The 93006-nt window shown below is 60.4% G+C and carries 72 protein-coding genes and 1 other RNA gene; 32 read left to right on the forward strand and 41 right to left on the reverse strand.

Features of this window, described 5'->3' with window-relative positions; translation table 11 throughout:
• Both VGG64_17440 and VGG64_17445 read right to left on the reverse strand, forming a co-directional pair.
• Positions 1 to 1299, reverse strand: a 1299-nt coding sequence (locus tag VGG64_17440) for a peroxidase family protein (GenBank protein HEY1601389.1), incomplete at its 3' end; no start/stop codon positions are given.
• Between the two features lie 589 nt (positions 1300 to 1888).
• A complete protein-coding gene (locus VGG64_17445) occupies positions 1889 to 3340 on the reverse strand; it encodes an outer membrane beta-barrel protein (protein HEY1601390.1) in 1452 nt (483 codons plus the stop codon).
• Positions 3341 to 3789: 449 nt separating this feature from the next.
• Here VGG64_17445 and VGG64_17450 point away from each other — a divergent pair, with 449 nt between their 5' ends.
• Positions 3790 to 4062, forward strand: coding sequence for a hypothetical protein (locus VGG64_17450; protein HEY1601391.1), 273 nt, complete (start codon positions 3790 to 3792; stop codon positions 4060 to 4062).
• 174 nt (positions 4063 to 4236) lie between these two features.
• On the opposite strand, the gene VGG64_17455 is transcribed toward VGG64_17450, so the two are convergent.
• On the reverse strand, positions 4237 to 6786 hold the full coding sequence (locus VGG64_17455; GenBank protein HEY1601392.1) for a ComEC/Rec2 family competence protein: 2550 nt from the start codon (positions 6784 to 6786) through the stop codon (positions 4237 to 4239).
• Between the two features lie 262 nt (positions 6787 to 7048).
• Between VGG64_17455 and VGG64_17460 the strand changes: the two genes are divergently transcribed.
• Positions 7049 to 9244: a S9 family peptidase gene (locus VGG64_17460; protein HEY1601393.1), complete on the forward strand. Its 2196-nt coding sequence runs from the start codon at positions 7049 to 7051 to the stop codon at positions 9242 to 9244.
• A 37-nt stretch (positions 9245 to 9281) separates the two neighbouring features.
• Here the strand turns inward: VGG64_17460 and VGG64_17465 are convergent, their stop codons facing one another.
• Positions 9282 to 11354 carry a thioredoxin domain-containing protein gene (locus VGG64_17465; protein HEY1601394.1) on the reverse strand — a complete coding sequence of 691 codons (2073 nt, stop codon included), beginning with the start codon at positions 11352 to 11354 and terminating at the stop codon, positions 9282 to 9284.
• Positions 11355 to 11425: 71 nt separating this feature from the next.
• Positions 11426 to 12226: a 3-methyl-2-oxobutanoate hydroxymethyltransferase gene (gene panB, locus VGG64_17470; GenBank protein ID HEY1601395.1), complete on the reverse strand. Its 801-nt coding sequence runs from the start codon at positions 12224 to 12226 to the stop codon at positions 11426 to 11428.
• A 339-nt stretch (positions 12227 to 12565) separates the two neighbouring features.
• On the opposite strand from panB, the gene VGG64_17475 reads away from it, so the two are divergent.
• On the forward strand, positions 12566 to 13351 hold the full coding sequence (locus VGG64_17475; protein ID HEY1601396.1) for a hypothetical protein: 786 nt from the start codon (positions 12566 to 12568) through the stop codon (positions 13349 to 13351).
• On the opposite strand, the gene VGG64_17480 is transcribed toward VGG64_17475, so the two are convergent.
• Positions 13348 to 13647, reverse strand: a complete 300-nt coding sequence (locus VGG64_17480) for a DUF4404 family protein (GenBank protein ID HEY1601397.1) — start codon at positions 13645 to 13647, stop codon at positions 13348 to 13350. The genes VGG64_17475 and VGG64_17480 overlap by 4 nt on opposite strands.
• Before the next feature lie 365 nt (positions 13648 to 14012).
• On the opposite strand from VGG64_17480, the gene VGG64_17485 reads away from it, so the two are divergent.
• Positions 14013 to 14615, forward strand: a complete 603-nt coding sequence (locus VGG64_17485; GenBank protein ID HEY1601398.1) for a DUF4254 domain-containing protein — start codon at positions 14013 to 14015, stop codon at positions 14613 to 14615.
• Positions 14616 to 14669: 54 nt separating this feature from the next.
• Here the strand turns inward: VGG64_17485 and VGG64_17490 are convergent, their stop codons facing one another.
• Complete coding sequence (locus VGG64_17490) at positions 14670 to 15701, reverse strand: glycosyltransferase family 9 protein (protein ID HEY1601399.1); 1032 nt, start codon at positions 15699 to 15701, stop codon at positions 14670 to 14672.
• Between the two features lie 277 nt (positions 15702 to 15978).
• On the opposite strand from VGG64_17490, the gene VGG64_17495 reads away from it, so the two are divergent.
• Positions 15979 to 16983 carry an alpha/beta hydrolase family protein gene (locus VGG64_17495; GenBank protein HEY1601400.1) on the forward strand — a complete coding sequence of 335 codons (1005 nt, stop codon included), beginning with the start codon at positions 15979 to 15981 and terminating at the stop codon, positions 16981 to 16983.
• Between the two features lie 43 nt (positions 16984 to 17026).
• Positions 17027 to 17779 carry a HisA/HisF-related TIM barrel protein gene (locus VGG64_17500; GenBank protein HEY1601401.1) on the forward strand — a complete coding sequence of 251 codons (753 nt, stop codon included), beginning with the start codon at positions 17027 to 17029 and terminating at the stop codon, positions 17777 to 17779.
• Positions 17780 to 17868: 89 nt separating this feature from the next.
• Here VGG64_17500 and VGG64_17505 read toward each other — a convergent pair whose 3' ends face one another.
• Both VGG64_17505 and VGG64_17510 read right to left on the reverse strand, forming a co-directional pair.
• Entirely contained in the window at positions 17869 to 18648 is a 780-nt protein-coding gene (locus VGG64_17505; protein ID HEY1601402.1) for an enoyl-CoA hydratase/isomerase family protein, read from the reverse strand.
• A gap of 103 nt (positions 18649 to 18751) precedes the next feature.
• Entirely contained in the window at positions 18752 to 20386 is a 1635-nt protein-coding gene (locus tag VGG64_17510) for an acyl-CoA carboxylase subunit beta (protein ID HEY1601403.1), read from the reverse strand.
• Positions 20387 to 20759: 373 nt separating this feature from the next.
• Here VGG64_17510 and VGG64_17515 point away from each other — a divergent pair, with 373 nt between their 5' ends.
• Complete coding sequence (locus VGG64_17515; protein ID HEY1601404.1) at positions 20760 to 22403, forward strand: sigma-70 family RNA polymerase sigma factor; 1644 nt, start codon at positions 20760 to 20762, stop codon at positions 22401 to 22403.
• A gap of 494 nt (positions 22404 to 22897) precedes the next feature.
• Here VGG64_17515 and VGG64_17520 read toward each other — a convergent pair whose 3' ends face one another.
• Positions 22898 to 26167: a choice-of-anchor tandem repeat GloVer-containing protein gene (locus VGG64_17520; GenBank protein ID HEY1601405.1), complete on the reverse strand. Its 3270-nt coding sequence runs from the start codon at positions 26165 to 26167 to the stop codon at positions 22898 to 22900.
• 783 nt (positions 26168 to 26950) lie between these two features.
• Here VGG64_17520 and VGG64_17525 point away from each other — a divergent pair.
• Positions 26951 to 28393, forward strand: a complete 1443-nt coding sequence (locus VGG64_17525) for an amino acid permease (protein HEY1601406.1) — start codon at positions 26951 to 26953, stop codon at positions 28391 to 28393.
• Between the two features lie 72 nt (positions 28394 to 28465).
• Here VGG64_17525 and VGG64_17530 read toward each other — a convergent pair whose 3' ends face one another.
• Positions 28466 to 28783, reverse strand: coding sequence for a hypothetical protein (locus tag VGG64_17530; GenBank protein HEY1601407.1), 318 nt, complete (start codon positions 28781 to 28783; stop codon positions 28466 to 28468).
• 282 nt (positions 28784 to 29065) lie between these two features.
• On the opposite strand from VGG64_17530, the gene VGG64_17535 reads away from it, so the two are divergent.
• Both VGG64_17535 and eutC read left to right on the forward strand, forming a co-directional pair.
• Positions 29066 to 30451 carry an ethanolamine ammonia-lyase subunit EutB gene (locus VGG64_17535; GenBank protein HEY1601408.1) on the forward strand — a complete coding sequence of 462 codons (1386 nt, stop codon included), beginning with the start codon at positions 29066 to 29068 and terminating at the stop codon, positions 30449 to 30451.
• A gap of 46 nt (positions 30452 to 30497) precedes the next feature.
• A complete protein-coding gene (gene eutC / locus VGG64_17540; GenBank protein HEY1601409.1) occupies positions 30498 to 31421 on the forward strand; it encodes an ethanolamine ammonia-lyase subunit EutC in 924 nt (307 codons plus the stop codon).
• A gap of 82 nt (positions 31422 to 31503) precedes the next feature.
• Here the strand turns inward: eutC and glgX are convergent, their stop codons facing one another.
• From glgX to VGG64_17560, 4 genes are all read right to left on the reverse strand, one after another.
• Entirely contained in the window at positions 31504 to 33651 is a 2148-nt protein-coding gene (gene glgX / locus VGG64_17545) for a glycogen debranching protein GlgX (GenBank protein HEY1601410.1), read from the reverse strand.
• 60 nt (positions 33652 to 33711) lie between these two features.
• Positions 33712 to 35013 carry an AI-2E family transporter gene (locus tag VGG64_17550; protein HEY1601411.1) on the reverse strand — a complete coding sequence of 434 codons (1302 nt, stop codon included), beginning with the start codon at positions 35011 to 35013 and terminating at the stop codon, positions 33712 to 33714.
• On the reverse strand, positions 35010 to 36287 hold the full coding sequence (locus tag VGG64_17555; protein HEY1601412.1) for an AI-2E family transporter: 1278 nt from the start codon (positions 36285 to 36287) through the stop codon (positions 35010 to 35012). The genes VGG64_17550 and VGG64_17555 overlap by 4 nt, the downstream gene beginning before the upstream one ends.
• A gap of 212 nt (positions 36288 to 36499) precedes the next feature.
• Positions 36500 to 37411 carry a YihY/virulence factor BrkB family protein gene (locus tag VGG64_17560; protein HEY1601413.1) on the reverse strand — a complete coding sequence of 304 codons (912 nt, stop codon included), beginning with the start codon at positions 37409 to 37411 and terminating at the stop codon, positions 36500 to 36502.
• 251 nt (positions 37412 to 37662) lie between these two features.
• Here VGG64_17560 and cdd point away from each other — a divergent pair, with 251 nt between their 5' ends.
• The gene (gene cdd, locus VGG64_17565; protein HEY1601414.1) at positions 37663 to 38076 is read left to right on the forward strand and encodes a cytidine deaminase; all 414 of its coding nucleotides are present in this window, start codon (positions 37663 to 37665) and stop codon (positions 38074 to 38076) included.
• Positions 38077 to 38100: 24 nt separating this feature from the next.
• Here the strand turns inward: cdd and VGG64_17570 are convergent, their stop codons facing one another.
• On the reverse strand, positions 38101 to 39582 hold the full coding sequence (locus VGG64_17570) for an FAD-dependent oxidoreductase (protein ID HEY1601415.1): 1482 nt from the start codon (positions 39580 to 39582) through the stop codon (positions 38101 to 38103).
• Between the two features lie 217 nt (positions 39583 to 39799).
• Between VGG64_17570 and VGG64_17575 the strand changes: the two genes are divergently transcribed.
• The 3 genes from VGG64_17575 to VGG64_17585 all read left to right on the forward strand — a co-directional run bounded on the left by VGG64_17575 (position 39800) and on the right by VGG64_17585 (position 42597).
• Positions 39800 to 41047, forward strand: coding sequence for a hypothetical protein (locus tag VGG64_17575; GenBank protein ID HEY1601416.1), 1248 nt, complete (start codon positions 39800 to 39802; stop codon positions 41045 to 41047).
• Positions 41048 to 41372: 325 nt separating this feature from the next.
• Positions 41373 to 41660: a hypothetical protein gene (locus VGG64_17580; GenBank protein ID HEY1601417.1), complete on the forward strand. Its 288-nt coding sequence runs from the start codon at positions 41373 to 41375 to the stop codon at positions 41658 to 41660.
• Between the two features lie 73 nt (positions 41661 to 41733).
• Positions 41734 to 42597 carry an alpha/beta hydrolase gene (locus tag VGG64_17585; protein HEY1601418.1) on the forward strand — a complete coding sequence of 288 codons (864 nt, stop codon included), beginning with the start codon at positions 41734 to 41736 and terminating at the stop codon, positions 42595 to 42597.
• Between the two features lie 161 nt (positions 42598 to 42758).
• Here the strand turns inward: VGG64_17585 and VGG64_17590 are convergent, their stop codons facing one another.
• Positions 42759 to 44102 (reverse strand): hypothetical protein, encoded by a 1344-nt coding sequence (locus tag VGG64_17590; GenBank protein ID HEY1601419.1) that lies wholly within the window; start codon positions 44100 to 44102, stop codon positions 42759 to 42761.
• 551 nt (positions 44103 to 44653) lie between these two features.
• Here VGG64_17590 and VGG64_17595 point away from each other — a divergent pair.
• Positions 44654 to 45208 (forward strand): YqgE/AlgH family protein, encoded by a 555-nt coding sequence (locus tag VGG64_17595; protein HEY1601420.1) that lies wholly within the window; start codon positions 44654 to 44656, stop codon positions 45206 to 45208.
• A 21-nt stretch (positions 45209 to 45229) separates the two neighbouring features.
• On the opposite strand, the gene VGG64_17600 is transcribed toward VGG64_17595, so the two are convergent.
• A complete protein-coding gene (locus VGG64_17600) occupies positions 45230 to 46636 on the reverse strand; it encodes an amino acid permease (protein ID HEY1601421.1) in 1407 nt (468 codons plus the stop codon).
• A 696-nt stretch (positions 46637 to 47332) separates the two neighbouring features.
• Between VGG64_17600 and VGG64_17605 the strand changes: the two genes are divergently transcribed.
• Positions 47333 to 48328 (forward strand): sigma-54 dependent transcriptional regulator, encoded by a 996-nt coding sequence (locus VGG64_17605; GenBank protein HEY1601422.1) that lies wholly within the window; start codon positions 47333 to 47335, stop codon positions 48326 to 48328.
• Positions 48329 to 48383: 55 nt separating this feature from the next.
• Here VGG64_17605 and VGG64_17610 read toward each other — a convergent pair whose 3' ends face one another.
• Positions 48384 to 48542: a hypothetical protein gene (locus tag VGG64_17610; GenBank protein ID HEY1601423.1), complete on the reverse strand. Its 159-nt coding sequence runs from the start codon at positions 48540 to 48542 to the stop codon at positions 48384 to 48386.
• Between the two features lie 352 nt (positions 48543 to 48894).
• On the opposite strand from VGG64_17610, the gene rpsU reads away from it, so the two are divergent.
• Positions 48895 to 49092, forward strand: coding sequence for a 30S ribosomal protein S21 (gene rpsU / locus VGG64_17615; protein ID HEY1601424.1), 198 nt, complete (start codon positions 48895 to 48897; stop codon positions 49090 to 49092).
• A gap of 410 nt (positions 49093 to 49502) precedes the next feature.
• On the opposite strand, the gene nadC is transcribed toward rpsU, so the two are convergent.
• Positions 49503 to 50426: a carboxylating nicotinate-nucleotide diphosphorylase gene (gene nadC, locus VGG64_17620; protein HEY1601425.1), complete on the reverse strand. Its 924-nt coding sequence runs from the start codon at positions 50424 to 50426 to the stop codon at positions 49503 to 49505.
• Positions 50427 to 50443: 17 nt separating this feature from the next.
• Positions 50444 to 51187, reverse strand: a complete 744-nt coding sequence (locus tag VGG64_17625; protein ID HEY1601426.1) for a GTP-binding protein — start codon at positions 51185 to 51187, stop codon at positions 50444 to 50446.
• Positions 51188 to 51481: 294 nt separating this feature from the next.
• Between VGG64_17625 and VGG64_17630 the strand changes: the two genes are divergently transcribed.
• Together VGG64_17630 and VGG64_17635 are read left to right on the forward strand one after the other, a co-directional pair.
• Positions 51482 to 53125 carry a methylmalonyl-CoA mutase family protein gene (locus VGG64_17630; protein ID HEY1601427.1) on the forward strand — a complete coding sequence of 548 codons (1644 nt, stop codon included), beginning with the start codon at positions 51482 to 51484 and terminating at the stop codon, positions 53123 to 53125.
• A 151-nt stretch (positions 53126 to 53276) separates the two neighbouring features.
• Complete coding sequence (locus VGG64_17635; protein HEY1601428.1) at positions 53277 to 53699, forward strand: cobalamin B12-binding domain-containing protein; 423 nt, start codon at positions 53277 to 53279, stop codon at positions 53697 to 53699.
• On the opposite strand, the gene VGG64_17640 is transcribed toward VGG64_17635, so the two are convergent.
• Positions 53653 to 54051 carry a hypothetical protein gene (locus tag VGG64_17640; GenBank protein HEY1601429.1) on the reverse strand — a complete coding sequence of 133 codons (399 nt, stop codon included), beginning with the start codon at positions 54049 to 54051 and terminating at the stop codon, positions 53653 to 53655. The genes VGG64_17635 and VGG64_17640 overlap by 47 nt on opposite strands.
• Before the next feature lie 597 nt (positions 54052 to 54648).
• Here VGG64_17640 and thiC point away from each other — a divergent pair.
• On the forward strand, positions 54649 to 56004 hold the full coding sequence (gene thiC, locus VGG64_17645; GenBank protein HEY1601430.1) for a phosphomethylpyrimidine synthase ThiC: 1356 nt from the start codon (positions 54649 to 54651) through the stop codon (positions 56002 to 56004).
• A 155-nt stretch (positions 56005 to 56159) separates the two neighbouring features.
• Here the strand turns inward: thiC and VGG64_17650 are convergent, their stop codons facing one another.
• Positions 56160 to 57293, reverse strand: coding sequence for a sialidase family protein (locus tag VGG64_17650; GenBank protein HEY1601431.1), 1134 nt, complete (start codon positions 57291 to 57293; stop codon positions 56160 to 56162).
• 412 nt (positions 57294 to 57705) lie between these two features.
• On the opposite strand from VGG64_17650, the gene VGG64_17655 reads away from it, so the two are divergent.
• From VGG64_17655 to VGG64_17670, 4 genes are all read left to right on the forward strand, one after another.
• Positions 57706 to 58737, forward strand: coding sequence for a ThuA domain-containing protein (locus tag VGG64_17655; GenBank protein ID HEY1601432.1), 1032 nt, complete (start codon positions 57706 to 57708; stop codon positions 58735 to 58737).
• Between the two features lie 24 nt (positions 58738 to 58761).
• The gene (locus VGG64_17660; GenBank protein ID HEY1601433.1) at positions 58762 to 59316 is read left to right on the forward strand and encodes an N-acetyltransferase; all 555 of its coding nucleotides are present in this window, start codon (positions 58762 to 58764) and stop codon (positions 59314 to 59316) included.
• A gap of 475 nt (positions 59317 to 59791) precedes the next feature.
• Positions 59792 to 61036: a hypothetical protein gene (locus VGG64_17665; protein ID HEY1601434.1), complete on the forward strand. Its 1245-nt coding sequence runs from the start codon at positions 59792 to 59794 to the stop codon at positions 61034 to 61036.
• A gap of 282 nt (positions 61037 to 61318) precedes the next feature.
• A complete protein-coding gene (locus VGG64_17670; protein HEY1601435.1) occupies positions 61319 to 62203 on the forward strand; it encodes a hypothetical protein in 885 nt (294 codons plus the stop codon).
• A gap of 61 nt (positions 62204 to 62264) precedes the next feature.
• Here the strand turns inward: VGG64_17670 and VGG64_17675 are convergent, their stop codons facing one another.
• The 4 genes from VGG64_17675 to hpnC all read right to left on the reverse strand — a co-directional run bounded on the left by VGG64_17675 (position 62265) and on the right by hpnC (position 68278).
• On the reverse strand, positions 62265 to 63680 hold the full coding sequence (locus VGG64_17675; GenBank protein HEY1601436.1) for a DUF1501 domain-containing protein: 1416 nt from the start codon (positions 63678 to 63680) through the stop codon (positions 62265 to 62267).
• A gap of 1006 nt (positions 63681 to 64686) precedes the next feature.
• Positions 64687 to 66177 (reverse strand): hydroxysqualene dehydroxylase HpnE, encoded by a 1491-nt coding sequence (hpnE, locus tag VGG64_17680; protein HEY1601437.1) that lies wholly within the window; start codon positions 66175 to 66177, stop codon positions 64687 to 64689.
• Positions 66178 to 66407: 230 nt separating this feature from the next.
• Positions 66408 to 67283: a presqualene diphosphate synthase HpnD gene (hpnD, locus tag VGG64_17685; protein ID HEY1601438.1), complete on the reverse strand. Its 876-nt coding sequence runs from the start codon at positions 67281 to 67283 to the stop codon at positions 66408 to 66410.
• Positions 67280 to 68278, reverse strand: coding sequence for a squalene synthase HpnC (gene hpnC / locus VGG64_17690; protein ID HEY1601439.1), 999 nt, complete (start codon positions 68276 to 68278; stop codon positions 67280 to 67282). The genes hpnD and hpnC overlap by 4 nt, the downstream gene beginning before the upstream one ends.
• A gap of 162 nt (positions 68279 to 68440) precedes the next feature.
• On the opposite strand from hpnC, the gene ispH reads away from it, so the two are divergent.
• Both ispH and VGG64_17700 read left to right on the forward strand, forming a co-directional pair.
• Positions 68441 to 69379 (forward strand): 4-hydroxy-3-methylbut-2-enyl diphosphate reductase, encoded by a 939-nt coding sequence (gene ispH, locus VGG64_17695; protein HEY1601440.1) that lies wholly within the window; start codon positions 68441 to 68443, stop codon positions 69377 to 69379.
• Between the two features lie 232 nt (positions 69380 to 69611).
• Positions 69612 to 70658, forward strand: coding sequence for a mandelate racemase/muconate lactonizing enzyme family protein (locus VGG64_17700; protein HEY1601441.1), 1047 nt, complete (start codon positions 69612 to 69614; stop codon positions 70656 to 70658).
• Positions 70659 to 70773: 115 nt separating this feature from the next.
• Here VGG64_17700 and VGG64_17705 read toward each other — a convergent pair whose 3' ends face one another.
• The 11 genes from VGG64_17705 to VGG64_17755 form a co-directional block, all read right to left on the reverse strand.
• A complete protein-coding gene (locus tag VGG64_17705) occupies positions 70774 to 71001 on the reverse strand; it encodes a hypothetical protein (GenBank protein HEY1601442.1) in 228 nt (75 codons plus the stop codon).
• Positions 71002 to 71104: 103 nt separating this feature from the next.
• Positions 71105 to 71542: a CBS domain-containing protein gene (locus VGG64_17710; protein HEY1601443.1), complete on the reverse strand. Its 438-nt coding sequence runs from the start codon at positions 71540 to 71542 to the stop codon at positions 71105 to 71107.
• Between the two features lie 258 nt (positions 71543 to 71800).
• Entirely contained in the window at positions 71801 to 72982 is a 1182-nt protein-coding gene (locus VGG64_17715) for a DUF1080 domain-containing protein (protein ID HEY1601444.1), read from the reverse strand.
• A 392-nt stretch (positions 72983 to 73374) separates the two neighbouring features.
• Positions 73375 to 74061: a DUF2238 domain-containing protein gene (locus VGG64_17720; GenBank protein HEY1601445.1), complete on the reverse strand. Its 687-nt coding sequence runs from the start codon at positions 74059 to 74061 to the stop codon at positions 73375 to 73377.
• A gap of 153 nt (positions 74062 to 74214) precedes the next feature.
• On the reverse strand, positions 74215 to 74994 hold the full coding sequence (locus VGG64_17725; protein HEY1601446.1) for a hypothetical protein: 780 nt from the start codon (positions 74992 to 74994) through the stop codon (positions 74215 to 74217).
• A gap of 210 nt (positions 74995 to 75204) precedes the next feature.
• The gene (locus VGG64_17730; protein HEY1601447.1) at positions 75205 to 75996 is read right to left on the reverse strand and encodes a hypothetical protein; all 792 of its coding nucleotides are present in this window, start codon (positions 75994 to 75996) and stop codon (positions 75205 to 75207) included.
• The gene (locus tag VGG64_17735) at positions 75993 to 76577 is read right to left on the reverse strand and encodes an RNA polymerase sigma factor (protein ID HEY1601448.1); all 585 of its coding nucleotides are present in this window, start codon (positions 76575 to 76577) and stop codon (positions 75993 to 75995) included. Before VGG64_17735 ends, VGG64_17730 begins: the two co-directional genes overlap by 4 nt.
• 425 nt (positions 76578 to 77002) lie before the next feature.
• Positions 77003 to 78001 carry a DUF1559 domain-containing protein gene (locus VGG64_17740; GenBank protein ID HEY1601449.1) on the reverse strand — a complete coding sequence of 333 codons (999 nt, stop codon included), beginning with the start codon at positions 77999 to 78001 and terminating at the stop codon, positions 77003 to 77005.
• 142 nt (positions 78002 to 78143) lie between these two features.
• Complete coding sequence (locus VGG64_17745; GenBank protein HEY1601450.1) at positions 78144 to 78848, reverse strand: sigma-70 family RNA polymerase sigma factor; 705 nt, start codon at positions 78846 to 78848, stop codon at positions 78144 to 78146.
• 481 nt (positions 78849 to 79329) lie between these two features.
• Complete coding sequence (locus VGG64_17750) at positions 79330 to 79896, reverse strand: hypothetical protein (protein HEY1601451.1); 567 nt, start codon at positions 79894 to 79896, stop codon at positions 79330 to 79332.
• A 157-nt stretch (positions 79897 to 80053) separates the two neighbouring features.
• Positions 80054 to 81307 carry a CinA family nicotinamide mononucleotide deamidase-related protein gene (locus VGG64_17755; GenBank protein ID HEY1601452.1) on the reverse strand — a complete coding sequence of 418 codons (1254 nt, stop codon included), beginning with the start codon at positions 81305 to 81307 and terminating at the stop codon, positions 80054 to 80056.
• A 185-nt stretch (positions 81308 to 81492) separates the two neighbouring features.
• Between VGG64_17755 and VGG64_17760 the strand changes: the two genes are divergently transcribed.
• Both VGG64_17760 and VGG64_17765 read left to right on the forward strand, forming a co-directional pair.
• On the forward strand, positions 81493 to 84036 hold the full coding sequence (locus VGG64_17760) for a heavy metal translocating P-type ATPase (protein ID HEY1601453.1): 2544 nt from the start codon (positions 81493 to 81495) through the stop codon (positions 84034 to 84036).
• Between the two features lie 96 nt (positions 84037 to 84132).
• Positions 84133 to 84912 (forward strand): class I SAM-dependent methyltransferase, encoded by a 780-nt coding sequence (locus tag VGG64_17765; protein HEY1601454.1) that lies wholly within the window; start codon positions 84133 to 84135, stop codon positions 84910 to 84912.
• 190 nt (positions 84913 to 85102) lie between these two features.
• Here the strand turns inward: VGG64_17765 and VGG64_17770 are convergent, their stop codons facing one another.
• The gene (locus VGG64_17770; GenBank protein HEY1601455.1) at positions 85103 to 86254 is read right to left on the reverse strand and encodes a hypothetical protein; all 1152 of its coding nucleotides are present in this window, start codon (positions 86252 to 86254) and stop codon (positions 85103 to 85105) included.
• A 242-nt stretch (positions 86255 to 86496) separates the two neighbouring features.
• Positions 86497 to 87729, reverse strand: coding sequence for a GNAT family N-acetyltransferase (locus VGG64_17775; protein HEY1601456.1), 1233 nt, complete (start codon positions 87727 to 87729; stop codon positions 86497 to 86499).
• A gap of 473 nt (positions 87730 to 88202) precedes the next feature.
• On the opposite strand from VGG64_17775, the gene ssrA reads away from it, so the two are divergent.
• Both ssrA and VGG64_17785 read left to right on the forward strand, forming a co-directional pair.
• Positions 88203 to 88565, forward strand: a transfer-messenger RNA (tmRNA) gene (gene ssrA / locus VGG64_17780).
• 90 nt (positions 88566 to 88655) lie between these two features.
• On the forward strand, positions 88656 to 89042 hold the full coding sequence (locus VGG64_17785) for a hypothetical protein (protein HEY1601457.1): 387 nt from the start codon (positions 88656 to 88658) through the stop codon (positions 89040 to 89042).
• A gap of 72 nt (positions 89043 to 89114) precedes the next feature.
• On the opposite strand, the gene VGG64_17790 is transcribed toward VGG64_17785, so the two are convergent.
• Positions 89115 to 90602 carry a gamma-glutamylcyclotransferase gene (locus VGG64_17790; protein HEY1601458.1) on the reverse strand — a complete coding sequence of 496 codons (1488 nt, stop codon included), beginning with the start codon at positions 90600 to 90602 and terminating at the stop codon, positions 89115 to 89117.
• A 458-nt stretch (positions 90603 to 91060) separates the two neighbouring features.
• On the opposite strand from VGG64_17790, the gene VGG64_17795 reads away from it, so the two are divergent.
• Entirely contained in the window at positions 91061 to 91591 is a 531-nt protein-coding gene (locus VGG64_17795; protein ID HEY1601459.1) for a hypothetical protein, read from the forward strand.
• 33 nt (positions 91592 to 91624) lie between these two features.
• On the forward strand, positions 91625 to 93006 hold a 1382-nt coding region (locus VGG64_17800; protein HEY1601460.1), incomplete at its 3' end, for a hypothetical protein.

Raw genomic sequence — 93006 nt, forward strand, 5'->3', positions numbered from 1 at the left:
GACTTCCTGCGAAAGATCGGTCGATAGATACTTCAGATTGGCAGCCACTTCACCCGGCAGCGCGACAATGGCAGGTTGAAAGAAGTCGCTAGCCAGCGGCAACTCGGGCAATGTCGACGACGGAGTGCCATTGTTGTTGAGGAACTCGACATCGTCATCAAGCAACGTGTGCAGACGGAACGCAGCGCTGGCGAATTCCACGTCAATGGACGGATTAACTTTGGCGTTGTAGCCGCGATAGTTCGTCAGCGCGTTGTTGCCCATCATGGCCGGCAGATACTCGTTGTACGTGATCGATTGGATCTCGCCGATCACGATTTGACGAGCCCCGTTATACAACTGCTGGTCAGTCCACGTGGGATGCTGCTTGGCGAGGAGATTCGCCTGGTAATTGTGCTCACGAACGAACAACGTCGTGATGTTGGAAAGTTCGACGTTCTCGTTGGCGCGCACGTCGCCGGCCGCGAATAAACTGCTTTCCGGCACGCCGATGTTATCGGCCATGTTCAAGCCCATCGTATTGTAGGGCAGCAGATCGCCGGCCGATGTCTTGAGTTGGCCGCCGGAAAAGGTGCGCAAAGCGGCGGCCGTCGTGGCGTTGCTGCCGTAAATCATCGAGCCGTCAATGAACGACGTGTCCTGGTTGACGAACTGAGCAGGATTCGAAGTACTGGTGCCGGTTCCCGGCGCAATCTGGCTGCGGTCGAAGGCGATCGATAGATTGCCCTGACCGGTCGGATCGAACGTGGGATCGCCGGATGGGACGGGAATGTTCATCGCCACGTCGCCGCTTTCGGTCAAATCGATGTCGTGGTCGATGAACTGACCCCAGGCGTACACCCAGTCCGACATAGCGGTATTGTTGTCCAGATCCTGCTCGACGCCATTGACATCCTGATTGGCGATCAAATTCGAAATCGCTCGTGCCGAAGGAAGGTTCGGTCCGTTTGGAGCGGAAATACCGTCGGCGAAATTCGCCGACGTGAGTCGCGCAAAATCCGAGTTCGCGGCGCCGAGAGTCGGGTGGGCGATGTTGTTGCCGAAGCCGTTAATCGGCTCGACACCTTGTGATCCAACAACTCCCGTACTCGAGGTTGGCGCAGGCGCGACCGATGCGGAGTTGCCGGCCGTGGCGGCGCTGGACAGGCCATCGCCGCTCGACGTGGAGAGATCGTCTCCTGTCGTCGCGGCCAAGAGGCTCTGCAGCACGTTGGCATCGGTGCCGCCGACCGCGAGATCGGCCGCCATTAGCACACGGCTTTCGAGGAGTTCGATAGATAGCTTCAGATGCTTTCTCATGGTGATCCCTCAGTTCAGATAGAGCCCCTGAATTGAGGATTTTGCGAGCAGCCTGCTCACAACAAGGGACGAACGCCCGATGGCGTTTACTGGCCCGCCGATCAATGGAGAATCGCCGGGCTGGCGCTGCGACACACGCGGGCGTTACCTGGAGACTTGGACCTGCCCCAATAAGGGCAGAGGGGGGCTTGGCCCGCACAAAAAGGCCCTTGATAGGCCATGTGCGCGCATAACACCACACAGGTTTGGTCGTGGTGACCCGATCGTGAACAACGATCGGATTTTTAGAAATGTCGGTCTTTTGCTGCTTCACGCCAGTGTCTAGGCCGCGACTCAACCGACCAGCCCGGTCCAAGTTGAGTTGCACCGCAAGCAGTGATGCACGGCCTACTGCGGATCATACTGGCACATTGGTTCTTGTCAAGGAATTTGCGCGCCAAATGCAGCTACTGCCCAATGACTACTCAGAAGCACTAGGGTGTTTACTCTATGCGGCTAGGCTTCGGCGGCACGATGCCAGCGCAAAAAAACCGCCCGCGCCATCGAGTGGCGCGGGCGGTATATGGCATGCACAGAGTGCTTTTTCGCGTTAGTAGATCAACGTCACGTCCGTGCCCCAGATGAACTGCTGGCTGCGTGTGCCGCTGTCATACGGGAGCTGGCCGGCCGAGTTGCGGCCACCGTTGTACCAGTCCCAACGCAGGTTGGGCCGGATCAATAGGTTCTGGCTGCCACCCGGGCGCCATTGCGGACCCCACGTGGTTTCGCAGAAGTTGCCTGCGAAGCCCGGGCCGACGGCGTTGCCGCTGCCATTGGGATTAAACACAGACGGCACCGCGGCACCGACGCGGAAGCCTTCTTCGTCGCGGAACCACTCGTAGCTGGCACCCCAGGTCCACGCGTCGTTCACTTTATAGAACAGATACTGGTTCAAGCCGTACCAACGAGCGGTGCGGGTTCCAGCGCCGAACGCGGCACCTTGCACGCCCAAGTCGCTCTGCGCGACCCAGGTCAGCTTGTCGGTGATCGGCTTGGAATAAACCAAGGTTTGCAAGAATCGCGAGGTGTACACGCGACCGCCGACAGGAGGGTCAATGCCGCTCGAGTTGGCGTCTGGCTCATGGCTTTGCACCCAAACCCACGCCAGCGAGTCTTTATTGTCGCCGGTCCAAGTCGCCGTGGCCAAAGATCCAAGGTGCGGGTTGGCGTTGCTGAAGTTGTCCCAACCACGCGTGAAACCGCCGCCTAAGGTCCAATGCTCATTGGCCGTCCAAGTGGCCAACATGCCAGTGTGAGTGAACGGCTCGCCGTATTGGAACGTGTAAGGCAGCGTGTTGAAGAAGTTGTTGATCGTCGGCACGACAAAGTAGCCTACCGGCGAGTAGAAGTGACCCAACTTGACTTTCAAGTTGTTGTAGGCCACTTCACCGTAGAACTGTGGAATCGCCAAACCCATGTAAGGGTTGTTGGGCGTGTTGATCTTGTTTTCCAGCCCGGCTTCCGTCGTGAAACGATAGTCGGTACCGTACAGCAAGTCGACGCGACCACCAAGATCCCAGCCGTCGCCACCCGTGTTGGTCGGGCGATCGAAGAACAAATACTGCTGATTCAACTGATACTGGTTGGACTGATCGGTCCAAGTCACTGGACCGTTGAAGCGATCCGCTGGATTGCTGGTATTCCAGGTGAAGCTTTGGGTCGTCCAGCCGCCGATGTTCAAGCCCCACTTCTTGGTGAAGCAGCACTCGAACAAGTGGCACATCTCCGGTGCGGCATCGTCTGCGGCGGCGCCGGCGCAGCCAGATTCTTCGCCGCAGCCATTCTTCTCGGCGCAGCCGTTTTTGTCGCAACTGCCACCGGTGGGCGCCGCGGGGGCGGGTTCCTTGGCGGCAGCATCGGGTTCCTGAGCGTAGTAGCTGTCGTACTCGTATGCTGATTGCCGCGCCGGCGTCGAAGCCGATGTCGGCTGCTGCGCATAGGCCTGGCCTCCAGCCAGCAGGCCGGCAATGGCTATCGCCATCGCTCGTTTGGTAAACCTCATGACCAACACTCCGTTATTCCTGGGGTTAGGAGAAAAAGCAGGTGCCCGCCTGACTTCCTGCTAGATCACAAATCCGTTAGTCGTTCATCGTTCACAGGGCACGACCATGCGCGCCGAGTCTGCCGACAATTCTGCTATCGGTAGCCCCAGCGTGATAAGTTGACGGCGAATCGATCACATCCGCTTGGCGATACAGCACTTACGTCGAGGGTGTGGTAAACTCTAACGGTCGCGTGAAGTCTCGCGACGTGCTGTCACCAATCGAGAGAGGGGGAGGGTGGAAAACAGCGCTTTGCGCCGTGGCTGGACCGGACGTGCGCGGGCACTGGAAGAGAGCGCGCGACCTCACCTACGCGTGGAACGCGCAGCAAAGATTCTCGCACTCCGAACGAACCCACATTAGATTGAGTTATCAGGTGGTGCCGACTCACGCCGGGAGGTCAAGCGAAATGCGCCAGATTTCATTTAGCGACTCGTTGCTGCAACTACTGGATCACCACAACTTTTTACCGGCAGCCGGAATGCTGGTGGGCGTCGTAGCCATCGTGGCGATGACGACGGCGATCATCGTGGTGACGAAGCTCGTGCTTTCGCATCGCCAGCGGATCGCGATGATCGCCCGCGGCATCCACCCCGACGCGCTGTACACGGAAATGATCGAAGAGCCGACGTCGTCACCGGGTGCTCGACCAACCGCATTGCCGAACCACGGCGAATCCTGAAGCCCCGCCTCCCCAATTTTCTGCAAGTATGGCCCCGGGGATTGCCGAACGAAGCGGCAGGCTGATTTCGTGCGGCGCAAAGCGCGATGCGAAAGCGAACGTTGCACATATACAAGCTGGCTGTTGCCCCGCTTGCCACCTTGGCCCAACCGAACGTTCAGCAGCGGGAGGCGTTCAATCGGGCACTAGCCCCTGCTCGTCGTCAACGTCGAGGTCGACAGACGGCTGCGTCGGCTTGCGCGATGCGTTCCTGCGATGCGTCGAAACGTGTACACCCTGCGCATCGATCGCCGCCGTGACGGCCCCTGTTTGCGAGGTATTGAGTACCGTGGCGCCGCGCTGGCTATAAGCAGCGGCAACCTGAGGACGCGTCGAACGATTATCGCCGCTGATGACCACCCAGTCGGGCGTGGTCCAGGCGGCAAACCCAGGGGGATCGCTGCGCGTGCTGCCATGATGAGGCGCCAGCACGATGTCGCAGTCCAAGGGGATCTCGGCCAAAAGCTCGTCAAGTCCGGGGGATTCCAGGTCGCCAGGCAGCAGTAGCCGGCGTCCACGGTACTCGATCTTTAGCACGATGCTGTTGGAATTATCACTACCCAGTGTGCCCCGGCGCGGCGGGTGCAAAACTTCGATTCGGCACTCGGGCGTAGTCCGCAGGCGATCTCCAGCGAAGATTTCTCGCATCGGCACACCGGCGCGCTCGATGGCGTGCCGCAGTGTTTCAGTGGCGGCCGACTGCGCGTCGAACATGACTGGCGAAACATACACGACCCCCACGCTGAAACGCCGTAGCAACTCGGGCAACGCGTTGTAATGATCAACGTCGGAGTGTGAAATGATGACAGCGTCGATGTGCGTTCGGCCGCGCGACCAAAGAAACGACGATACCGATCGCGCCGCCGCGGTGGGCGAGCCAAGCTGGCCAGCATCGTAGAGCAGCGTTGTGCCGTCGGGCAATTCCAGCACCGTGGCGCAGCCGTGTCCAACCGACAAGAACGTGCAGTCGACAGCCGGGCGCGGAGAGCTTTCAATGCGCGCGACAAATAGCCCGATCGCCGTCCAGCCGGCTAGTATGCCAAGGCACCAGCGACGTGGCGGACGCAGGCGCGCGCTCGCGGCCCAAACGGCCAAAGTGCCGTAGCCGCCGACGAGCCACCACCACGAAGGACCTGGCAGCCAAACATGGCTTAATGGAATGTGGTCGCAGGCCGCGATCGATTTCGAGACGATCGCCAATGAACCTTCGCAGACCCAGGCAAGTGGTATCGACAGCGGCCAGATCAACCAGCCAAACGTCACCAGCACGAAGCCCGCGATCAAGCCCACCGAGATCGGCAGTGTCAGCAGCGGCGTCAACCATAGCGCCGCGGGCGAGACGATGTGAAATCGTGCCAAGACAAGTGGTAGCGAAACCAGCCAGACGCCCGCTGTTATGAGCAAGAATCGTCTCGTGGATCTCCCGAAACTGTGCAAGGCGCGCACCATCCAGGGGCGCGACTCGGCAATCAGCCGTTCGAGTGGGTCGACAGTGGGGCGTCGTGCCAGTCTTGGACCGACCCACGCCAAGGTCGCCACGGCCAAGAACGACAATTGCGGGCCGATGCGAAACAGGTCGGCCGGATTCATCGCCACGACGACCAAGGCCGACGCGGCCAGTAGATTGAAAGGAGAGACAGGTCGACCGGTATAGATCGCGGCGCACACGAGCCAGACCATGACGGTGGCCCGAATCGCCGCTGGCTCAGCGTCGATCACCAGTGCATACAGCGCCGTTATGAGAGCCACCGCCACCAGTGCAGGTTGTCGGCGCCAAAAACCGAGTTCCAAGCCGCGGAACAGCACCAAGGCCAATAGCCCGACGTGCAACCCTGATATCGAGAGCAAATGCACGGTGCCCGTTTCGTAGAACTGCCGAGTGGCCTCACCGTCGAGCTCTTCGCGCTCGCCGAGTATCAGCGCCAGAGCGAGCCCCGACTGGGCGCGGTCAACGCTTGACCACAGCGCATTGTCGCCGGCGCTGCGCAGACGGTCCCACCATCGCACGGGCTGCCACCACGATCCGCGCTCGATCGATTTCACGCATTCCGGATGATCCGTGACGAGCCGGCACAGGTGGCGGTCTGCGCGGAGGTGGTCGGCAAAGTCGAACTCTCCTGGATTCATCGGGCCGCGCGGCGCACGCAATTGGCCGAAGATCTGCAAACGGTCACCGGCCGCCACGCCCAGCAATTGTCCGTCGACGTCGAGCGTTACGCTGCCCGAGGCGGATTCCCAGCGATCAGAATTGCGCACGGCTGTTACTTGCAGCGCGAGCCTGGTGCGTTCCGCCGTGGTGATCGGCCGCAGCGGATCGAATTGCGGGGCGGGAATACGCCGCGGACCGCGCCGGACGACCGCTTCGAGGCACACCGGCTGTGCCGCTTCGGTGGCAAAGACGCCCAAATCGTCGGTGGGAAAGAGCGACCAGCTTGCCTCGTGCCAGGCGGCGCCAGTTGCCGCCAGGCACAGCAGCAACGGAAGATTTCCCCGCGCCGCGCCGTTGCCCAGCCAGGTCAAAAACCAGCAGGACCACAGGCCTGCCGCCAGAATCCACCAGAAGACCATCCGGGCCGGCAAGTAGCGATCGAGCACGATGCCCGCGCAGACCGCCGCGGCCACAACGACCAAGGGCTGATAGCCAGGTTGCCTGGTAGCTTCGACATTTATTGCGGTCGCATCCAAATGCGCTGCCCTCGCGCCGGATTCCAGCGTTTGTGCCAATCAGCGTCACTGTAGGCTACTGCACAGGCTGAGACCAGCATTTTCCGCTGCCAGTAGCGGCGATGTGCGCATGTTGGTGATTTGGGCAAAGCTCGGCATCGGACCGCTCGATTCCCTTGGCGACTATCGCGCCGATCGGTTATCTTGCGGCGCGTGGGGAGCGGACGTGAGTGCACCTGATGAGCGGCGGTGGTTTTACACCTCGACTAGGGGAGACGGATCGATGAAGCGTGCTTGGACGAATTGGCTAACGGCGGGATTGTTGCTAGTGGCGTTGCAGGGCTGTAATCCGGCTGTGGAAAAGTCCAAGAAACCCACTGGCGCGGCCACGGGCGCGACGGAAGAAATCGCGCCGCCGGTGCAAAAGTCGGTTGCGACCGAGCCCGCGGTGACGACGCAGGCCGTCGCCGATGGGGCCGCAGCGCCGAGCACTGCCACGGCCAAAGATGCCGCCGCCACTCCCAGCTACTTGGCCGACGTGCCGTTGATCCCACGCACGGCGCTGTTCGGCAATCCCGAAAAATCCAGCCCGCGTCTAAGTTCCGACGGCAAGCGACTAGCCTATCTGGCGCCGGTCGACGGTGTCATGAACGTGTGGGTCGGTCCGACCGACGATCCGGCGGCGGCCAAGCCAGTCAGCCAGGACAAGAAACGGGGCATACGCGCCTACTTCTGGGCCTATACGAACAACCACGTCCTTTATATCCAAGATCAAGACGGCGACGAAAACTGGCACGTCTATGCCGTGAACCTAGCGGACAACACCACCAAGGATCTCACGCCGCTGGCGAACGTTGCGGCACAAATCGAAGAAGTCAGCGATCGCGTGCCGGACGAAATCTTGATCGGGCTCAACGATCGCAACGAGCAACTGCACGACATCTATCGCGTAAACATCACCACCGGTGAACGCAAGCTGGTCGAGGAGAACAAGCAAGGTTTCTCGGGCTACCTGACCGACGACGACTTGAAGGTCCGTTTCGCCATGCAGTATCTGCCCGATGGGAGCAGCGTCGTTCTGCAACCGAACGGCGGGGGAGGTTGGGACGATTTCTTGAAAATCCCCATGGCGGACACGCTGACGACCTCTCCGGCTGGCTTCGATAAATCGGGCAACGTGCTGTACTTCATCGACAGTCGCGATCGCAATACGGGTGCCTTGACGGCGATCGACCTTAAGTCAGGCAAGCAAAATGTCTTGGCCGAGAATTCCAAGGCCGACGTGGGCGGCGTGATTGCACATCCCACGGAGAAGACGATTCAGGCCGTGGCGTTCAACTATGCGCGAAAAGAGTGGCAGATTCTTGATCCTACGATCAAGCCCGATCTCGTCTACCTGGCCACCGTGAGCCGTGGCGATGTCGAGGTGACCAGCCGCACGCTGGACGACAAGTTATGGACCGTGGCGTATCTCTGCGACGACGGGCCGGTACGCTACTATTTGTACGATCACGAACAGAAGAAGGCCCGTTTCTTGTTTGCCAACCGCAAAGACTTGGACGGCTTGCCACTCGTGAAAATGCACGACGTGGTTGTGAAAGCCCGCGACGGTCTGGAATTGGTCTGCTACCTGTCTTTGCCGATGGGGACCGATAAGGACGGCGATGGGCGTCCCAGCGTGCCGCTGCCCATGGTGCTCGATGTGCATGGTGGCCCTTGGGGACGAGACGATTGGGGATATGACGCCGGTCATCAATTGTGGGCCAATCGTGGCTACGCAGTGCTAAGCGTCAACTTCCGCGGCTCGACCGGTTTTGGCAAGGACTTCGTCAATGCCGGCAACAAGGAATGGTCTGGCAAGATGCACACCGACTTGTTGGATGCCGTGGAATGGGCCACGAATGGCAAGATCGCCGACCCGAAACGAATCGCCATCACAGGTGGCAGTTACGGCGGCTACGCCACGCTGGTAGGCATGACCATGACACCCGATGTGTTCGCCTGCGGGATCGATATCGTTGGGCCTTCGAGCATCATTACCCTGCTGCAATCCATTCCGCCCTATTGGCAGCCGCAGGTGCAAATGTTCAAGGATCGCGTCGGCGACTTCACCACGGATGAAGGGCGCGAGATGCTCACCAAACAGTCGCCGTTATCACACGTGGCGAATATCAAGCGGCCGCTCTTGATCGGCCAGGGGGCCAAAGACCCGCGCGTGAAGCAGGCCGAGGCCGATCAGATCGTGAAAGCCATGGAAGAGAACAAGATTCCCGTGACCTATGTGCTTTACCCCGACGAAGGGCACGGCTTTGCGCGGCCAGAGAATCGGCTATCGTTCTATGCCGTGAGCGAAGCCTTCCTGGCCGAACATCTGGGCGGACGCTATGAACCCATCGGCAAGGCATTCGCTGGTTCGAGCATTACCGTGCCAGCGGGTGCGAACGAGGTGCCGGGGTTGGCGCAGTCTTTGCCAAAGTGATTCGCCTCGAAAGAAGAGATCCGGCGTAGCCCGCTTGTTATTCTGTCCAACGGTCGAACGCGGCCGTAACGGCTGCCACGCCCGCGATGGGCTCTTGGCAGGCAAAGTGCTCGCAAACAAACAGTCTCGGCCCGCGCTCGGGATTGGAATGCTTGGAAGATTCTTTCCCAGCGAACATGGAATCTAAACAAGGCGACTCGTTCTTTGCAGGGCGCGTTGCGATCACTTTGTTGGGCCAGAAGCGGCGCCGGAGATCGTTGATTAGGGTAGCAAGGTCTGCCTCGTCCTCTCCTGGCAGCAGCACTAGCTCCGGCGTCGGTCCCAGGTGGAAGTCGAGCGCCAGCAGCATCTGCCCCGCCGCCATCGGATGCTGCTGCATCAGGCCGGCGAACAGCCGTAGCGTTTCGTCGGCTGCGGACTGATAATCACTCCGTCCCGTGAGTTTTCCCAGCCTTGACAGGACGGTCACAGCCATCGCCGTGGCGCTGGGGGTAGAACTATCTTGTACGTCCTTGGGGCGCGCGACGAGTGTTTCGTGGTCGTCGGAGGTGTAGAAAAAACCTCCCTGGTCGTGGTCGGCGAAGTGCGACAGAATCGTGTCGGCAAGCGTGCTGGCGGCGACGATCCACGACTCGTCGAAATCGGCTTCGTAGAGCGTGATCAGTGCGTCGGCCAGGCAGGCATAGTCGTCCAGATATGCATCAAAACGGGACTGGCCAGCGCGATAGGCGTGCAGCAGGCGTCCGTCGTCTTTGCGCATCCGCGCGAGAATGAATTGCGCCGCTTTAGCCGCCGCGGCCACGTACCGCGGCGCGCCGAGCACGCTGCCAGCTTGTGCCATCGCGGCAATCATCAGACCGTTCCAACTCACAAGCACCTTGTCGTCTAGCCCCGGCGGAATCCGCTTTGCGCGGACAGCCAGCAGCTTGGCGCGGCTCTCGGCCAGCTCCGCGTCTAGTTCCTGCGGCTTGCGACCGAGCACTTGCGCACATTGCTCGATCGATTTGGGGAGGTTCAGAATGTTCGCGTGCTCGAAGTTGCCGACTTCGGTGACATCGTAGACGTAGCAAAATGTCTTGGCCTTTGCTGCGCCCAACACGTGTTCGACTTCGCCGGGCGTCCAAACGTAGAACTTGCCCTCTTCGCCTTCGCTGTCGGCATCGAGCGTGCTGTAGAACCCACCGTCGGCATCACACATATCGCTGAGCACATAGTCGAGCGTTTCGCGCACGACCCGTTCGTAGCGGCGCTCGCCCGTTGCTTGGAAGGCCTCCAAGTAGCAAGTCGCCAGCAGCGCATTGTCGTAGAGCATCTTCTCGAAGTGGGGCACTAGCCAACGATCGTCGACCGAGTAGCGGTGGAAACCGCCGCCCAGATGATCGTAAATGCCGCCGGCAGCCATTTTGTCGAGCGTGGTTCGTACCATGTCGAGCGTGCTGTCTTGGCGATCGTGCCGCCAGAGACGCAGCAGCAGGCGCAGTTCGAGCGGATGGGGGAACTTGGGCGCACCGCCGAATCCACCGTTATGCGGATCGAAAATGCGCTCGATCGAGCGGCGGGCGTTGCCAAATAGTGCCCGCGTGGGAGCATCTGCCTCGGGCGTGAGGTGGCCCATCGACGTTATCTGCTCGGTTAGTCTTCCGGCTGCCGAAAGAACTTCGGCGCGGCGATTACGCCAGGCATCGGCCACGGCCGACAGCACCTGGTCGAACCCCGGCATGCCCATCTTTGCATGGGGCGGGAAATACGTGCCGCCATAGAAAGGCTGCAATTGCGGCGTAAGAAATACCGACATGGGCCAACCGCCGCGCCCTGTAAGCATTTGCACGGCGCTCATGTAAATCTGATCGAGATCCGGCCGTTCCTCACGATCCACTTTGATGGCGACGAAATCTTTGTTTAGCTGCGTGGCAATATTGGCGTCTTCGAAGCTCTCGTGCTCCATGACGTGACACCAATGGCAAGCCGAGTAGCCGATCGATAGAAAAATCGGCATCTCCTCGCGCACTGCCTTGGCGAGTGCCTCGACGCCCCAGGGAAACCAATCGACAGGATTCGAGGCGTGTTGCAACAGGTACGGACTGGTCTCGTGGGCCAGACGGTTGGGCATCGCGGGGACCTCGGCATTCGTGCGTTTAGTCGCAACCGAGCATGCGCGATGATGCACAGGCTCGGCAGCGCCTATTTGAACGAATGCGTGGCGTCTGGGTAAGTGCCGTCGCGCACCTCTTGGCGATACCGAGTGGCAGCCTCTTGAATGTCGCGTGCCAGATTTGCATAAGACTTGACGAAGCGCGGCAGGTAGCCGTCGGTTATGCCCAGCATGTCATTGACGACCAGCACTTGGCCGTCGCAGCCGGGCCCGGCACCAATGCCGATCGTGGGAATCGAAAGAGTTTCCGTAATCCGCTTTGCCACCGCGGTAGGAATGCATTCCAGCAGCACCGCAAACGCACCGGCTTCCTGCGCGGCCTGAGCATCGGCCAGCAGCCTCTCTTCGTCGCGTTGCACCTTGTAGCCGCCTAGCACATGGACACTTTGCGGACGCAGCCCGCAATGCGCCATGACAGGAATGCCGGCCGAGACCATGGCGGCAATCGTGTCGGCCTGCTCCGCCCCCCCCTCCAGCTTCACAGCCTGGCAGCGCGTCTCTTTGAGGATCCGACCGGCCACGTCGATTGCCTTACAGGCTCCCAAATGGCAAGTTGGGAAAGGCATATCGACCACCACCAGGGCATGCCGGACGGCCCGTCCGACCATTTCCGCATGATAGATCATCTGGTCGAGGGTGACGGGCAGCGTATTGGTATGCCCCTGTACGACCATCGACAGGCTGTCGCCGACGAGGATTCCGTCCGCGCCGGCCGCGTCGAGCAAGCGGGCCATGGTGAAATCGTAGGCGGTCAGCATGGCGATTTTCTGACCGGCGGCCTTCATGGCCGCGAATTGGGGCACCGTGATCGGGCCTTCCTGCTTTGTCATGGAAAGGGAACCTGAAGGTCGGGGCGTGCGACAGGAGAACGAGGGCGTTGGCAGGTCGCGGTGGGCACCGCAGATTTGCCGCAAGCATTGTTACCGTGGGGGTCTAGGCTGACAACCGCGGCAACCCCGGGTTGGCCACGGACCACCGGGCAACTGGCGGCGCCTGCGGTTCTGGGTGCCCAGCCTGGCACCACAAGCATACGTTCCGCTAGCGCGTCAGGTCGGGCCCGTTAGGCAGCAAACAGTTGGCGATTGACGAGGTACACGATATCGTAGAAGCAGGGCCGACCAAACCGCGGACCCTAGCGGCCGCAGAGCGGAATGGAGAGGCGGAAAATCATGGGACGAGTTTCGACGGGGACGTTTTTGACGTGCATAGTCGCGTCGCTTGCGCCGGGGGATCGGTCCGCCTGGGCGCAGTACGGCAACAACCCACGGCAAGCGCAGCAGGTGCAGCAAACGTTGCAAGCGCGCTATCAGCAACTGCCGATTGTGGATCTAAAAGGGAAGGTCGAAAAGGTTGATGCGGAAGGCCTTGATATCAAATGTGACGGACGGTCATACCTGCTGCAGATCGCGCAGGATTACACGCGTGTCGTCTGCAATGGCACGGCCGAACGCGATTACCTGAAGCCCGGCGTGATGGTGCGCTTCGAGGGGGATTTCGATAGGAAGATGCAGACCAAGACTCCCATCGAGGAGCTATACGTCGTGACTCCCTCGGAAACTGCGCAGCCCGGCATTCATTCCGACGAGCCGGGCGAAGAAGACCAGCCGCGCGCTAAGCAGAAGGGCGCTATCGAAACACTGGTGGTTGTGGGCACAATCAAGCTGTTCAAAGATAATCAGCTGCAAGTTGTCGCGGATGGCAAATCCATCAAGGTCGAATTGGCCGAGGATGCCGAGATCAAAGTCGAAGTCGACGACTACACGCTGGCCGTGGCCGGGGATGAGATCACGGTGCGCGGACGCACGGCGCAACCGCCACAAGGACAGCAGGCTGGTCACGTGTATGGCGAGGAAGTGACGATTACACTTTCCGAGCCGCTGGAAGCATCGGCCAAAGCGCCGGCAAAAAAGAAAAAGGCTTCCAAGGCGAAGACGGTCAAACGGGCCAGCAACTAGATCCCCATTCGTCCTAGTGCGTCGATGACGCTGCCGACGACGCCGGCTAGCGTAGGATGCACTGCCTGGAACTCCTGTTCGGCGTTGGCCAACTGCCGCACGATCGAGTCGTGCCGTGCGCCGCTGGGCCCCGGCTGTAAGCCCCCCGCGGAAGCCGTTTCACCCAGTAAGGAATGGATGTCCTGGACGATCCGCTGCAGTACTGTGCGGGTCTCGGCACTAATGTCGGGAGTGCTGCGCAATTGCTCGTGCAAGCGGGCCAGCGTCTCACGCAAATCGTTCGACATCTCGGGCATTTGCCTCTCCGTTTCCAATCGCGCGCTCGCGCCGGTTTGACGTGCAAGGAATCGTTTGACGATCGGCCGGCTCGCTACCGGTTGTTGGATAGTTCGAGAAGGGCCGCCACGGCTCGCGGATAGTTCTGCTGGCAAAGATACGGCCTTGGGGCGTGGCGAACAAGAGCCGCGACGGGCCAGGAACGCGACCGGCCAAGACGCTCCTGCGGTTCCAGTTAGTCTTGGCCGAAATCCGGGCGAATGCCTATAATCCGCCCTTTCAGACTGCCGCTGTGATCCGCGCTCGGGTCATTGCTAAATGGCGCCGCTTGGGCCGGGCACAGTAGTGCGTCTGCTTCGCTGTTCTCGAAAGCAAGGAATGCGACATGATCCCGGTACAGGATGTCCTCGACCTGCACTCTAGCACTGTGGCCCTCTGGCATCAGCAAGAAGTTCGCAATCCGTACCACGGAATGCTGCAGGTCGTGTGCGAACAACACAAGTTCAACTTTTTGTTGTGGCACGAAGAGGATGTCGCCCGCAGCCCCGAGGTCAGCGACCAGCGCATTGCCGAAGTGAAGCGGGCCATCGATCGATACAATCAGCAGCGCAACGACTACATCGAGCGGATCGACGCTTTCCTTATCGACTGGTTGGCGCGGGACGGGATCGCTCCACAAAAGGGGGCGCGCCTGAATACCGAGACGCCAGGCAGCTCGATCGATCGCCTGTCGATCTTGTCCTTGCGAATTTATCACCTGCAAGAACAGGTCGATCGAACGGACGCCACGGCCGAGCACAAGCAGAAGGCCGCCGATCGGCTCGCGATCTGTCAGACTCAGCGGGCAGACCTTTCTGGCGCTCTGGAAGAGCTATTGGCCGACATTACCAGTGGCCGAAAACGGCTGCAGCTGTATCGCCAGCTGAAGATGTACAACGACCCGACGATGAATCCGTACTTGTACGGCGTGCCGCAGAAGGTGGCCTAGATTTGCCTGTGTTGCGGCACCGTGTGCGAAATGGCTCGCGCTCGCCGCGGAACTTCACGCGGCTTTGACGCGAAGCCCAAGAATCTGATTGCACGCCTGGACCACGTCTTCGACCGTGATGGCCAGCATCGACTCGGGCCCGGCCGTGCGTCGGCTGCGGCTATTGCCCGAAAGGCACATTTTCTGCACGACGGCGTGCCCTGCGCCGTAGGGGCCATTGCGCTCGGCCGGCATCGGTCCGAACAGGGCCACGCAGGGAGTGTTCACGGCGGCCGCCATATGCAGGGGTCCCGTGTCACTGCCGACGAATAGTCGCGCGCGACGCAGCAACGCAACCAACTCCGTCAGCGATGTGGTGGGTGCCATGCGGGCGTGCCCTTCGGAGGCCGCGACAATGGTCTCGGCCATGTTCTTTTCTTGCCCACCCGCCCATACCACCAGGCTGGGCAGACCACGATTATGTCCCAAGTAGCGCGCGACCGCCGCGAAGCGTTCCGGCGGCCACAGCTTCGACGGCCAGCCTGCTCCGGGATTGACGATTGCAAATCCAGCCGTTAGATCGGCGGCCGCGATCATCTCGCGGGTTCGCGCATCCTCAACGGCTTTCTGCGGTAGGCCGAAACGGACTTGCGGTGCAGTAATGCCAAGCGGCGTTAATAACTCCAGATTGCGATCGACGATGTGGCTCGACCGCGGCTCGATTAGCTCTGTGTTTATCCACGGACTCAGCTCGCGGCCATCGACGCCCGAGAGACCGATCCGCCGTGACGCGCCCGACAGCCAGGCGGCGATGGCACTTTTCGTCAGGCCCTGTACGTCGATCGCTACGTCAAAGCGCAGCTGTCGCAGCCTCTGCCGCAATTGCCACACGGTGCGTGGTGACTTCAACCAGCCGCGGGGCACGATGATTAGCTCATCTAGCGCTGCATGGTCGCTCAATAAACTCCCTGATCGGCCTTCGACGACCCAGCTGATAAACGCCGTAGGCAAACGATCCCGCAGCGCCGTCAGCACCGGCATCGCGTGGATGCAGTCGCCAATGGCACTGAGGCGAACGATCAGGATGCGTGGGTTGCCATCGAGCATTATGAGCGTCCTCGCGTGTGGACGTCGCAGGGGACCTGGGGGAGCCAAGCGGGGGATCATAGTCCGCTGGGCGGTCAACGACCAATAGAGCTTTGCCCCCCGGCTGCGGTGCAAATACTGGGAGAAATGGCGTCTCGGCGCTGGACCCTCGGACCCGACATTTCAGGGTCCGGCAGGGGCAACAGGGCGACCATTCTGGTCGCGTCGGGAGGTTCCTTGGTATAGTGTTCGCTGGGCGTTTCAGTTGGGAACCACATCAAACGAAGGCACTTGAATCGTGAAGCGATACTTCCTGGTACTTTTCGTGTCGGTTTTGCTGTCCTCTGGGATGTCAAGGGCGGCGGCCCTACCTCCGCCGCGAGAGGGCGAAGTCCGCTTCGAGCTAACGGACAAGGACGCGACGGTGCCCGAACTGTTCCGGATGGAGCCGCATTCGTTCAAGTTCCACCAGGAATTCCAAAAGACAGCGTCGACGGCCATGCAGATATCGCTGGTCACGTTCCCTTCGCCGGTCGAAACGGCCCACGTCGAGAACAATACGGTCCATTGCGAATACTTTCGCCCCTTGTCGCCGGGCAAGCATCCGGCAGTCGTCGTCCTGCACATCTTGGGTGGGGATTTTGAATTGTCTCGGCTGTTCTGTCGGCAGCTGGCACAGAACGGCGTGGCGGCGCTCTTCTTGAAGCTGCCGTATTACGGCGAACGTCGGCCGGCCGGCAAAGATGTACGCATGATCTCCGAAGATCCGCATATGACGATAGCCAACATGCGTCAGGGCATACTCGATATTCGTCAGGCCGCTGCATGGTTAGCCGGTCAGGACGAGATCGACGAAAATCAATTGGGAATCTTCGGCATCAGTTTGGGCGGCATCACGAGTGCCCTGGCATCGACCGCCGAGCCACGATTTCAAAAAATCTGCCTGATGTTAGCCGGAGGCGACATGGCCAAAATCGCCTGGGAGTCTCCCGAGTTAGGCGATTTGCGGGCGCGCTGGGGCGCGCGCGGCGGCAGCAAGGAAGAGTTCTATCAGCTGCTCAAGCAGATCGACCCCGTGACCTATGGCGATCGGGTGCGTGGTAGAAAGATTCTCATGCTCAACGCCAGCAACGACGAAGTGATACCCAAAGTATGCACGGAATCGTTATGGCATGCCTTTGGCGAGCCCGAGATCGTATGGTTTGACGCCGGGCACTACTCGGCAATTCGCTATATCTTCGATGCGCTAGGCCGGGTAGCGAAATTCTTTCAGCCCGAGCCTGTCGCGACGGTCGGCAAGTAACCGCTTTACATCGACGTAGATTCACGCCGTTGAACGGTGCGTTTTGTCCTATCTACCCGTGCGCATCATTCCCGTCATCGACTTGCTAGGAGGCGTGGTCGTACGAGGGGTGGCTGGCCGGCGGAGCGAATACCGGCCGCTGGTGAGTTCGCTCTGTTCATCGGCTGAACCAGCCGAGGTTGCGCGAGCGCTATTCGATAACTTCGGCCTGCCCGAGTTGTACGTGGCCGACCTCGACGCCATCGGTGGGGCCGAACCAGCCTGGCGCATCTACGAAGAGCTAAGCGCTAGCGGTGCGAAATTGCTCGTCGACGCGGGAGTGACCGACGTGCACCGGGCCGCGACGCTCTCGCAGTCTCTCGTAGGGTCAGTACCTTTGGCAGGCGTTATCGTGGGCTTGGAGAGTATTGCCGCGCCGGAACTACTGCGGGAACTAGTTGCTATCGTGGGCAGCGAGCGATTCATCTTCAGCGTCGATCTGAAGCAGGGTCGACCGATCGCGCGTGCCGCGGAATGGCAGAATGCACTGCCAGAGGAGATTGCGGCTGCTGCGATTGCTGCCGGAGCACGCCGGTTGATCGTGCTGGATCTGGCCGATGTGGGAGTCGGTGGCGGGGTTGGCACATTGGCGCTGTGCCGGCAACTGCGTGCGGCTCACCCGCAGTGCGAGTTGATTGCCGGAGGCGGCGTGCGTGGTCCTGCCGACCTGGACGCGATGAGAGAGGCCGGTTGCGACGCGGCGCTGGTGGCGTCGGCGTTGCACGACGGACGGATCACGACGAATGACGTGCGATGACTGCGCAATGATGAGCGATACGGCAGATCTGGCCGTGGGTGACGCGAATGCGGCGTATCCCCATTCACCGTTGCGACATTATCCCACACCTACTGCCATTTGGGTGGGCGCTTTTCGAGAAATGCGGCCAGCCCCTCGGCAGCCGCTTCTGTAGTGCGCGAGGTAGCGCTCGCGGCTGCACCTGCCGTCAACAATGTCTGCAGGTTTTCGCCGATCGTCTCATTCAGCAATTGCTTAGTGAGTTGCAACGACTCGGGAGCGCACGCGGCACACTCACCGGCAATTTCCGTCGCTGCCGGCCAGACGAGGTCGGCCGGCGCCAGACGATGATACACGCCAATGCGATGCGCTTCCTGGGCATCGATCAGGCTGCCCGTGAGCAACAGGTGAGCTGCTTGCCCGGCGCCAATGCGGAAGACCAACAGCGGGGCGACTAGCCCTGCGACGATGCCGCGACGTGCTTCCGGGAATCCAAAGCGGGCATCGTTCGCTGCCAGCACGATATCGCAGGCCAATACCAGTCCCGCGCCCCCTGCCACTGCCGCGCCGTTGACGGCGGCAATCAGCGGCTTCGGAAACCGTAGCATCGTCTCGATAAGTTCCAAGTATTGCGTGGCGTCTTCGCGCCACTGGGCGCGTGGATCCTCGCTTTGCTTGGTCTCGTGCATTTCGGCCAGGTCCATTCCAGCGCAGAATGACGTTCCCGCCCCGGTCAATACCACGGCGCGAACGCGCCGCTCTTGATGAAGGTCCGACAGCGCCTGCATCAGCGCGGCGATCGTTTCCCGCGACAGCGCATTGCGCCGCTCGGGTCGATTGAGAATGATCGTGCCTGTCGAGCCGTGCACGTTGATGCGTACGAGAGACATGTTGCGCTTAAGAGTGAGTGGTCAGTGGCTGTTTGTCGAGAAGGCCCGCAGTGGAGGGACGTCGTTCACTCCTCGTTCGGCGCTTGTTCTGTCGCGCGCCGTTTCAAACCTGGTATACGCCGACGCGGAAGGGCTCGTCGCTGGCGTGCCGGGTGGCAATTTCCAGGGCGAAGACCAATTCGTCGCGGGTCTGCGCCGGGTCGATGATCCGGTCGACCCAGCCGCGCGCCGCACCATAGCGAGGATCCATCTGCCGGTCGTAATCCCCTTTGACCTTATCACGCAGGGCTGCCAATTCTGCCGAGTCGACGGCATGTCCTTGGCGCTCGAGGCTCTTGACCATCACGTCCAACAAGGTGTTGGTGGCCTGCTCGCCTCCCATAACGGCGCAGCGCGACGAAGGCCACGCTAGAACCAGACGCGGATCGAAAGCCTTTCCGCACATGGCGTAGTTGCCGGCTCCAAAAGAACCACCCACCAGTAGCGTGAGCTTGGGCACACGGCTGTTGGCAATGGCATTCACGAGCTTGGCGCCGGCCTTGATGATGCCATCGCGTTCACTAGCTTTACCCACCATGAAGCCATTTACGTCCTGCAGGAACAAGATCGGCAACCAATCCTGGTTGCAGTTCATGACAAACCGCGCTGCCTTTTCCGCGCTGTCGACGTACAGCACGCCCCCGAATTGAATCGGTCCGTCGGCCGGCCGGATCTGATGGTGCTGATTGGCGACGATACCGACCGGAAAGCCTCCCAGCCGGGCGGTGCCACATACCAGTGACTGACCGTACTCTGGCTTGTATTCGTCGAACGTGCCCGCATCGAGCATACAAGCCAGCACGTCGCGCACTTCATAGTCGCGGCGCGGATTGCCGCTGACCAACTCGTAAATATCCTCAGGGGGTCGCGCAGGCGCCGTCGCGGCGAATCGTGCGAACGGGGCAGGGGGGGTAGCCGAATCGGGATGCACAGCGCCGACCAGCCGGCGCAGCCGCTCCAGGCAGGCATGGTCGTCGGGATCGCGGTAGTCGATCGTGCCGCTGACTTGCGCGTGCATTTCCGCGCCACCCAACTCCTCGCTGTCCACCACTTGCCCGATGGCGCTGCGCACCAGGGCCGGTCCGGCCAGATACAAGCCCGACCCGTCTGTCATCAGCAGCTTGTCGCACAAGACGGGCAGATAGCCTCCGCCGGCGACGCAGTTGCCCATGATCGCCGCGATCTGACCGAGTCCGGCGGCGGACATCACAGCGTTGTTGCGAAAGATGCGGCCAAAGTCGTCTTCGTCGGGAAACACGTCTTCTTGCAACGGTAGAAAAACACCCGCCGAATCGACCAGGTAGACCAAAGGCAATCGATTCTGGAATGCGACCCTCTGAGCCCGCAATACTTTCTTGGCGGTGGCCGGGAAGAACGCCCCAGCTTTTACGGTGGCGTCATTAGCGATGATCATGTGCCGGCGGCCGGCGATGGTGCCCACTCCGCAAATCACCCCAGCGGCCGGGGCGCCGCCCCACTCGGTGTACATTTCCCAACCGGCCCACAGGCCGATTTCAAAAAACCGGGTGTCCGGGTCGACGAGCAGATCGATTCGCTCGCGGGCTGTGAGACGCCCTTTTTCATGCTGCCGCTGGATGGCTTTTCGACCCCCTCCCAGCGCGATTTCGACTTCCTGCTGGTGGATGCTGGCGGCTAGTTCGGCCAGGTCGTGGGGCTCTCCGGCGGTCGTCGTGGGCATGGACGGTGCGTTCTCTGTCGGCGGGAATGGCCAGGAAATGGCGGGATCGCTGCGCGCCGCCCTTGCAAAGCATCATAGCAGGCGACTGCCGAGGTCAAAGCGCGACCACCACCGCGTGAGCCTTACGTTTCCCAAACGCAACGGCCGCGCTTCGTGAAATGTTGCAATGATTCACCACCGCCCTGAGTCATCGGCCGTCCGCCGGTCCTCTGGACTATGCGTTAGTGCTTTCCGAATAATGCTTTAGACGAGCCTGCCGCTTCGTTGCCGGAGTCCTTGGCACTGCGCGTGCTTACTAAGCCCACGCACCCATCGCGGCCTCACATCTTCGGTCGTAATCAGCGACTCCGGCGATCTCAAGAAGGAATGCACCTTGCGCAAGCCCGCCCGTAAATCCGTCGTTCGTGGAAAAACCGTCGCATCGAAGCACACTGCAATTAGCCGTGGGCGAACAGGCCGAGGACCGGGCCGCCCGGGCCGGCCCAGCCGTCCGCTGGACGCACGTGACGAGCTGCCCGAGGAGCCTGAAGCAGTCGTCGAAGACGACGATTTCGAAGCCGCCGACGAGCCCGAGGTGGCCGAAGACGAGGCGGAAGAAGTGGCGGAAGTCGACGTCGAAACCGGCTCCGGCGACCGCATCGACGATCCGATCCGGATCTATCTGATGCAAATGGGCGAGATACCGCTTTTGACGCGCGAGCAAGAGATCGCGGCCGCCAAGCAGATTGAGTTCACGCGTACGCGATTCCGCGACAACATGCTGGCCAACGACTATGTGCTGCAAGGCGCTGTCACGCTTTTGAAGAAAGTGCGCAACGGCGAGCTGCGGCTCGACCGAACCGTGGAAGTCTCTGTCACCGACGCGACCGAGAAGAAGCAGATCCTGTCGCTATTGACTCCGAACCTGAACACGCTCGACCATTTGCTACGGCAGAACGTCAACGACTTTCGCGTGGCGATCTCGAAGAGCCGTCCCAAGGTCGAGCGGCGTGCCGCCTGGCGCCGGCTGGTGCTCCGCCGACGCAAAGCCGTGCGGCTGGTCGAAGAATTGAATCTGCGGACACAGCGTTTGCAGCCGGTGATGGACCAGATCGTCGAGATCTCGAAGCGGATGGATATGCTACGCGAGCAGATTAAAGAGCTGCGTGGCCATGGCCCGGCGAGCGAAGTTGCGCAGAAGCTCCGCCGCGAGCTGCACTACTTGATGCGAATCACGCTGGAGAGCCCCGCCACCCTGGCGCGGCGAATCAGCCAGACGCTGGATTATCAATCGCGTTACGACGCAGCCAAGCGGGTGCTGTCGGCCGGCAATCTGCGGCTGGTGGTATCGATCGCCAAACGCTATCGCAACCGTGGTCTGAGCTTTCTGGATTTGATCCAGGAAGGAAACACGGGCTTGATGCGGGCCGTCGATAAGTTCGAGCATGCTCGCGGCTATAAGTTCTCGACCTACGCCACATGGTGGATTCGCCAGGCGATCACCCGGGCCATTGCCGATCAGAGCCGTACGATCCGCATGCCCGTACACATGATCGAAACGATGAGCCGGGTGCGGATTGTCGCCCGCGAGCTGGTGCAGGAAACCGGGCGCGAGCCGACGGTCGAAGAAGTGGCCTTCGCGGCCAAGCTGTCGCTGGAAGAGGCAGCCTGCGTGCTGAAGATGACACGGCACCCCCTGTCGCTCGATCAACCGGTCGGTGACCACGACGACAGCTTCTTCGGCGAGTTCGTGCAAGACCATCGCGAGGACGATCCTTTGGCGGAAATGAGCCAAGACGCACTCAAGCAGCGGATCGCCACCGTGCTCGAAGAGCTGAACTATCGCGAGCGAGAAATCCTGCGACTGCGGTACGGCCTGGCCGACGGCTATTCGTACACGCTGGAAGAGGTCGGCCAGATCTTTTCGGTAACCCGCGAACGCGTTCGCCAAATCGAGGCCAAGGCGGTTCGCAAGCTGCAACATCCGATGCGTTGCAAAGCACTGTCGGGCTTCGTTGATGAAGCGGAAAGTGCCTAAGCGAGAATCGGCGGGGATAGGGCAGCGCGAAATTCAACAAAGATATAAAGCGCACGGTGCTTGCGCGACGAGCCGTCAGCTTCGGTTGGCGGCTCTTTTTTTTGCGCTCTACGACAGGCGGCGTGCATTGCGGCCAGAGGAACTTTTGCCGCCAAAATAAAACGACGGCCGCATGCGGCGGCCTGCCCCAGCCGCCGCATACGCCCGTTCCCCATGTCCCCGCATGATGTCCCCAGCAAGACACTCTTTCGGCGCCACTGGCGGGGAGCCTAAAAAGAGCCGCGCGCGGGGTCAATAGTAGGAAACCACCCCGACCAGGAATTAGAACGATGGCCATGTTGTCGTGAATGGTTCGTCGCTGGATCGCTTACCAGTTAGGTGTTCTCGAGATTGGTCCCCTCTTTGCGCGGGCCATGTCGGTATCGCGCGCCAAAAGCCATGCAGCAGCCAATGAATGTCAGCAGCAATGTCGACGGCTCGGGCACGGCCGTTAGTCAAGCATCGCCCGCATGTTGGATACGCGATTGCCCACGGCAGGCCGGAGCGAGCTGGCGGAAGGCCCGCACGTTGCTAAGCATCAATCCCTGCCGTCGCAATTTCCGCACGGCTGCGATTGCCACGACGCAAGCCCCACAAAACGCCAGTGCGATCGACGATGGCTCGGGAAGCATGATTTGGTTCGTGGCAAAATCCAAATGCGCACCCGGGTCGATATTGGGATTGCCTCCCATCACGTTGTAGGTGTCGCCACCGATGGCGATGAAAGTGCCCGCCGGATTAGGAATGGCGATATTCCCCGTTGCGACAATTTGGGCGAGCGGAATGTCAAGCACACCATTAATGAACGTATTCGCCAGAGGGGGCTGGTCCAAAAAAGTAAACGGAAATGGCCCAATCCCAGCGGTAATGGACATCGTGTCTCCTATGGTGCCATTTGGCGGCCCAAAACTAAGCGAGAGCGGTCGAAACAGGTAGCCAGTAGCACCGACGTTGTTGGTGGGACCGAGGGTGTAGACGCCGCTGCCGTCGGCGGCGGGGTTCGTAGTTACGACGCCGTCGTCGCCATTGCTGTCAATCGCACCCATCAGGGTGCCGGTGCCGCTGCTATAAAACCAACTGTCCTGATAAAGGGCCCTGACACCAGCCGTGCCGAGCGTGGCATTCGTGGGTGGTCCGCCATTGGTAGCGACCGAGTTCTGAATAAACGACGACTGCACGGTTTGGATGTCGCTAGCAGAGGTGCGCTTGAGTGGTCCGCCACCTCCACCCTCAAAGGTCAGGCCCTGGACGAAAAGCTGGACGTCTGACCCCGCCGACACGTCGGCGGCCGTCACTTGTACGCCAATCGTGAAGACTTTTGCGCCGGCCAATGCCGTAGTGTTCGTAGCCATGACGACGAGCTTGGCTGCTTGGCTGCTATCGGCAACCGTGAGAGCTATTACGACCCCGACGACAATCGCTCCGGCGATCACGCGGGCGCCTCCAAAGTGCCTGATCGTCGGACAATAACGACGTCTAACCCAGCACTCTCCGAACAGCGCGAGCGCGGCCAGCGCGGCGAGAGCAAACGTCGACGGTTCGGGAACCGGCGCGACTGAAGGGACGATCGACATCAAGAAAATCCCATTTTGTCCATAGACCTGAGCCAGGATCGTCCTCGCTCCGGTGACGGGATCAACTCGAAAGATACTCGGAGAGCCGCTGAAACCGGTGACGATCAGATCACCGTCGGATTCCATTTTGATAGAGCCAATAGCAGTATAGGCGGTGTCGAACGCAGGACCCGTTCCCAAGTACTGGTTAGGTGCGATGAATCCAGAAAGCGGCATGCTAAGCCCGGTGGCTGGATCGTACGTGCTTACAAGACCGTTAGCAGTATTATTCATTGCATACACGAGCGAACCGCTTGGTTGCAGAGCGAATACGGTATATGCGTCGATGGGACTTAAAGTCGGAGTGGCAACTCCGGTCGTAAGATTAACGCTATAAAGACCGCCATTTGATCCTGCGGCAACGAAGACGTTGCCAGAAGGACTTTCAGCTATGCCGAAAACTGGACCCGAAACTGGCAGGTTGAACGTTCCGCTTGTAAGTACTGTCGTCGCAAGTGGACTTCCAGAAGAGGCATCAAACTCCGTAATCCTCGCCGATAGATTGCCGATCAACGGCGGGATGCCTTCCCCCACCAAAATATTTCCATTCGCGCTCATGGCGATACTTTCTGGATAGGCGAGGTTGCCTACCAAGACAGTGCGATTCCCCGTCGAGGCATCGATCCGGATTAGCTCGCCGGTGGACGGATTTCCGGACGTCGCGCTTGGGATTACGGAAAAGATGTCTCCTTGTGCATCCGTGGTCATAGCGATGACCGCCTGCAGCGATGGTCCCGTGCCGTGAGAGTCGTCGGCGAGAATCGTACGAACGCCGGTCGTGGGATCGATGCGATAGAGCGTACCGCTATCGGTCTCAAGCGCCACGATGTCTCCGGCACTGAGTGTCGCGGCATGAACTTGCGCCGCACCAAGTGATGTCAGCGCGGTGCAAATGATTGCGCCGACTGATACGAAACGAGCGTCAACCATCGACAGGTTCACCGCGCGGCGACGACGAAATGCGATCCATGCCGTAGTGACGCCACAAAGTGCCAGGATCCAGGTCGCAGGCTCGGGTACCAGTGCCCCCGGCACGGTCAAGCTGAATACCGTGCCAGCGCCAAAGACGCCGCCGCCTGACGTTGTGCCGTATAGCGTGTCGCCGACAAGAGTCAAACCACCTTGTGGGTACGCGCCATCGCTGTTGACAAAAGAGTGCTCGATGCGGAAATCGGAGCCATCGAGATTTACCGAAAAGATGTTGCCATACTCTAAAGCTGGGCCGCCATAATACGTTGTTCCATAAAGCCGCGATCCGACGAGCGTTAGGCCGGCACCAGGGTTCGCTCCGTCAGGGCCTGTGCCCGAGAAGGAGTACAGCGACTGGATGTTCGATCCGTCGAGGTTCATCGAAAAAAGCGCGCCGTTCGCATTGCCTGGGAAGGACAGTCCAGCGGGGGCGACTCCATAGAAGTTCGAACCGGCGATCGTCAGATTGAATGTCGCGGCAAACAAATTGACGCCCAAAGCGGCAATGTCGCTGGAAACCGATCCGCCGGAAAAGTCATGGACCGTGTGATAGTTCGATCCGTCGGCGTTTATGGAATTGAGCGTCGCGATGTTGGAATGAGCGACGCCGCTTTGTATAGAGAATGCGCCCGGCAAAGGGCCTCCAAGCAGTGTCGATCCGATGGAAAGGGCGCCCGACTTATTGCCGTTGTCGAAGTCGTCATCGAAGCTGTGAATGTTCTGATAGTTTGAGCCATTGGCATTGATGGAAAATACGGTCCCGTAGCCATAGCCCCGATTAACAACACCGACGTCAGTGCTGGTGACGCCATAAAGTGTCGAACCAATCGCGCTAAGTCCCGTCAGCGGAGTCGATCCGGGTAGCGCGCCGAAGGAGTATAGATTGTTAAAGCTCGAGCCATCCGTGCTCAGGGAGTAGATCGTCCCTTCGCCGGCCGGCCCGCCGGCCTGGGTTGTGCCATAGAGTGTCGAACCGATGGCAACCAGGTTCGTATTGGGAGTTTTTCCTCCAATACTGCCGCCGGTGAAGCTGTAGAGGCTTTGGAAATCGTCAGCGCGTGCCGGCGCAAGCCCAGAGAATTGGGTCGCCGTCAGCAGCACGGCGCAAAGCAGGCTGGCGACTCGACGGGGTATCGAGCGCATGCCGCGCAAATCAATTAGCGATGCACAGTCCGCGCCGACTTTGTTCCCAACTCGCGCGCGCCCATTGCCCAATCGCGAAACGTGACCACACGATTGACCGACGAAACTGACTAAACATGACATGGTATAAGTCCTCTTTTATGCCTCGATTTTTCCCTAGTTGCCGGTAATCCCGGCCGGCTAGAGCCATCGGCCCGTGACGCTTTGTCGAGGGGGCGATGGCTGTGCCGGCAACCGGCCTGCGCATGAGCGCGAATACGAAAACGATGAAAGAAATCAATAACCACGCGAACATGATCAGATAATCCTCAGGAATCTTGGCCGCGCGACCGTAAACGTCACGCGGCTGCGGTACTGGATTCACGCCGTGGGCCGAGCGAAATAACGCCAGACCGACAAGCGCAAAAAAAGAGACGGTCACTAGGTCGCCCAGCGAGCCCTTGTGCCGTCGAATAGAATTTAAATCACTAGCCGCCCCGACGTGGTGTCAGCAGCGGAGCGCCTCTTCTCCGCTATCGCGGATTATAGTGGTACTGACAATCGCGTGTCAAGTAAAATTCCGCGTATTGTGCGATGATAGTGGCGCGGACCGTTCGGCGGGCGATTGACGGAACGCGCAAGTAGGGGTGGAAAACCACCATTCAATCTTGCTTTATGTTCATAGCGTAGGTGGTCGCGATACGTGTGGCGACTCGGCGGCAGGAAACGCTTGTGGTTAGACCATATTCCGGTGTCTATCTATATTAAGCCGGCCGATTGGCCGATCCGCTCTGGGAGAGTTCCTTGACACAAACGCCCCACGATACCAGTCCCGCGCATCTGAAGAGATCGCTGGGGCCCATTACGCTATGGGGGTTGGGGGTCGGCTATGTCATCTCCGGCGATTACTTTGGCTGGAATCTGGGGCTGGCTGCCGGCGGAAGCTATGGGCTGTTGGCCGCGTTTGTGCTGATGACTGTGATGGCCGTCTCGTTCGTTTTCAGCTACACCGAGATGGCATGTGCCATTCCTCGCGCCGGAGGCGTTTTTGTCTATGCCACGCGTGGGCTGGGGGTCACGGCAGGATTTCTCGGCGGCACGGCGCAAGCAATCGAATTCGTATTTGCCCCGCCGGCCATCGCCATGGCCATCGGCACGTATGCGGCCACCTGGGTGCCGGGCATCGACCGGCGCCACGTGGCACTGTTGGCCTATGTTGTCTTCACGGCCTTGAACATCTGGGGCGTGCAGCAAGCTGCGATTTTCGAACTCTGCGTGACGGTGCTGGCCGTGTGCGGAATCCTGCTGTTTGCGGGCGTCGTGCTGCCGCACTTCGACTCAGCAAACTTTGCGGCCAACGCATTGCCGCACGGCATGGGAGGAATTCTTGCGGCAATTCCCTTCGCCGTATGGTTTTATCTGGCGATCGAAGGAGTGGCGAACGCTGCCGAGGAAGCCCGCCATCCGCAGCGCGACGTGGCACTGGGTTTTGGCTCGGCGATCGTCACGTTGGTCGTGCTCGGCAGCATCGTTTTGGCGGCGTGCGTGGGCGTAGGCGGTTGGGAGCGTGCCGTGTTCGAGACACGGGATTTGACCGCCGACGGCCACGGTGGGCTGGCGATCGCCGCCGATGCAACGCCGGCTGACAACCCACTGTTGCTGGCCGCGGCGCAGGTGATCTCGCGCGATTCGCGCATGTATCACGTGCTGGTGGGAATTGGGCTGCTGGGATTTGTGGCCTCGTTCAATGGCATTCTCTTGATTACAGGGCGTGCTTTGTTCGACATGGGGCGCGTGGGCTTCTTGCCCCATGCACTGGGGCGAGCGCATCCACGGACAGGGACGCCCGTTGCGGCGCTGTTGGCGAATATGGCGGCCGGCGCGACGGCCATCTATTGCCTCGATACGGGAGGGCTCATTACGCTCAGCGCGATGGGAGCCGTGACGTTATACATCATCTCGATGCTAGCGCTGTTCGCCCTACGGCGGCGGGAGCCGGAACTGGTACGCCCCTATCGCGCGCCCTTTTATCCTGTGCTGCCGCTAATGGCGCTGGGTTTGGCGACGCTCGCGTTGGCAACGATGCTTTACGGCAACTTCAACAAAGTCGACGCGGCCAATTCCTTCGAGCGATGGATCAGCGTGTGGTACGCCGGCATATTGGCGCTTGCTTTGGTGTATTTTGTATTGATCGTGCGACCGCGACTTTCGCCGGCGGATCTCGCGCACCTGCGAAATGTAGCATGATCAAGAGGCCGCGGCGACAGCCGGCCAGGACGCGATACCGGCAATTCAACACGATATCGCATGCGGATCAGGCTACGGCCGCCAGGCGGTGTTACCCTCTTTTTCTTCAATGGCACGCTCCACCAGCCCGCGACCTGAAAAATAGGCGGTGCGAGCTTCGGCCTCTTCTGCGGCCGTGATTTGTCCCGCATCGTAGCCGGCCTTCACCACTCGCCAATCGCGAAGTGCGACGTTGCGGGCTTCGACCAAGCGCGCGATGTGGCGCGTATGTTCGCGCTGGCGATCCATATCGCGCCAAGCCAAAAGTAAAAGCGCGAAGAAGAACGTCAACACGAACCACGAGCGCAGTTGAAAAGTCCAGGAAAAACGCTGCTGTGCGATGATGATCATGGCGGGGCCTGGCAGCGGCCGGTGGATGTTTCTGACTTAAGTATGTAACGGAAAACGCCTGGCATGCCAACAGTGCGCGGGCTAGACGTGGCCTGAACGACCGGGAATCGGCTATCCGATGGTGGGTTGCCGCCCGATTGAGCTAAACTAAGAGAGCGATCGCGGGTGCCTGTTGGCAATCTCGGGCGGTATCCAGCGATTCGGCGAAATTGCCCTGACACGCATTGCTTGCCCCGGGATTTCGCCATTGCGTGGGAACACAGGCGCGTTTCCTGGCAGAGTATGAAATACAACCTCTCACTCGGAAATCGTGGTTACGCGTTCGCCGATTTGAAAACGCTCATGGCGAAAGCTTCGCCAGCGCGCAGCGGTGATGTGCTGGCCGGAGTCGCCGCCGCCAGCGCGGAAGAACGCGTGGCCGCGCAAACGCTACTGGCCGATGTGCCGCTGACGCGATTCCTCGAGGAACCGCTCGTGCCCTACGAGGCCGACGAAGTAACGCGGTTGATCTTCGACACGCACGATCGTGCGGCATTCGCACCGGTAGCCGATCTGACGGTGGGGCAATTTCGCGATTGGCTCCTGTCGTACGAGGTTGACGGCGATACGCTATCGGCGCTCGCCTTGGGATTGATGCCCGAGATGGTTGCCGCGGTCAGCAAGCTAATGCGCAATCAGGATCTGGTGCTGGTTGCCAGCAAGCGACGCGTGGTGACGCGCTTCCGCGATACGATCGGTCTCCCGGGGCGTATGTCGGTCCGATTACAGCCCAATCACCCGACCGACGACCGCCGAGGCATCGCGGCGTCGATTCTGGATGGGCTGTGCTACGGGTGCGGAGACGCGGTGATTGGCATCAATCCTGCCAGCGACAATATGCCGGTGACGATCGATCTGCTGCGTCTGATCGACGAAATGATCCAGACTCACAACATCCCCACGCAATCGTGCGTGCTGGCCCACGTGACAATCCAGTTGGCCGCGATCGAGCGGGGCGCACCCGTGGACCTGGTGTTTCAGTCGATTGCTGGCACCGAATCGACGAACAAAAGTTTCGGGATCAACCTCGCACTGCTGGCGGAAGCTAACGAGGCCGCGCGGAGCTTGGGCCGTGGAACCGTCGGCCAGAATGTGATGTACTTTGAAACCGGGCAGGGCTCGTGCCTGTCCGCCGGTGGACATCATGACGTCGATCAGCAGACGCTCGAGGCCAGGGCCTACGGCGTGGCGCGACGGTTCGAGCCGTTGTTGGTGAACACGGTCGTGGGTTTCATCGGGCCAGAATACCTTTTCGATGGCAAGCAAATCATTCGCGCCGGGCTCGAAGATCATTTTTGCGGCAAATTGTTAGGCGTGCCAATGGGCTGCGACGTGTGCTACACCAATCATGCCGAAGCCGATCAGGACGATATGGACACGCTACTGACGTTGTTAGGCGTGGCCGGTTGCAATTACATCATGGGAGTGCCCGGCGCCGACGATGTGATGCTGAATTACCAGTCGACGTCGTTTCACGACAGCCATTACCTAAGGCAAGTGCTCGGCCTTCGCCCGGCACCGGAGTTCGAGGCCTGGCTCGACCAGTTGGGTGTAACCGATGGCCATAACCGCCTGCTACCAGTCAGCGAACGGCACCGCCTGCTGACCGAAGTGCGATCGATCGGGTGACGGCTGCCGGCCGAGACGTTTTTCGTTGCTAGCGGAGTTTCTGAACTTGTCGCGTGAATCACTTACACTTCCAGACGCCTGGTTGCGGCTGCGCCAATTCACGCCGGCCCGGATTGCGCTCGGGCGGGTCGGTGGTAGCGTACCCACGTCGGAGTTGCTCGATTTTCAACTTGCACATGCCCGCGCCCGCGATGCCGTGCACGCGCCATTCGATATCGAGGCGCTAGCGGCACGGATTGCCGAGCTCGGCACTTCGACAATATGCGTCAGAAGCGCGGCAGCCGATCGGGAAACATTTCTGAAACGACCGGACTTGGGACGGCGCCTTGATGCGCCGGGGCGCGCGGCACTGGAGCTTGCCGCGGCCGCAGTCGGGCCTTGTGAGGCGCTGCCGGCAGTGACGGCGTGTCAGGAGCTTTCGAACTACGATGCGGCGCAGGCCGATCTGGCGATTATCGTCTCCGACGGTCTTTCGGCGCTCGCCGTTCAACGGCAGGTTGTGCCGCTGCTCGAGGCGTGGTTCCCGTTATTGCGCGCCGAACGAAGGCGGGTGGCCCCGGTGGTGCTGGTCGAGCGCGGCCGCGTCGCCGTTCAGGACGAGGTGGGGCAATTGCTCAACGCCCGCGTGGCGGTAATCCTGGTGGGCGAGCGCCCAGGATTGGGTTCGCCGGATAGTTTGGGTGCGTACCTCGTACACGATCCGCGCGCGGGCTTGACGGACGCCGATCGTAATTGTGTATCGAACATCCGTCCGCAAGGTTTGCCGCCCGCTGCCGCGGCGTTGAAGCTGCATTATTTAATGAGCGAAGCCATCGCCAGACGCACAAGCGGCGTAATGCTCAAGGACGAGAGCCTGTCGATCTCGCGGATCGACGATGTTTCGCCCCCAGGCGCAGCGCAACTCAGTGCACCCTCTGCGGCCGCAGTTGCGCAAAACCCGGCGGGTTCCGCGGGTCCTGTAGCTCAGTAGACGCCCGACGATCGCCTGTCGCCGATCGCTACTTTGACGGTGCTGCTGGCGCACATTCCTCGGCCTGGTCGTCGAGTCTTGTTCAAATCGTTCGCTCGGGTGCATCATTCGCCGAACGAAACAGTGCCAGCGAGCACGCTTCGAGCGGATACTTGCCGTCCGATTCCGGTTTCCATTCGACGTCGAGCCGTGCCGTATCGAAGACCAATTCCCAAGGGTTCGTGCTACCGCTGGGCGGCAACACGAACGAGATATCGTGAGTATGGTCGGCATTGAATAACACCAGCATGGTATCGCCGCAAATTGTCTCGCCGTGCGCATCGACGTCAATCGACTGGCCGAAAAGTTGCACGCCCAGACAGCGGACGAAGGGCGCATGCCAGGCTTCGTCGGACATTTCCTTGCCGGTCGGATCGAGCCAGGCGATCTCACGCGCCTCGACCCCCTTGAGCGCGCGTCCGTGGAAGAATCGCCGGCGATGAAAGACCGGCTGGTCGTGAAAGACCTTGATGACGCGCCGCAGAAAGTCGAGTTGCGTCTGCTGTTCTGAGTTTAATTTCCAATTGAGCCAGGTCAGCTCGTTATCCTGGCAATAGGTGTTGTTATTTCCTAGTTGTGTGTGGCCGATTTCATCTCCGCCGAGCAGCATGGGAACGCCCTGCGAGAGCAGCACCGTCGCCAGAAAGGCCCGCTGCTTCTTGGCACGCAGCGCCAGTACCGCCGGCTGGTCAGTGGGCCCCTCGACGCCACAGTTCCAACTAATATTGTCATTGGCACCGTCGCGATTGTCTTCGCCGTTGGCTTCGTTGTGTTTATGGTCGTAGCTAACCAGGTCAGCCAGCGTAAATCCGTCGTGACAGGTCACGAAATTGATGCTGGCGTGCGGCCGCCGACTGCTCCATTCGTACAGGTCGCTCGAGCCGCAAAAGCGCGTGGCAAATTCCGAAGCGACGCCTCCGTCTCCTTTCCAGAAATGGCGGATGCAATCTCTGTACTTGCCGTTCCATTCGGACCATAACGCCGGAAAGTTGCCCACCTGGTAGCCCCCTTCACCCAGGTCCCAGGGCTCGGCGATCAACTTCACCTGCGAAATGACCGGATCCTGGTGAACGATGTCGAAAAAGGCTCCCAGCTTGTCGACTTCGTGCAATTCGCGGGCGAGCGTGCTGGCCAGATCGAAGCGGAAGCCGTCGATGTGCATGTCCAGCACCCAGTAACGGAGGCTGTCCATGATGAGCTGCAGCACACGCGGATTCCGCATGGAAAACGTGTTACCGCAGCCGGTGTAGTCGACATAGTATCGGCGATCCTCTTGCGAGAGTCGGTAATACGACGCGTTGTCGATACCGCGGAAGGAGAGGGTCGGCCCCATCTGGTTGCCTTCGGCGGTGTGGTTGTAGACCACGTCGAGAATCACTTCGATGCCCGCCGAATGGAAATTGCGGACCATCGTCTTGAACTCGCGCACCGAATCGACACCACTGCCCGTGGCCGCATAGCTGTGCTCAGGGGCGAAGAACCCCAGGGTGTTGTAACCCCAGTAATTCACCAGACCGTTCTCGACAAGGTGGCGGTCGTCGACGTGTTCATGCACGGGCAACAGCTCGACCGCCGTAATGCCCAGCTCCTTGAAATATCGAATCGACGCCTCGGCGCCGAGTCCGGCGTAGGTGCCGCGCAACTTTTCAGGCACCTCGGGATGTAGTTTGGTAAATCCTTTGACGTGTACTTCGTAGATGAGGGTCTTGTTCCAAGGGGTCTGCGGCCGACGGTCGTCTCCCCAAGTAAAAGCCTCGTCAATCACCGCGGCCAAGGGAGCGAAGGCGGCATTGTCGCGCTCGTCGAACGAGAGGTCTGCCGCCGGATCGCCTACCTTGTACGCCCACATTTCATCCGTCCAATGTGTTTCGCGCGCGACGGACTTCGCATAGGGGTCGAGCAGGATTTTATGCGGGTTGAAGCGATGTCCTTCTTCCGGCTTATAAGGGCCATAGACGCGATAACCATACACCTGGCCAGGCAGCACGTCGGGTAGATAGCCGTGCCAAACCATATCCGTGCTGTCGGGTAGAACGACTCGACACGCTTCCTGCGTGGCATCGGCTGAATCAAACAGGCAAAGTTCAACCTTCTCGGCATTTTCCGAGTACAGGGCAAAGTTTGTGCCTTGGCCGTCCCAGCTCGCTCCGAGCGGATAGGGACGGCCTGGCCAAATACGTGGTGCAGTCATGCGTATAGTTCCTTGACTTCTTCAGCGAGTCGCCGATTGGCATACAGAGGAGACGGACGCTTACGTGGATTCACTGCTCGCGGTGGCTGTCAGATCGAGTTCGTCGCGTGCCCGATCGACGAGCGATCCCAGCCGCTCGACAACGGATTTGGTCTCTTCGCGCAGCCCTTCGGTATCGGCCATGCGCGCCCGCAGCGTTGCCAGCCGACCGGCCAGTGCGCGGGGCGAGATTTCGACTTCGGCGGCAGCCGCGGCACGTTGTGCCAAATACTGGCCGCCCAAGATTTGCACGGCAGCGGCCACAGGCGGAGCGATCAGCAGACCGAAGAAGCCTAGCCAATCCACCATGCCGACCGCGACCAGGACCAGCAAGATCGGATTGTAACGCTTGCGGCGGAACAACCGCGGCTCGACCAACCATTCCAATAGCATCAACACCAGCAGCGTGTAAAGTGCCGCGGCCAAGAGAGTCACAATCGTCCCTTGTCCACCGGCAAGCAGGAACCGCGGCAACCAAATGGCAGTAACCGATATCATGGCCAAGGGTGCGCCAATCCACGGTATTAACCACGCCAGCGCCCCCACCGCGGCGGATAAGATCGGATAGGGCTGTCGAAAAACCGAGAAACCAATTCCCAACATGATGCCTGCGGCAAGACTTTGCACCACTTCGCGCTGCAGATAGGCGCCCGTTGCCTGCTCGACGGCACGCCAGGTATCGCGCGCGCGCTGTCGACGGTCGACGTCGAGCAACGATAACCACAGTCGCTCGAAATGGATCCGGTCAATGCTCCAGTACAGACTGAGCACGACAATGATCAATACATTCAAAATCGTGCCGAAGAAGCCCCAGGTGGCGCCCAGCACCGTATGCACCGCGCGGGGCGTCCACCAGGCATCGGAAGACGGCTGCGCGGGCTCAGTGGCATCGTCTTCGCGAGGCGCATCGGCCTCTACCGGAACCGTCTCTGCCGCGCGCAACGAGACGCGTTGCAAATCGTCCCAGGAAGGTAGGCTGCGAGCAAGCGCCCGCTGCACGGCGTTTCCCTGCGGCCAGGTTTGAGCAACGTCTTGATAAGCGCTCTTAAAATCGCCCGCAAACTCCTGCACGTTGGCCGCCAAAGGAAAGGCAAGCGCCAAGGCCAGGGCGACAAACGCGACCACGCATCCTAGATAGGTCACAGCCAGCGCTAACGACTTGGGCAAGCCCCAGCGGTGCAACTGCTCGATGGCCGGTCGCAGCGCGGCCGATGTGCCCAGCGATAGAAAGAAAATGAGCACGGCGCTGCGCAATTCCCACGTCATAGCCAGTGCGGCCAGGGTGGCGAGTACCAATGCGGTGCCGACGGCCAATTGTCTCATCGCGAGGGCTCCACAGCCGGCTCGAGTGAATTCGCCGTCTTGCCAAACTGGGCGAGCGCTTGATCGAGCTGCTGTGCGATCGTCTCGATCGTTTCTTCGATGCGATCGGTGCGGGCGCTCGTAGGAGCCTCTTTGTCACGCACTTGCAGACGTATTTCTTGGACGATTTCTTGCGCTTCGAAGCGCAGCTGGCTTATGGCGTCACGACTGACGGGGCGCGCGGGCTCGAGTGCTTCGGCGCGCAGCACATAGCGATCCAGCAGTAGCTGGATGATTGCCGCCATGGGGATGGCCAGCACGGCACCCGCCAGGCCTTCGAGCGCACTAAAGCCTGCGATCGCCAGCAGCGTGACGACCGCGTTCACACCCACCGAGCGATCCATGATCCGGGGTACCAGCAGATAGTTTTCCGATTGCTGGATTACGACAGCCGCGAACAGCACCCAAGGAATCTGAGATGGATCGACCGATAGCGCCACCAGCATAGGGGCAATCGCCCCCAGCACGGGGCCAAAGACCGGTACTGCCTCGAGGATCCCGGCGACGATGGCCAATACGAGCGCATGCGGCAGCCCGATGATCAAATAGGCGATAAGCGACATCAATCCGACGGCCAGGCAAAGCAATCCCTGTCCGCGCACGTACGCGCCTACTTTCGCTTCGATCCCCTCAATCACTTCGCCGGCGTCTTGACGCTTTTCGGGCGGCAAGAATAGCAACAACGACCGCAGGGTATGATCTTCGTGGATGCTCCACAGAAAGCCTGTGAAGATCACGATCAACACGATGGCTCCGCCCCGAATCACCAGGCCGCTATAGTTGAAAGCACGGCGCAAAGTTTGTAGCGCGCCTTCGAGGACCTCGTCCTCGCGGTCGACCCACGCAGGCTTCTCAGGAAGCCGTTCGGCCACTGTGGTTGAAATCTGACCTATCCGCTCGCGGAAGTCGCCATAACTCTCGGGCAATGTGTGCAACAATGCCTGCGTCTGGTCGACCAGCATCGGCAATCCCACCACGGCCGGCGCGACTAGGCATGTCAGTAGCAGGGAAAAGATTAGGCAGATGGCGAGATTTCGCGGCAAGCCTCGGCTGGTCAACAAGGCGACCAGGGGTTTCAGCGCCGTCGACAGTACGATCGCGATGAACAGAAAGAAAAGGACGTGCCGCGCCAGCAACAGCAACGCGAAAAAACCGCCGACCGCGCATACGACCAGTGTGCCCGCGATGATTCTTCGCGGGGGCCAGTGGCTTTCGGTTGTCGGTACCGTGGACATGGATGCGGCGATCTCCCCTGGGCAATCATAGCCCCCGCTAGCAGGCCTGGCGATGCAACTTCGTTAACCGTTTCGGGGCTATGCCCGGGCAGCGGCAGTGGCTCGACGTTCGCGGACGTTCAACGCGAAATACGTGCCGATTTTGGCAAATGCAGTCGACATGGTTGCGCGATACTAACGATTTCGAGGACGCCGGTTCTGGGCGCATGCTTTCAGTTTCTGGGTAGGCGTTCTTGGTATTCTGCCGAGGATATGAACCGCGATCTGCGGGTGGGCAGGACTTTCGCACCGATTTGACGGACATACGCCTGGGTTACCTCGGCACCAAAGAGAAAAATCTGCGCCGAATAATACGTCCATACTAAGACCAGTACGAAGGAGCCGGCGGCGCCATAGGCCGAGGCGATGACCAAGCGTGCCAGATACCAGCCGATCACGAATTTGCCGATCGAAAACAACACCGACGTTACTGCTGCTCCGACCCAGACATCGCGCCAGCGTACATGGACGTCTGGCAGAAATTTAAACGTCGCCGCGAATAGCATCGTAATCGCCACCAGCGACAGGCTCCAATCGAGCGACCGTAGCGTCAGGTCGGAAACCGGTAATCTGGCCTGGGCCAGGGCCACGCCGGCCGACATGGCCGAACTCGCCACCAGCGACGCCAACAGCAGCAGGCCGACCGCCGCGACCATGGCGATGCTCCATGCATACTCGATGAACGTCGCGATCCAACCCACGCCCGGTTTGCGCTCCACTTCCCAGATAATGTCGAGCGCACCTTTGATTTGAGTAAAGACGCCCGTGGCTCCGAACCATAGCGCGAAGAAGGTCAGAGTGGTCGCCAGCGCGCCACCGCGCGGCCGGGCGGCACTGAGCACGAGATCCTCGATCGCGCGAGCGGCCTGTTCGCTGCCCAGAAATCGATTTACTTGCTCGAAGACTTCGCCTTTGGCTGCCTGCTGACCGAAAACTGATCCGGCGATGGCGATGGCGACGACCAACAGGGGCGCGATCGAAAAGATGGCGTAGTAGGCGATCGCCGCGCCGAGCCGAGGCGCATTGTGCCGCTGCCAATCCAAGGTGGCGGTCTTGAATACGTGCCAGATGGCCGCCAGCTTCATGACGCCTCGTGTCGAGTGTGATGCGGGAGCTGATCGCCTTATTGGCGCGGCGACCAGTACGGCGGTACAGTCTTGGCGGTACTTTGTCAGGTCGCTGCACGGATCGGGCGGCGCGGTCGACGGTCGAAGAACAGCAGAGGGCTTTCCATCAACACGCGTCGTCACCCCCGTGAGCGGTAACCTACCACGGCCGCCCTGGATGTCGCCAGCCAGATATCGAGCGGGTCCGGTTGTTTTGATAGGAGTTCAATATGTTGACGACGGATACGCTCAGCCCGGACGATCGCGAACGCTTGATCGCCGCATCGATCACAGCCCGACAAGGCGCCTATGCTCCGTACTCGCGATTCCTAGTTGGGGCCGCCCTCCTGACCGACGACGGCCAGGTCATCAATGGCGCTAACGTGGAAAATGCCTCGTATGGTTTGACGATCTGCGCCGAACGCGTGGCAGTGCAAAAGGCTGTTGCCACGGGGCTGAGAGGATTTCGGGCCATCGCCATTGCCACGTCCGGAGGTGGTTCGCCCTGCGGAGCCTGCCGGCAGGTGCTGGCCGAGTTTTGCGACGACCTATTAATCCTGCTGGTTGATGTCGATCGTGACAACGCCGTGGCCGAGGCTCGCTTGGCTGCGTTATTACCAAATTCTTTTCGGCTTCGCGATTGATGATGAACGTTCGATCGACGTTCCCTAAGAGCTGACGACTCCGTCGCGGGTGGCAAGACTTCGCGCAACGGTTGCGCCCGAGTTCAGCGCGCCTTCCATGAAGCCCACGAACTTCAGGCACGCGTGCTCGCCGGCAAAATGCAGCCGATCGAGCCCTCGGGCCAGGATAGGTCCTTGCCGTGTCACTTGTCCCGGAGCGGGTGTGGAGTAGCTCCCCTGTGTCCACTTTTGGCCGGGCCAATCGATGAATTGTGAGCGCACAAAGCTCTCTTTGAAACCGGGATAACGCGCGCCGACTTCGCTTTTCATCGTACGGTCGCGCTCGTCGGGTTTTGCGCGAGAAAAGTTGTCGGCCGCCGCGGCGCCTGCAAAGGCGACCAGAACTTGCTCGGGACCTCCGCTTTGCCCAGCCGTTGCGCTCCACGTAAATCCGATCGGCCCGTCGCTCATACTGGAGGGAGGCAAGTCGGACTTTTCCCAGCAGGCATCACGCAGCGAAATCAGAAACTTGATGTTGTGGCCCATCTGGGGGCGCAGCACGTCCGGCAGCAAGGGCTCGAATCGAATGGCGCCCCACGTACTAGGAGGAATGGCCAGCACCACATCGTCCGCTTCGAAGGTCTTGCCGGCCTGACATGTTACTTTCACACCGGCCCTGGCGACCCGAACGGATTCCACAGGCGAGCGTAACTGAACCGCGTCGGCGCCGATCTTTTCGGCAAGGCGACGAGCCAGTTGCTGGTTACCACCCACGCAGCGATAGACTTCGTTCTCGGTCCAATACTTTTCCAGCCCACCCCCTTTGACGCATGTCAGCATCCCCAGAAAGCTTTCGCGCTCGGTCGGCACGCCACTATAGGAAGCGAACTCGGCTTCGATGGCGCGGCGCGCGATGGGATTGATATCTTGTCGCGCGAGCCAGGCGGACATCGACAGTTCGTCGAGTGCTTGTGCGTCTGGCGCGGTCCAGGGCGCGTCGGCGTCGATCGGTCGGGCAGCGTCAGTGATCTTGCCGTAGATCTGTTCGATCTTCTGAAAAAGGGCGATCACGGCCAGCTTGCTCAGCCGTTTGCCGTCGATCACGACTGGACTGCCGAGATCGCGCGGCTCGGGAATCTCGACTAACGGCAGGTGGAAGTTCTTGGCATACGCCAGCCAGGTGGGATGGTTCGAGCCGATGAATTCCCCGCCTGCTTCCACGGTCTTGCGCGGCACAACGTCCGTGAGTGTGTGGACTCGTCCGCCAATGCGATCGCGCGCTTCGAGCACCACGGTTTGATACCCGGCCGCATGCAATTCGTAAGCGCAAGCCAATCCTGCGAATCCGGCTCCGATGATGATTACGCGGCGTCCCGTTTCGCCAGGTCGCCGCGCATAGGTGTTCGAGCCGCTGAGCAGCAACCCGCTAGCAGCGGCCAGAGATTGCCTGACAAACCGGCGGCGCGAGATGCTGTCAACGGGCTGTCCATAGCGGGCACGTAGCAAGCGATACAGAGAATGATTCATGGCTGGTCTTGGCACGGAGTCGGTAATCGTCCTTTGCCCTGTCGTCAGCATAGCAATTGGGCATCCTGCGTGACTAAGGCACGGCCTGGAGGCGTGATAGCATGCCAAAGTTCTCTTGCTTTCTCGTCACTGGCAAACGGGTCCGCATTGCTGCTGTCAAGACGACCTGGGATACTTCGCCCCTCTTCTTCACCTCTATTTCTGGAGATGCAACCGCATGTCTTGCGGCGCGGATCACATTGCGCTCGGAGTGCGCGCCCCGCTACCGGCGGCGGTTGTGATCTCGTGCATTCGCGTCTCCTGGCTGGCGCTCGCGCTCTTAGGCGATCCAGAGATCGCGAACGCCTGGCAGGAACCATTCTCAGGCAATCGCACGTCTGAACAGACAGAATTGAACACTTCGCCGGGTTTTACGGAAGGGTTTACGCGCCTGCCGCCCCCAGCGCCGCCAGGAGCGAGCGCGTTCATGAACCCGCCCCTGTTGGTTGTGCAGCGTTCGGATCGAATTTGGAGTCCGGAATATGTTGCCCAGCGCGTGGCGGCGGAACCCCAGCCGATTCGTCTGCCGCCGCCGACGTTCATTCCCACGCCCGATGAGCGTGCCGGCGCGGGCGCCGGTATCGCGCCCGCGGCGCCCTTCGACGAATTGGGCGGAGCGGGCACCGGATCGACAGATCCGGTGATTGGACTGGCGACTCCGCCCGAGGGACCGAAGCGGCGCGGTTTCTTCGCCAAGGTTTTTGGGCCTGGGATCGAGGCCGGTGGCGAAATGCTGTCCGACGTACGATTCGACTATGTGAATTTCTATTCGCCGCGCAGTCTATTGTGGTTGGGGGGCGGGATTGGCGTGGCGGCCATTCTGGCCAATACGTCTATCGATCAGCACGTGCGCAATTGGTATCAGGACGATGTCCGAAGTCCCACCACCGATCGAATCCATGACGATATCGCCTGGTTGGGTAACGGCGGCCTGATGCTGCCGATCTGGCTGGCCAGCGGATACCTGGTGACGCCGCTCGAAGAGTATTCGTCGGTGGCGCATGTCGTTGGCACGTGGGGCCGCAATAGCACGCGGGCTTTTCTGGTCGGCGGTCCGATGTTGCTGGCATTGCAATATGGATTGGGTGCGCACCGACCGAGCGCCGACCTGGACTCTCATTGGCACCCGTTCAAAGATAGCCACGGTGCCAGCGGCGACGCGTGGATTGGCGCGATCAGCTTTTTGACCGCCGCCAAGATGACAGACTCGAAATTGGCCAAGGTGGCCCTCTGGTCGTTGGCGCTTTTTCCGGCCTGGGGTCGCATGGATGTCGACCAGCACTATTTGTCGCAAGTCACCTTGGGCGTATGGCTCGCCGCATTATCGGTCGAAGCGGTCGACAGAACCGACCGGTCGACCAACATGTTCATCATCCCCACGGCCGGCCCCGGCACGTTCGGCGCGACGTTTGGCGTCAGGTGGTGAGCGTCACCGTCCTTTTGGCAGTCGTTCTTCGCCAAGACGATTTCTCTAGCCACTAGCGTGCTCTGGGCCCACCGGCCGCTTCTTGGTGAGTTTCCAGCGTACTTTAAATCGGAAGGCGTTCGCTAAATTGGGTTGGGAGTAGCAGGCGGGCGCTTGGAATACACGCATTGGTTGCCACCGCTCCGCAATAACGCGGCTGGAGGCACGATTCGATTCCTCGCAGGCAGGACTTTTCGGATTTAGAAGGTAGAATATTGTCAATATCGATGCCTGGGCGGCGAAGTGCTGCTAAGAGTCGTGAAGCCCCGTCGGGAGGACCTAAATTATGTGGCCGCAGGTTGTTGAAACGTTGTCGCGCGACCCGGGCATTTTGTTAGGTGCCATCCTGGGCACGTTGGGAATTCTTGCCGGAACCGCCATTAGCATTACCGCCATCACGACCGATGCCTGGCGGAAGATACGGCAAACCGAAGACAACAACGCGCTCAAGCAGTCGATGCTCGATCGCGGCATGACGGCCGACGAAATCTCGACGGTCATGAAGGCCTCGCCGCAGAAGCGTGCTTCGTTCTCTTTCAATGCGGGGCGCGGTGGCGTGCGTTGCGAGGCGTAGTGCATCGCACGTGGCGATTCGTCCCCCACTGGATTTCGGTTGCTGCCGCAACGTGGTTTGGGGCATCCGGTGCATGGCTGCGATATCAGCGTCTGTCAGCCCGGTAGGCGTGTGGCAGAAGTTGCGATTTTTTCGCTGGTTGGCTGCCACCGGACTCGTTCTGTTATTGGTTGCCATGCTGTTTGAAGAATCGTTGATCTTCTTCCCGTCGCCATACCCCGAGGGAAACTGGCAGCCGCGACACTTGCAGTTCGAGGACGCGTGGTTCGCCGCGGCCGACGGAACGCAACTGCACGGGTGGTATGCTCCGGTCGAGCAACCGCGCGCGCTTCTCTTGTTCGCCCATGGCAATGCCGGCAATCTAGCGCATCGGGTTGACCTGTTGCGTTACTTCCAGCAGGATTTGCGCGTGGCGGTGCTCGCCTTCGACTATCGTGGCTATGGTCGCAGCGCCGGCAGACCGAACGAGAGCGGGGTCCTAGCCGATGCCCGTGCTGCGCGACAGTGGCTAGCTGACAGAGAACAAATCGCGCCTGAGACGATCGTGCTGATGGGAGAAAGCATTGGCGGCGCCGTGATGGTGGATCTGGCGGCGGTCGACGGGGCACGCGGATTGATCCTGGAGAATACTTTTGCGTCGTTGCCGGATGTTGCGGCCCATCACTTTCGCTGGCTACCGGTGCGAATGCTATTGCGCACGAAGCTTGATTCCGCGGCCAAGATCGGCCGTTACCGTGGCCCGCTCCTGCAATGCCACGGCGACGCGGATATGATCGTGCCCTTCGAGCAAGGTTTGCGCCTGCACGACGCGGCGCAATCGCCCAAACGCCTGGTGGTCGTCGCCGGCGGCGATCATAACGATCCGCGTCGCCCCGAATGGCTAGCGGCGCTGGATGAGTTCTTCGACGAACTACCGCCCCCATCGGCGGCGCGCTAGCGGGCCGGCGTACCGTGACGAGTGTGACCGGCCACTTGCGGCGTTCCACGGTACTGTCGCTGTTGGGCGGTGGGATTCCGCGGGAAAATAAAAACGCCCACGGCGCCGAAGCGGCACGTGGGCGTTCTGTCTGTGGTTCTTGGCAGGCAAACAGCGTCGCGCTAGCGACGCATCGTCGGGGGCGGTATCCGGCGTGCAGTGCGTGCCTGGCGCACAGGCGGCTTTGCCGCCGAAGTCACCGGAGGCGCCGTTGGCGGAACGCTCAGCGTGGAATCGATCGAAATCGATGCGTCGGCCGCGAGCGATGACTGCCCCTCGGTGATCCGCGCCGAGTTGGCAACCTTTCCGTCCTCTTTCCACCACGTCCATTTACCAATTTCGACGCCCTTGACGAAGTCTCCGCTGACGGCCTTCTGGCCGTTTTGATGCCACCATGTCCAGGAGCCTATGCGATCGCCATTGGTGTATTGCCCTTCCACGGCCTTCTGTCCATTTTCGTGCCACCAAGTGACATGTCCTACCGGTACATCGTTCACGTATTTGCCTTCGGTTTCCTTTTGGCCGTTCTTGTACCAGGTCGTACACAGGCCGTGCTTTTGATCTTTGCCTTCTTTTTGCGCCGTGGTCGTGACCGTACCGTTCCACCAGTCGTAATTGGTGCTTAACACCTCGCGAGCGAAGAGGTACGTTCCCTCGCTTTTCGTCTGCCCGTTGGCGTGAGTCTCGATCTTCTTCGCCAGGCGCTGGCCGTTCTGGTAAGTATCGTTCATGGTCAGGTTCTTGGCAGAGCCCCATTCCAGCCAGTGTCCGTCGAGTTGGCCGGCGGTGAAATCAAGCTCCCGCATCTTGGACCCGTTGGGGTAATACCAGGTGGATTTTCCCTGTCGTTCGCCATGCTCGAAGTTGAATTCGCTGCACTTGCGATCTCGGTTGTCGTAAATCGTCCAGGTGCCATTCAGGCGACCGTTCTCGAACGTCACTTCGCTGACAAACGGCGATTGAAATTGCTTGTAGGGCGGCTGCGAGAACATATCTTTGCCCAGAACGAGGTGCCACCGCGTCCAGGGGCCTTGGCGTTCTCCGTAACGGTATTCGCCGCGGGCGAGCGTGCGTCCTTTTTCGTCGTACATGGTCCACTTGCCATGATTGACGTAGTTACCGCTGGCGTCCTGTACCACTTGCCGCTCGATCTTGACGGCGCGGTTCGGATAACGCTCTTGAATCAGTTCGGCTTCGTTGGAATTGTCTGGTGCGGCCGGTTGCTCTTCCGCCGCAGACGGCGCCGCGTCGACGGCGACGGGGGCCGGTTCGTCGGCCACCATGTCGGCGGGTTCGTCGGCCGTGGCGGCGGTTGGCTCGTCCGCCACTTTGGTCTCAGGTTTTTCGGCAACAGCCGTGGGAAGCGCATCTGCCGGAGTCGATCGAATCACGTCGGCACGACACGGCATCGCCAAGGGCATGCACGCCGCGACAGTCCAAAGTAGCCCTAGCGAGTGACGGACCATAACCGGAATCCCCTATGCAAGCAGGACGGTTGGAAAAATCCACATCAATGGTGCATCTCTTGTAGGCGAATCGGTCCGAGTTGTGTGCCAAATTAAGATTTCCTGACGAATCGTCGAGATTTCGCCTTCTGGCATATGTTGCCAGCATGCAACCGAAGGCCGCGTGAACGTGCTCAAGTGCCACGCCAGCAATTGGTTGAGTGTGGCAAGGTCTGTCCAAGGCGACCGAGCCAGGAATCGCTCGTTGGCAGCCCGCCCGTTGGGCATCGCCTGGCAACCTACTCAGCGCCCAGGCGGCCCACGGCAACAGCGATTTCTGCCTTACCGTTAAAATCTACTTGTGCGTCATAGTTGCGACTTGGCCCATTCCGGCGACCGCCGCAGGAGAGAAGCGGATGAGGGTTTTGCGACGTTCGTGGCGTGGGACTTCTGGAGCGTGACGCGCCGCGATAGCCTATGGACAGAGGAATCATCGGTCGCACGGTCCAGAGTTGGCCCTCGTCAAGCGCGAGCGCCACGATGGCCAGTAAGTCGTAAGAGGCCCAACCGCCATGGAATCACTTCAAGGCTTCTTGCTCGTTGCCGCGCCGGCACTGGTGGATCCGAATTTTCGCCAGACCGTAATACTGATCGTGCAGCATTCGGACGATGAAGGCGCGCTCGGTCTAGTTCTGAACCGCCAGACGAGCACCACGGTCGCGGAATTGTGGGAACGTTTGGGCCAAGAGGGAAAGGTTAATGACGGGCCGGTCAGCCTGGGGGGGCCATGCGAAGGCCCGCTCATGGCGCTGCACACCGAGAAGTCGGCGGCCGAGATCGAGGTTCTCCCTGGCTTGTATTTCAGCGCGGCGGGGGAACAGCTGCGGTCATTGGCGGTCAACTCGCAGGTCGACGTGCGATTTTTCTTTGGCTACGCCGGCTGGGGTGCAGGCCAATTAGAAAATGAGCTCAGTAGCGGCGCTTGGCGCACGGAGCCGGCGTCGCTCAAACACATTTTTGTCGTCAACCAGCAGCTGTGGGAACGCTCGATGAGCGAAGCCGCCGGCTGGGAGGTTTTGGCCGCATTGCGGATTAAAGACATTCCCGTCGATCCGTCGCGGAATTGAGCCTCCCGCAAAGCGGTCGGCTTACGAGTTCTCTGCATCGAAAATCTTGGCCGCGCCATAGACCGCCATGCCGATCGCTATCAGCATCAGTCCCGTGGTGCATTCCAGCGGCGCGGCCCAAAACATGCTTGCCAGCACAAACACATAAGCGACTGCGAAGATCCCCGGCAAAACCGGGTAGCCCCACGCGCGATAAGGGCGATCAGCCGTGGGCCGATTGCGGCGCAAAACAAACACCGAGAAGACGGCGGCCAGGTAGAAAACCGCCGCCCCAAAAATGCAATAGTCGCTCAGCACGTCATACAGACGCTTGTTGGGATCGGGATAAAGATTCCCGGCCAAGACCAGCAGTACCGACCATCCGGCCAGCGCCGCAATCGCAAGCGCCGGCGTGCCAAATCTCGGATCGATGCGGCGTAACGGGCCGAGGAAGCGACGATCTCGCGCGGCGGCAAATATCACGCGCGGTCCAGCCAGAATATTGGCGTTCAATGCGCCAAATACCGAAATCGCGAGCATCGACAGCGTGAGTTTACCGCCGAAGTTGGGAAGCAGCTTTTCGGCAGCCAATTCTGCCGTGGCATCGGCCGTGGCAATTTCTTCCACCGGCAATGTGATGTGGTAGGCCAGATTCGCTCCGGCGTAGAGCAGGATCAGCAGCACGATTCCACCGATCAAAGCACGCGGAACATTGCGCGCCGGCTGGTGTACTTCCTCGGCGACAATCGGCAGATTGGCCCAGCCGTCGTAGGCCCACATGATGCCCGAGACGGCCCCCCCGATTCCGGCCAGAAATCCAGCGTCCATCACGGTGGGCCACAGGTCGCCGAGTTCTACGCTTTGAGTCTCGAAGGCCATAAATGGCAAGATGGCCAGAAACGCCACGAAGCCACACTTGATTATCGTGGTCACATTCTGCACAACCCCGCCCCAGCGAGTGCCTACGATATTCACCGCTGCCAGCAGCACGATACTGCCGACCGAAACCAGGCTATTTGTCGCCAGCCCCCATTCGCCCAGGCCCGCGATCAGCACGAGTTTGCTCAGCGCGATGGCCATCGCCGCGGCCAGCGTTGCGATGCTACCGCTGCGAACTACGCAGAATTCGGCCCAGGCCCAAGTGAACGCCCACAACGGTCCGTAGGCCTCGCGTAAGAAGAGATACGAACCGCCAGCGCGTGGAAACATGGCTGACAATTCAGCAAGCGCCAGCGCGCCGCACAGATTCACCAAGCCCAGCACGACCCACAGAGTGAGGATCAAGCCGACGTAGCCGTGAGTCGCCACGGCCACCTGGCTTGGCTTCAAGAAGACTCCGGACCCGATGACGCTCCCCACGACCAAGGCAATCGCCGAGAATAGTCCCAAGACCGGTTGCAGCGACGTGTCGGTCGGGGATGCGCTGTCGGCGCGATTGCGAGAATCCATTGCGACTCAAAATATCGGGTCTGCGGCGGCGCAGCCAGGGCGGGTCCTGGGCCAGTTGCGAATCGCGGTCCCTGCCCAGACTGTGCACCAGCCGCTCCCTGCGGCGGTGGTGCGCAGCGAGCGCGACTTGCGTTGGGCGCCCACGCGCTGCGCGAGACTGCTTAAATAGAAATCATTTTTGAGCAGTTACCTGATCAATAATGATGCAGCGAGGCAGCTCCGATCCGTGCCGAGGGCATCACCCGGCAACTAGATGGCAATTCTTAGAAAATTGCGCAATGGCTTAAACAGAATGGTTTTATGTGCCATGAAATGCTTAGATTCGGTATTCCGTAAATCGGGGGGGTGCGAATGGCGCGGAATTCGCGGTATCTCCAACGGTGATGGATAGTTAGCGCCGCTAAGGTTTGCCTTTTTGGTATTGTGCGATTAACATGAACCAAGTATTTGGAACATAGAAGCGGCTGCCTGCGGGCCGGGATCACATCCGGTGCCGTTGGGTAAGCCGTTCGAGCGGCATGTGCAACATCCTCGTTGGCTGTTGGACATAGCAGGGATTGCAAAGGTGTTGGGCTGGGGAACGCTAATGACCTGAATGACAGCTAATCGCTTCGGCAAGCATGCGATTAGCGAGTGACGAGCATCGGGCGCGGCCGTTTGCATACGGTTGGGCAAGGTGCAAAAGGCATTTACACGATGGCAAACGACAATCGATCCGCACCCACGGAAGGGGTGGATGTTCATTCTCGCGCAGCGCCCGTCGATTGGGTCTTAGGACACAACGCGGTCGTGCGGCGCATTGCGCAACACGCCGAGCGCGTGGCTGAAGTGCATTGCAGCTGCTTGATTTGCGGCGAGACAGGCACTGGCAAGGAACTCTGGGCCAGCCTGATTCATTCCAGTGGCCCGCGCGCCACCCGTCCGTTTATTCCTGTCAACTGCGCTGCGCTGACGCCCACTCTGGCTGAGAGTCAACTGTTCGGTCATGAACGCGGCGCGTTCACCGGAGCAGCAGGCAGTTCGCTAGGTGTGTTCCGGGCGGCACATGGCGGCGTAGTTTTTCTCGACGAAATCGGCGAGATGCCGTTGGACTTGCAGCCCAAGTTGTTGCGCGTTCTGCAAGAGCGCGAAGTAACACCGGTGGGTGCTTCGCGTCCGGTAAAGATCGACGTGCAGGTTGTGGCGGCTACGAATCGAGACCTTGAGACGGAAGTCGCTCAGGGTCGTTTTCGCGAGGACTTGTACTACCGTCTCAACATGGTCGAACTCCGCGTGCCGCCGTTGCGGCAGCGAACCGAGGACATTCCGGAGTTCATCGACTTTTTCGCGAGCCGTTTTGCCCGTCGCTACGATCGGCCCGTGTGGCGTCCTGCGGCAGAGACCTTGCAGCAATTTTGCGAGTACCAGTGGCCGGGCAATATTCGCCAGCTGGCGCAGGTCATCGAGCAATCGTATGTGCTGGATTGTGTACCAAGCCTTCCAGATAACTCGTCGAAGCGCGAGCTGCCGCTGACTTTGCCGTTCCTAAATCTGGAGCGGCTGCGCAATGAATCGATCCGCCAAGCGTTGCGCGTAACGCGCGGACATAAGGGGCGGGCGGCCAAGTTGCTAGGCGTGCACCCCAACACGCTGACCAGACTCTTGAGCCGTTTCGATGTGCCGGCCCACTTGCCAGAAGGGCTCGAGGCGTAGAGTCGCTGCGCAGCGGATTGAATCCCACTCGCGGGATGAAAATCAGGAACGTGGCCTAGGCAGCCCGTTTGACGTTGACGGTGCTTTCGGCGTACTCGCTCAATAGCGTGGCCAGCCGCTGCTCGAGCAAATCGAGCTGCCGCAACACTTCGTCCTGCCGCCGGTCGATATCTTTTATGGATTCGACGGCGGCCTCTTGCTCCGGTGATTTCACGGCAACCACTCCCTTTCGCGGCGACGAGGGACCCCGCAACAACATCGGCTTGCGCCGCGGCACCGATCGAGTCCGGGGGTGCCGTGGTGGCCCCGCAGGATGTTCCGGCTGCGTGGAGATTGCGGGTTCGCGAAAACGAGCCGCCCGGGCCCAAACCAATCGCCGCGGGAAAAACTAAGGATGGGGGCGCATCAGAGGTCAGGGACTCTGGGCAAAAACACCGCAAGATTGGATTTACAACGCGGCCCCTGGTCAGGTAGACTAGCCGGTTCGCCCAATGAATCGGCTAGGGCTGTTCCCCGGCCGAGGGTCCTATCGCAGATATCAAAAAGTCATAGTAAGAGGAGGACGCGTGGTCAAACTGAACGTTCGTGATCGAGAAAGTATCCAGGAGGCGGTTCGCCGATTCCGGAAATTGGTCGAGCGGAGTGGCATTAAGAAAGAAATGCGCCGCAAGGAATATTACGAGAAGCCGAGCGAGACGCGCCGTCGCGCACGACTACGTGCCGAGCGTCGGACTCGCCGCAATTTGCTCGGACCGACGGCCTGATACGATTCGGGCCGATGCACAGACGCGCAATTGCTAACGCGTGTCGAGAGTGTGTTCAATGCGCCGCGCGTCTGCATATCAGAGACGTCGCAGGCCACGGTTCCTGGCGCTGGGAAAATAAAAAAAGGCGCAGCAGGGTCCCCTCAAGCTCCCAGCTATCCCCGCTGCGCCAGCGACCTGAGCCCCTCCCCAGAGCACAGGTACATTGAAACTTTAGGTCAGCGCTTCGGGCTGTCAAACATGGGTCGCGCGCTGCAGAATGCAGTCGATCTACCGTGCGACCGATCGCCCATATCATACATGGCATTTCTTCACGGCGGTTCGGTGTGCTAAAGCGCGCAGGTAATGCGCGACGGCGCACAAGCCTATCGCAAGCGACGTGAAGTGGAATGTAGATCGAGCGCTGTTCGCTACAGCCAGTCCAGCCCCACGTCCAGACTGGGGGCCGAGTGTGTCAGAGCTCCCACGCTGATGCGATCGACACCGGTTCGCGCAATGGCGGCCACGCTATCCAGCGTCACTCCGCCAGATGCTTCCAATTGAACTTGCGCGAAGTCTTTGTCGCGACATGCCACGGCCGCTTCCAAATCCGTGAGCGACATGTTGTCCAGGAGCACGATGTCGGGCCGCTTCGGCAGGACCTCAGCCAATTGTGCCAACGTATCAACTTCGATCTCGATCGGGATTAGCGCCGCGGCGGCCGGGGGTGCGAGACTGGCAACCACTTTTCGGCATCGATCGATAGCGCTGGAGGGCGAATAGGAACTTTCCTCGTTCGTCGCTCCCAGAGCTAAATGGTTGTCCTTGATCAGAACTCCGTCGAACAATCCCAACCGATGGTTCCATCCGCCCCCCGCGCGAACGGCATACTTCTCGAGCCGGCGCCAGCCGGGGGTCGTTTTGCGGGTGTCGTATATTCGTGCCGATGTTTCGGCGACGGCCCTGACATAATCACCTGTAAGTGTGGCGATTCCCGATAAACGTCCGAGCAGATTCAAGGCGGTCCGCTCGGCGGTGAGCATGCTGCGGGCCGAGCCAACCAGGGTGGCAATCGCGGCGCCCGCCTCGATTGCATCCCCATCGGCCAGGACGGGCGTCCATTCCAGATTGGCGTCGTACTCGGCCAGAGCCAGCTTCGCCGCTGGCAATCCCGCGATGACTCCCGCACGCCGGGCACGGACCACGGCGCGGCCCGGAGCCTGCTCAGGCACAAGGGCCACGGTCGTCCAATCATATAATCGACCGAGATCTTCGCGGATCGCTAACCGCACGATCTGGCGGCAGTCGTCCTCGAGTTCAGCGTCCCAGATGATTGGGCGGTATTCTGCAGACACGAATAGCTCACTTCCGGTTATCGGCCGGGGGCACCTGTCGGGCGCGCGGCGATTGTGTGCCAAAGTTCGACCACGCCTTGCCCCGTGGCGGCAGTTACATTCAGCACGGTCACGCGCGAGTCAGCCGGACCCAGGGACAGGGCCGATACCAGCTGCTGGCGTACGCGATCGGCCCCAGGCAGATCTGATTTGTTGACCACGACCAGATCGGCCACTTCGATCAAACCGGCTTTCTCCCACTGCACTTCATCGCCGGTGTTAGGAGTGACAAGCAGCACAAGTGTATCGACAAGCTCGCGCACGGCAACTTGATCCTGGCCTACGCCCACGGTTTCGATCAGGATGCAATCAAAACCGAAGGCCGTCAGCCAATCGCGGGACTCGCGCGTGGCCGCCGAGATTCCGCCAGCGGCGCCGCGCGTCGACAGGCTGCGAAAGTAAACGCCCTCGTCGGCCGGATCGAAGTGTACGCGAATGCGATCTCCCAACAGCGCGCCTCCGGTGACCGGGCTTTGCGGGTCCGAGGCCAACACAGCGACCGAGAGTCCCATGTCGCGCAGGTGCGTGATCAAGCATCCGATCAGCGTGCTCTTGCCGGCGCCGCCGTTTCCCGTGATGCCGACGACATGCACAGGTGGGCGTCCCGCCTCCGGTGCAGGCAACGCAGGCGCGGATCGAGACTCGACCAGGGTGAGGATTTCGGCCAGCGCCCGACGGTCGCGGCGAGCAAATCTTTGCAACAGTGGCGGATTCTGCGTCATCGCTTGCGATGATATCGGTCGCGACGTGCCGGAACAACCGCCGGCCCGTCCGCGGCGGCGCTTACTTGCCAGGCCTTTGCCGAAGTGGTGATGAAAGCATGCCGCGCCCCGCAACCATATTGCGGTTCAAGCCCGCAGCCTCGTGCGTGCGTCACTTTGCCGCATTCCATCGAAGGGCACCGATCTTTCGACGTGGCCGTGGCTGGGGTAGACTTGAGAGTTGGAATATTGGCTGTAATGCACAAGCTGCCGCTGACTCGTCTCGCGTCCACTTCTCACAGAGACTCTCGATCGATGGTCACTGACGCCAAACTTACGGCACGCGAGGCGTGGCAGGACGCGCTAACGGCCGCTACGGAACGCGACACCAGTCTAACCACGATCAGCAGCGAGGCGGTTGATCCGGTTTATTTGCCGGACGAGCCGACCGAAAAGTTTGAGCGCGATATTGGCTACCCCGGTCAGTATCCGTTCACCCGCGGTATTCACGCGAATCAATATCGTGGCCGGCTGTGGACGATGCGGCAGTTTGCCGGTTTCGGCACGCCGGAAGAAACCAATGCCCGCTTCCGATTCTTGCTCGACAAAGGGCAAACCGGCCTCAGCACGGCGTTCGACCTACCCACGCTGATGGGCCTGGACAGCGATCATCCCAATTCGCTCGGTGAGGTGGGCCGATTGGGCGTCGCCGTGGATACGCTGGACGACATGCAACGGCTGTTCGCCGGCATCAACCTGGGCGATGTTTCCGTGTCGATGACCATTAACGCGCCGGCTTGTATCGTGCTGGCGTTTTACCTGGCCACGGCACGTCTGCAGGGAGTGCCTTGGACCCGCTTGCGCGGCACACTGCAGAACGACATTCTTAAAGAGTATCACGCCCAGAACGAGTTCGTCTTTCCGCCGCGCGAAAGCGTGCGGCTGGTGACCGACACGATCGAATTCTGCACCCGCGAGGTGCCGCAGTTCAATCCGGTGTCGATCTCGGGCTATCACATCCGCGAGGCGGGCAGCACGGCCGCCGAGGAATTGGCTTTCACGCTGGCCGATGGTTTTCACTACGTCGAACAGGGGATCGCCCGTGGGCTGGCCGTCGACGAATTTGCCCCGCGGTTGTCGTTCTTTTTCAACGCCCACAGCGATTTTCTCGAAGAGGTGGCCAAGTTCCGTGCCGCGCGGCGCATTTGGGCGCGGCATTTACGCGAGCGCTACGGCGCACGCGACCCCAAGAGCTGGGCGCTGCGTTTTCATGCCCAAACCTCGGGAGTCAGCCTACAAGCACAGCAACCCGAGGTGAACGTCATTCGCGTGGCGTACCAGGCGCTGGCCGCGGTCATGGGGGGCTGCCAGTCGTTGCACACCAACAGTCGGGACGAAACCCTGTCGCTGCCGACCGAGGAAGCGGTGACCATCGCGCTGCGTACGCAGCAAGTATTGGCCTTCGAGACGGGCGTCGTTAATTCCGTAGATCCGCTCGGCGGCAGCTATCAGGTCGAGGCCATGACCGATCGCATGGAGACCGAGGCGGAGGAGATTTTTGCCCAGATCGAGCGGGCCGGCGGCGCCATCCGCGCGATCGAAGCAGGCTATTTCCGGCGACGCATTGCCGATAGCGCGTTCCGCTTTCAGAGCGAAGTCGATGTGGGCCGTAAACTGCTCGTGGGCGTAAACGCCTTCGTAGAGCCCGATGCCGTGACGATTCCCACACTGCAGATCGACGACGAGATCGAGCGCCGACAAAAAGCGAATCTGGCGCACATCAAGGCCGCACGCAATGCAGCGAACGTCGGCGAGGCGCTCGAGCGCATCCGTGGCACTGCCGCCAGCACGCAGAACATCATGCCGGTGCTCCTGCTCGCTGCCGATCAGCACGTCACACTGGGAGAGATCGTGGCAGCATTGGCCGATGTCTTTGGCCGATATCGGCCCGGAGTATGATCCCCCGCGCATCGTGCCAGCCGTATATACAATGCCTCATGTCGAATTATCGAATGACTAGGACGCACCGCTATCGACCGCGCAATGTGAGCATTCGACATTTGTCATTCGTAGCTTTTCTCGACATTCGCCCTTCGACATTACTAGCTTTATGACTCATCTGCATCCGATTCGCGTCGTGTTGGCCAAGCTCGGGCTTGATGGACATGATCGCGGCATTCAGGTCGTCGCCCGGGCCCTGCGCGATGCGGGTATGGAGGTCATCTACACAGGGCTATGGCAGACCCCCGACGCCGTGGTGCGCGCCGTCGAGGACGAAGATGCCGCCGTGCTGGGAGTCAGCTTGCTGTCCGGCGCCCATGCGACGCTGGTGCCGGTGCTGATCGACGCCTTGCGAGCCCGCGGGCTGGGGCATGTCCTGGTGATCGTCGGAGGCATCATTCCGGCGGCCGACATTCCGCGGTTGCACGCGCTGGGCGTCGCCAAGGTCTTTACGCCCGGTGCTGGCTTGACCGAGATTGCCGAATTTATTCGCGGCGCGGTGCCGCCGCCTGGCGTGTCGGCCGGGAAGTAGATGCCGCGCGAATCAGAGCCATCACCGCTCCGCGAATCCCAGGCGATAGCGACGGCCACGCCTGCGTGACGCTGGTCAACTCCACGCTGAGCTCGTAATCGGCCGAACCGGATTGCAGGAGACTGCTTTCCGTTATCAGGGCCGGCAGTGGGGAACTGCCCTGGTCGAACAGTCCTTTGCTGGGGCGGGCGTCCAGGTCGACGGGGCTCGGGTTCACCCGTCGGGCCGACGATCGCTTGCCTGGCAATTCGCTGGCCGGCTTCGTCTGAAAGATGCGAGTTGAGCCATCAACGGATACCACGCGCCACAGTTCGCGCGACTCGGTCTCCAATGACTCGGCCGGAGAAGACATTGATGCGTCCAAGCCCGGGGGCAATTCACCTGGATGCATACCGCTGAGATCTTTTTCCATGTTCGGACCGTCGGACAACGAAACCCAGACCCGTAGGATCTGGCGGACAGAGGCAGATATTCCAGCAGCCGCGTTTGTGCCTAGAAATCGGTGCGCTCGATATTGGGGTTGCGCAGTAGTGGCTGGTGGCTTCGTTATCGCTTATCGACCGAGCCAATTTAGGCAGCCGACGATTTCTGTTTTTTTCCGAACATTCCTGGAGTGCGGAGAAAGCGGGCAGCCGTCGGTCGCACCATGCCGCGGCGTTCCACGCGAACCGCGCATTCAAGGACAGAACGAGAACATCGAATCGTTTATTCCGGCGATCACTTAGGGACACGGGCAATCGTGCGCTCGAAGGCTGTAGCGCGAAAGTTGAGGTCGACGGTCTTCCGGGATTGGAAATGCGCATCACGTATGCAGGGTCGCGCGGCTTGGCACAATTGACAAACGGCTGGCCGCAGATAGGATGACCCATTCGGGCCGAACCTTTTGTCGCCATTCGACTTCGGTCCGAGAATCCTTGGTTCGTTTTGCTGCTCCACGGAGGCTGCCCCCATGTCGACGCAACTGGAACAAGCCCGCGCTGGCAAGATCACGCCGGAAATCGAATACGTCGCCCAGCGCGAGCAACTGACGCCCGAACTGGTGCGCGACGAGGTAGCCCGAGGTCGCATGGTCATCCCGGCCAACAAGGTCCATCTGTTGGGCCGACTCGAGCCGATGGGGATCGGCATTGCCGCCAGGACAAAGATTAACGCCAATATCGGCAACTCGGCCGTCACCAGCGACATCGAGGGCGAGCTGGAAAAGCTGCATACCGCCGTACACTTCGGTTCGGACACCGTCATGGACCTGTCGACAGGCAAGAACATCGACAGCATCCGCGCAGCAATTATCGCGGCCTCCCCGGTGCCCATTGGCACGGTGCCGATCTACCAGATGCTCGAGGAGCTGGGGGGCGAAATCGAGGACATGCGGCCGCAGCATTTCCTCGACATGGTCGAGCATCAGGCCAAGCAAGGCGTCGACTACATGACGGTCCATTGCGGCGTCTTGTTAGAGCACCTGCATTTAACGATGGGACGCGTCACCGGGATCGTCAGCCGCGGCGGCTCGTTGATTGCCAAGTGGATGATGTCGCATCGGCAGCAGAACCCGCTGTTTACGCACTTCGAAGACCTCTGCGACATCATGCGGCAATATGACGTCACTTGGAGTCTGGGAGACGGACTACGGCCAGGCTCGATTGCCGATGCCAGCGACGAAGCGCAGTTTGCTGAATTGAAGGTGCTGGGCGATTTGGTCGAGCGGGGCTGGGCCAAAGGCTGCCAGGTGATGGTCGAAGGTCCGGGGCACATCCCCATGGACCAGATCGATATGAACATCAAAAAACAAATCGAATGGTGCCACGAGGCGCCGTTTTATGTACTGGGGCCCTTGGTCACCGACGTCGCCCCCGGTTACGACCACATTACGAGTGCTATCGGAGCGGCCATTGCCGGTTGGAGTGGGGCTGCCATGCTCTGTTACGTCACGCCGAAAGAGCACCTGGGGCTGCCCGAGAAGGACGACGTGCGGCAGGGGGTAATTGCCTACAAGATCGCGGCCCATGCCGCGGATCTCGCCAGGCATCGTCCGGGGGCCCGCGATCGGGACGACGCTCTGTCGCGTGCCCGTTTTGCGTTCGACTGGAATGAGCAATTCCGCCTGTCACTCGACCCCGAGACGGCCCAGCGGATGCATGACGAGACGTTGCCACAAGACACTTTCAAGAGCGCGCATTTCTGTAGCATGTGTGGGCCGAAGTACTGCTCGATGAAGATCACCGAGCAGATCCGCGAGATGGCAGCCGGCGAGCCGCTGGTTCCGTTGGCAGCCATTGAAAACGGCGCGCAAAAAGTCGGGCCGTAAGCAGCTTCGGCGTCGCGCGCGTCAATCTGGCCACTTTGGTAGTCGTGCTGGCCATGGCGCGATTAGATTTCACCCAGCCAGATCTCCCTCAGATAATGGTCGCAGATAGCCGCTGTTACCAGTCGCACGGGGACCGGCTGCGCGATAGGGCCACTTCACCAGCCGATCCACTGGATGCCTTGAGGGGTTGCACGGAAGCGCTTGGCACGGATGCTCGATCCCGGCCCCTCTTCGTAATAGACCACCAACACCGAGCCGTCTTGCAAATTCACCATCGACGGATAGGCGCCCATGAGCGAGTCGATCCGCACCGGTGGGCTCCAGGTTTTGGCTTCATCCAGACTGTAGTTCAGGCTTGTCGCCGGTTGACGATGCCCGAGCAGGATGATTCCGTCGGCAGTGCGGTGCAGATAGGGGCAGTGGCCGAGGAATCCGATGGGCTTGGCGGTCGTCCAGGTGCGTCCATGGTCGCGTGATGCGCTCCAACACATTTGCTGGTCCCCGTCGCCGCGCAAGGCTGCGTACAGCCGGCCGTCCTTAAGCTCGATGACATCGGTTTCGGCGGCCAGCTTTTGCTCTCCTCCATCAATGTGAACTGGCTTGAGCCACGTTTTCCCGCCATCCTCGCTGGTGGTGACGGCGCCGCCGGGCATGCCCCCTTGTTCGTGATACAGTCCGAGCACCAGATGCCCGTTGGACAGCTCTCGCATGGGGGACGAACAGTAATAGTCGCGTCCGGCGATCCCGTGCGGCGGCGACCAGGTTTGCCCTCCGTCGGCCGAGGTGACCACGAACGCGCCCAGACCAACGTGGGGTATTCCTGGCTTGTCCGGTTTGGCGAGCGAGAAGAACGTGCAAGCCAAACGGCCGTCTTTCAGTTGTGTGATCGACGGATCGCGGTCGTCATGCTCTCCGTCAAACAGGGTCTGCGACGCGCTCCAGGTCTTGCCTTCGTCGGCGCTCGTGCAGTAGCAGATGCGTCCACCGCGCGGCAACTCGGCATTCGGCAGAGAGACATGGCCGTAGCCGGCATAAAAGACGCACATCAATTGCCCATCTTTACGGCGGCATACATCCGGAAAGGCCTCGTAGCCGCCGGCGCCTGCGTCTTGGCAGACGTGTACCGTCTGCTGGCTGTCACCGGGCGTATCGCCGGTCGCACAGGTGGCCCACCATAGCCACGCGATCGTTGCTACCAAAACTCCCAAGAGATTCACTCGATTGTGCATGGCATATGTCATAGTCAGCAGTTGTTTCTGAATCAGTTCGCAATAGAAAGAAAACAACACCGCGTCGAACCCGCTAGTGGCTATCGCGGCGTGAGCCACCGGCGGCGACTAACATCGAGTGCGGCATTCGCGCGAAAACAGACAGGTCCTCTCGGCCGCGACGATTGCGGATGCATCGGACATGATCTGCGGCCGGCCCCAATTTTGCCCGAATTCGTCGAAAAAGGGGAGTGTTTTGGCATTAATAGTTCGGTACAAGTGTCGCGGCCGGACCGAGTCCGATCCCTCGTTGTGGCAGGTTGATGTTTCCTATTTCCCCTGGTCCGGCAGGATCACCTGGCAGCTTGCCTATTCTCGCCCAGGTATAAGCGTGCCGGCCCATCGAGCGCCTCCATCTACAAGGTCGCGTGGATCGCGGATACACTGGGTCGATGCCGGAGTCTAGGTAAAAACCGCCAACAGGATGAATGACGTGAAATCGCACATCTCAGCGTCTGCCGTGTTCGCCGCGATCATGTTTGGTGGGCTGATTGCCAATCATGCCAGGGCCGAGAACACGTGGGTTACCTACGAAGGTACGGCTGGCCCGGGCAAGGGGCGCCACATCGTGCTCGTGAGCGGTGATGAGGAGTATCGCTCGGAGGAGGCACTTCCCCAGTTGGCAAAGATTCTTGCCTTCAGGCAGGGATTCAAGTGTACAGTTTTGTTCCCTATCGACCCCGCGGATGGGACCATCAACCCTATCGTCCGCACCAACATTCCCGGACTCGAGTCTCTGGACAATGCCGCTTTGTTGGTGCTGTTTACACGCTTCCGCGAGCTGCCTGACGATCAGATGAAGCACATCGTAGATTACGTCGACTCGGGTCGCCCCATTGTTGCGCTGCGCACGTCGACGCATGCCTTCGATAACAAGGCAAGCAAGAAATACGCCCGCTACGCCTGGCAAAGTCCTGAATGGGACGGAGGATTTGGCCGACAGGTACTGGGCGAGACCTGGATCAATCATCATGGCCAGCATGGCAAGGAAAGCACCCGGGGAATCATCGCGCCGGGCGCAGAACACAGTCCGATCTTACGGGGCATCAAAGACGGAGACATTTGGGGGACGACGGATGTGTACGGTGTTCGCTTGCCATTGCCCGGTGATTGCCAACCGCTGGTGTTGGGACAGGTGCTAACCGGCATGAACCCAGACGATCCGCCAGTGTCTGGAAAGAAAAACGATCCGATGATGCCGATTGCTTGGACCAAGACCTACTCCGCACCGTCGGGAAAAACGTCGCGCATCTTTACCACCACGATGGGGGCATCGCAAGATTTAGTGAGCGAGGGTGTGCGGCGCATGCTCGTGAACGCCTGCTTGTGGGGAATCGGTCTTGAGGACCAGATCCCAGCCAAGACTAACGTCGAGTTGATAGGCGATTACCGGCCGCACCCCTTCGGCTTTGGCACCTTCACCAAGGGTGTGAAGCCGGCGGATCATGCCGCGAAGGGGCCGTAGTTCTGCCGGGGCGAGTTTGGGTTTATGCAGCACTCCACCATCGTCCGTCCGGAACAGTCCCAGGACTTTGCCGACATCAACGAGGTTACCCGGCTGGCATTTGGTCAGGAGGCTGAGGCCCGACTGGTGCGTGAGCTTCGTGCGTGCAGTGGTTTCGATCCGCTGCTATCGCTGGTCGCGGTACGAGATCACGAATTGCTCGGTCACATCTTATTTACGCCTGTCGAGATCCAGCGCGATGGTGCGGCGCCGCTTGCCGCATTGGCATTGGCGCCGCTGTCAGTCCTGCCGCAGCATCAGCGCGCCGGCGTCGGATCGCTGCTGGTGCGCAAGGGGCTGACGGCCTGCCGGCGCCGTAGCGAGCGGCTGGTGATCGTCGTCGGGCATCCGGATTACTATCCACGATTCGGCTTTCGTCCGGCGCGCCCCTTGGGCCTCGAGGTCCCCTTCGCCGTGCCCGACGAGGCGTTCCTGGTCTGCGACCTGGCGCGCGATAGCGCCGCGGGAAATGTGCCGGAGTTGGCGCCAGATTTCGTCGTCGGCCTGGTGCAATATCCGCCCCCGTTTCTCTTGGTCTGAGTCGACGCTCTGTCGTCAGCCGCTGTTGGAGCAACACGTCGCGAAATTGCCAGAATTCTCCAAGCCGCCTGTTCTCCGAAAAACTTTGATTGATTTTCCGTAATCTTTTCAGGGGTGTTCTGGCCCTCCCGCTTGGGGACGCCTCGCCATGCGAGATGCAATCGCCATGGCAATCGCGTATGCAAAAGCTCCTAACACGTTTGAGCCAAACGGATCTCGCGTCCCGGGGAACAAATTACATGATTGGGTGAATGAGATGCTTGTTGCCCATGTGGAGATATAGGTTGCTTGGGTTGTTTTATTTGAATAGGAGACATGCCCCGCAGACGGCGGGTTGAACAAGCTTTGACGCGCGTTGATCATCGTTGCCAGCATGCTGCGGGATTATCTTGCGGCCGCTGTACTTGCGCCGGCGGAATGGCCGTTGGCAATGGGGTTGGTTGTTCAACTTTGATTTGCAGGGAGGAAGATGCGTATGAGTCGTTTCAAAATGTCGCTCGCGGTGGCACTAGTGAACGTGCTATCGGCTTCGACGCTGTGGGCCATGATGTCGGACGAGCCTCAGGGAGATGGTCGCAAGGAGGCACTCGTCCGACTGATGCCGGCAAAGAAGGAAAGTCGGCTGCGTGATTATCTGCCGAAGGTCGCCGACGACGAGGTGCAGGCTATCTTCGCCGATCCTCAGTTGATCCTGTATACCGACAGCGAGATGCCCAAGGCCTATCAGTTTTGGGATGGTCAGATGCCTGGCGTCCATCGCGCCAGCTACAACATTTCGGCCAATGGTGGCGAGCCGTTCGGCAACGGCAATCGCGAGTTCCCTTGGGACGGCCCGGCCGGCACTCATCGGGCCAAGAACGTCTGGGCCTTTCGCTTTCTTCGCTTGCCGCGAGATGAAGAGGGCAACGTTCTACCCGTGGTCTGGTTTCAGTCCCGCCAAAAAGGGGATGGCCAGCGCGGCTATGGGTGGCGTTTTCCGGTCGGCGCCGTGCTGGGCGAGGTGTTGATGATGCACGGCGAGGATGGCCGAGACTATTGCTTCGAGGTGCGAGTTCGCTTTCGCGAAGTCGACGATTGGGCCGTGGACGTCTTTCGCCCCTTCCCCCATTCGGAGGATCTGGTCGATCGCATCAAGGAACTACGACCCCATTGGGAGGATAAGCCGGCGCTCAAGAGCGCGGTTGCGCTGCTGTCATCCCAGGCCGAGATCCCCGAGCGGAAGCTAGCTGATAAGCATCCGCGCAAGTCGTTTCAGCAGTCGATGGGTGTCTACTTGCTCCCACCGTTGGAAGACGCCGGACTGGTCCGCGAGCTTTTGACGAAGACGACGTTCAAGTCATCGCTTGGCGAATATTGGTTCGAAGGTACCAATGGTCCTGTGGCCGCAGCCCCCACGACCGAGGCCAAATTTCATATCGTGCCAGCCAAGTACGATGCCGGATTTGTCGAGGTCGACCGCATTTCGTGCATGCGTTGCCATGAGACTGTGAACCAACCCGTCAACAAGTTTCAGTCCGGGCGGGATTGGTACGGACGCATTCGCGGGTCGGATGGAATTTTTTCGTTTCACCCCTTTGACCCCGATTGCATCAGCGGCAACGGCTATAGCCAGCCGGTGAGGATGCGCAACGAATTGGTGTCGGCTGGCGTGATCGAGAAGTACGACGCCAAGAAACACGATCCGCTGCGGTATGCCCAAATACCGCATCTTGTCGAATAGTAAGGCCTGGCGAGTAGCAAGGTTCAGTTACAACTATCAGGGCCACTATTTTGGCCCGCGTCGCGTCCTCCAGTAAGGCGCGGCGCGGGCCGCTTTTTTTGGAGCCCGGGCATTACTATTGCCCTCGCCCGGCGCAAGGGAGTAATCGGCCGGCCGCCCGTTGGGCGATTGGCATTGACCGTGCCATCGCGACCGGTCACCATCCGTCGCGCACACGGGTACTCCGGTCCCGGCGAGTTACGGGCTGGAAATTGCACCTTAGGCCGCGGAGCGTCCGGGCACATGGCTCGAGCCTTGATCGTTGCTGCAATCGTCACTGTCTTGGTTGGTTGGGCTGCGATCGGCACCGCCCAGACGCCAACGTCGCCGCCAGCATTCCGCTTCACCTATCGCCCGCTCGATGTGGGAGACGAAGCGCAAGAAGCGACACACTTCGTGCTTGATCTGAAAACCGTGAGGCTCCACGACGGGCAGGTCGTCGACATCGCCGACCAGGTGATCGAGCGTGACGAAGAATCGCATGTCGTCCGGCTCCCCCCGGGATCGGGACAATCGGCCAAGGCAAAAGTTACCTATCAAGCCTCGCGGCAAACGGCCAAGGGACGCCGTGGCGTCGCCGCCGCCGAGAGCGATCGCCCGGTGGCCGGCAAAACGTACTTTGTTGCGCGCAAGGGCGAAGATTTGCAGATCGTCGACGAACAAGGCGCATCCCCGCCAAACGACGAGCACGAGATCGTGGCCCGTGCGATGGATGGCCTCGGACGAAAAAGCCCTCTAGGGACGTTCCTCAATGGCCGCACGGTGAAGATCGGCGACACCATCCGTCTGCCGGCGGAATTCACGCACAAGATGCTCGCGGGTTGGGATGAATCCCTCGCCGCGCTACCGCTCGATGTCATATTCATGGGCACTCAGCATGTCGATGGCCAGCGCTGCGCATTGTTGCACACACCGCCGGCAAGCACGGCCAAGCCGGGGACCGAGCGGGCGCCGGTGGAAGGCAAGCTTCTCATCGAGTTCGACACCTGCCGGCTAGCAGTTATGGAACTGCGCGGCCCCGTCGCGGCAACCGAACGGCAGGGACAGCCTGGTGAGGAATTCGACGTCCGCCGCAAAGGAAAACTTCAAGTGGCGGTACACGTCGAACACCACCGCGCTGCGCGATAGAGGGCTTTGGCGATGGTCGCGTGCTGGCTGGCAGTTCATTCTGCCGTGCAGGCCGTCCGCGTCAGAGAAGTTCCTCGATCGGCCGGCCATCTTCGACGATGGGTCGCGGCCGGCCACGCAAGTCGAGATAGGCCCCGTCTAGCGGCACGCCCATATGGTGAAAGATCGTCGCGGCCAGGTCGCCTGGTGTTACCGGTCGCTCGCGGATTTGGCCGCCGTCGTGGTCGCTGGCGCCGATCACTTGCCCATGGCGGAATCCACCGCCGGCCACCGTCATCGACATCACGGGGGGCCAATGATTGCGGCCATCGGTGCTCCCTTGCGTGCCGATTTGCGGCGTGCGGCCGAATTCTCCCATCGCTAGCACCAGCACGTCATCCAATAAACCACGGTCGCCGAGATCGGCCACCAACGTGGTCAGCAAGTGATCGAACACGGGCAATAGCGGCTTCAGGCCACTCATGATGCCGCCGTAGGGCGGAATATTATCGCCATGCGTGTCCCACGTACCGGACGAACTGTGATTACTCAGGTCGATGGTCACGAAGTTCACCCCCGCCTCGACCAACCGCCGAGCCAAGAGCGCCTGCTGGCACCAGGGATGGTCGCCGTAAAGGTCGCGCATTGGCTGTGGCTCGCGCGACAGGTCGAACACAGTTTGCGCTCGCGCCCCCACGACAATATCGACGGCCTGCTGCGAAAATCGATCGAGCGCCTGCATCGATCCCGATTGGTCCAAGTTTTCTCGCAGCCGATCGAGCTGCCCGAGCAACTCTTGGCGCGAGCCGAGCCGGCGTTGATCCAGCCCACCGGGGAGTTTGAACAGATCGCCGACGTTGGTGGCCACGAACGGATCGTACTGCTTGCCGAGGTAGCCACCCCACGCCAAATGGCTGCGGCTCTTCAAGTTCAGCGACACATACGGAGGTAAATCGGGCTCGTTTGGACCTCGAAAGCGCGCCACGAGCGAAGCAATCGCCGGATATTTGTCTCCTTCGCGATTCAACCGCGGCGCGGCCTCCGAGTTGCCCGTCTGCATTACCATGTTGGGTTCGTGGTTCGAAAACCGTGCGTCGACCGAACGGATGATCGTCATGCGGTCGAGCATGGCGGCCTGCTTCGGCAGGTGCTCGCAAATCGTCACGCCTGGCAACGCCGTAGAAATCGTGGAGAACGGTCCGCGATTTTCGCGCGGAGCCGTGGGCTTGGGATCCCAGGTATCAATGTGGCTGGGTCCGCCTGTCATCCACAGCAGAATGACGCTCTTGGCGCTGGACATACTCCGGCCCGTCGCCGCCGCCTGGGTGCGAGCCTGAATCAGCCCTGGTAGCGACAAACCAGCCAGCCCGGCCAGCGATGCCTTTAGCACACTGCGCCGATCGTAGACGACCAGCCCCTCGCGCTCGCGGGGCTGAAAGTTCGTAAAGGCGTGCGTCCCTGGTTCGTACGGCCGCGCATTTTGCATGATTTCGCTCACGGACCAACGCCGTGCCGGATCTGAACCGCGGGCCACAAAGCGGCCGGCACTATGGCCCCATGACTATAACATGGCCCGGGACTTCTAGGTAAGCGGTGCGCGTAACCGCCGACACGGGGGGGCAATCCGCTTGCTGGCGCCGCGGCGCTTCGGTGGAAGCACCCCTCTCTGTATTTTGGCGCAAAAAAAGACCGCCAGGGGGGCAATGGCCTGGCGGCTTTTGAAGGAGTATCCGCGAAAGCGGTCTCCTTCGCCAGCTTAATGACTCGTCGCAAGTTCGTCGGGCTTTCCGTTCGGGAATAGCGCCAATTCTCCATGCGACGAGCATAAATTCTTGCGTCTGCAGTGCCGCCATCGCAGCAACAGAAAATCTCTCGCTTGGCCCCTGGACTAGCGGCTTCAGTCAGTCCAGGTGGCCAGCGAGCTATGATCAGCGATTCTGACCCTTCGACGAGGAACGTCCCGAGGCGGTGCTTCTCTTTTGATCCGACCGCTGCTGGTTCCTTTGGGCATCCATATCGTTCTGGGATTGATCACTGAAATCATTGCGATCTTTTTGGCCCTGGCGATCTGCTGACTCGCGTCCGGTCTGACTCTTTTTCGCATCTGACGAATGACCAGCCATAACTCTTTCTCCTTCACACCTAACGTATTGGTCCGCCCCCTCTGTGACTGAAGATGTGCATGTCGTGTGCCACGCTGCGCGCTTGGCCAAGGATCGGTCTATTTGCCTTGGGCCTGATCAACGAGAGACGGTATGGCTGCTGAAAGTGCGACGAATCCGGCAGAAAATAGCTGCTTCTGGCAAACGGCGCGCATGGAAAAAGCCGGGCAAGTGGACCGGCATTGGTCCAGAATTGTTCATCCCGCACGGCCAAGATACAGCTAGCGGTTGTCACAATACCGCACGTTCCTAAATAGCCGATGCGACTGCTGTTGATTTCCTGCTAGGCGAAATGCGCGCGAATTCGATGCACCCAGCAAGATCACGTCTTACAATTACGTCTTACGTGGGGTTGCCCAGCAGTAATCGCGCGAGCCAACTGCGCGGCAAATCGGCGGCCAGCAATCGTGCTTCGTGGCCGAAGTGGCGCAACACGCCTTCGGCCGCCAGATAGCCGCTGCGGATAGCGCCTTCCATCGTGGCGGGCCAGCCCGTGTCGGTCCAATCGCCAGCCAAGAAAAGCTGCCCCAGGGCCGTGGACTGTGGCGGGCGCACTCTTTCGATGCCAGGTCGCACCGAGAAGACCGCCACGGGATCGGTTACCATTTTCCAGCGCAGCAGCTTGGCATCGCGTGCCGCGGGCCAGACGCTGCGCAACTCGTCGCAGATCTCGGCCACGACATCAGCGCGGTCCCGGCCGGTCAGGTTTCGCGAGGCGCTGATCACGACCTGATAGTAGTATTCATTCGTGGCACGTCCCTCGGCCAGATCTGTGCGGCGGAAGAGCCATTGACTAAGCATGTCGACGAGTGCGGCGTGCTCGAGCTCGGTGATCACTCGATCGAACCACAAATGCACGCCTGTAATCGGCGCCGCATCGATTTGGTCGAGCGCCGATACCTGGGGAAGTACAGCAACAAGTTGTGGAGACAGTATGTGACGAACGCGCTGCCAAGGCGTGGCGATAATCACTGCGTCGTAATGATGAGTACCGGCGCTACTGGTGAGCGTGACCCCGTTGGTATCCGCGCCGCGCTCTTCAACGCAATTCTGTCCAACATTGGCCTGTTCAACGTCAATTTGTTCGACGGGCGTGCCTAGCAACAACCGTACGCCAGCGCGGGCCAGCCATTCGGTCAAGCGGACATCGTACAACTCGCTGAGCGACACCAATGGCACGTGCAACTCGTAACCGCTCGCGTTGCTGAGGTACGCATCGACGAAGACTTTTTGAGCGTGCAGCATCGACGCCCGTTCGACCGATTCCCCTAACGCACTGACCAGCACGGCACCCCAAAATCGCTCGATGGCTCGCGGCGATTGTCCTTGCTCGGAAAGCCAGTCGGCAACCGTGCGCGCGGCCAGATCCGCCGGTGCTGCGCGAGCCAATCGCAGCATGGCCCGGCCGATACCGATGCGCTCGCGGAGCGAAAGAAAGTGGAGCTGCAAAAGCGCGGGGGCCAGGTGCAAAGGGGCCGGCAACCCACGCGTGCCGCGCAAAGCCGACGCACGTCCGTCGCGCGTGAACAGGCGCAGCACGCCATCGCGGCGAAAGAGATCGGCCGTCCCCGTGCGTTGGCAGAAGTCTCCCAGATTCGTGCAGCAACCCATGCTGATGTGTTGACAGTAGTCGACCGATTCACCGCTGGCAGCATCCGCGAACGAAGCCGCGCGACCACCCAGCCGACGTCGCGCTTCAAATATCTCGACCTCGACTGTCTTGCCGGCGGTTTGTCGGCCGCCGATCCCGCCGCCAGCCAGGCCCACCGCGGCAGCCAATCCGGCCAAGCCGCCGCCGACGATGGCCACTCGTTTTGATTGAGCTTGCGGCATACGGCTATCTGAAACGATTGTCGTGCGACGACCTGCTTACGCAGAAAATGTTCCGCAGATTGTACAAGTCGCGCGATGTGATGCGGAAGGGACAAGCATTGCACAACCATCCGCTTTTCTTGGTGATTCGCATGATTCGTGCTTTTTACGTTTTTAAGCCTCAAAAACCACGAATCACACCAATGACACGAATATGAACGACGAAGTCAGGAAGAGTTGAGAACGTGGCATCAAAGATGATTGCCCGGTGTGCCCGCCGGGCGCGGTAACAAGGATGTCACCGCGATCGATGCCTTGCGCCAAGTGCTAAGAGTGACGCGCGCCGTGAACACGTCGCCGTCGCGTCGTTTGATCTCGGTGAGCAGCCCATGATAGATACCGGTCATAGCCCGGCAAGCGGCCCGGCTATCGCGCGACAAGCTGGGCTCGAGCGTGGCGCCGCGGCGATAAAAGTCCTCTGCGCGAGCAATCTCGAAACTCATCAGCGCCGCGAATCGATCGTCGCGCACGCCGGCAAACAAATCGTCACGCGTATATTCGAAGCGGCGCAGGTCCTCTTGTGGCAAATAAACGCGGCCTCGGTGGGCATCCTCTTTTAAATCGCGGAGAATGTTCGTTAGCTGAAAGGCGACGCCCAATTGGCATGCCGGCTCGACCGCGGAGGAATCGTTAAACCCCCAAATGTGAATGCACGCAAGCCCTACGGCAGATGCCACGCGATAGCAGTACGCTTCGAGATCGGCGAAGGTCTCGTAGCTGCGATCGCTGAGGTCCATCTCCACGCCATCGATGCAATCATACAGATACTGCGGAGGGATCTGGTAGCGCGACACGGTATCGACAAGTGCCGGCAGAATCGGCGATTCTGCACGGCCGGCCAGCGCCGCGGCCAGAGATTGCCGCCACGCGGCCAGCTCCGCGCGGCGGGAGTCAAGCGGTTTGTCGCTATCGCCAATGTCGTCGGTTTCGCGAAGGAAGGCGTACAGAGCGCACATGGCGCGGCGCTTGTCGCGAGGTAATACCAGGAACGAGTAAAAGAAATTCCGCGCGGCCTGTCGCGTGGCCGTCTGACAATGGGCGTAGCTGGCTTGGAGCGACGAAGTCATGCGCCCCTCAGGGGACGTGGTCGCGGAGCGCGGAGGAAATTGCGTGACAGCGCTCCGCACAGCAATCGTACCTTGCCGAGTCGCGAAATCTTGGGGCGATGCCGCCACACGTCGTACCGTGCGCGGCGGATGCAATCGAGAATCGCGAGACCTCCCTGGGCGAATAGCCAAATATCGCCACGCAGGCCATCAGGCATTTGCGCTACCAGGGGCAAGCCGGCGCGCAAGTAGCCCTCGGCGCGATCAACTTCAACAGTCATCAAATTGCAGAAGCATTCGTTATAAGCACGGCCGACGAAATCCGCAGCCTCGTATCGAAACCGCCGGCAGGTTTCTTGCGGCAGGTAGATCCGTCCACGGTCGAAGTCGCTGGCCACGTCCTGACAGAAGTTGGCCAGTTGCAGTCCGGTGCAGATCGAATCGGATAGTCCGGCCCGAGCGTCGTCGAAGGATCGTGCCAAATAAAGGACTAACCTCCCCACCGGATTGGCAGAATAACGGCAATAGTCCAACACATCATCGCTCGTTTCGTAACGCTCGACCTGCTGGTCGCGACGAAAAGCCACCAACAAATCGGCAAAGGGCTCAATGGGAATCGAAAACTCGGCAATCGATTCCCGCAGTGCGACAAACACCGGATGACGCGCCTCGCCGGCATAGCAAGCGCGCAGTTCGTCCTCCCACCAACGGAGCAAGTCGAGGCTGCGGGCCCGGTCGTGTATTTCGTCAGCCAGGTCGTCGGCCCACCGGCAGTATGCGTACACCGCGTGGAAATGAGGCCGCAAGGATCGCGGCAAAAGCGCGCTAGCCACGTGAAAGTTTTCGTAGTGCGTACTCGCCAGCTGCCGGCAGTAGTCGCGACTTTCGGCTAGCGGTGTGGCACGCGCAGCGCAGCGTTCGGGCCCGTACGACGCTAGATCGACAGTGAAGGCGGCGCTGGTCATGCGGTTATAGGGTGAGAGTGGATCGAGGTCGGCATCCCGGTCGGATCGCATTCTAGCCGCGCCGGGCCTGGCGAAGCCCTCATTGCGGTTTCGTCGGCGGCTGCCGACGAATTCTGCGGCGCCAGGATGCGGCGCGATGTCGCCCGTTGGGCCTGCGCCGCTGTTCGGCTTGGAGGGCATATATTATGATAAGGCCCCATAGCGAGGCAAACCATGCGAATCATTCTGGCCGCTCCCCGCGGCTTCTGCGCTGGCGTGAACATGGCGATCGAAAGCCTGGAGCTGGCGATCAAGGTTTACGGCACGCCGGTCTACGTCTTTCACGAGATCGTCCACAACAAATACGTTGTCGAGCGGTTCCGCAACGAGGGGGCCGTATTCGTCGACTTTTTGGATGAAGTGCCGGAAGGAGCCACTCTGCTCTACTCGGCCCACGGCGTATCGCCCGAGGTGCGTCGGATCGCCGAAGAGCGGCGCTTGCGTACGATCGACGCCACTTGCCCACTAGTGACCAAAGTGCATCTGGAAGCGATCCGCTATGCCCGCGAAGGCTATACGATCCTACTGATCGGCCACGAAGGGCACGACGAAGTCATTGGCACGATGGGTGAGGCACCCGATTCGATCATATTGGTTGAGTCGCCCGAGGATGTTGATCGGCTGGAAGTTTCCGATCCCAACCGGTTGGCATATCTTACGCAGACCACGCTCTCGGTCGATGACGCGAACCGGATCATTGCCCGATTGCGCGCCAGATTTCCCACGATTGCCAATCCGCCCAAGGAAGATATCTGCTACGCCACGCAGAATCGCCAGGAGGCGGTCAAGCTGCTGTCGCACGATGCCGACTTGGTGTTGGTATTGGGGAGCCAGAACAGCTCGAACAGCCAGCGACTGGCCGAACTCGCGCGCGAAAGCGGCGTGAGGGCGTACCTGATCGACGGCTCGGCGGATATCGACGTTGCCTGGTTCGAAGGGAACGAGACTGTTTTGGTCACGGCCGGGGCCAGTGCCCCGGAACTGGTCGTCGAGGACTGCATCGAATTCCTGCGAAAGCGCTTCGGGGCCACGGTCGAGACGCGTACCGTGCGCGAAGAAGAGGTCTACTTTCCGTTGCCGCGCGAATTGCGTGTTCTGACGGCCCTCGACTAACTCCCGGTATCCGCTCGTTCTGGCTTCGACGGGCGTGCCCGCAATTGGACTCGGCCGCATCGGCATCGGAAGGATCCTCGTTTGGAAAGATTAACAAGGCCCGACGGCGCGGTGCGATCTTGACCGTGTAGCACGCGAGGCTTGCCATGCCGCGCGGAAGTTCTGAATCGCACGGGGGCGAAAGCTTGAGCAGTACAACTGTCCGTGGCGTGCAGAGGGTTTTCCGAAAGCTATGAAAATCGCGGACCTCGATTTTTATCTGCTCGACCCGGCCGGTGGCGGCGCAGACTCGCCGGAACGGACACTGCTGGTGCGGGTTGTCACGGCAGATGGTCGGGAAGGGTGGGGCGAATCACACTGCGTTTGGCGCGCCAGTGAATTGGCGCCACGGCGCGAAAGCCTGCTGCCCATCTTGGCGGGGCGGTCGGTGTCGGCCGTGGAAGAGCTGCTCGAGATGGAGGCCCTGGCGCCTCCGGCGCTACGGGCGGCGATTGAAATGGCCTGCTGGGACCTCATCGGCCGATTGTCACGGCAGCCGCTGTGCCGGATGTGGGGTGGGGAATATCGTCCGCGCGTTCCGCTGGCCATGCGGCTGCCTGTGGCCCCGCCCGAGCGCGCGGCGCCATTGTCGCGTGAGTTCGACGAGCGCGGATTTCATACTCAGATCGTTGTGGCGACCGGCAATCTGGAAGAGGATATGGCTGCTATTAGCGCCGTGCGCGACGCCGCGCCGGGGCGGATGAAGCTGCGCGTCGACGGCCGTGGCCGTTTTGCGGTCTCCGAGGCCCGTGAACTTTGCCGACGATTAGAGCGCACCGCCATCGAGATGTTGATCGATCCTTTGGATAGCGGCCTCGAAGGCGTTGCCGAGTTGGCGCGGCAGACTTCGGTGCCCCTGGCGATTTCGGCCGCCATTCGATCGCCGGCAGATATCTTGTCGCTCTGGCGTCGGGGAGCTGCGCCGCACTTGGTCATTGATATTGCCGTGGTGGGCGGGCTGTGGCCGGCGCGGCAATGTGCCATCGTGGCGGCGGCCACGCAATTGCCCGCCTCACTGCGCGGAGGGGCTGGCCTGGGCGTGGCGCTAGCCGGCATGCTGCAATTGGCCGCTGCGGTGCCGAATCTAGCGCTAGCGCATGAGTACGCGTCCTACCAACTGCACGAGGATGTGCTGCGCGATCGCTCGACCGTCGTTGATGGCACGGTGTCTATCGACCAAGGGCCTGGCCTGGGGGTGGAGATTGATCGCGCGCGGATCGAAAAGTACCTGGTAACGTAATCGGCACTTGCCGGTTCGGCATGCGGCTCTCGAAGCAGCAGCACGACAGCGGCCCCCTGCAACATGCGTTCCATGGCGTCTGGGCACGCATGTTCGTCGTTGCGAATTCAGATACTCATTGGCAAAAGTACAAGGACTCGCGGGACGGCGAGACTTTGGCAATCTCACGCTTGATCTCCGCCGCGACACAGCGGGCGAGCATCACGCGCCGCCAATATCCCGCCGCGCCGTACTCGGCGGCATATTTCGCGCGCACGCTCCGCCGTATTTCTTCGAGCCCGGCCTGAAACTCAGCGCTTCCGTATAGCCGGGTCTCTCCGTCCGGGACGAATCGCATTGTCATCGGCACGAGCCCACCCCTGCTCGAGCGGTCTGTCGAACCAGATGCGCTTGCTGCCACACCACTCTGTAATCAGCCAGAAGACATTCAGCCGCCGCGGGCTCGGCTAGCTCTGAATGTAGGTTTTCAGGTAATGATTCTCTAGAACGCACTGCTCGTGATGTGCTTTGACCAGGTCACCAATGGAAACCAGGCCGACGAGCTCACCGTGATCGACAATGGGCAAATGCCGCAGACGACGCTCGGTCATCAATTGCATCGTGTCCTCGATCGAATCACCGGGTGCGGCCGTGACGACGTCGGTCGTCATGGCGGCGGTAACGGGCGTCTCGTCGAGCGGGTCGCGCTGCGCGGCGCAGGCTCGCAGGATGTCGCGCTCGGTCACGATGCCGACCATACGACGACTTGCCTGCGACGGGTCCATGACGATCAATGAACCGCAGTTGCACTTGACGAGTTTTTTCACCACTTGATCCAGTGTGGCGGACTCGTCGATTGCAAAGATCTCTGTCCCCTTGACGTTGAGAATGTCATTTAACGTCATTGCGGATCCCTCGAAAAAGAAATGGGGCGTTGCGAAGTGTCCGACGACTTGCCCGCCTCTCTGGTCCGCTGCCGCGCGATCGTTCCTACGGAAGCATACTCCGGCACCATCTCCGGCGTCAAAAAAGTTTCCGTCCCAAGGGGGCGCGATAATAGGCACATCCGGAATTTATGAGAAGGATTGCTGGCTTGTGAAAAAAAGCACGAAGGCGCAGGCCCTCAATGCTCGAGGAAACAAACGTGCGATTAGACACTGACATCACTGCGCCGGCGTCTCCACGATCCGCAAGTTCCGAAACGACAGATCTGTCGTCGGATCGTGTCCCTGGATCGCGATCGTGCCCGGGTTGAGGCATTTTCCATCGCGCGGATTATCGCTGGGCGACCGTTCGTCGGTGAAATCGCTCACTTGGTAGCCATTCACCCACACAGCCATGTGATTTCCGGTGGCAACGATCGTTTTATGAAACCACACGAAGTCATCGGACACCACCCTGCGCGCCTTTTGCCGTCCGTAAATCGCTCCGGTGCCGAAGTCGATCGGCAGCGTCCGTTCGACGAGGAAGCCGTTATTGATCTGGCTTTCGTATCCCTGCCAGAACTTGCCCGGAACATTCCGAAAGAAAATGCCCGAGTTGAGGAACTTGCCATTCGAGAAGACATCCAGTTGCAAGACAAAATCGCGCCAATGGCCCTCGGTCTCGATGGCGCCGTTTCCCTTCTTGACATTCAAGTAACCCTCGGGAGTGACTGAGAAGACGCTTTTCTTATCGGGAAACACTTTCCACCCAGATAGGTCGCGGCCGTTGAAGATCGGCTGCAGACCCAGCGGCTTGAGCTTGATATTGCGGAAGGCGACCTGCCCTTTGTTCAACTGCAAGCCGATGTGGCCGCGCGCGAGAGGTTGCGGGTCGGTATAATCGAGCATCTGCCGGCCATCGACCGTGATGACGAAATGCCCTCCCTGGGCCGTGACTTCGAATGTTTGCCAATCGTCACTGTGCGCGTACTCTTTGGCTTTTTGGCGACCGACAAAACTGCCCGTGTAGAAAGGGCTGGTTTCCGGATCGGCGATGTTCAGTTCGTAGCAGTCCTTGGTGGGATCGGTGGGCACTTCCGGAGTCCGCAGAAAGACGCCGCTATTGGTTCCTCGCGGCGCGCGGAAATCAAGCCGCAAGGTGTAGTCGGCGAACTGACTGGTCGTCGCCAGTAATCCCGGTTCGCCCGCGGAGACGGTAATGGCGCCGTCGGCGACCTTCCAATCGGCCTTCTTGGCGGCATGCCATCCGAAATCGGTCGTGCCATCAAACAGCAGAATCCAACCCTCGTCCAATTCATGCGGCGAGAGGGTATTTGGCTCGGCTGCGGTGACCGTCATCGTGGAGACGAGAGTGATCGCAATTAACAGAACCAGTAGACGACGTGCTAAGTAGCGAGGCATGTGTGGCTCGGGTGGGAGATTGGTTGCGGGCTGTGCGTGCAAGCATTGTCCCAGCGTCGACCGGGACGGAGCCATTCTACATTGCCGGCGGATTGATTTCCTTGGTCCACGATCCCCCACGTTTCGGGTACGATAAAAAGATGGATGAAATCGTAAACTTCGCGGTCGCGATAAAACGCCTGGCAATCCAGGGGAGACGAATACGATCGCTTATGGATCAGATGTTGCCCGGCGACGGCTGCATAAAGCTGCTGATCGAAGGCGACCGGTTAGTCGCCATCGTTAGAGGCATGTTGCCTGAACACTCGCCGGCGGGTCGTTCCTCGCAGACGATCTCGAACCGCACTCGACATCGGCGCGTGAACAGGGTGCCAACGGGCAGATCCTTCCGGTTAGACTGACTGCTGATCAGCCGGCGCAGCGCGAAGGCTAGCACGCTGATCCCTGCACATGGCGATCAATGTCCCGACAAGCGCGCCGCCCAGCGCCAATGCCATGTCCTTCTGCGCGTCCCACATGTCACCCTGCTGGCCGTTGTACGCCTCGGCCGCGTCGGGCGACAATGCCAAGGCAATGAACCATTCGAGTAGTTCGTAGATCGTGCCGGACGCAACGATCATCCCAATGGCGATCACATGGGATGCAGCGCGCGACAGCGCCAGTCGTCTCTCCAAGAACTCACGGATGACGCCGACGAATAGCAAGCCGTAACAGAAATGCACCAATCGATCGTAATGGTTGCGACGCCAGCCTAATGAGACTGAGGGATCAAAGCCCAATAGCATCTGACTCCATTCATCGAACGGAACATTCGAATACAGGTACCGCGCACCCAGCAAATGGAGAAGTAAGAATGCCAAGGTGGCCGCGTAGCTATGCAAGCTGAGAGCCTGAAAGCGATCGATTACGATCAAGGCGCCGATGGCCAGGCCAGTGGGTATGTGCTGCAGGATGAGTTCTTGCGGGTACGGTGGATAGAGGCAGCTGACGACCCAAGTTGCGCAGAACAACCCGAACAGCCACCGCTTTACGATCCGCTGCCGCGCGGCGTCTGGTCTGCTGTCGGTTGAGTCCACCATGTGGCACTTCTGAAGTCAATCGAATTTGCGATTGAGCCTTCCAGAAGCACTGATGCTGCCGGACCAGAATATATTCCCAATATATTCGCTTTAATCGAGCAATGACTGGCTTTTGGCAGTCGGCAGATTTGCCAATGTCGCGGCGCGCTTGAACTACTTGCCCGCTTGCGCCGCGGACTTTTTGACGTGCTCTTTGCAAAATCGCACGATTAGCTGCGGCGCCTCTTTGGGGACGATGTGCCCGCCCGGATGGACGTAAGCGACAAAGGGAGTGTCAAACTTTGATGGATACAACGTGCAGAGCTTGGCCCACTCCTGGCCCGTGTCCGCACAACCGTCGGCGCGGCGGGCCATCGCCATCATCTGCTCTTGGGTGGCAAAAGTCGCGATGCGATCCTGTTGGCCAGCGATGTGCATCGCCGGTAGCGGGTGCGCCAAGGTGATGTCCGTTTTCGGCGCGGCGCACGGTACGACGGCGGCTAACAGCTCCGGGCGCGTGGCCCATAGCAGGTAAGTGAACGCGCCGCCGTTCGAGTGGCCGGTCGCATAAACACGGCTGTCGTCGACGGTCCACTTTTCGTGGAACGTCGCCAGCATGGCGTCGAAGAATTTCAGATCGCGATCCGCCTGATTACCCGGAGTACGTTGCCAGCCGAATCCTCTTCCTTCGCGGTCTACCGGGCTGGGTGTCCGCAGGCCTTGTGGATAGACGACGATTGCTTCAGGCCAGACCTCGTGCAGGTGAAACTCGCGATTCGCACCTTTCATGGTGCCGAAGTGGCCGTGAAAGACAAATACGACCGGCGCGCCCTCGGCGCTCTTCGTATCCGGCGCCGCTACCAGTGCCTCGCGCGCCGCGCCGTCGACCGTCCATTCGACGCGTTCGGGAATCGCTCCAAGTAAAGCCGCGAGTGAAAGCAGGACGGTATGCACTGCAAGGCCTCGACTTTGTCGGGTTAGAGCAGAATTACTCTGATGATTTTATTATAGCCGCGCCCGCCCCTGAGAGCCTGCCCGTGAGATAGGTCGCGATCCTAACGGGAATCGCGGCCAGCCCATTTACCGCCCCGGGGGGAATGCGGTGCGGATAACCCACAGCGATTTTGCAGTGATGCAGGATGCGGCCTGCGATTGGCCCGATATTTAGCGGACCTGGCCGGCGTTCGTTGCGGCAGGAGGAACCTCCGCCGCGTACAGATAGTCCATCACCCGCGGTTGATCCAGCGGCGTCAACTCGTACAGCACCAGGCCGTTCATCTTCTTGTGAAACAAGTGCAGTCCGGTGCCAGGGTCCAGTTGCGGTGGCTGTAGATCGGGCTCATCTCGGTCGACAAAGACCATCACCGGCGCCCCGTCGACCTTGGCCAGCATTGTGGTTGTGTAACGACTAAGGCCGCCAAAATAGGCCAGCCCGACCATGTGACTTCCTGGGGGCATGGCGGCCAGCAACAGACCCTGCCCCTGACGATCCTTGAAAGTCGATGCAAAGACGTGGTCGTCTTCGCAAACCCACGTCGGCTTGAAGCCTTCGGCGACTCGCGTGTGATAGATGACGTCCAAGGGTTTGACGGGGTCGTACACGGGTTGGCGATTAGCGGGCGCCAAGAATTGCCAGCCGACGACGGCCCAGGCGAGCATGGCTGCGGCGGCCGTGGAAATGATTACAATTGCGCGGCGCCGGCGAGGCATTTGCGACGAGATCTTTATCGTCTGCGCTCCGCCTTTCAGCAGCGCCGCAAAATCCACCGGGGCGACCGGGGGTTGCAGGTTGCGGCGAAGCGCGGCATCGATCTGTGCTTGCAATTGCACTTCGGCTTGCAACTCTCGGTTGCCAGCCAGATCGTGTGCGAACCGGGCGCGCGAGACTTCGTCGAGCGTACCGTCCAGGTAGGCGTCGAGGTTGCGCGGCTCAGGATTTTCGTGTGGACTGCTCATGTCGCGGGATTGTCGTCTGTCGGAACCAGGCACTCACCGTGGCGATTTCTCAAACGTTCGCGCATCGTTTGCCGTGCGCGATGCACGTGACTCATGACCGTGCCGGCCGGGATTTGCAATGTGTCGGAAATCTCGGCGTAGCTCAGTTGATGGACGGTACGTAGCAGCAAACAGGCCCTGGCGACTTCGCCGACCGATGCCAGTGCGTTCAAGACGTCGTCATCGAAAGCGGACTGTTGCATTACCAAGCGGCCGGTCCCGTCGACTGGCGAACGCGGGTCATCGCTGGTATGTGGGGACGCCACGGTGGCGCGATCGAGTGTTTGCGGATCGGTAGGAGCCGTGTTTTGGCGGCCGGTTTTTCGAACGTGATTCAGCGCGGTTAGTCGTACGATTTGCGACATCCAGGCAGCGAAGTTCGTGCCCTCATCGAATTCGTCAAGCTTGCGCAGCGCTACCAAGGCCGCTTCCTGAACTACGTCGTCGGCTTCCGTTCGGTCACCTGTAATGGCGGCCGCAATCAGCCAGAGTCGCTGATGCGATCCGGTGAGGCGCTCCGCAAAGGCGTGTTCGTCAAGCACTGCGAGTTGTCTGCAGCATGTCGTGTACTTCTCTCTGCCAGCCAAGCAATCGCATCCGAACTTCCCGCATCGCCGCGTTGTTGTCAGTCCGGCGGAGTTTGCATGTTTTCAGGCCGAACCCCCAAAGTCGTTTCGTGCCGCTGCGTGGCTGCTCGCGAGACGACCTGGTATTCGTTGGCCACACAACGCCGCCCCGGCCGCGATCGACAGTATTCCCGCGCCTGGACTTGCCGCCTTTTTTCCCTCGCAAACACATGTCGCGAGAGGATCATTTCCTTGCAGGAGAAACCGGCAAAATCGCGGATATATCGCCTGCGTGGGCGGGTGCGGTCCTGACGCCACAGCAACTGGCCATATTCGGGGGACGTGCCGACTCCAGCCAGAACATGGTACTCCGCATCCGAAAGTCGCACGGGGTCGCAGCACTAATTGCCGGTACTACTGATGGCCTCCCCCCCGTTGCGAGTCGAGAGAGCCTGGTAGGTGCTGTAGTCGATCGACGCCGGCAAAAACGCCACATGCCCGTCGGCGAAAAGAAAGTTCACGCCCGGCCCGTGCAAGCTGTAGAACTGGTTGATTTCGCTGGTGGGGCTATTCGGGCCGTTATTATTGCCCACGTGCCCCAGGACCATGCCGGAACTAGGTTTGAGGGTTTGGACCGCAATTTCCCCTTCGTCGGGATCGGGGAACAGGCTCGCTCCGGTTACGGCGCCCACCCAGGTCGCTTCGCCGAGCACGTAAGCGCGTTCCCCCACGGCAATGGTTTGAGACGTGCCGTCGACGATGTCCTGTAAGCGGATAGAGCTGTTACGAAAAAACAGGCCATCGCCCACGGGGGTCAGGTCATTACTCCCCATCACGCCCACGTACGGTGCAAATCCCACTTTGCAAATCAACCGCGTGGGATTGCCGTTAGTATCTAAAACTTCAGCAGGCCACCACTGCCACAGCAGCTCGTTCGCGGGACAGAGCAGTGTGGGGATGGTCTGGGTGACGACACTCGGAGCACGCTCAATCGGCACCGAAAAGTCGATCGCGTTCCAAACGGCACCCTGTTCCATGTACGGCAAGACGAGTGAGCACCAACCCCAACCCGGGCCAGTATCGGCGCCACTCGGTCCCACGCCGGTTAGATAGCCGGACGGAAACGTGCCAAAACTATCGTGATAGTTGGTTAGCGCCAGGCCAATCTGTTTGAGATTGTTCGCGCACTGCGTCCGGCGAGCGGCGGTGCGGGCGGCCTGGACGGCGGGCAAAAGCAACGAGACAAGGATCCCCACGATCGTGATAACCACCAGCAGTTCGACGATCGTGAACCCCTGCGGCGCCCCTCCGCAGCGTGTTAATTCGCTCCTGGAATTGCGGCGCGTTGCCAGTGCGTAACGCTTTTGCTTACATGGGTTTAGATGTGTCGCACTACACATGACCGCGACTCACGCTATAAGACGCCCGTTGCGTCGGCCGGAGCCTCCCCAGCTCGACTCACCGACTCGCATCTGTAGGGTACGCGGCGTACATGGAACTGGATGCAACCAGAAGATTACAAAAGCGTAATATTTCTATAGTTCAGGGAGTGGCTTCGTCGGCGACTGCCAGCAACTTCCGCAACGAGCGAATCCCCAACAGAATCCGGGTTTTTGCCGTTCCCAAGGGTATCGCCTGCTGCTCGGCGATCTCCTGATGGGTCAGGCCTGTGAAGTAAGACAGCAGAATCGCCGTGCGTTGTTCGCTGGGGAGCTTAGCGAGAGCCAGATGCACGTTTTCGGCCGATTCGCGCTTGGTCAGGTTGGCTAGGGGGTCGAATGCGGGTGCCTCGGTTTGCATGAGCGAGCCCGTTGCATCCGGGCGCTTGCGGCGAATGTAGTCGAGCAGTCGCGATCGCGCGATCAGCATCAACCAGACCTCGGGACTCGATCGCTCGGGCGCATAACGCGCGGCCGTACGCCACACCTGGTGAAAGGTCTCTTGCAGCACGTCCTCGGCATCGGCGCGGTGGCGCAAGCTACGAGTCAATATCCCTAACACGCGCGGGGCGTGTCGATCGAAGAAAATCGTATAGGCAAGCCGATTGCCAGTCACGATTTGCTCGAGCAGGTACTCGTCGTACAGGCGACGATCTTCGGCGTTACGCGGCAAGTCACTGACGACGATGTCGGTCCGACCGGGTTTCAACTCCTGGGGGCCAACCACACCCGACTCCTCGGGACGATCCGGGCGGGCAGAACCGGTCCAGTCCCCGGTTGGTCTGCACAAGCCGATCGTCGGCGACATTCTTGACACCGTCATGAATCCACACGCTGAAACAGGACGTATTCCTTGTGGCTGCCCCCCGCTCTGGTGTTACGCCCTCGGGGTGCTCTAGTGCACAAGCGCGAGCGTTGCACTACACACATGTCGCAAGACGCAAGGTTTCTTGCATCTTTCTGGCCGGCCGGCATTCTCCGCCTGCCAAACTCTACCCGCGATTGATCAGACGCCCCCTTGGCGCAGAAGTTGCCTCCGACGCCGACCTCGACTTGCACAGGGGACACTTTGGGGTCACCCGCGGTGTCCCTCGCTGGGCTCAGCACGATTGCTGGTAGCGAGGATTCTGTCCGCGCGAAACGTAGACGGTGATTTAGTTGCGCGGCGAAGGCGTGCCTGCCCCGAGCTTGGCAAGGCCCCTAAATGCAAGAAGCAACGCACCCGTCGAAGGCGGCCCCAATCTGAGCCTGCCGCCGTCCGTCGGGCCGGTGCGACGCCAGGCGTTGACTCAGGGGGCGAGCGGTACTGTCGCGATGGCGACGCGGGAGTCCAAGGTCTCGATGTACCTCTTAACCGACGGCGCGGCCAGCCACACCAGCGCGAGAATGCCGACCACGAACGGCACGACGCCCGCGCACGTCAGAATGGCGCAGATTTCGACGATGGCCAGCTTCTGAAGAGATTCAGAGAACCGGGGTCGCGCACTCAGCAAATTGGCAGCCGAGACTATTTCGAGTACCCCCAGCGGAATGAGCGCTAGCGGCAGTACAAAAACGAAGAGCGCCAAGCCGAGCACTATATTGAGAATTCCCGAGCTCAAACGCAGAACGCCCACGGTCGTGACTTGCCACGGCTTGACCGTTGCATGCGGCCCGACGTACGTCAGGGTTTTACTGGTCGCCGCATTTTGCCCTTCCGGCGGCTGATCCGCAAAGGCTTGCGCATGCATTTCGGCCGTCGGCATCTGGAATTGTTTGTCGCAAAACGGACAAGCGACGACCTGGCTTTCAACATTGCCATCGTCCAATAAATGGCCCTGACAATGGGGACAGGCGACGAACCTTGTTTCGGTCATGGCGATCCAATCCTCCACACGGACGCCCCGAATTCCTGCGCGCCATGGGGAAGGCATCCGTGGTCTTGCCACAAGGCGGTCATCGGGTATTCGTCTGCAACGCCCAATTCTTAGAGCTTGGATTCTTAGCAAATAGTCCCGTGCTGTCGTCGGGGGATCAAGTGGCCCCGAGCAGTGCCAAGCGGACGAGATTCAATGCTTGCTTAGCCGCGCGCGTGGTAAGGATGTCGGGGCTGCCGAAGTGCGGCACCGATCGTGGAATGACTTCGGTGGCCGACGCTAACGCGATAAACAGTCGTTGGGGCGTCGTCTCCTTCGTGGCCGGTAGGGGAAACTGACTCACTGCTAGCGCTAGATCCGTTCCCAAGCGTTCGCGGCAGCCGCGGGCCATTGCTTCCACGACCTCGGCGCTGACCGGTGTGTGCTCGGTGATGAACTCCGCAGGCACTCCCAATAATCGTGTCAAAGACGATTGATTGGGGGCAATCAGCCCACCTACGAAGTGCTGTCCCTCGGGCGAGGCTTCATGTAGCCGATGCGCCACGAGCCCGCCGGTACCCCATTCGACAGTGGCCAGCGTCAGCCGGCGCTGCTCGAGGAGTCGCATTACGACATCTTCCAACTCGTCGTCCTCTTCGCCGAAGACGACGTTGCCCAAACAGTCGTAGATCGTGGCCACGGTGGGCTCCATCTGGGTGCGGCATTCAGCATCGCTTGCACCCTGCGCGGTGATGCGTAGCGTGATCGTCGCCGCGCTGACCGTGATGCCGACGCTGGGAGAGCGGCCACGGCGGATCATGTCGGGCAGACGCCCTTCGAGTTCACTTTCGCTGAGCCCGAAGCACTTGATGCGCCGATGGCGGATGACTTGCGGCGCGCCCGATAGATTTGCCAGTTCGGGACCGACGGTGTCGGCCCACATGCGAAACATCTCGGAGGGGACGCCTGGCAGCGCGTACACGCGACATGGTCGGCCCGTGACGCGTGGTACTTCCAGCGCGATGCCGGGGGCCGTGCCGGTTGGGTTGGGGATCATATGGCTGCCGGCCGGGAATAATGCCTGCACCGTATTCTTCTCGGGCATGGTGCGGCCAAATCGTGCGAACAGGGCGCGAATGTGCTCGACAACGTCTTCGCGCAGCACAAGTTCGCTGTTGGTGAGCTGGGCCAGAACCTCGCGCGTCAGATCGTCGGCCGTGGGACCTAATCCACCGGAGGCCACGACGACGTCGGCGCGCTCGGCTGCCTCACGAAAGACGCGAACATTGGCCGCCAGGTCGTCGGCGACGGTCGTGTGGTACAGCACGCGGATGCCGACTTCGCCCAGCCGCTCGCTGAGCCATTGAGTATTGGTGTCCAGTCGTTGGCCACTGGTGAGTTCGTCGCCGATCGAGATAACTTCCGCATCCATGTACATTCCTCTGCTGTGAGCTTGCGGACCGACGGCGCGGCTCTCGCCGGGCGCCGCATGGGCACTATTCTGGCAGGAAAACAAGCGTCGTCCAGCCAAGGCCCCTCGTCCTGCGCCGTATCCTTTCCGTATGATGACAACGCGCGAGCGCCACGACGCCGCCAGGTGAGAATCGAGAGTCCATGATGAACAAGCGCGAGCCGATGCCGGAACATAGCCACGAGCATCACGACCAGGGCCACGATCCGCGCAGCGGCCAAAACCTCTCCGATCACGGTCCGTCGTTGGACGAACACGCGCTAGTCGAATCTCCGTCGCACGACCACGGTTCGAACACGTCGGACATTGGCCAGGCCCGCGATCCAGTGTGCGGTATGACGGTCGAGCGGGCCAAAACGCCGTACAAGCATGTGCATGCGGGTGAGACCTATTACTTCTGCTCGGCGGGATGTGTGAAAAAATTTCAGGCCGATCCCGCGAAATACGTCGCGGGGGCCATCGAGACAGCTGCCGCAGGCTTGGTGCAGATTGGCCAAGCGGGGGCTGGACCAGCGCCGTCCGCTGTGCGGGGCGCCTCCGGTTCTCCGGCGGCCGGAAGCGGCGCGGCGCAAGGTGTCCCCTATACCTGCCCGATGCACCCTCAAGTGCGGAAAATGGGCCCGGGCTCGTGCCCCATCTGCGGCATGGCACTGGAGCCGGTCGACGTCACGCAGGCCGAGGAAGACAATTCCGAACTGATCGATATGCAACGCAGGTTGTGGGTCTGCCTGGCACTGACGATCCCTGTGTTTGTGGTAGCGATGGGCGAGATGGTCGCCGCCGAGCAATTCGCGCACTGGCTGCCGGGCGGGGCATCGGCCTGGCTGCAACTGGCGCTAGCGACACCTGTGGTGTTATGGGGAGGTTGGCCATTTTTTGTGCGGGGTTGGACGTCGCTGGTCACGCGCCAGTTGAACATGTTTACGCTCATTGCGCTGGGTGTCGGAGTCGCTTATTTAGAGAGCATCGTGGCGACGCTCGCGCCCGACGTGTTTCCGGAATCGTTTCGCGGGCATGGCGGACAGGTGGGAACGTACTTCGAATCGGCAGCCGTGATCATCACGCTGGTGCTCTTTGGCCAGGTGCTAGAGCTACGGGCGCGAAGCCAAACGTCGAGCGCCATTCGCGGGCTGCTGGGGCTCGCTCCGCGCAGCGCGCGCCACCTCAGTGACGATGGCACCGAGCATGACGTGCCACTCGAAGAGGTACAGCCCGGTGATCGACTACGTGTGCGACCCGGCGAAAAAGTGCCAGTCGACGGAGTCGTCGTCGAAGGCACTAGTTATGTCGACGAATCGATGATCACAGGCGAGCCGGTTCCAGTGGCAAAGAAAACCGGCGAGCGGGTCACGGGCGGCACTGTGAATGGTACCGGCGCTTTGGTCATGCGGGCCGAGCGCGTGGGGCGCGACACGTTGCTTGCGCAGATCGTGCAAATGGTAAGCGAGGCGCAGCGTAGCCGGGCGCCGATTCAACTATTGGCCGATGTCGTGGCGGGTTACTTCGTGCCGGCCGTGGTTGCGGTTGCCATCGCGACCTTCGCTGTCTGGAGTCTGGTCGGGCCCGAGCCGCGCCTGGCATACGCCTTGGTCAATGCCGTGGCGGTGCTGATTATCGCTTGTCCGTGCGCACTAGGATTGGCGACGCCGATGTCGATCATGGTGGGAACAGGACGCGGCGCCGCGGCGGGCGTGCTCGTGCGTCGCGCCGAGGCGCTGGAACGGCTCGAGAAGGTCGATACGTTGGTCCTGGATAAAACCGGCACACTGACCGAGGGGAAGCCGCGGCTGGCCAATGTCATGCCGGCTGACGAGTTTTCTGAAGACGAAGTACTGCGCCTGGCGGCCAGCTTGGAAACGGCCAGCGAGCATCCGTTGGCCACGGCCGTTGTCGCCGCGGCGCGCGAACGCGGCCTGAGGATTGTTCCGGCTGTAGATTTTCAATCCGTGACAGGGCAGGGCGTGTCAGGGACGGTCGAGGGGCACACGCTCAAACTGGGAAACCAAACGCTCTTATCCACAGCGAACGTCGATACCGCGGCGCTCACGGCGCGGGCCGAAGAGCTGCGACGACGCGGACAGACCGTGATGTTTCTTGCGGTCGATGGACGCGCGGCGGGACTGATTGGCGTGGCCGATCCGATCAAGGAATCGACTCCCGAGGCGATCAGCACTCTACGATCCGCAGGTCTGCGCGTTGTGATGCTCACCGGAGACAGCCGCGTCACGGCCGAGGCGGTCGCGGGCCAACTAGGGCTCGACGAGATCCATGCCGAAGTACAACCACAACAAAAAAATGCCATCATCCGCCGATTGCAACAGGAAGGGCGCATTGTCGCGATGGCAGGTGATGGAGTGAACGACGCACCGGCCTTGGCGCAGGCCGATGTGGGCATTGCCATGGGTACCGGAACGGACGTAGCCATCGAGAGCGCCGGCATCACGCTTTTGAAGGGGGACCTGCGTGGCATCGTCCGGGCCCGTCGACTGAGCCATGCCACCATGCGCAATATCCGCGAGAACCTGTTCTTCGCCTTCATCTACAACGGCGTAGGAGTACCGATCGCGGCGGGTGTGCTCTACCCGGTGTTCGGGTTGCTTTTGAGCCCCATGATCGCCGCGGCCGCCATGAGCTTCAGCTCGGTCTCGGTGATTGCCAATGCCTTGCGATTGCGACGGGTGAAGTTGTAGCACGTTGTCGGTGCCACTGCGGATTTGGCGCTGCCGGCAGTGTCCGACCGAGAACGATCTGTTTAGCCAACCGAAATCGAGCTGCGCTTGATGACTATGAATCTCTCTCGTCCTGCCTGGAGATTGCCGCGTGGCGTGACGCGGGGTCTGTGGGAGCACGCGCAAATCGAGCATTCTGCGGGCGCGTATGACGAGCGCTTTTCTCATCGCGCTTCGGTCGAACTCGACGAGGCTGTGCTGGACGAGTACTTACGGCCGCCGGGCTTGCTGATCGACCTGGGTTGCGGCACGGGCAGGTTGACGATTCCGCTCGCGCGGCGTGGATTTCGTTGCGTGGCCGTCGATCTGTCGCTGCCGTCGCTAATGACTGTGGGCCAGAACGCCGCGGCTGAGAGCCTTCCGGTCGATCGGTTGCTGGTAAACCTCGTCGAACTTGATTGCCTACGTGACGGATCGGCCGACTACTGCATTTCGATGTACAGCACGCTGGGGATGATCCGCGGCCGCGATAATCGGCTGCAATTCTTGCGGCATGTGAGGCGCATTCTCAAGCCGGGCGGAACGTTCGTCGTCCATGTACACAATCGCTGGTACAACATCTTTCAGCCGCAGAGCCGCTGGTGGTTCGTGACGAACCTGTTGCGCAGTATGCGTCGCGCCGATGTCGAAGCCGGTGACAAATTCTTCGACTATCAGGGCGTGCCCAACATGTTTCTGCACGTTTTCACGCGGAACGAACTCGTGGCCGATTTGAACAGTGTGGGATTTCACGTCGAGCGACTGATTCCGCTCTCGATCGAACGCACCGATACGCTACGCTGGCCGTGGCTATGGGGGTGGCTGCGGGCCGGCGGCTGGATCGGGATCTGTAGGTAAGAGATGTACCGCCAAGTCGAGCGCAAACCAAGGCCGGGCGACTTTTGCAAGACGTCCGGCCAGAGGGCGGGAGCGGGTGGGACGGGTTTCACAGGAGCGGCGTTACTCCCTCATCCCACCCAACTCCCCAGTTCGTTAGCCACGCTACATTTGGTCGCCTTGGCCATGCTCTATCGCTATTTGCGTGGCCTCAGGTCGCTGGCTGGACTGCGACGCGATCGAGGCTTGTGGCGTTGTTGTCGCGGTTTGTCTCGTTGACCTCGCCGCGGCTATCGACGAACACGAACAGCTTTGAGAATTCGCTGTGCGAGTCGGTGCCCATCTCGAAGGCCTTGGCCGGCAACCGTAGGTCGACGTAGGTCACGTCACCTGTCCCTATTGTGGTGATACGGCTCTCGGTCATCGGCAGATTGGCGGTCAGGTTCGAATCGTCGGCTGCTATCACCGCAACATTGAACTCGTGATCCACCGCTACCGAGCCCGCGTTGCGGAATGCGACGCGATAGCGCGGGCCGATCAGTTGCGAGGCGTCGCCGTTGTCCAGCATTCGCACGTCGACCAATTGCAGGTCAACGCCTGGTACGATCACGGCGGGTGTAGCGCTATTCGTGGCAATGGCCGGCGGTGCGGCGACGGTTGCCGCAGGCGAGCTATCGACCACGGACGTAGTGCCGGCAGCGGGGTAGTTCGATCCGTTGTAGCAACCGGCGTATCCACCATTGCCGCCGAATCCGCCGTAACCACCGAAGCCATACAGGTACGGGAACAAGCCAAAGTAACCAAACGGACTCCAGCAGTGTCCAGGGTAGGGCGAGCAGCCCCCCTTCGGATTATTGATCACTGGTCCGTGGCCGCTATTGCCGCCCGATGAAATCTGCACTGGGCTTTTCGGCAGTTGGCCAACTTTGTTGGCGCCGGCCTTATCGATGATCGCGCCTGAGGCTGGACTTCCGATCTTAGTCGTGGCCGAAACCTTCGCGATGGAATTCTGACCATTCAAGTTGCTGAGGATCTTGGCCGGTTGACTCGAGGTACCCGACGAAGTGGGGGTGTTGACTTTGAGAGTGTTCAGCTTCGAGTTGCTGAGCGAATTGGTGTTCAGTTTGGTGGTTCGCAGCTGAGCCGAGTTGTAGTTTTTCGAACTCAAGCTGTTGCCGCTCTTGAAGCTACGGGCCGACATGCCGCTGCTGCCCGCTCGTCCCATGCCGCCACCATTGCCTCCGCCACTGCCGCCACCGCCACCACCACCATGTGCCATCGCTGTGTTGGCAGCCGACAGAGTCAAGCCAGCGATGGCCGCGATCGTTACGAACCACTTCGAGTTTTTCAGCTGCGTGTACATCGTTTCCTCCGAAGATCGCCTTAGTTCGAGCGGCCGTGTAACCGTCTAAGATGGCTAAGCGCAGGCCGAGCCGGAGTGTTACAGAGGAAAACAGGCAGGCCGGCAAATGGGCGTCAGAGGTCCGTTTGTACGGATATTTGCCGGCCAACGGCCGGATGGCCCTCAGGCAGCGCCGGCCGGAATGGGCAGACCGGAATGCGCTCGCTCCGGGCACGTCCAGCGCCCGACAAGCATTGAGTCAGCTACCGTTCGAGCGCTCGTAGAGAGGTGTCGACCGCGGCCGCTGGCAGCACCTTGGGAACCGGCGCCGGAAACTCATTCGAACGGGTCGTGGCAGGATCCTCGTCGACGGCGGCCTGGCCGAAATCATAGATGCGATAGGTCTTCGTATGCCGCAAGCCCGACTTGCGCATCCCGCCGATCGCCAGCGTATTGGATTCCGAGATCCAGGAAAATTCTCCTTCCTGAAATCCTAAGTCGAGCGCCCGTGGCAGTAACGCCCGCAAGAGTACCAGCCCCAATCCCCACCGCTGGTATTCCGGCAGCACGGTCAACGACAGGACACAGAAACGATTCAGACCCCGTCTAGATAGTAGGCGGAGGAAGCCGAAGGGGAACAGCCGACCATTGATTTGTTTGATACGCGGATTGTAGTCTGGTACCCCGATCGCGATGCCCGCGGCTTTGCCTTCGACCTCGGCCACCAACGCAAAGCGCGGGTCCATCAAGAACCGTAGCGACCCTACCAGGTCTTGCAACTCTGGCCGCGTGAGTGGCACGAAGCCCCACATGCCATCCAGAGAACGATTGAACAGATCGAGAAACAAGTCGATATCCCCGCCATGGGACGAGGTATTCATGGGCCGGATGACAGGATTCCAGCGCGCTTCGACCTGGTCGATCAGCGGGTTCAGGCGCTCTTGAAACTTGGGCAACTCGTCCTTGTAACCGACGAACGCCAGCAAGTCGTGCGCTTTTTGAAAGCCATAATCTGCCAACAAGTCGCAATAATACGCCGGATTATACGGCAGCGAAAATGTTGGCGAACTATCGAATCCGTTGATGAGCATGCCGCTGACGTAGTTCATGGATGGATTCACCGGACCGCGCAAGCCGAACGCGCCCTGCGATTCGAGCCAATCGCGAGCCGCATCGAACAGCCCACGCGACACCGCCGCGTCGTTGATCGATTCGAAGAAACCGAAGAAGCCGCGCCGCTCTCGATAGGTCGCGTTGTGCGCGTGATTGACGATCGCCGCAATTCGTCCGACAACGTCACGCCCCCGTCTGGCGAGAAAGGTCTGTACCTCGGCCGTGGCAAGAAATGGGTGAAGACGATATCCCAGCAAGCCGGGTTGGGCAGACCGAATCGGCGGAATCCACAATGGATCGTCGCGGTAAAGCGACCAGGGGAATTGCAGGAATCGGCGTCGATCGAACCACGACGCGACTGGATGTACGCGAACGTTGGCCATGCCGTCGACTGTGGGGTGTGACGAGGAGAGGCAATATTGATGCTACGTGAAGTATTGCCCCCGCGACACCAAAAATAAGGCATTTGGCAATATTGCAAGTTTGGGCGGCATCGGCCGGGTCGCCGCCCAGGCAAGAGAGCAATGTCGGCTGAGCGGTGGGCTCTCAACTAGGCCGGGCGTTGACCATCAGTTGCGCTAGCAACAGGGTCTCTGACGATCGCTCCGGTTGTGATACCACTGAAAGATCAATCGCTGGCACGTCGCGGCAGATTCATGCGCGACTGTGCCATTTTCCCGCCAAAGGCTGCCATAGAGATAAAGACAATTCGGGCGCGAGAATCCGCGGCCAGACGTGGACCCCGTCTTCGGTCAAGGGGCCGATAACCGGCACTGCCCGGCAGGGTAGTTTCGGGTATAATTCTGCCAGTGCGACAAGCTTGCGCCTCGTACCAGAGGCGCGGCGAGCGACAACCGGGGGCGAACAGGGTTCGACCGGACAGCTTGAAGCGCACGCGGCGTGCCGTGGTTGGTCAGTTGGCCACGTAAATAGCTGACCACTATCTTCAATTGCCGAAGATACCTTTGCTTTGGCTGCCTAGAGATAGGCTGCCCCGACTGCGGGCTTTTGTCGGAGAGGCCCAAAAGTTGGTCACCAATTCCGAACCGCCTTGGATCAACGTTGGGAACGTCCGAGGTTAAAAAAGTGCTCGACTAGCCTGCGCGACACCCAGCCGGTTGGGGGCGCAAGGGCGAAGGCTTAAATGAACCGGCTACGCACGTAGAAGCTGGCGTGGAAATGTTACGGGACGCGGGTTCGATTCCCGCCGCCTCCATTCTGTAAGCCATTGAAGGACAACGAGTTGCCGGAATCGACTTCCGGCGTGGCAGCATCTGGGCAGCGCCGTCATGACTCTGCCAGTCCTTCAATGGCATCGGATGTCGCCGCTCCGGCGATTCTGTGCCATCCCCAAAGTGTCTCGTTACCGCCCGACCTTGCGCGAGTTGCGGACTCTTGGCCGGCCCTTCCGCCTCATATTCGCGAGGCGATTCTCACGCTTTGTGATGCCGGTTTGCGGTCTAGCGTAGCCATTTCACCGGTAGCGAGTTGTCCTCATGCGGCGCCGGCTTCTCCGACGCGCAGCGATCTTGAAGAGGTCGCACATCGCACTGCCAAAGAGTGCCGGCATATTGTGCAGGCGTGTATACGCGAGGAGGAATGGCAGGACGCCGATCAAGAGTTCTTCGAGGTGATCGCAGATGGAATCGCCGAGCTGACGAGTTCAATCGAAGTCGAAGGTTGGGATGCGGACTAAACAAGCATCGGGACGACAGGACGGTTATTGAACTTTTTCTGGGGGCACTCGCCTGTCCGGCTCGTTTTCGCGTTAGAGTCGATCCCAGACTCGTTCCAACAGTTGTCGTTCAACGGACAACCAATCGTCGAGGTCATGGCCATGCGTTCCGCCTTCACGGTCCCATCTGAAATAAGCATCAAGGCGAATCTCGTCTTTGGTCGGCATGGATGCAAGAAGCCGTGCCGTTGAGATTTGCTTCTTCGTTGAGCCAAAAAGCCACCTGCACATCTCGGCCATGTCGCCTGACGTTTCGTCGCTGGCAAGGGCGTCAGCGTAGTGCAGTAGTGCCAAATACTCCAGGTCCAGTTTCGTGTTGGAGAACTTCCTGCCCGCTTCTTCGGTGAGGCCGTACTTCTGAAGGAAAATCCCGATCAGGGCCAGCTTGACTCGTGCATTGTGGAATGCAAACCATTCCGAATCGATTCGGTTCGCCGCGTCCGGGATGTGATTTTCTGGCGAATCGGTATTACCATAGCAGGCCCGAATCGCCCAAATGAGGTGTTTGCCGTCCAGATTGTCTCGAACTCTGGCGGCAAGATCATCCTTCGACAGCTTCGAAAGACCGACGCTTCGACCGGCATCGGCGATCATGTCGCCAAATGCACGCGCCATCGGTGTAACCTTCTCCAACGTGTCGATCTCTCGCTGTTGACGGGAGTCTTCAACGAGCTCCTTCAGATTGCCGGGCACGTATGCCTGACCTGATCGAAACCAAGCTCGAAGCCTTTGGGTTGCCTCCCAATCTTCCGGCCCGTTTACGGGGGCATTGTTAGCGACCTCTCGCCGAAGCAGCTCAGAGGAGTGGAACCACAAATGCAGGCGATCTGCAAAGGGGAACAACTTCCTCTGGATTGATGGCCAGAGATTGGCGAGGCGACTGTCAGAGCAAAGTTCGTAAATCAAAGTGTCGATCAGGACGAACTCGCAGCCGCATCGAGCCAACGCACAGAGACGGGGCGTGGTGCGGTCTTCGCTCTGCAAGAAGTTCTTGTCGAAGATCACGAGTCTCGACCGAACCGCCGCCGAGAACTCCTGGACGGCGGGATCGCTAATGTCAAGCTCTACGAGCTTCGCGGCGATCGTGCTAACATATTCGGCACACCTGCCGCTCGTTCCAATCGCCGACCGGGCCATCCGAGCCAGTTGAGCCGGTGACTTGTCACGGATTAGATTCGGGCCAACATAGCGCGGAATGATGGCTTGAGCATGCGTTCCACACTCAATGATAATCTCCTGCTCTTCAAGCTGAAAATTGCGGCCTTCCCGATCCCGGAGCACGGCCATAACGACCTGGCGCTTCTCCTCCGGGAACTCGAATGCGAATCCGACACAGGTGCCCTCCGGGTCCGCAGTGATGTTCAGCGTCGGACCGGGTACCCGTTTTGTGCCCCAGTTGCGAACGGAGGCCTTATTGAAGATGCGACGAAACCCTTGCAGGGTGGCTTTGAGCGTGCGGAGGCACTCGCACTGAGAATGCCAACCGTCCCACATCAGCGAGCCGTACCCGAAAACCCACATCGACCCCTCCGCGGCTAGGAAGCTCCACACCAATTGATTATACGACCGTCACTACTTGACAAGAGCTTGCTCATAGATGTCGGTCAAGATGAAGGTGGAGCCGCATTCCCGGAGGCTACGGAGCCTCCGGCATGCCCTGCCTTCGGCTTGCAGAAAGCTCTTGTCGAGCATCACCTTGCGACTTTTCCCGGTCATTCTCTCAACACCGTCCTTGGTTGAATTGGATCGCTCATGGGAAGAGCGGCTCAAGATTTCGTGTTGCGCGGCGGGCTAATGGTCCTGATTGCGTGTTCAATTGCTTGTAAGATGGCTGTACGAAATGGTCAGCAGCTCAAGAGATGGCCGCGGCGGCGCGCCGCGGCCCGGTCCAAATTGCGGAGGCTCTCATGCCCAGCAAGCTACCGAGACGGCGAGATGCCGGGAATCTCGTCCCGACTAATCCAGCAACAATCGTCCCGATGGACCAACGCGCCGCATTAATTCTCGGCGGGGCGCACATCGCGCACGGCACTGTCCAGGCAGGAGCGCAAGTCACTTCAGCGGCAGTGACGGCAACAGGGCGAGTCCTGGAAGCTTCGATCCAATCCTTCAGCCAATGCTTTTGCGCATTCATGGAATATGCACGAGAGCGAGAGATCACAGCGCGGGTTGTGGCTCAAGAGCAGGCAGCAACCGAGCGCGTCCGAATATGGTCAGCAGCCGTCATCGCGGAGGCAGAGGCCAGGACCGAAGAGGTCCGAATTCAGGCGAGCCTGGTCCTGGCAACAATCGAGGACCGCAGAGATCAAAGGGGTTCCAAGCTGGAGGTAATCCAGGGGTTCATGAGCGCGTATCAGCGCTGGAACACCATGCTGACGGAAGCGTTGGCCAGTCGCGCGGATCGGATGCCCTTGGACGAGCGGGAACTGTTGCAGCAGCACATCGAACGGCTGTTGCAGCGATCGCGGGAAATGGAACACGCCATTACATCCATCGCCGTGACGCTATGACGGCGCAAGCGGAGCCGCGCGAGGGTATCCTGCATGTCCATTGGGTCGCTCATTATCGGCGGCGGAACACTGGTTGTTGCTGCCGAAATCGCAACTTGGTGCTTCAAGGCCGCCGCCAAGAGTGAGCGTCAGTACCGCCGCGATTTCGTCCGTACCGAGCGTGCCGAACGCCGAGAGATCGAGCGCGAGACCCGACTGCAACTTGCGCAGGAGGCATACGAGCAGCGTGGCGCGTGGCTGGACATGCTATCTGAGTACATGGATGCGGTATGGGAAATGAGGGGCCGCACTCGAGAGTTGCGTTCGCAGTTTCAAGAAATCGTCCGGGCCAACTTAACGCTGATTAAAACCTCTCCGCTCACGTTTCAACAGCAGGAGGCGATCCGCGACTGCATCTTTCACCTGGAGCGGGGCATCGCGAGGCTCCAGGCGTATTCTGGCCCGTACCTGCAAGCCTTCGTATCCGACATCAAGAACGCGAAACGGGCGGCACTCGGAAACACGTTCATCGAGCCGGGGATGCCGGACGCTGTACTGCCCGACGTATTCCCCGTCGTAGGCGACAACCTCAGACTCTCGCCCGAAGAAACCCAGGCGCTGCTGCGGACCGGCGAGGTGGAACTCGGCTGCGGCCAGCTCGGGCGACTCTCAAGGATACCGGCTTCGGTTGGTTCCACCAGCGAGGTCGATGCGTTCGTAGAGGACTACGACCGCGACTCCTATTGCTGGCGGTTGAGCCTCGCGAAAGGGGCTATTGCCTCTGCCAGCGCCTCGCACGCGGCGGGAGTCATTGAAGCCACGTTGCTCTCTCAATCGAAAGGCGGGTTCCGGGCTGCGTGGCACTCGCCGTTCGGCGAGTCGGTCGAACTCTTTATGCCGTTCGCACTGGCCGAACCCGCCATGCGTGGTGCCCCGTTCGGCACGCGGCTACCGGTCTTTGTCCATCAGACGGACTATCGAACACGCCGGATCGTAGTCGGGCAGCGGCAGCCGTCGCCCCCGGACGACTTGGGCGATACCGTCCTCGTGGAAGTGGCCTCGCCGGACATTCGGATCACGGTTGAGAGGGCGCTTAGCGTCTCCCCATCAACCTTCTGGCTGATCGAAGGGCCGGTGACCATCGGCTGCGGCGATGCCACGCTTCGCATGCGCGTTGCCACTGGGGAAGAGTTCTCCGTTATCGCAGATGACAGGCGCGGCGTTCTCCGATTCGCGGAACAGATCGGCTGCCGCCTGGGCAACGTGGACGGTGCGCTCTGCCGCAGTTACGTCGGCCTGCGCTTCGCAGACCGGACCGGTGCGGCTTCGGAGCCTGGACGGCTGAGAGCCGACGAGTTCCTGGCCCGAATAAGGAGTCGCCTGGACGAGCAAGAAGAGCTTCAGCGCGTATTCCGGGAGGAGTCCCTGGAAACGCG

The sequence above is a fragment of the Pirellulales bacterium genome (assembly GCA_036490175.1).
GTDB lineage: Bacteria > Planctomycetota > Planctomycetia > Pirellulales > JACPPG01 > JACPPG01.

What these genes read in the sequence shown, in the direction of transcription:
- thiC (HEY1601430.1), top strand. Translation starts at nt 54,649, where the DNA reads ATGTCGACGCAACTGGAACAAGCCCGCGCTGGCAAGATCACGCCGGAA.
- VGG64_17585 (HEY1601418.1), top strand. Translation starts at nt 41,734, where the DNA reads ATGGCTGCGATATCAGCGTCTGTCAGCCCGGTAGGCGTGTGGCAGAAG.
- VGG64_17705 (HEY1601442.1), bottom strand. Translation starts at nt 71,001, where the DNA reads ATGACAATGCGATTCGTCCCGGACGGAGAGACCCGGCTATACGGAAGC.
- VGG64_17450 (HEY1601391.1), top strand. Translation starts at nt 3,790, where the DNA reads ATGCGCCAGATTTCATTTAGCGACTCGTTGCTGCAACTACTGGATCAC.
- VGG64_17580 (HEY1601417.1), top strand. Translation starts at nt 41,373, where the DNA reads ATGTGGCCGCAGGTTGTTGAAACGTTGTCGCGCGACCCGGGCATTTTG.
- VGG64_17755 (HEY1601452.1), bottom strand. Translation starts at nt 81,307, where the DNA reads ATGGATGCGGAAGTTATCTCGATCGGCGACGAACTCACCAGTGGCCAA.
- VGG64_17760 (HEY1601453.1), top strand. Translation starts at nt 81,493, where the DNA reads ATGAACAAGCGCGAGCCGATGCCGGAACATAGCCACGAGCATCACGAC.
- VGG64_17550 (HEY1601411.1), bottom strand. Translation starts at nt 35,013, where the DNA reads ATGAGACAATTGGCCGTCGGCACCGCATTGGTACTCGCCACCCTGGCC.
- hpnC (HEY1601439.1), bottom strand. Translation starts at nt 68,278, where the DNA reads ATGCGATCCGACCGGGATGCCGACCTCGATCCACTCTCACCCTATAAC.
- VGG64_17480 (HEY1601397.1), bottom strand. Translation starts at nt 13,647, where the DNA reads ATGCCCGAGATGTCGAACGATTTGCGTGAGACGCTGGCCCGCTTGCAC.
- VGG64_17635 (HEY1601428.1), top strand. Translation starts at nt 53,277, where the DNA reads ATGACTCATCTGCATCCGATTCGCGTCGTGTTGGCCAAGCTCGGGCTT.
- VGG64_17630 (HEY1601427.1), top strand. Translation starts at nt 51,482, where the DNA reads ATGGTCACTGACGCCAAACTTACGGCACGCGAGGCGTGGCAGGACGCG.
- VGG64_17555 (HEY1601412.1), bottom strand. Translation starts at nt 36,287, where the DNA reads ATGTCCACGGTACCGACAACCGAAAGCCACTGGCCCCCGCGAAGAATC.
- ispH (HEY1601440.1), top strand. Translation starts at nt 68,441, where the DNA reads ATGCGAATCATTCTGGCCGCTCCCCGCGGCTTCTGCGCTGGCGTGAAC.
- VGG64_17785 (HEY1601457.1), top strand. Translation starts at nt 88,656, where the DNA reads ATGGCATCGGATGTCGCCGCTCCGGCGATTCTGTGCCATCCCCAAAGT.
- VGG64_17750 (HEY1601451.1), bottom strand. Translation starts at nt 79,896, where the DNA reads ATGACCGAAACAAGGTTCGTCGCCTGTCCCCATTGTCAGGGCCATTTA.
- VGG64_17535 (HEY1601408.1), top strand. Translation starts at nt 29,066, where the DNA reads ATGAAATACAACCTCTCACTCGGAAATCGTGGTTACGCGTTCGCCGAT.
- VGG64_17605 (HEY1601422.1), top strand. Translation starts at nt 47,333, where the DNA reads ATGGCAAACGACAATCGATCCGCACCCACGGAAGGGGTGGATGTTCAT.
- hpnD (HEY1601438.1), bottom strand. Translation starts at nt 67,283, where the DNA reads ATGACTTCGTCGCTCCAAGCCAGCTACGCCCATTGTCAGACGGCCACG.
- VGG64_17475 (HEY1601396.1), top strand. Translation starts at nt 12,566, where the DNA reads ATGGGACGAGTTTCGACGGGGACGTTTTTGACGTGCATAGTCGCGTCG.
- VGG64_17465 (HEY1601394.1), bottom strand. Translation starts at nt 11,354, where the DNA reads ATGCCCAACCGTCTGGCCCACGAGACCAGTCCGTACCTGTTGCAACAC.
- VGG64_17790 (HEY1601458.1), bottom strand. Translation starts at nt 90,602, where the DNA reads ATGTGGGTTTTCGGGTACGGCTCGCTGATGTGGGACGGTTGGCATTCT.
- VGG64_17505 (HEY1601402.1), bottom strand. Translation starts at nt 18,648, where the DNA reads ATGTCTCTCGTACGCATCAACGTGCACGGCTCGACAGGCACGATCATT.
- VGG64_17590 (HEY1601419.1), bottom strand. Translation starts at nt 44,102, where the DNA reads ATGGTCCGTCACTCGCTAGGGCTACTTTGGACTGTCGCGGCGTGCATG.
- panB (HEY1601395.1), bottom strand. Translation starts at nt 12,226, where the DNA reads ATGACAAAGCAGGAAGGCCCGATCACGGTGCCCCAATTCGCGGCCATG.
- VGG64_17775 (HEY1601456.1), bottom strand. Translation starts at nt 87,729, where the DNA reads ATGGCCAACGTTCGCGTACATCCAGTCGCGTCGTGGTTCGATCGACGC.
- cdd (HEY1601414.1), top strand. Translation starts at nt 37,663, where the DNA reads ATGTTGACGACGGATACGCTCAGCCCGGACGATCGCGAACGCTTGATC.
- VGG64_17745 (HEY1601450.1), bottom strand. Translation starts at nt 78,848, where the DNA reads ATGTCGCCGACGATCGGCTTGTGCAGACCAACCGGGGACTGGACCGGT.
- VGG64_17460 (HEY1601393.1), top strand. Translation starts at nt 7,049, where the DNA reads ATGAAGCGTGCTTGGACGAATTGGCTAACGGCGGGATTGTTGCTAGTG.
- VGG64_17640 (HEY1601429.1), bottom strand. Translation starts at nt 54,051, where the DNA reads ATGTCTTCTCCGGCCGAGTCATTGGAGACCGAGTCGCGCGAACTGTGG.
- VGG64_17445 (HEY1601390.1), bottom strand. Translation starts at nt 3,340, where the DNA reads ATGAGGTTTACCAAACGAGCGATGGCGATAGCCATTGCCGGCCTGCTG.
- VGG64_17600 (HEY1601421.1), bottom strand. Translation starts at nt 46,636, where the DNA reads ATGGATTCTCGCAATCGCGCCGACAGCGCATCCCCGACCGACACGTCG.
- VGG64_17715 (HEY1601444.1), bottom strand. Translation starts at nt 72,982, where the DNA reads ATGCCTCGCTACTTAGCACGTCGTCTACTGGTTCTGTTAATTGCGATC.
- VGG64_17595 (HEY1601420.1), top strand. Translation starts at nt 44,654, where the DNA reads ATGGAATCACTTCAAGGCTTCTTGCTCGTTGCCGCGCCGGCACTGGTG.
- VGG64_17575 (HEY1601416.1), top strand. Translation starts at nt 39,800, where the DNA reads ATGTCTTGCGGCGCGGATCACATTGCGCTCGGAGTGCGCGCCCCGCTA.
- VGG64_17700 (HEY1601441.1), top strand. Translation starts at nt 69,612, where the DNA reads ATGAAAATCGCGGACCTCGATTTTTATCTGCTCGACCCGGCCGGTGGC.
- VGG64_17740 (HEY1601449.1), bottom strand. Translation starts at nt 78,001, where the DNA reads ATGTGTAGTGCGACACATCTAAACCCATGTAAGCAAAAGCGTTACGCA.
- VGG64_17530 (HEY1601407.1), bottom strand. Translation starts at nt 28,783, where the DNA reads ATGATCATCATCGCACAGCAGCGTTTTTCCTGGACTTTTCAACTGCGC.
- VGG64_17490 (HEY1601399.1), bottom strand. Translation starts at nt 15,701, where the DNA reads ATGCTCGATGGCAACCCACGCATCCTGATCGTTCGCCTCAGTGCCATT.
- VGG64_17485 (HEY1601398.1), top strand. Translation starts at nt 14,013, where the DNA reads ATGATCCCGGTACAGGATGTCCTCGACCTGCACTCTAGCACTGTGGCC.
- VGG64_17795 (HEY1601459.1), top strand. Translation starts at nt 91,061, where the DNA reads ATGGACCAACGCGCCGCATTAATTCTCGGCGGGGCGCACATCGCGCAC.
- VGG64_17520 (HEY1601405.1), bottom strand. Translation starts at nt 26,167, where the DNA reads ATGCGCTCGATACCCCGTCGAGTCGCCAGCCTGCTTTGCGCCGTGCTG.
- VGG64_17730 (HEY1601447.1), bottom strand. Translation starts at nt 75,996, where the DNA reads ATGAGCAGTCCACACGAAAATCCTGAGCCGCGCAACCTCGACGCCTAC.
- hpnE (HEY1601437.1), bottom strand. Translation starts at nt 66,177, where the DNA reads ATGCCGCAAGCTCAATCAAAACGAGTGGCCATCGTCGGCGGCGGCTTG.
- VGG64_17670 (HEY1601435.1), top strand. Translation starts at nt 61,319, where the DNA reads ATGGCTCGAGCCTTGATCGTTGCTGCAATCGTCACTGTCTTGGTTGGT.
- VGG64_17710 (HEY1601443.1), bottom strand. Translation starts at nt 71,542, where the DNA reads ATGACGTTAAATGACATTCTCAACGTCAAGGGGACAGAGATCTTTGCA.
- VGG64_17625 (HEY1601426.1), bottom strand. Translation starts at nt 51,187, where the DNA reads ATGACGCAGAATCCGCCACTGTTGCAAAGATTTGCTCGCCGCGACCGT.
- VGG64_17570 (HEY1601415.1), bottom strand. Translation starts at nt 39,582, where the DNA reads ATGAATCATTCTCTGTATCGCTTGCTACGTGCCCGCTATGGACAGCCC.
- VGG64_17660 (HEY1601433.1), top strand. Translation starts at nt 58,762, where the DNA reads ATGCAGCACTCCACCATCGTCCGTCCGGAACAGTCCCAGGACTTTGCC.
- VGG64_17765 (HEY1601454.1), top strand. Translation starts at nt 84,133, where the DNA reads ATGAATCTCTCTCGTCCTGCCTGGAGATTGCCGCGTGGCGTGACGCGG.
- VGG64_17720 (HEY1601445.1), bottom strand. Translation starts at nt 74,061, where the DNA reads ATGGTGGACTCAACCGACAGCAGACCAGACGCCGCGCGGCAGCGGATC.
- VGG64_17665 (HEY1601434.1), top strand. Translation starts at nt 59,792, where the DNA reads ATGAGTCGTTTCAAAATGTCGCTCGCGGTGGCACTAGTGAACGTGCTA.
- VGG64_17510 (HEY1601403.1), bottom strand. Translation starts at nt 20,386, where the DNA reads ATGCCCACGACGACCGCCGGAGAGCCCCACGACCTGGCCGAACTAGCC.
- VGG64_17770 (HEY1601455.1), bottom strand. Translation starts at nt 86,254, where the DNA reads ATGTACACGCAGCTGAAAAACTCGAAGTGGTTCGTAACGATCGCGGCC.
- VGG64_17560 (HEY1601413.1), bottom strand. Translation starts at nt 37,411, where the DNA reads ATGAAGCTGGCGGCCATCTGGCACGTATTCAAGACCGCCACCTTGGAT.
- glgX (HEY1601410.1), bottom strand. Translation starts at nt 33,651, where the DNA reads ATGACTGCACCACGTATTTGGCCAGGCCGTCCCTATCCGCTCGGAGCG.